This window comes from Halobacillus andaensis (assembly GCF_014636475.1).
In the GTDB taxonomy this organism is placed as follows: Bacteria; Bacillota; Bacilli; order Bacillales; family Halobacillaceae; genus Halobacillus_A; species Halobacillus_A andaensis.
The window spans coordinates 1-115343 of sequence record NZ_BMEL01000001.1; the positions used below are offsets into that span (position 1 = coordinate 1).

Genomic DNA, 115343 nt, shown 5'->3' on the forward strand with positions numbered 1-115343 from the left:
GAGGTGGAAGCGTGGTGACACGTGCAGCTGACGGATACTAATCAATCGATGACTTAACTATTACCCTTTGTGAAAAAGGTTTGATGACATGATGTCCGAAAGGTCTTATCCAGTTTTGAGGGTTCACCTCAAGAAACAAAAGATGTGGTGGCGAAAGCGAAGAGGTCACACCTGTTCCCATGCCGAACACAGCAGTTAAGCTCTTCAGCGCCGATGGTAGTCGGGTCGATCCCCGTGAGAGTAGGACGCTGCCACGTCACGTAAAAACCCTTAGAAGATAAAGATCTTCTAAGGGTTTTTATTTTTGCTATTCTTTTAGAAAATATTGGTTTTATTATTGAAATTTTAATCGATAAGCCTTATACTTCTCGAAGAGAATGTATGTTCGGGGAGAGTGTTTTTATTAGACTACTTAGATGGAGTTACTCACGAAAGAAAATGGTGAGAGGTTACTATAGCAAATTCCCTAATTCTGTTATCTATTTTAGACGAATCAGACGTTTCTATATTATATATACATTAGATTGGGACGAAAGGGATCCTATTATTACAAATGAGGATAGAGAAGAGATGCAGTATTTAATAAATGATGTTTTAGGTAGGAAAAGCGAATATCTCAAAAGAAAGTCGAGAAGTATGTAAAGCTTCTCGACTTTTTCCATTATATACTATGCCATGGATTCATAAGCCGCATGCATTCCTGCTACTCTTCCTGTAACCATCGCAGCAGTAATGTTATAACCTCCTGTATAACCATGAATATCCAGGATCTCCCCGCAGAAATACAATCGGTTCATAAGTTTAGATTGCAATGTATTTGGCACAACTTCTTTAATGGATACCCCTCCCCCTGTAACAAATGCTTTCTCAATAGGTTGAGATTCGTGAATATGAACTTTAAAATGTTTAGCTTGTTTTACAAACTGATGTAACTGCTGGTTAGAAATATTAGCAGCTTTCTCATGTTGGGATATCTCTACAACTTCTAAGAGATAATCTAGCAACCTTTCGGGAAGCTGTCCTTTAATAAGGTTTCTGAATGATTTCTTAGCATTATTCTTCATTTGTAATTGTAAATCATTAACCAGAGTTTCTTCTCTCTCATCAGGCAAGCAATCAATTTCAAGAGTAACTGGCCGGCGGCCTTTCATAAACTCCTTTACCACATATTGAGAACACCTTAATACAGCAGGACCTGATACACCGAAATGAGTGAAAAGCATGTCCATTTTATGTGTGACAATCTTTTTGTTTTTGTGATTTAGTACAGAAACATCCACATTTCTCAGCGAAAGACCTTGTAACGTTTTCTTTTTAATAAAAGAATCATTTGATAAGAGAGGAACTTCTGTTGGAAATAATTCAGTGATGGTATGACCTGCTTTTTTTGCCCAGGCATATCCGTCTCCTGTTGAACCAGTATGAGGGACTGCTTTCCCGCCCACAGCTAATACCAGCGATTGGGTGGTTAATTTCTCACCAGAAGTTAGAATGACTTCATGTTGAGGTTCATCATAGTGGATAGCTTTAACCGGGGTGCTCGTACGTACTTCCACATTTAATTCGTCTAATCTTGTAAGAAGAGCATTTACCACATCTTTTGCTTTATTGCTTACCGGAAACATTCTTCCATGATCTTCTTCTTTTAAAGAAACTCCTAAGTTTTCAAAGAATTCTATAATGTCGTAGTTGTTAAAAATCGAAAAAGGACTGTATAAGAAACGGCCATTTCCTGGTATATGTTTAATTACTTCCTCTTCAGGCAGTCGATTAGTAACGTTACAACGGCCTCCCCCTGATATAGCCAGCTTTGTCCCTAATTTTTTCCCTTTATCGAGGAGTAAGGTTTTGACCCCCTGCTCAGCTGCAGCTATCGCTGCCATTAACCCAGAGGGACCACCTCCGATTACAATTACTTGATAGGACATGTTGATTCTTCCTTTCTTTAATTCTTCTCATTCAATGTTTTCTGAAGTTTTATGATAAAATAGACAAAGTTGACTCTAAAATAATTGAAGGTGAAGATAAAACTATGTCGAAAATATTAAAAGGTACGATGATTTTAACAGGCGCTACCTTTCTGTCCAAATTCTTAGGGATGATCTACACAGTTCCTTTTGAACAGATGGTAGGCCCTGAAGGAATGGAGCTCTATTTCTACGCCTATACACCATACAACATTTTGTTAAGTTTATCTACACTTGGTGTCCCTATGGCTGTTTCAAAATTTGTTTCAAAGTATAACTCTCTAGAAGATTATCAAACAGGAAGAGATATGTTTAAATCTGGCATGCAGCTAATGGGCATCACAGGAATCATAACTTTTTTAATTTTATTTTTAAGTGCTGAACCTATTGCTCAATTTAGTTTGTCAAATGAAGATACGAATGCATCCGTAGAAGACACCGCAATGGTCATAAGAATGGTAGCATTTGCTCTCTTGATCATTCCTAGTATGAGTATTATTCGAGGGTTCTTTCAAGGAAATGAATCCATGGCTCCTACGGGTATCTCACAAGTCATTGAGCAAATTGTTCGTATTATCTTTCTACTAGTTTCTGTTTACTTAGTGTTATACGTATTTGAAGGATCAATTCCAACAGCGATTGGTTATTCTACATTTGCTGCCTTTATAGGTGGCATTGCTTCACTTCTCGTATTAATTGTTTTTTGGAAAAAACGAAAACCTTATCTAGATCGTCAGTTGGAGAATCAGGAATATTCGTATGATCTATCGAAAAAATCAATGTTTAAAGAATTGATTAGTTATGCGGGACCATTTGTACTTGTGGGGATTGCTACTCCACTTTATCAGCTGATTGACCAATTTACATTTAATAAAGCGATGGCCACAGCAGGTTTAGGCGACATTTCCGGGGCATCTTTATCAGCGATTCACGTCCTTAGTCACAAACTCGTTATTATTCCGGTTACTTTAGGAATCGGGCTATCACTTGCCTTGCTGCCTGCGATAACAAAATCATTTACAAAAAGTAATATGAATCAGCTCAATCATCAAATTAACCAAGCTTTGCAAATTGTGGCTTTGCTTATTATTCCAGCGGTCGTAGGATTAGCTGTATTGGCTTATGAAGCTTACGGTTCCTTCTATGGAGTCGAGAATGTAGATTATTATGGTAGTCTACTAAGATGGTACGCCCCTGTCGGTTTACTTTTTGCTTCGTATACAGTTTCTGCCGCGATCTTGCAAGGGATTAACCGACAAAATTTTGCCTTAGTCAGCTTGGGGGCAGGATTGTTTATAAAATTAGCCACAAACTCGTTGTTTATCATATCATTAGGTGCAAAAGGATCGATTATTTCAACAGGTCTTGCTGTGTTAGTAGCATTATCTCTAAACTTGTGGAGAATAAACAGAGGGATTCAGTTTTCGTATAAACCTGTCTTTAAGCGTACCTTACTCATTCTTATTTTAACGACAATAATGGCTTTCATCGTATGGATCGTAAAATTCGGTTTTGGTCTAGTTTGGAATCCATTAGATGATCGTCTCGCTGCGTTATTTATCTTGATGATTAGTGCAGGTCTAGGGGGATTACTATACTTGTGGATGGCCTATCAGACAACATTATTAGAACGTATTTTAGGCGGACGCGTCCGAGTATTGGATAAATTTTTAAAGCGAAGATAGGTGGAATGATTAGTAATGAGAATTGATAAGCTTTTAGCAAATATGGGGTACGGAACACGTAAGGAAGTCAAGCAGTTGCTGAAGTCTGGCCATGTCCGCATCAATAATCAGGTAGAGAAGAGCCCTAAAACTCATGTGGATCCTGAAAAAGAAGATGTAAGTGTTAATGGAGAGGTTGTAGAGTATCGAGAATTTATCTACTTAATGCTTAATAAGCCGGGGGATGTCGTTTCCGCTACAGAAGACGCGAATGACTTGACTGTAATTGATATTTTGCAGCCAGAGGATGCCCTGTTTGAACCTTTTCCTGTAGGTCGATTAGACAAGGATACAGAAGGGTTGCTGCTGATTACAAATGACGGGCAGCTCGCTCATCGGTTGACCTCTCCTAAGAAGGATGTCGGTAAGACGTATTTTGCAGAAATTGAAGGAAAGGTAACAGAAGAGGATGTTGAGGCTTTCAGGGAAGGGGTCACACTGGATGATGGCTATGTGACGAAACCATCTGATTTAGAAATAATAGAAACTGGCCATTATTCAGAAATTCTACTCACTATTACGGAAGGCAAGTTTCATCAAGTTAAACGAATGTTTGAGGCTGTTGGAAAAAGAGTCACCTATTTAAAAAGGGTAAGCATGGGAGACTTACTTTTAGATGAACATTTGGAACTTGGTGAATATCGAGAATTAAGAGACGAGGAAATTGAATATTTAAAAGAATTAACAAATCTTGATCATTAAAAAAACACCCAGGTTGTCTGGGTGTTCCTTTACATACTATGAGATTTTTACTTTTTTTTCAGTTGTTGTCCACTTTCCACGAATCGGACTGCATACGAGTCCGTTATATTCCAAAATGCTTATGTCTCTTTGCATCGTCCTGTCCGTAAGTCCAAATTCATCAGCCAGCTGGGCTGTACTTACAGGTCCATTCGTATGAATAAACATGTAAACGGCTTTAATTCGGTTTAACATACGGGATGATGGATGATTCAAAAAACCACTCCTTATTATCATTAGAGGAATTTGTGGTGCCAGTGAATCTCATAATTCATTTTTATTTTACACTACCATGTGCAAAAGGGCTACATTCACGAGCGGATTTAACAGATAATTCACGAAATTTACATATTAATAAGGGGAATTTAAATTGTTTATTTTAAGAAGACTTTTTTTGAAAATGGTTAAGATTAACAATTATGTATTGTTTATTTCCAGTGCTGTACTTGTTTTATTATCTACCATATTCATCGTTATCGTGGAAAATGATACTTTTCCCACCTTATTTGATGGGTTTTGGTGGGTTATGACTACAGTGACAACCGTGGGTTATGGTGACTATTATCCTGTAACAGCAGCGGGAAGGATCATCGCGATTTTTTTATATATCTTTGGAATTGGTCTCATTGGAGTAGCTATTGGAAAAATCATTGATGGACTTACAGTTTTTCGAAAAAAAAGAGTGGAAGGTGATATTGTGTATAAGGATCGTCAACACTTTATTATTATTGGATGGTCACAAAAAGCTCGATTTGCGGTAAATGAGATTACTGACACGAAAAAAGATGTAGAAATCGTTGTTATAGATGAGCTTAAAGAAGCTCCACTATTGACTGAGAACATTCATTACATAAGAGGCAACGCATCAGAAGAATCAACTTTATTAAAAGCTAATCTTACACAGGCGAAAGCTGTCCTTATATTTGCTGATGATTCTTTAGGAAATGATCAAATGACCGATGGCAAGACGCTGCTCATCGCTTCTACGATTGAGACGGTAGCTCCTGGGGTGCATACAGTCGTTGAGGTTATGGAAGAGAGGCATATTAAGAATTTTCAACATGCTAAAGTGGATGAATTTATTATCTCTAATGAAACCATTTCATCTCTTGCGGTTCGTTCAGCTTTTAGAAAAGGGGTTTCAGGTATATATAGTCAATTGCTCAGCCGTTCAGTCGGTGACGATTTATTTCACATTTCTGTTCAAAATAGGTGGAAGACCTATGGAGATGCTTTTCAAGATTTATTAAAAGAAGGAGCTACCTTAATTGCGGATCGTAATGATTTAACGATTAACCGACGCTTAACGGAAGAGATTCCAAAAGGTGCTGAGTTGTATGTCGTTTGTGATTATGAAACGTATGAAAAAATTAAAAAAAAGGAGCACTAACTTATGGATTTTTCTCAGCTTGCCGAATCTTATCAGGACCAGTTTGTAAATAAGTTATTCCCACTTCTTAAAATCCCAAGTATTTATAAAAAAAGCGATCAGTATCTTTATGGAAAATCGATCGATGAAGCCCTGAATTATATGCTCAGTATGGCAGCAAAGGACGGTTTTGTTTCAAAAAATGTGAATGGGCATGCAGGTCATATTGAATTTGGACAAGGAGAGAAATTAATCGGTATATTAGGCCATTTAGACGTCGTTCCTGCAGGAGAAGGGTGGAAGAGTGACCCTTTTCAGCCAGTTCTTGAGCAGGGGAATATCTACGCTCGTGGTGCACAAGACGATAAAGGTCCTGTTGTAGCAGCTTATATAGCAATGAAGCTATTAAAAGATGAAGGGTTTGTACCGAATAAAAGGGTACGATTAATTATGGGAACAGATGAAGAAAGAGATTGGCAAGGCATTCATTATTATTTTACTAAAGAGGAGATGCCAGAGTTTGGCTTTACTCCCGACGCTTCCTTTCCTGTCATTCATGCTGAGAAGGGATTAATTGATGCTTACGTGACTTTTTCTGTTCCGGAAGTTAAAGGCCATGCTTTACTATCTTTTTTTAGTGGCGACCGATTGAATATGGTTCCCGAACAAGCAACCGCGACATTGAATTATCACGAAAATATAGAACCCTACTTCCAAAGTTATTTAAATCATCAACAATTAAAAGGATCGCTCGAGAAGAAAGACAATACGTATGTGATTACGATGTTTGGTCAAACGGCGCATGGAAGTACTCCTGAAGCAGGTGTAAATGCAGCATTACAATTGCTTGGCTTTTTAAATAGCCTACAGTTGGAAACTCCCCATCAAACGATCGTAGAGCATTTACTTCATTCCTTATCTCCTAGTGATGGGAATGGGTTTGATGGTAGGTTTAAAGATGCAGTTTCAGGGGAGCTAACATGTAATACAGGAAGCGTGAAATGGAGTATGGGAGCTGAGTGTCAAGTGGGCCTCAATATTCGTTATCCAGTTTCGTTAAATTACGAAAAAATTGTCGCTTCTTTAGAGAGGTTTGCAGGAAAAGGACAAGGAACATTAAACATCTATGACCATCTCAAAGCGCTTCACGTTGAAAAAGATCATCCTTACGTTCAAACCTTGTTGAAAATTTATAATCAGAAAGCAAATGATACTGCAGTCCCACAAGCTATAGGCGGAGCCACATATGCCAGAGCTTTACAATCGGGAGTCGCTTATGGTGCGCTATTTAAAGACAGCCCTGATACAGCCCATCAACCTAATGAACACATTAGGGTAGCAGATATGGTTAAAGCCATTGCTATTTATGCTGAAGCAATCTATCAACTAAGTAAATAAAAGAATAATGAGGTACCACTTATGAAAGTCGAAAAAACATACCGATTCATTCAAGCTTTTTATTTCTTTTCTTTTTTCGGGTTTGGGGCTCTCTTTCCGCTTCTTTCAGTATTTCTTGAAGAAGAAAAAGGCCTCAGCCATACGCAAATTGGAATGGTTATTGCTGCGCTCCCGATCATAACAATTTTTATTCAGCCCTTATGGGGAATGTTGAGTGATTATACACGTAGGCCCCGTATCTTATTGATGGTGGCTGCCTCTTCAGCATCTTTACTGGGCCTTTTCTATCCCGCTTTACAATTGTTTCCGGTATTATTAGCCGGTATTGCAATCATTGCTATCTTTCAAGCTGGTATCGTCCCTTTATCGGACAGCCTTAGTTTAAGCTTTTCTCAATCTCATCGTAAACAATATGGAAATATTCGATTATGGGGAGCCGTAGGTTTTGCAATCGCTGTATTTATAGTAGGAAGAGTAACGGAAGAAACAGGTTCGCTCAGTTGGATCTTTTATTTCTTTTCTATTGGATTACTCTTCTCACTCATTACTCTATTTCAGTTTCCTAAGAGAGCGGATGAAGTTACTGTTTCGTTCCGCACTGGACTTACAACTTTACTTCAGCAAAAGCCTTTTTTACTCTTCCTCGTGTCAAATTTTCTAGTGTTTGGTCCAATACTGGCGAATAACTACTATTTTGGCACTTTCATCTTAACCGTGGGAGGGACACTGTCTGGAGTTGGACTTGCCTTTTTACTTGCAGCTGGAAGTGAAGCGCCATTTATGAAGATTTCTCAGTTGATTATTGATCGATTAGGAGTCATTACTGTTGTAATAACAGGAAGTGCCGTTTCTGCGGGAAGGTGGCTATTATATTACTTTGATCCTTCGACTACCGTTGTCTATTTAACTACTATTGCTCAAGGCTTATCTGTGGGCTTATACATACCGGCAGCTCTTATTTTAGTGAGAGAGCTGGCTCCTAAGGAGGTAAGAGCGACGGCAGTGGGATTGTATTCTGCAGTGGGAAATGGAATAGGGAATGCGTTTTTCACTTTTATGGGTGGCTTTTTAATCGATGTATGGAATGTAAATGGCATGTATGGATTCTTTTCTATTATGTCTATGATAGGTATTGTACTTGTCCTCGTCGTTCAAAGGTGGACAAAGCCTGAAGTAAAGGAGTTAATCTCATGAGTTCACATTATTTTATAGGGATTCCGATAAAGAGCTCTGTAAGAGAGAAATGTGCCAGCTGGCAACAAGAGCTGCTTCATTCCATGAGCTATAAAGTATGGACGAACCCAAATGATCTTCACATTACCTTAAAGTTTTTAGGAGCATGTACAAAGAAACAAATCGATGAATGGGCAGCCCAATTAACTAAAATAGAAGCACTTTATTCTTTTTCTTTAAAGATAGGACCTGCAGGAACCTTCGGTGATAAGAAGCGTCCAAGAGTTTTCTTTGTAAAAGTTGAAAGACAACCATTGTTACTTGAAATGAAGAATAGAATTGAAGAAATCGGAGAGTTACTAGGTTTCCCAAGGGAAAAAAGAGACTATTCGCCTCATATCACACTAGCGAAAAAATGGCAGGACGGTGAATCCCCACTATATAAAGGGACGGACGACTTTAATGATGAGATAGCACTGAAAATCGATCGTTTCCACATTTATAAAATACATCCTAGAAGCAAGCCTAAATATGAAATTGTGGCTACATTCAATTTAAAGGAGGATGGACGGTGGCGCAACTTATAAAGATTTATGATTATATTTCAAGATACGAAAATGATATTTACCACTATCCTGCGAAATATATTCGTCTCAAACAAGACAATTGGATAAGACTAAAAAGTAAGTGGGAAAATGGAGAGTTTATAAATGCAGAGGAAGAGGACCAAGATACGGAGGATGTGAAAGCCCCCCCATCAAAGTTGAAAAGCTTCTTTGGGCGCAAAAAAGCATACCAAGAAGAAGAGAAGAAAACAGTAGAGAAAAATTGGGAACCTGAGAATATAAATGCTTTAAAAAAGTATTTTCTAGATGGGCTGTACCCCTTCCAACTGAAGTGGGCAAGCACCACTCTCTTAGAAAAATCATTTGTTGACGCTAGTCTTCAAGATGACTCTCAACTAAAAATGTTATTGCAGCGCATCCCTGATCATTATTTAATTATGTATAAACCTATTGTGAAATTTAAAAAAGCTCCCATGGAAGCAGAGATTATAGTTATCGGTCCTCATCAAGTAGAGGTGATTACATTTCTTGATGTAGACGCAGATACTATTATTCCTCATACACAATACCAATGGTATGTAGAAAAGGATGGCACACAGAAAACCATGTTTAGCCCGTTAATCGGCTTAAAACGCACCGAAACTTTTCTAAGAAGCATCGCTCAAAAATATGACCTGGCCATTAATTTCAAACTCACTCTATTAGCCCCCGAGGTTACTATTTCAGCTTTACAAGAACCATACTTAACTTCGTACGTAGACCAACACAATTTTGAAGAATGGTTAACAGAAAAAAGAAAGCTGTCCACGCCGTTAAAGCACGGACAGCTGTTACTAACTGAAAAATTATTGAACCATACAAGGACGATAGCTGTGAAAAGGCCAGAATGGGAATCTGATAACACTAAAGAGTAATTTTCTTTTGCGGGTTAGTTGACGGTTTCCCGAAGTAATAACCTTGCCCAAAATGGATTCCAGCAGATCGCAGCCAATCAGCTTCTTCTTTCGTTTCAATTCCTTCCGCTAATACATAAATGCCAAAGTGGGTCGCGCGGTTTATCACCTCTTTTAAGAAGTTTTGGTGCTCTAGATTTTGATGACAATCTTGTATATACGATCGATCAATTTTAACGTAATCGGGCTGAAGGAGTGTAAGCATCTCCAACGTGCTAAATCCGGCACCTACATCATCTAATGCAACCTTCATTCCAGATGCCTTGTACGTATCGAATATTGATTTCAGGTGATTAACATCCGTTATTTTCTCAGTTTCCACTACTTCAAAAATGATATCTTTTGGATCAATGTCGAATTCTTTAACCATTTGAAACGTATGTTTTAAACAGAATTCAGGTACATAAATAGTAGAGGGTAAAAAGTTAATAAATATTTTTTGGCCCTGATCAATTTGCTCTGACTTTGCTTGTACAGCGGCTCGTCTTGCTTTTTGATCCAGCATGGAATGCAGGCCGGCATTATGAGCGAACGAAAATAAATCTCCAGGACTTACGTTTGCCGTTGTTGTACGTAACAGAGATTCATACCCAAAAATATTGTAGTCTTCTAAATAAACGATGGGTTGCAGGTGAGACTTGAAAGCCCCTTTATAAATAACTGAAGCTAGCTCGGGATGTTTCATTCGCTCATACAGATGTTGAACATTAATAGGGAAAGATTGTGAGTGATCTTTGTTAAGGATATGAATCCACTCATTTGGGTTGCTTTTCTGAAATATTATATGTAGGGATTCTAGAAGCTGGGATTGAGAGTGATAGTTATGAATAATGCGATCCTGATCTTCGTAATGAACAGGAAGTTGAAAGGCTGACTGTTCTCTCTGTTTATTTACTACGACGGCGCCTGTGTCAGGTAACAAGACAGACGTTCCGCAAAATTGACAATCAACGGCCACTTGAAATCCTCCTTTTTATTCGTAGTATAATAGAATAATACCATAGTTGTATAATAATATGCCTTTACATAGGAGAAATGACTCATGTATATTGTCATAACTAATCCAAAAGCCGGCAATGGAAAAGCCAAGCGATTGCTTGAGGCGATTCAAAAGGATGAGCTGTTTACTTTGAAAAATTGCCGTTCCTTTCAAACTGAATTTGCGGGCCATGGCAAAACACTTATCGAATCTGTGCTTAGAACCCATCATACCCCTGTTACCGGCATTATAGTCATCGGCGGAGATGGTACTCTTCATGAAGCAGTAAATGGATTAATAAACTACCCAGACCTGCCGATTGGGTTTATTCCCTCAGGCTCAGGGAATGATTTTGCCAGGGGATTAGGCCTGCGTTTACAAGGTGTGGAACTATTTAGGAAGCTCGTAACTTGTCCCAATGCTTCTCGAATTAGAATTGGCCAAGTTACATGCATTCATCATAATCAAAAGACGAAGGATTACTATTTTTTAAATAGTTTAGGGACAGGTTTAGATAGTGAAATTGCTTTTCTTTCTAATGACTCTCACTTCCGAAAGCAAGTGAAAAAGTGGCGTATAAGCAGGCTGCAATATGTGATTGCTCTTTTTAAGACAATGAAAAAATTTAAACATGTAGAAGCAGAGGTCGATATAAATGGTAGAAGAGTAAAGTACAAATCATTTGTGTTAACAACGATCGCTAATCACCCCTTTTTTGGTAAGGGTATGAAAATAGCACCTAAGGCAGATGTAAACTCTTCATCATTTTCTGTAATACTCATTGAACCTTTAGCTAAATGGAGAATAGTTGTTTTATTTTTATCTGTATTTATGGGGGTTCATACTAAACTGAGAAAAGTTCATGAATTGAGTGGTTCTTCTATAAACATAAAGTCAACAGTACCAATACTTCTACAGCTTGATGGGCAGTCATACCGGTGTGAGGAATGTCATGTAAAGAAAACAGATCATGCTTTAGTAATTTTAACTGACTAAAAAGTTTTCCTTGAAAGTTGATCCGCTTTTGAGTTAACCTGTTAAAAGGTGTTTATTTTGAACGGTGTAAGATGAACTACAGATATTTTGTGAAATACGATATAATTGTAGTACTAAAACGTGAGCTATCACAGGAAGAATTGAGGAATTGAAGGTGAATTGGTTGGAGCATATACTAGGTCAAAACTGGACAATTACTCCCGCTGGAGGTTCCACTGGGGAGGCATATTACGCTCAGAATGAAGGAAAACGTTTATTTTTAAAACGTAACTCCTCGCCTTTTCTTGCCGTTCTTTCTGCGGAGGGAATTGTTCCTAAGCTCGTATGGACGAAAAGACTTGAGAATGGTGACGTCATCACTGCTCAAGAATGGTTAGAAGGAAGAGAATTAAACACAGAAGAGATGAAGCATCCGAGAGTAGCTGCTTTGCTGAGTAAAATTCATCACTCGACTGAACTTTTAGATATGCTCATGAGGCTAGGGAAGCATCCTCTAACGCCAGATGAGATTCTACAAGATATTAAAGAAAATCAAAAAGTCCTTGATCACGTGGATTCACGATTAGAAATTCATCAAGCGATAAAATATTTAGAGAAGAACGTAAATCGTGCCCATCATGATCAACACGTCGTTTGTCATTGTGACACCAATCATAATAATTGGCTGCTTTCATCGGATAATCAGCTTTATTTGATTGACTGGGACAATGCTATGGTTGCTGATCCGGCATTGGATTTAGGGATGCTGCTCTTTACTTATATCCCTAAGGAAAACTGGAATAGCTGGATGAATCAATATGGTGGCATTGAAAGTGATCATTTGATGGAGCGGATGAAATGGTACGCTGTCTCCCAGTCGCTGTCATTTATCCAATGGCATATGATGCGTGGAGAATACAACGAAGCTGAAATAAGAATTCAAAAATTAGGCAATATGATGAGTCATCATAACATTTTGCCATAAATAAAAAGAGCGATCCTTGTAAGAAAAAAGGATCGCTCTTTTTATGTTAATGGCTATTAACCTTGGGAAAAGGTCGCATATTTAACTTTCTTTTCACGAACTTCAGAGCTAAGTTTTTCGTTAAGCTTTTCAAAAGGGTATATAAAAACAGCATAACCTGCGAAAAGGACGGAAAACATGGCTACAACAGACAATTCAGTCGTTTGACGTAATAATTTCATAAAAGAAACATTCACTCCTCAAATAATTATATATAATAACACTTTCTTAATCATATATCAGTAAGCGTTTTCAACCCAACACCCGTTTTTCTTCGTATTAACGATCTACTTGGGAAATGATTCGTTGCAAAAGGAATAACTACTAATTAATAAGAGATAAGGGGTTATACCCTTAGATACCTCTGATTTCTGCATTTTTGACAAAAACTTTTATAGGGAGGGGTTTCGTGATAAGATTTGTAAAGAAAAGAAGGAGGTAAAGTTATATGCGATTACGTAACAAACCGTGGGCAGACGATTATATGAGAGACAATAGCCATATTGTCGTTCAAGAGCCCTTTCAATATAGAGGGAAATGGCAATCCGCTTTTAATAAAGAACAGCCGCTGCATTTAGAAATTGGTTCTGGTAAAGGGCAGTTTATTGCTGGAATGGGTAAACAACACCCTGAAGTGAATTTTATTGGATTAGAGCGAGTAAAAAGTGTCATCGTAGGGGCATTAAAGAAAGTTCTCGATTCAGAGGCAGAAAATGTCCGTCTGCTTAATGAAGATGCTCAAGATTTAAGGGATTTATTCCAAACAAACGAGGTTGACCACATTTATTTAAATTTCTCTGATCCTTGGCCTAAGACTCGGCATGAGAAAAGAAGATTAACATTTCCCGCTTTTTTAGATCAATATAAAGATGTATTAAAAGAAGAAGGCGAAATTACTTTAAAAACGGATAATAGAGGTTTTTTTGAATATTCTGTAGCTAGTTTTTCTAAATATGGAATGATCGTTGAAGAACTTTCCTTAGATCTCCATGAGCTAAACGATCCTCTCAATGTCAAAACAGAGTACGAAGAAAAATTCTCTGAAAAAGGCCAGCCGATCTATAGATGTAAAGCTAGGTTTCAGAAGTGATAACGCTTACAACCCGCCTCTTCTTTATGATAGAATGAAGCTATGTTCATGGAGGTGACGTTGGTGGAATCGATAAAAATTGGTAAGGCGAAGCTAGCTTGGCTTAATGGAGGAGTGACTCATTTAGACGGTGGTGCGATGTTTGGTGTAGTTCCAAGAGCCTTGTGGAGTAAGAAATATTCGGTAAACGCTGACAATCAAATTGAGTTAAGAACTGACCCGATTTTGCTTCAGGTAGATGGTTTAAATGTGTTAATAGATTCAGGGATTGGAAATGATAAGTTATCAGAGAAGCAAAAGAAAATTTTTGGAGTCTGGGAAGAGTCCAACCTGACTGAGGAACTTTCAACCCATTCATTAACATGTGAAGATATTGATATTATTTGTATGACTCATTTACATTTCGATCATGCTTGTGGGCTGACCAAGTGGAAGGACGGTGAGCTAGTTCCTGCTTTTCCTAATGCTAAAATTTACACAAGCGAGGTTGAGTGGAACGAAATGAGAAATCCTAACATACGGTCCGTGAATACGTACTGGGAAGATAATTGGAAACCAATTGTTCACCAGGTACATACGTTTAAAGAAGAAGCTGAAATTGTTGAAGGGTTAAAAATGATTCATACAAGCGGGCATAGTGATGGGCACTCTATCCTTTTCTTTGAAGATGGTGACGAAACTTTCATTCATATGGCTGACTTAATGCCAACTCATGCCCATCAAAATATATTATGGGCATTAGCGTATGACGATTACCCAGTGACGTCGGTGCATCAAAAAGAAAAGTGGATGAATCTTGGCTACCGCAAAGGAGCCTGGTATACGTTTTATCACGATGCATACTATCGAGCATTGAAATTTGATGAAAAGGGAAATGTCATTGAATCGCTTGCACGTCCCCAATCTTCCTATGATTAAATAAATACCCCCGACTTTCTTAAAGTCGGGGGTGTAGTCTTTTTAAGCCGTTTGTTCAGTTACGTCAATAATAGTACCTGTTTCAGAATCAATAAAGAATTCATACTGGGATGTCTCCCCATCTTGGTTCTTAGAAATTCCTCCGCGGTAAACGTCGTAATTAATCCCGTTTTTGTTTAATTCCTCAGGCTTCATGTAAATCCAAGAACCACTAATCGGCCCCTGCTTTTTAAAAGCTTCCTTGGCGATTTTTAGAGCTTTTTCAGGAGTGACGCCTTGTTTGTTAGCTACTTGTTCTTTTACGACATAACCTGCAAGTGCTCCAACACCAGCGGCTATGGCAACTTTTTTCCAATTCATAGTTCACTCACCTCTAATCAATATACTAACACTCAGTATACTAGATTTCTCATTAAAAGGAAATTAAAACCTACAATCGATAATGTAGAAACCAAAGGCATTTTTAGGTAAACTATAAGAAGATGGAAATAAAGGAGATGTACATAATGAACCAAGTAACCCAAGATCTTTTTAAAACGCTTACTGAATTGCCTGGTGCTCCTGGTAACGAACATCTGGTGCGGAAGTTTATGAAAGAAGAATTGAACAAGTATTCAGATGAAACGATTCAAGATGGTTTAGGAGGAGTTTTTGGTGTTAGAAAATCGAAAGGTCCTCGAGTGATGGTTGCTGGTCACATGGATGAAGTGGGTTTTATGGTTACTCAAATTACAAAGAATGGCATGCTGCGTTTTCAAACGTTAGGAGGATGGTGGAATCAAGTCCTTCTTGCTCAGCGTGTTCAAGTTATAACTGATCAGGGGCCAGTTACTGGAGTTATTGGATCTATTCCTCCTCACAACTTAACACCTGAACAGAGAAAGAAACCGATGGAAATAAAAAACATGCTCATTGATATTGGAGCCGATGATAAAGAGGATGCTCAGAAGATCGGTATTAAACCAGGGCAGCAAATTGTTCCTGTGTGTCCTTTTACTCCGATGGCTAATCAAAAGAAGATATTAGCTAAAGCTTGGGATAACCGCTATGGCTGCGGATTGGCTATTGAATTGCTTAAAGAGTTAAAAGACGAAAAAATACCAAATCAGCTATACTCTGGAGCTACTGTGCAGGAAGAAGTTGGATTGCGCGGAGCTCAAGCGTCCTCTCATATGATTGATCCGGATGTTTTTTATGCGCTAGATGCCTCGCCTGCAAACGATATGAGTGGTGATGATAAAGAGTTTGGTCAATTAGGTAAGGGAGCACTTCTAAGAATATTAGACAAATCTATGGTTACTCATAGAGGAATGAGAGATTTTGTTTTAGATACTGCAGAAACGCATGATATTCCTTATCAGTATTTTATTTCACAAGGGGGAACCGATGCGGGGAGGGTGCATATCACGAACAATGGCGTTCCTTCCGCAGTGGTAGGAATTTGTTCAAGGTATATCCACACCTCTTCTTCTATTATTCATGTAGATGATTATGCAGCAGCTAAAGAATTAATCGTACGTCTAGTGAAATCAACGGATCAAAATACCGTTGATTATATTAAGGCAAACGGATAATGAAAAAATAAACCGCATACGGCTGCTAGCCTATGCGGCTTTGTGTTAAGATAAGGAAACGAGATTAGAGTGAGGCAGGTGGACGTTGAGTGAAGATCTATATTGGATCGACCAATCCTACAAAAGTAGAAGCAGTTAAACGTGTATTCTCAAACGATGATGTATCAAGTGTAGAAGTCGAGTCAAAAGTAGCTGCTCAACCTTTTTCTGATGAAGAAACATTAGAAGGTGCTGTGAATAGGGCTCGGGAGTGCGCTATTATGAAAAAAAGTGAACTTGGGATTGGTCTTGAAGGCGGCGTTATGGAAATTGATGACGACTTGTTCCTTTGTAATTGGGGAGTACTAGTCGATCAGAAAGAAAATGTTTATCGAGCAAGCGGAGCTAGAATTCCTCTCCCCGATGAAATTAAAGAAGGATTAAAAACAGGTAGAGAACTAGGCGAACTCATGGATGCTTATGCTTCAAGTGCTAACGTAAGTAAACATGAAGGAGCGATAGGGATTTTCACCAATGGGGTTATCAAACGAGAAGAAATGTTTACTCACGTTGTTAAACTTCTAAAAGGTCAATGGGAACGTGATCAACAATAACAATAAAAAGAACATCCCTTATTAAGCAGGGATGTTCTTTCTTTTATTCATATACATAGGCTAAGACGTCTAATGCCTGATCGATTGTCTCTACAGTAACATTTGCCTGGTTTGATAATTCCTTTAATGGATGAACCAACGATTCAGGACGAACTAAAATTAATGGCTTGTTTCCTTTTAAAGCTAATCCAGCATCCAATGCTGTATTCCATTGTTTGTAGCTTTCCCCAAACAGAGCGATAACTGCGTCTGATTTCTCTAGGAGAAGTTGAGTTCTAAAATTATTTATATCGGATGCAGCATCATCTGTGAATACTTTATCAGGCTGTTCTCCTAAAATGTCTTCTCCAACATGGTCAGAACGTTCATGATTTTCTTGAGGGCCGACAAAGTTAACAGGTAAATCTCTTTCTTTTGCCTTCGTTCTTACCTCATCTCTCCAGTTATCATGAATTTGACCAGCTAAATATACAGTAAATTCCATCGGATAATCCCTCCTCTAGTTTTCTATGTTTAGTATGTTCACAGAATTACAAATATGTCTAGTCATACCCATTCAAATTGTCAAAAATTTCACTTGCGATATTTTAGGCTCATAGTATGATGTATTTTGGGAATATTGATCAGGGGGAATTACGAATGGATATGAGAAGTTTTATTCTACTATCAATCTCTATGTTATCTCTAGTGGGATGCAGCATTGGTGTGTCTGAAGAAGAAGCCATTGACGATACAAAGGTAGAAGTTGAGGAGGCTTTTAAAGAAGTAAACGGCACCACGAATTATGAAGACAGTACTATTTCTATGTATTTACCTGCTTCTATGAAAATTGAGGAAAATGAAATGAATAATATCGTCATAAAAGAGGGTGAAGACAAAACGTATCTGTTATTCATTAATTCGAGAGAAAGTGAGATGAGCCGGTTCCATTACAATGAAGCTTTACCATCTAATGACCGTTTGTTGATGGAGTCTTTTGAAGATGGGGAGAAATTTGGTTATGTGAGGGTGCTTCCTATGAACGAAGAACAAAAATATGAGCTGCAAGTAGGTGCAGGTGGTACTAAAATTACGACGTATACATCGAAGAAGAACTTGGCTGCAGATGCTCATCAAATGATGAAGATGGCTGGTTCTGTGAAATACTCATCATCTTATGCGAAAGATTAAAGAAAACTCCCACTGCTTCTAGTGGGAGTTTTCTTAATTTTTAAGGGGGAAAGACGGTATTCGATTTGTTTAATAAAGAAATATGTGGAAAAACTAATAGAAAAGAGTAGAATAACTACTTATCTATTAAGTGTCTTTACACTTGTAAAAACTTCGTGTAATATAAAATCGTTGTCGAAAGGAGGAAAGGTAAGTGAATGAATTTCTGAAGAAAAAAGGAGTACATATTTCGTTTCATGCTTATTTTATAACGGCTTTAAGTTACATGGCATTAGGATTATTTTCTTCTCTGATCATTGGGTTGATCATACAGACAATTGGTGGACAGTTAAATATAGATGCTTTTAAAGATATGGGAAGCTTTGCAATGGACTCCAAGATATGGGGTGGAGCGATTGGAGCAGCTATTGCTTACGGATTAAAAGCTCCGCCTCTTGTTATTTTCGCTGCACTGTTTAGTGGAGCTTATGGTGCAGAACTCGGCGGACCTGCAGGCAGTTATGTATCTGCCTTAATCGCTACAGAGTGTGGAAAAATAATTAGTAAACAAACGAGAATTGATATTATTCTAACTCCGTTCGTTACTATAGTTATTGGTTTTACAGTAGGATCTTTCATCGGTCCACCCATCGATCAATTTATGACAGGATTCGGCCAAGTAATTAATTGGGCGACTTTACAACAGCCAATTATTATGGGAATACTTGTAGCTGTCTTGATGGGAATCGCACTTACCGCTCCTATTTCAAGCTTAGCCATTGCTTTAATGTTATCCATAGATGGAATTGCAGCGGGGGCTGCAACGGTAGGTTGTGCCGCTCAAATGATTGGTTTCGCCACAATTAGTTATCGTGACAATGGAATTGGAGGAGCGATTGCCCAAGGCATAGGAACATCAATGCTGCAAGTGGCTAATATCGTGAAAAAGCCAGTTATACTCATTCCTCCGACTGTTGCTGGTGCATTATTAGCACCTATTGCGACAGTTTGGTTTCAATTTGAAAATAATGCAGCAGGTGCAGGCATGGGGACGAGTGGGTTCGTTGGTCAAATAATGACGTTTGAATCGTTAGGCTTTTCATGGGAAGTTGTTGGGGGAATTCTTTTACTGCATTTTATAGGGCCTGCCGTTATCAGTTTACTTCTTGCTGTATGGTTTAGGAGAAAAGGGTGGATTAAACCAGGAGACATGGTAATTGATTATGAATAAACTTATGCTAAAATAACAAGCGGAGGTGCTGATATGATTAATCTAAAATCTGATGAACAATTAAATGAAATAATTAATGATAGCAAAGCTATATTACTATTTTCAGCGGACTGGTGCCCCGACTGTCGAGTCATCGAGCCTATTCTCCCAGAGGTTGAAGAGGAATTCTCGGATTGGACTTTCGTTTATGTAGATCGAGATCAATTCATTCATATTTGTGCAGAAAATGATGTATTTGGTATTCCAAGTTTTCTTGCTTACAACAACGGTGAAGAAGTTGGAAGGTTTGTCAGTAAAGACGCTAAGACAAAAGAAGAAATTGAACAATTCATTAAAAATCTTGACGTGTAACAAGCTGGCATTGTTCAGCTTGTTTTCTTTTTAGTTATCGTTTTCGTTTCTTACAGCAAATTGTGCTAAAATAGACAACGGATTAAACCTCTTCATTTCTAAGGAGGAACACTAGACATGAAAATAACGAGTATAAAAATGAAGAAAATTCTAGAAGATCGTTTTCAAAGAGAAGAATGGAAAACCATTTTTAATCGAGATAAAGATACATTTCGGATTGAATGGATAGACTCTGGTAAAGGAATTACCATTACGCTCCCAAACGTTATTGCTAAATATGAAAGACGTGGCGAACCTGCGGTAGAAGAGTTGGAGGACCATGTAGAAGAAGCGCTTCGTATCATGAATGAAACTCATTCGTTAAATGGCAAGGAGAAAAATATTTTCCCAGTTATTCGTGCTGGATCCTTTCCCACTGAAACAGATAGCGGGAAGAAACTTGTATACGCAGAGCATACGGCGGAAACCCGTATTTATTACGCCCTCGATCTAGGGAAATCCTATCAACTCATTGATAAAGAAATGGTGGAACGTGAAAACTGGTCTGAAGACCGTTTAAAAGAGGTAGCAAGCTTTAATGTGCGATCTCTTCCAGTAGATATGAAGAAGGATACAGTATATGGGAATGATTTTTACTTTCAGTCAACACGTGACGGTTATGATGCGAGCCGAATATTAAATGAAGTGTTGCTTGAAAAAATGAAGGCAGAGTTTGAAGGTGAGTTAGCCATAAGCATTCCGCATCAAGATGTCATTATTTTTGCGGATATAAAGAATCCTGAAGGTTATGACATTTTAGCCCAAATGGCGATGAAATTCTTTGCTGAAGGAACGGTACCAGTAACTTCTCTCTCCTTCTTATACGAAGATAAGACCTTAGAACCAATATTTATCTTGGCCCAGAAAAAACCAAAGGATAAGCGAAAGGAAGATTAAGAATGGATATATTTTATAACCCGAATGGTATTGGAGATGTATTAATTATACCTGTGAAACAGGGAGAACGACTAGCCGCAACTTACGAAACGTTCGGTGATATTGTGAAAATTACAGATCAAAACGACGGTACTTTACTTGGATATAATATATTCCAGGCTTCTAACTATTTTAATTTTGCCGAGCACGGCAAAATTAAAATGACCGAAGAAATCCTAGATCAATTACAGACGTTATTTAACAAAAATAACGTAGAGGATTCTTTAGACTTTGATCTATCTCCAAAATTTGTAGTAGGTCATGTGATAGAAAAGGATTCCCACGAAAATGCAGACAAGCTGAGTGTTTGCCAAGTAGATGTAGGGAAAGAGACCCTGCAAATTGTCTGTGGTGCTCCAAACGTAGAAAAAGGCCAAAACGTAGTAGTGGCGAAAGTAGGAGCTGTAATGCCAAGTGGCATGGCAATAAAATCAGCTGAGCTTCGCGGTGTACCATCTACTGGAATGATCTGTTCGGCTAAAGAACTTGGTTTAAAGGACGCTCCACAAGAAAAAGGCATTCTTGTTTTAACTGGTGAAGAAAAACCTGGACAACCATTCGAATTTTAATAGAGAGAAGCAAAGGGACCTTAAGAACTAAGCCCTTTGCTTCTTTTTATTTGTCTAAAAAATTTTAAATAGAATGTAAACCAATTTTTGATTAAAACCTGTTAAAATAAGAGTTACCAATACTTATATAGAGAGAAAAGGAAAGTGTGAGAATATCATGTGGAATCAATTTAAGAATAAATTTAAAGGCTTCTTTGATGATGAGCAAAACCGTGATTATAAAGAATCGAAACAGCTAAACAAAGAGAGAGAGCATAAAGAATTAAACGCGAATACAAAGATGACCTACCGATATCCAAAGCAAGGTAATTTTCGCTTTCCTGTTATTCCGGATCAATCGGGATCAACGGAACAAACAGAGCAGAGTGAACGTCCGGTTCGAAGAAGAGAGAGGAATAAAAATCAAGATAGAGAAACGTCAAAACCAAAACATTCACAGGAAAGGTATCGTTATGAAAGTCAAAATAAAGATAAGAAGGAAGAGGAGTTGCCTGAGACTTCCTCTATTCCTTTTACGCCAACTGACGTCCCTTCACCTGTATATGGGTTTCATCCACGTTCCACACCAGCAACGAATTATGAAAAACCAGCGGATAAAGTCGAAAACACTGGAAAAACTGCACGCATGGAACAATCACGTTATGATGAAGAGCATTGGCAAAGTGTTCGTCAACGTGTACTAGGAAAAATAGAATCAAGTAAACGAGCGAAAGAACAAAAGGATGAAGCAGAAACAGAAGCCGCGGCAAGTGTTGATTTTGAAGTGGAAGAAGAGACGCCTACTGAGGAAATAGAAGAACAGCGTACGTTTCAAGATACAGAAAGCCCGTTTAACTCTGAAGAAAGCGTTTTGAAACAAGAGGAAGAAACCCATGCAACTGAGGAAATAGAAGAACAGCGTACGTTTCAAGATACAGAAAACCCGTTTAACTTTGAAGAAAGCGTTTTGAAACAAGAGGAAGAAGTCCATGCAACTGAGGAAATAGAAGAACAGCGTACGTTTCAAGATACAGAAAACCCGTTTAACTTTGAAGAAAGCGTTTTGAAACAAGAGGAAGAAGCCCATGCAACTGAGGAAATAGAAGAACAACATCCATTCCAAGTTACAGAAACCTCGGATAAGCCTGGAGAAATCATTGAGAAGACAGAGCGAGAAGTGCATACAAATGAGCAAGTGGAAGATGGATCACCAGTTCTAGAGAATAGTAGAGAAGAAAAGGGGCTTGTAGAGCAGAAAGATCCAAAAGAAGAGGATAACGAAACAAAGAGAGAAAGCAGACCTTCATTTAAAGAAAAAAAGGTAGAAAGAAAAAGTGTTCCATTTAATGTAGTGATGACGCCTAGAGATAAACGCTCTAGAGACCAACAAAAAAAAACTCTAAATAAGGGAACTCGAAGTCACAAGAATAGTAACGATGAACGTTTTTCAGAGCGTCCTCTTCAACAGGCAACTCCACTTCATTTATTAAATGATAAAAATCCAAAATCTTCAGAAGATGAGGGGTGGGTTCGTTCTCAAATGGAGTTGTTAGAAAATACGCTGCGTCAATTCCATGTGAGAGCAAAAGTTGTCCATGCCATGAAAGGCCCGGCAGTAACTAGATTTGAAGTACAGCCTGAGCCAGGAGTAAAAGTAAGTAAAATCACTAATTTGGCCGATGACATTAAGTTAAGTATGGCAGCTCGTGATATTAGAATCGAAGCTCCAATCCCAGGCAAACAAGCTGTTGGTATTGAAGTTCCTAATCGTAAACCTGAAATGGTTGGTCTGCAGGAGATTTTTGCTTCAGACGCTTTTATACATGATTCTTCACCACTATCTGTCGGGTTAGGGTTAGATATCGGCGGTGATTCGGTTGTAACCAATTTAAAGAAAATGCCTCATGGTTTAATTGCTGGAGCAACTGGCTCTGGAAAGAGTGTATGCATCAATACGATTCTCATTAGCTTGCTTTATAAAGCTCACTATGATGATGTGAAGTTTTTGCTGATTGATCCTAAAATGGTAGAGTTAGCTCCATATAATGGGCTTCCTCATTTAGTCTCTCCTGTTATTACAGATGTAAAGGCGGCTACGTCTGCATTAAAGTGGGCGGTAAAGGAAATGGAAGAACGTTACGAAAAATTTGTAGCCGAGGGAGCAAGGGATGTAGAACGTTACAATGAAAAAATGATCCAGCAAGGACGGCGGGCTGAGAAGTTACCTTATTTAGTAATCGTAATAGACGAGCTTGCTGATTTAATGATGGTATCTCCTCAAGATGTAGAGGATGCGATCTGTCGAATTGCACAAAAAGCAAGAGCTTGTGGAATTCATCTTCTGCTAGCTACACAGCGTCCATCAGTTGACGTTATCACTGGTCTGATTAAAGCTAATATTCCTACGAGAATTGCCTTTAGTGTTTCATCTCAGGTAGATTCACGTACGATCATTGATACCGGTGGAGCTGAAAAGCTATTAGGAAAAGGCGATATGTTGTTTATAGAGAATGGGGCAGGTCAATCTGTGCGTATTCAAGGAGCCTTTGTATCAGATGATGAAATTGAACGAGTGACAAACTACGTGAAGAAGATTGCTCCACCGAATTATTTATTTGAGCAGGAAGAATTAATAAAGCAAGTTTCAAACGAAGAAGCTACAGATGAACTTTTTGAACAAGCCGTTCAGTTTGTTATGGAACAGAACGGGGCAAGTGCTTCATTACTTCAGCGTCGTTTTAAAGTGGGATACAATCGGGCAGCGCGCCTCATCGACCAAATGGCGGATTATGGAATTATTTCAGAAGCTAAAGGCAGTAAACCTCGTGATGTATTGCTAACGCCACAGCAAGTAGAAGATATGATGGTTTGATAAATCAAGAAGACTAGAACGAGTAGACTTGTTAAAAAGGTCTTAATTCTATATGATAAACAAAGAATATCACTCTGGTGAATGAACCTATTGTTTAAGGAGTTACGTCATGGAAAAAGAAATTGCAAGAAAGCTAAATGGTGAAATTTCACGTTTAACTAATCAAACCTTTAAGTTCGATGAACGAGTGGCTGAAGGATGGTTTTCAGCCGTTTATTTTTTAAAAACAAAAGAAATCGTTGAACATCATTTGAATGACAACGTCGTAACTATGCAATTTTTTCAAAAAGACCACGCAGTCCTTTGTGGAACGGATGAAGCCATTGCTCTCATTCACACTTTCTCTGATCACCCGGAAAAGTTAGAGATCCATTCATTAAAAGATGGAGATCGAATTGAACCTTATGAAACCGTGCTAACCATTACGGGACCTTATCAATACTTTGGGTATTTAGAGGGGATTATAGATGGGATTCTAGCGAGAAGGACTTCAGTCGCAACAAACGTTTATGATGTCGTAAAAGCCGGCAGAACTTCAGGTAAACAAAAGCCTATTATATTTATGGGAGATCGCGATGATCATTTTACCCAGCAGGCAGGAGACGGTTACTCTGCTTTTATAGGAGGTTCTACAGCTCAGGCGACGCATGCTATGAATGAATGGTGGGGTAAAAAAGGTATGGGAACAATGCCTCACGCTTTAATTCAGATGTTTAAAGGAGATGTAGTAGCCGCAACAAAAGCTTATAAACAGCAGTTTCCTGAAGATGAATTAATGGCATTAGTAGACTATAACAATGACGTTATTACCGATTCATTGAAAGTCGCTAGAGAATTTAGAAGTGAATTAAAAGGGGTACGAATAGATACTTCCCGCAATCTTGTTGATAAGTATTTTCTCAGAAATCAACACTTAATGGGAACCTTCGATCCTCGTGGTGTAAACCCTGAACTAGTATTTGCTTTACGAAGGGCGCTAGATGACGAAGGTTTTCAACACGTAAAGATTATTGTGAGTGGAGGGTTTACGGAAGATCGAATTCGGGCATTTGAGGAAATGAAAGTACCCGTAGACATGTACGGTGTTGGCGGCAGTCTTCTTAAAATTGGAATAGGATTTACTGGTGATAACGTTATTATGAACGGTGATCATGAAGCTAAAGAAGGACGGCGGTATAAACCGAATCCTCGCTTGGAGAAAGTTCCTTTCCTTGATGAAAACTAAAGACTATATCATTAGAAGCTTGCTCTTTTTTGGAATCTTTAAAGGGAGTAAGCTTCATGTCGTTTTGCGCTTTTTATAAAAGGGGTAACGTGTTAAAATAGGGTATTGATTAACTTAAATTACTAAGAATATGTACGAGTACTCAATCGCATGCAAAGGAAAGTTACATATAATACTTAAAGTGTTCCACTTTATTTTGGAGGTTCTGGTTTATGACGACTTACCATTTCGTTGGTATTAAAGGAACTGGGATGAGTGCCTTGGCACAAATCCTTCATGATTCTGGAGAAACAGTTCAAGGTTCAGATATAGATAAATACTTTTTCACACAAGAAGTTCTAGAAGAAAAAAACATTCCCGTAATGCCTTTTTCTAAAGAAAATATAAAAGACGGGTTAACCGTGATCGCAGGAAATGCTTTTAAGGATGATCATGAGGAGATTACTAAAGCAAAGGAATTAGGTCTTCCTTATTATCGTTACCATGAGTTTCTTGGAGAATGGTTAAACAAATATACAAGCATAGCTGTAACTGGGGCTCACGGGAAAACTTCGACTACTGGACTGCTTTCTCATGTGTTAAAAGAAAATTACCCAACATCTTACTTAATTGGTGATGGTACAGGTAGAGGAAATGAAGATAGTCAATATTTTGTCTTTGAGGCTTGTGAATATCGCAGACACTTCCTAGAGTATTATCCTGATTACGCCATAATGACGAATATTGATTTTGATCATCCAGATTATTTTACAAGCATTGAGGATGTATTCCAAGCCTTTCAACAGATGGCTAAACAAGTGAAAAAAGGAATTATCGCCTGTGGAGACGATGATCACTTGCAGCATATCCAAGCGAACGTACCTGTTCTTTACTACGGTTTAGCAGATACGAATGACTTTCAAGCACAAAACATTCAAGAAGATGAAAATGGAACCACATTCGATGTGTTTGTTAGGAATACGTTCTATGCAACGTTTACTATTCCTCAATATGGCACCCACACTGTGCTCAATGCATTAAGTGTTATTGCAATCTGTCACTACGAGGAAATGAATGTGGAGCAAATTCGTAAGCTTGCTACGTTTAACGGTGTAAAGAGACGTTTTACAGAAAAGAATTGGAACGATCAAATTCTTGTTGATGACTACGCCCATCATCCGATAGAAATCACAGCTACGATTGATTCAGCACGCAAAAAATATCCAGGACGAGAAGTGGTAGCTATATTTCAGCCACATACATTTACTCGTACGAAGACGTTTTTAAAAGAATTCGCAGAAAGCCTTAAATTAGCTGATGCTGTTTATTTATGTGATATATTTGGTTCTGCCCGTGAAAATAGCGGTAAATTAACCATTGAAAATTTGCAGGAGTTAATCCCTGAAGCGCAAATTTTAGATGTTTCTGAGACGGCGCACCTGGCAGAACATAACGATGGAGTGCTCCTTTTCATGGGAGCGGGAGATATCCAAAAATTCCAGCATGCGTATGAGCAAGTAAATTAATGATGAAAGGCGTGTAAACTTATTTACACGCTTTTCCATTTAATTTAATAAAAATAAAGGATTTCTAAAACATATGGCGAATATAAAATTTAACCAAAATAGTTTATAATTTGCTGTTTTGGGTAAATACTAATGTGGTAAATACATATGTGGAGGAGTGTACCTTGGATATGGTTATCATCTTGTACATCTCGGCACTTATAGCAGCCGTTGCGTTTAGTGTGCTAGTAATCTTTCTAGCAAGAACGCTGACAGCTGTTCGCCGGACTATGAACAACGTTGCTGATACCCTCGAGGGGGTTGAGAAACAGATGGAGGGAATGACCTTAGAAACGACAGCTTTACTAAATAAAACAAATAAACTAGCTGAAGATGTCGGGGAGAAGTCCCAAAAGTTAAATACTCTCGTGGACGGGGTAAAAGGGATAGGAGATTCAGTACAGGAGTTTAATCAATCGATACGTTCCATATCTCGAGGTTTAAGCCATTCTGCACAGGACCACACAGACTCTGCTGCTCAAGCAATAAAGTGGGGTCAAGTTGCCATTAATTTATGGAAGAAAGCAAAGAAAGATGACTTAAATCAAACAGGAGGTAATGTACAATGACTACAGAAAACAATCAAGTTAACAAAGCTGAAGAGAAAAACAACACAGCAGGAAGAGACTTTGTATTCGGTTCACTTATCGGTGGGGTTGTAGGAGCAGTAGTTGCTCTTCTAATGGCACCGAAATCAGGTAAAGAATTAAGAGGAAATATCAATGAGAGTTCAAACGAATTGAAAGCACGTGCGGGTGAATGGAAAGACCGTGCTGTAGAATCATCTTCTCAACTCACAAAAAATGTTTCTGAGAAGTCTCAGGAGTTTGGAGCTAAAGTAAAAGATTCAACTAAGAGCATTCAAGACAAAGTTAAAGGCAGTAAGTCCAGTGAAGATGAAGAAGCAGAAAAGGCTGCACAGGAAGTCGCAGAAGCCATTGAAGAAGCTGCACAAGAGCTTGAAAAGCAGCAAAGCTCAACGACGTCATCTAATATCTAAAAATAAAAACAGAGGCGAGCTTTCGCCTCTGTTTTTATAATACATAAAATTGGAGGCTGAAGAATGATTAAATTAATAAGCAGTGAACGTGAATGGGAAGAATTGATTCAAGAACAAACGACATTTTTTGTACTAAAACACAGCTTAACGTGTCCAATAAGTTCAAATGCAAAAAGAGAGTACGAAAGGTTTAGTGAGAAATCAGAGACCCCCTGTTACCTATTGCATGTACAGGAAGCAAGACAACTAAGTAATTTAATTCAAACGAAATATAAAGTGCGTCATGAGTCCCCCCAGGCTCTTTGTTTTAAGCAGAAGAAAGCTGTATGGCACGCAAGTCATCACAACATTACGGAGAAAGCTTTGCAGAATGTGGTGAAGGAGTTATAAAAATCAAAATAAATTTTAGCGAATATTTCTATAAAGGGTGACAACGGCTCTAATATTAGCTATAATTGTCCCTAATTATCTATGAAATTATTATAATAATTAGCACAACAAAATTTTAGGAGGATTCAATATGAGTAACCAACAATTAGACGAGCTGCGCGGTCAGCTTGAAGAGGTCAATTTGCAGCTTTTGAATTTAATCAATAAACGCGGTGAACTGGTAAAGGATATTGGTCAAATCAAGGAGAAACAAGGCATGAATCGCTTTGACCCTGTCCGTGAACGCGTGATGTTTGATCAAATTACTGAGAAAAATGATGGCCCATTTGAAGACTCCACGATCACTCATTTATTTAAGGAGATTTTTAAGGCTGGTCTTGAATTGCAAGAGGATGATCATAGAAAAGCACTTCTTGTTTCTCGTAAGAAGAAGCCTGAAGATACAATTGTTGATATTAAGGGCGACCGAATTGGTGACGGCAATCCCCACTTTGTTATGGGGCCGTGTGCAGTTGAAAGTTATGAACAAGTATCACAAGTAGCTGAAGCTGTTAAAAAACAAGGAATTAAATTGCTTCGTGGAGGAGCGTTTAAACCACGTACTTCTCCGTATGATTTCCAAGGGTTAGGTTTAGAAGGACTGAAGATCCTAAAAGAAGCAGCTGATGAGCATGACTTAGCCGTTGTAAGTGAGATTGTAAATCCTGCAGATATTGAGAAAGCAGTCGATTACCTAGACGTGATTCAAATCGGAGCACGTAACATGCAGAACTTCGAGCTATTGAAAGCAGCCGGATCTGTTAATAAGCCTGTGCTTCTAAAACGCGGACTTTCTGCAACAATTTCTGAATTTATAAACGCTGCTGAATATATTATTTCACGCGGAAATGAAAACATTATCTTATGTGAACGCGGTATTCGAACTTATGAAAAAGCGACGAGAAATACGTTAGATATTTCTGCAGTACCGATTCTGAAACAAGAAACCCACCTCCCTGTCCTTGTAGACGTTACTCATTCTACTGGACGAAGAGACCTGCTTCTTCCAACAGCAAAAGCAGCACTAGCTGTAGGGGCAGATGGAGTAATGGCTGAAGTACACCCAGACCCAGCAGTAGCTCTTTCAGATTCAGCTCAACAGATGGATATCCCAACCTTCGAAAACTTCATGGCAGAGCTGAAAAAACAATAAATGAATCAAGTCAGGCTAGTGAAATAGCCTGACTTATTTTTTTGTTGCATGAAAATCCGTTATAATAGGGAAGGTATTCATATATAAGAAGATTTACTCGAATATTGCGGAACGAGTACAACTATCGTATGATTATTTTATTAACATGTCGTCAATCGATTGACGAAGGAGGAAGAAGTATGAATGTAACAATATATGATGTAGCAAGAGAAGCAAATGTATCAATGGCAACGGTTTCCCGAGTCGTTAATGGAAACCCTAACGTAAAGCCAGCCACACGAAAAAAAGTCCACGAAGCTATTGAACGTTTAGGGTACCGTCCAAATGCGGTTGCTAGAGGGCTAGCTAGTAAAAAAACAACAACGGTTGGTGTCATCATTCCCGATATTTCCAGCATCTTTTTTGCGGAATTAGCAAGAGGCATTGAAGATATTGCCACGATGTATAACTATAATATTATTTTAAGCAACTCTGACCAAAACAAAGAAAAAGAATTGCACCTTATTAATGCTATGCTTGGTAAACAAGTAGATGGTCTTGTATTTATGGGTGGTAAAATTACTGATGATCACACCCGGGAATTTAAAAATGCATCAGTGCCTGTTGCGTTAGCAGCCACGATTGATGAGTCTGGAGAAACACCTTCCGTTAATATTAATTATGAGCATGCAGCTTATGAAACGACAGAACTTCTGCTTTCCCACGGGCATAAACGGGTAGGCTTTGTATCTGGACCTGAAAATACAGAAATAAACACTCAAAAGCTTGAAGGATATAAAAAGGCATTACGTGATCAAGGAATTGATGTAGAAGAAGCGCTTATTACCACAGGAGACTATTCTTACGATTCCGGATTGGAAGCCTTCGACCAGCTTTGGAGCTTAGAAGATAAGCCGCAAGCCATTTTTGTAGCTTCTGATGAAATGGCACTAGGGGTAATCCACGGGGCTCAGGATAACGGATTAAACGTTCCTGAGGACATTGAAGTATTTGGTTTTGATAACACCCGTTTAGCTACAATGGTTCGTCCAACTTTATCTACAGTTGTTCAGCCTATGTACGATATTGGTGCCGTAGCGATGAGGTTGTTAACGAAGTTTATGAATAAAGAAGAAGTAGAAGAACAAAATGTAACATTACCGCACCGAATTATTGAAAGGAACTCAACTCGAAACAAATAGTGCCGATATAAATACTGTAATGGTATTTATGAATCGGGGAGAGAGTTGAATGAGTAAAAGAGATTTCTTAACTCCAATAGGGATTACCCTTGGATTTATTATGGTGATGTTCGGGATATTAACCAATGCCGGATTAGATGGAATTGCTTCTTTCATTCAAGTATCGTCCATAGTGATTGTACTAGGCGGGTTGGTAGCAGCACTTTTAGTAAACTTTAATGTAAGTGAAATTAAACTAACGTTTAGAGTGGTTAAAGAAGCTTTTAAAAAAAGTGATATGAATATCAGGGAATTAATCCAATTGTTTGTACGTTTATCTGAGAGGGCTCGACGGGAAGGTTTACTAGCTCTTGAAGCTGAGCTTGATGAAGTGGAGGATCCTTATATAAAAAAAGGTATTCTGTTAGCGGTGGATGGGATAGAACCAGAAGTCATTAATGACATTTTACATGCAGAAATTACTGCTTTAGAAGAACGTCACTATAAAGGACGTACGATTATTGAGAAGGCAGGAGAGTTTGCACCTGCGTGGGGAATGATAGGTACGCTCATCGGTCTCGTTCTTATGCTGCAATCTTTAACAGACCCAGAAACACTAGGTCCTAAAATGGCTGTGGCTCTTCTTACAACTCTATATGGAACTCTGCTTGCTAACTTGGTATTTCTTCCAATGGCGGGCAAACTAGCGAACAAAACGGATGAAGAGATTTTTGCTAAGCAAGTTATTATTGAAGGAGTAATTGGTGTGCAATCCGGCCAGAATCCAAAGATCTTAGAAGAGAAGCTGAGTGCTTTTTTATCCGAAGAGGATAGACTAGTTCCTGAGAAGTTTGAAGATGAAGAGGAACAAGTAAAGGAAGCCGCCAATGAAGCTTAAAAGGAGACACCGGCACAGTTCGAAGGGATCGCCTAAATGGATGACTACTTATGCGGACATGATTACGCTGATTCTTGTATTTTTTATCTTGCTTTTTTCCATGTCTCAAATTAATTTAGTGAAATTTGATGCAGTAGCCGAATCGTTCAGAAATCAGATGATATTTGATTTCTACCCTTCACCAATTGAAAATGAAAATCCAACTCAGCAAGCAAAGATTCAAGAAAACGGAGAAGAAAGTAACGAGTTTGACGAACCTGTTAAAGCTGCAGATGGAGAAAAAGAAGAAGAGGCTGACAAGGAAGAACCGGTAAACTCTGACTTAGATGAACTCGTTGAAGAAGTGGATGAATTTCTTGAGAGCAATGATTTACAGGATATTATTTCCGCTACTCGAACAGATCGAGGTGTTGTTTTAGTTTTGCAGGAGCAACTCTTATTTGAAACTGGAGAGGCGGATATTCTATCGTCAGGCGAGCCATTCTTAACAAAAGTAGGACAACTGTTAGAAAATATACCTAACCATGTGAAAGTAGAAGGACATACTGATAATCGGCCAATCTCTACGATTCAGTATCCTTCCAACTGGGAATTATCAGGAGCTCGGGCGGGGAGTGTTATTCGGTTTTTAACTACAAATACTGATCAATTAAACGGAGAAAGAATTTCAGCTGCTGCTTATGCTGATACTCGTCCTGTTGCTTCTAATGACAACGAAGAGAATTATAGAAAAAACCGACGAGTAGAAATCGTGATTTTAGATCCTGATTATTCTTCATAAATAACAAAAGAGACTCCTTAATTGGGAGTCTCTTTTGTTATATTAACTTGAAGAATCATATTTCTTTTGATTATGAATAAATTGCATACAACTTTGCAGGATCTTTTTATTTTTTTCAGTGATCTCTTGCTTTCTAGGGATCTCTTTATAAGGTTGATCAGGATCTTGCCAAGCTTCAGGCAAATCTACGGGGGATTGCTTCTGCCATTCTGTTATCCAGTCAGCAGGCAATTTCCCGGAGAACGGCCTGCCTGTAGACATGACTTTCCAAACTTGCGCCCATGCTCGAGGCACTACTCGCCAGATGTCGTAGCCCCCGCCGCCTAATGCTACCCATCTGCCTTCGCAAAACTCATGGGCTAATTCGTGAGCAATAGTTGGAATTTGCTCATATATTTTCATCGTGGAACACAGATGAGTTAACGGATCCAAGTAATGGGCATCAGCACCGTTTTGGGTAATGATAATATCTGGTTGGAAGTATTCGACAATTTCTCTGAAAGCGTATTCATACAATTCTAAAAAAGATTCATCTTCTGTGAAGGCATCAATAGGTAAATTGAAAGAATAACCATACCCTTTTTTAAGACCTCTTTCATTTACGTTACCTGTGCCTGGAAATAAATATCGACCTGTTTCATGAATGGAAAAGGTACATACGTTAGGGTCATCGTAAAATGCCCACTGAACCCCATCTCCATGGTGAGCATCTGTATCAACGTAAAGAACTTTGTAGTCTGTATGTTCTCGAATATACTTAATCCCTACAGCCCCATCATTATAGATGCAAAATCCAGAGGCTTTTCGTTCAAAGCCATGATGCAATCCTCCGCCTAAATTTAAGGCGTGGTCTGAATGACCTTTAATAACCGAATCAATGGCACTAAGTGTACTTCCTACTAACAAAGAAGAAGCTTCGTGCATTCCTTTAAACATAGGGGTATCTTCTGTACCTATCCCATACTCTAATCCTTCATCTTCCGTTAATCCATCGTGGCTGGCTCTTTTTACAGCATCTACATATTTCGAACTGTGAAAAAGTTTAAGCTCTTCCTCTGTAGCTATTCTCGGCTCTAATAAATGTTCTTTACTCAAAACCTTCTCTTTCTCAAGCAAATCTTTCGTCATCGTCACTCTTAGTTGGTTAAACGGATGATCATCACGAAACTTATAGTTCATGAAGTCATCTGCGAACACAAATTTAGAAGAACAAGTCATGTGGTCATCCCCGGCATTTTTGGCCATAGTACTTCATATCCTGCCTCTTTAAGATCTTCGATGGTAGGTAAAGGGTTCATGGTCTGAATGCGAATGACGATAATCTTATATTGAGCGTCTGGCTTATAAGGGTAGATGAGAACAGAGCTGATATTTACTTTACGCTTTCCAAACACTTGCATTACTTGAGGAAGCATACCAGGTTTATTGAGGACTTTAATCTCAATTTGAGAGCTTTGCACATGAGTGCCAGTGAGCTGAATTAAAGTATGCAGCATATCTTTTTCAGTTATGATGCCGACGAGCTCTTCATTTTTAGTTACAGGAACACATGCTATTTCATGTTCATAAAAGATAGACGTTACTTCTTCAACAAAATCAAGTGGATGTACAGTTATAACAGGACTAGTCATAATCGTTTCAATTGGTTTTTTTAATTGACCGCCTTCAGAGACCTCATCTAATATTGAAGGGCTTGCATCCCTTACATCTCGGTCCGAAACGATACCAATGACACAGTGGTTATGATCAACTATAGGGATGTGCCGAATATGATGCTCGTTTAATAATTTTAAAGCCGTTTCAATGGATTCTGAAGGAGTTAATGTAATCACTTCTGTTTTCATCACTTCTTCTACTAGCATGCTTATTCCCCCTTCACTTTACGGTATTGATTTCTTGTTAAAAATCTAAGTTCGTCAAACTGCTCAATGGATGACTGAGGGACATTTTCACCTATACGCACCATTAAGCAATTGGCAGGGTGAGAAATGATTTCTGGATCATCGGTTGGGGAAGGGGTTAGGCCGCCTGCACCCATCATTTTTTCCATTACGCGTCGATAATCCCAAATACTTAGTTTTGTTCCTTTTAAATCCCAGTGCCAATAGTATTCCGTAGAAATGATAATGTAATTTTCCATGAAAGGGTCCAACATGGATAATTCCAAAATCCTTGAACCTACACGAAAACCACGGAATTGGGGGACCACTTCAATCGCACCCAGCTCGATTAAATTATCCATATTACCTTCTGACCACCTTTCCATAGGATCAGGGTGGAGGTAGGTAACATACCCTACGATCATCTGTTCGTGAGTAGCTACTATAATTCTGCCTTCTTCAAATTCTGCAATACTTTTTAAAGCTTCAAATTGTTTAGCTGGCGGGCGAAAAGCATTTAGATCTTCATGAAAAGAATACTCAGATAGTTGTGCAGCTGATAAAGGACCTTGAATAGTCATTAAGCCATAATCTGTTTCAAATGTTCGTTCGTTAAATGTTTTTTTATGTTCCATAGTGTCACCACCTATTTGGAAGATGAGAGCTTCATATAGTTTCCATTATACATGAATACGAACAATTTTAAATTATCTAACAATAGAAAACTCCAGCCTAAGTAGGGCTGGAGTTTAATCATGTTCTAAATTATCAATCTTCAGTGGCTTCGGAATTATCACCGTCGGAATCATCACCGTCGGAATCATCACCGTCGGAATCATCAGCGCCGGAATCATCACCGCCGGAATTATCACCGCCGGAATTATCACCACCGGAATCATCACCACCGGAATCATCAGCGCCGGAATCATCAGCGCCGGAATCATCACCGCCGGAGTCATCACCACCGGAATCATTACCACCGGAATCATTACCACCGGAGTCATCACCACCGGAGTCATCACCACCGGAGTCATCACCGCCGGAGTCATTACCACCGGAATCATCACCACCGGAGTCATTACCGCCGGAGTCATCACCGCCGGAGTCATCACCGCCGGAATCATCACCACCGGAGTCATCACCGCCAGAGTCACCACTACTGGACTCATTACTGCTGGAATCGTCTCCGCTAGTACTGTTTTCATCTGAATTATCACGGTCAGAATTATTTTGCTCTGACTCCCCTGGATTACCAACTTCAGTGGTGGAGGAGAGACTGGATGATTCTCCGAAATAATCTACAGCGCGGACGGCGTAGATCCCATCGTCACCAGAAAAGTCATAGCTTGTACCTCTCGTACTTCCAATTCGTGAGAACGATCCATTTGGTGAGGAGGCACGATATACTCGATAACCAACAACATCATCACTTGAAGATTCAGACCAACTAATGGTGGAAGAATTAGCTGATACTGAGCCAGGAGCAGCTGGGCTTTCTCCATCATTCTCTACTTCATCACTCGATGCATTCGAACCTTCACCAGAAGGGAGAGCTACATTGTCCCAAGCATCTGAATCTGGTATTAAATGGTCTAGAGTTTCAGAATTATCGTAGTCATTTTCTTCAAGGAAATCAGGCTTTATAACTACTCCGCCACCTTCATCAATAATAAATTCACTTGGTGTATTATCACCTGCAGGATAAATATCTCCTTTTATCTCAACAAAGTCTCCATCCATTAAGCTGTCATCTTCTTCAGAAGGAGCAAAGTCAGAAATATACATATCACTCTTAGACAGCCCTACTGATTCACATAAATCAGTAGCTAACAGCCCGGAAGTTTCACAATACGAACGTGTAACAATTCCATCGGGTTGTTCGAAATCTCCCTCAGGAATCATAAGGTCAGGCCTTACTTCTGATACTGCATTTACGATTTGAGCCCACAAATCTGTATTTCTTCTGCTATACCCATCACGGCTTAATTGTTCTTGGAAGTCATACCCCATCCATGAACTCATGGTAACGTTAGGATTCGTGGCAACAAACCACGCATCTTTATAGTTTTGCGATGTACCAGTCTTACCTGCCCAGTCTACACCAGGATTAGACAGGCGTCCTGGAACAGAGGAGGCCGTACCGGAGTCCAGTACATCCCGCATCATATCAAGCGTCAAATAGGTTGATTGAGGACTAAAAACTTCCTCTTCTTCCGTCTCATGTTCGTAAAAGGTGTCGCCTTCTTTTGTTTCTATTTTTTCAATTATATAAGCATCAACGAACTTACCATCGTTACCAAAAGTTGCATAAGCATTGGTGTTTTCTTCAACCGTAATTTCTGCTGAACCTAAAACTAACGATGGATTGGTGTACTGGTCATTGTTTAGCGATGTAATCCCCATTTTATCTAAATAATTCTCGGCAGGATTCTCATCAATAATTTGCATATAAGCTTGAACAGCTGGGACGTTAGAGGATTCGGTTAATGCTTGGCGAGCCGATGTAAAGCCTCCATAACCACCCCCGTAGTTATTAACATCCCCACCACCAGGGTATTCATAAGGCACATTAGCAAAAACAGAGCCGGGGTGTATCTCTCCCATATCAATGCCAGGACCATAACCTACTAATGGTTTCATTGTACTACCGGGAGAACGTTTTGCTTGAGTAGCATGATTTAACTCTTGTTGATCAAAGTCACGTCCTCCAATAAAACCGATAATTTTCCCTGTGGAGTTTTCAATAAGTGTGCTACCTACTTGTACGGGAATTTGAGTATCGACGAGTTCGCCTTCTTCATTTTGAACCGAGACCGTTCGGTCGGCTCCATAATTATTGTAATTATCTTTAACTTCTTGCATGACGTCATAAACTTCTTTGTCTACAGTTGTGTGAATTTTGTACCCGCCTGAACTTAACTGGCGTTCAGCTAAAGTGCTGTACTCATCTGCTAATTCTTCATCTTCTTCTAGGTCTTCTAAAGAGTCTCCATTTTCCTTGGCGAGCTGCTCAATCATAATATCTTTTGCCCGCTTATGAATCTCATCGGTTAAATAAGGATATTCATCTCTTGATTTACTAGTTGGTTCTGCTAAACTTTCAACTAAGTCAAACTCAAGGGCTTCTTCATATTCTTCATCCGAGATGTAGTCTGCATCATGCATACGACTTAATACATCTTCCATACGATTCAAACCAGCTTGAAGTTCTTCTTCCGATTTAACATCGCCATTGTTTAGAAACGGAGTATAGCTAAAAGGGTTTTGAGGGAGGCCTGCAATAAAAGCAGCTTGAGGTATGGTTAGCTCCTCGGGAGTTACTCCAAATATTCCTTCAGCTGCTGTTTGAGCACCTGCTATGTTATCTCCATTCGAATTTCGACCAAACGGCACGATATTTAAATAGGCTTCCAAAATATCGTCTTTTTCAAAAAACTTTTCAACTCGCATAGCTATAAGTATTTCCTTTGCTTTACGCTCAAAAGATACTTCATTTGTTAAGATTTGATTTTTGACAATTTGCTGGGTAAGTGTACTCCCTCCGGTTTTAACCGAAGAGTTAGTTGCTTCTTGTACGATCGCGCGAAGCACGGCTTTAGGGACTACCCCATCATGTGTATTAAAATATTCGTCTTCAGTAGCAATCACTGCATTAGTTAAATTATCACTAACATCACTAAGTGCTACTTCATCTCGGTAAAGGTCTGTTTGCACATCACCGAGCAGCTCTTCATTGGCGAAATACACTTCAGAGGTTTCTTCGTAGTTGTAAATTTCTTCAGCCATGTCAGCCTGGCTTCTTGTTGGTTCATCTTTGACTAGAGAAGCAAAATATCCTGCTCCAACGCCTCCGGCAAAAAATAAACCTATAATACCTATAATGATAAAGAATAAGATCACATTCCAGGCTACTTCATATCCGATTCTACTGTTCTTTTGGATTTTGCCACTTTGCCATAGTGACTTCCAATCCACTTTATTTCGATCATTTTTTGGGTTGTTTGTCATTGCAAAACCTCCTAAATTCCACACTATATTATAACATACCCCATGGCTTACGGACATGGTTCGATATAAAAATCTGTTGCTTTTTAAAAAGGATTGTGCTAATAATAAAATACAGTTTAAGATGGAGCGATGAATGATTGCAGTAGATAACTATTCCCTGTTATAGAGAGCTGACGGCTGGTGAGAGTTGGCACACATTAGTTATTGAATTACGGTCTGGAGCAATCTTCTGGTGTGAATCAGAAGACGGTGTTATACCGTTATCAAGTAGAGTGGCATAGGTTTATCTATGCAATCAGGGTGGTACCGCGACAAGACCTCGTCCCTTTCTAGGGAGAGGTCTTTTTTGTATGAAAAAAGTGATGAAGGAGTGCTTAGGAAAATGGATATTTTACAGGATTTAGAAAAAAGAGGGTTAGTCAATCAAATAACAGATGAAGAAGGTTTGAGAAAACATTTATCAGAGAATCAAGTCACTCTTTACTGTGGATTTGATCCAACAGGGGATAGCTTGCATATTGGTCACTTATTACCAGTATTATTGCTGAAAAGGTTTCAACAGGCTGGACATCGCCCCATTGCCCTTGTTGGTGGAGGAACGGGAATGATCGGTGACCCTAGCGGTCGTTCAACGGAACGTCAGCTTAATTCTGCCGAAGTCGTTCATCACTACAGTGAAAAGCTAAAAGGCCAATTGGCAAAAATTCTAAACTTTGATCAAGGTGAAAATGCAGCAGTTGCTCGTAACAATTACGAATGGCTTTCTGAAATGACGATTATTGATTTTCTCCGAGATACGGGAAAACACTTTGGAGTTAATTACATGCTGGCTAAAGATTCAGTTGAGTCACGCATTGAAAGCGGAATTAGCTTCACTGAATTTAGTTACATGATTCTTCAGTCGCTGGATTTTCAAAAGTTAAATGAGAAGGAGGATTGCACGCTTCAAATTGGAGGAAGCGATCAGTGGGGGAATATCACGGCTGGTTTAGAACTTATTCGTCGCGCTGCAGCTGGAGAAAAAGAGGTAGAAGCTTACGGGCTAACTATGCCTTTAATTACAAAAGCGGACGGGTCTAAATTCGGGAAAACAGCAGGAGGCGCGATTTGGCTGGACCGAGATAAAACCTCACCTTATGAATTTTACCAATTTTGGATTAATGCGGATGACCGTGATGTAATTAAGTTCCTTAATTACTTTACATTCTTAAGTCATGAAGAGATAGCTGAACTAGAGAAAGAAGTAGAAAATCAGCCTGAGAAGAGAGTAGCACAGAAACGTTTAGCGGAAGAAATGACTAAGCTCGTTCATGATGAAGAAGCATTAACACAAGCTGAAAAAATTTCAGCCGCCTTATTTAGTGGAGACATTAAACAACTAACGGGAGCAGAGATTGAACAAGGGTTTAAAGATGTTCCTGCTTTTGACACTGACACAAAGGATGCTGCCCTTATTGAACTGCTGGTCGAGGCTGGTATATCCTCTTCTAAGCGCCAGGCTCGTGAAGATATTAAGAATGGAGCAGTTTATATCAATGGTGAGAGAAACCAGGATTTAAACCATACCATTACAAAAGAAGATCGAATAGAGGATCGCTTTACCATTATTCGTCGAGGTAAGAAGAAGTATTTCCTTGTACGCTACTCCTCATAAGTGGAAAGTGAAAGACCGAATGTGACCATCACACTCGGTCTTTTTTTATGTCTTTAAGTGGAAAAGGGTCAATCACAGCATGGCAACGATTAACAATTATATTTCCTTAGATACGTGTGACAATATAAAGGCTCCGGCAAAAAAGTGTGAGGAGGATATTCAAATGAAAAATAATATTCAATGGTTGCCGCTTGTAGCGTCTGTAGGAATTGGTGCAGCGACATACAGTATGATGACAGGTCAATCCAATCAGCTGACTAGTGTAGTACAGAATGCGGCTAAAATGGCTGGCGGTTTCCAACAAAACTCACAGTAAACATGGAATCAGAGTATACTGCTGTTTGATCTCATGAAAAAAACCCCTCGAAGGTAAAGAACCTTTGAGGGGTTTACTATCATTTTTTTATTAACGAGAGTAGAATTCAACGATAAGAGCTTCGTTGATTTCAGCTGGAAGTTCAGAACGCTCAGGGTAACGAGAGTAAGAACCTTCACGCTTTTCATCGTCAAAAGTAAGGTATTCAGGTACGAAGTTGTTCACTTCAACTGCTTCCTGAACGATGTCTAAGCTTTGAGACTTCTCGCGAAGACCAATAACCTGACCAGGCTTCACACGGTAAGATGGAATGTCTACGCGACCGCCATCTACAGTTACGTGACCGTGGTTTACTAGCTGACGAGCTTGTGGGCGCGTACGAGCCAGACCTAAACGGTAAACTAGGTTATCCAGACGAGATTCAAGAAGGATCATGAAGTTCTCACCGTGAATCCCTTTCATGTTACCTGCTTCTTCGAAAAGGCGACGGAATTGACGTTCAGTCAATCCATACATAAAACGAAGCTTCTGCTTCTCTTGAAGCTGAAGTCCGAATTCAGATAGTTTTTTACGTTGGTTTGGACCATGTTGTCCAGGAGCGTAAGGGCGCTTGTCAAGCTCCTTACCAGTTCCGCTTAAAGAAATGCCATAACGACGTGATTTTTTCCAGGTAGATCCTGTATAACGTGCCATAGGTATTTCCTCCTTTTATTTTATTTTGCATAAAATAAAAACAGTGTGTTCCTGATAACGCTGCACATTTTATTTTCATGCACCATCGCTCCAGCAGCAGAGAGTTACACGATGCACCTCACGAAAGAGGAATAAAATGAAAACAGTCGCCGGTTCCACATAGGCTGCCATTTATTTTACACAAAGGCTATTATATAAGATTCTTTCAGTTAAAGTCAAGAGGAAATGAAAAAAACGAGCAGGCAGGCTGCTCGCATTACAAATGCTTTTCTAAGGTTCTTGCAAATTGAATGAGAGAAGATTCATCCACTTCATCAAATCGTCCTACTGAAGGACTATCAATATCTAATACACCATAAATTTCGTTATTTTTAAACAAAGGAACGACAATTTCAGATTGGCTTGCCGCATCACAAGCAATGTGTCCTGGAAAAGCATTGACATCTTCGATTCGCTGCGTTTTACCTTCAGCTATGGCCGTTCCACAGACACCTTTACCAGACGGGATTCTTACACACGCTGGGAGTCCTTGAAAAGGACCGAGCACTAACTCATCCTGTTTCCAAATATAAAAGCCAACCCAATTAACATCCTCCAAAAATTGGTTCAGTAATGCAGAGGCGTTGGATAAGTTCGCAATTTCGTCAGGTTCTCCATCTAGTAAAGCATCGAGCTGTTTAATTAATAATTGATATTGCTCTTCTTTTGTTCCTTTATACTGTGCTGCTTGAAACATAATAAAGTCCTCCTCTAATTTTTCGACAAGATCTTTGCTGTATTGTCGGGAATTGGTGAACGATTTTTAAAGGTATCGAGCGAAATACAACGAATCCTCCATATAGGGAGGAATCCAATTATGAACCGTGAAATGAATACAAGGCAAAGGGTGTTGGATGTTTCTTGTAGTTTGTTTTATAGCAATGGGTTTAACGGTACTTCTGTCAGAGATATTGCCAAGAAGGCGAAAGTTAATGTTTCTTTAATTCATTATTACTTTAAAAGTAAGCAAGGTCTGTTTGAATCTCTAGCTATTCAATACTTTGAGCCCTACTTAGAAATGCTTGAACATGAAGTAGAAGGTGAGTCTGAAACAGATTTACAACAGTTAATTAAAGGAATTCTACATTATAAACAGGTTCATTATCAACTTTCTTGTTTGGTTTATAGGGAGTTATCTTTAAATACCACCTTTGCCAAAGAAATGCTTGTGACGTATTTGGCGAAAGAGAACCATTTACTAGCTCAAATTCTTTTTGGTAAGCATACAAAATTTGAGCTTTCGTATCGAGAGAAATTAGGACTATTACAATTTAAAGGTTTATTAAATGTTCCTCATATGATGCCTCAAGAATTTGAAGGGTTATATTTATCGGAAGAATCGGTTCATCATTTTATTCAAACGTATGCGGAGTTAATGAAAAAACAAGAGTCTGTTAAATTGAAACCTGTTACTTCACTATAAGGCTCTGGTTTAATTCAGAAAAACCTTGTTTTAATTGATCTGGATGATGAGCGTCTGATCCATACACTAAAAGTATATTCTTTGAAGAAGCAAGGGTTGCGATAGATAAGGGTGGGTAAGATTCAAGGCAATAAGATTTTTTTGCCCCCGCTCCATTATAATCGAGACTCATCCCTTGCTTCTTAACGGTGTCTAAAAATAGGGAAGCTAATTGATGCCAATTTTCAGGCGGGTCATATAAGAGTTGGAACTTTTTAATCAGTGTCATATGACCGATTCGGTTTGGTTTGTATGTGCCTAGATCCGCCAGCACAGATTGCTCCATTGTTTGGTAATAGAGATGGTAAAGCTCTTCTATAGAACCGGAAGCATCGACAGCTTCCTTAAACATCTCAGGGTTATAGTCAATGCAATACCATTGTCCGCCTGCTTTTAAGAAATGCACAGAAAGTATACTGTCATCTATATAAGGCCCATACTCATTTAGAAAAGATCGTATTTCATCCTCGTATCCTTTTATATAATCGATTTCAAACCCTAACCGAATATCGATGTCGGATTCATAAGCTTTTTTTAGATGATGGATCGTTTGGATATAGTCCTCCACATCATTTAAGCGCATCGCACTGTCTTGATTTGGTACTGGATCTATAAATGATGGAGGCAGTGGTGCATGCTCTGTAAATGTCATGGATGAATACCCTAATGTGATCGCCCTTTTAACGTAAGCTTCTAAAGGTTGTTCAGACCCATGTGGGCAATAGGGAGTATGAATATGACCATCGTTCATGACGCTATTCTCCTTTCTTACTTGAATTTAATGTCAATCTAATAATTTATTTGAAATATTTTAGCCAAATAGGTCTCTCTCATGGTATCATAATAGACAACTAAATTTAATTTTGGACGAGAGAATTTTGACCATTGTTGATTTTGTAAGGAGGCTGTCTATGAGATACGTTATTGGGGGCATTTTAATACTAATTGCTCTAATTATCGTTGGCTTAATTTGGCGTAAAAAAGTGTACGATGAAGTCGATAGACTCGAAGGCTGGAAGATGGATATTATGCATCGGAATGTCTCGGATGAATTGTCGAGAGTGAAGGCTCTCAATCTCTCAGGTGAGACACAAGAAAGGTTTGAATCTTGGCGGGACCGTTGGGATCAAATTCTTACAAAAGAATTGCCTGACTTAGAAGAAGATCTTTTTGATGCTGAAGAAGCAGCGGATCGATACCGTCTTACAAAAGTAAAAAAGGTCTTAAACGATACAGAACAAAAATTACAGCGGATTGAAGAAGACATAGCGAATATGCTTAAAGAGCTTGAAGTGCTTTTAGATTCTGAAAAAAGCAGCCGCATGGAAATAGAAGCAATTGAACCTGAATTAAAAGAGCTTAGAAGAACACTCTTACATAGCCGCCATCAATATGGAAAAGCTGCTACTATATTCGAGGAACGGATGAAAAACCTAGAAGTGAACTTAAAAGAGTATGAAGAACTTGTTGAACAAGGTAATTACTTAGAAGCTAGTGAACTTGTAAGGACCATCCGGGAGAAGTTAGAAATAGTAAAAGAAGAGGTCGGTCATTTTCCTGAACGCTATAAGAAAACTCACAAAGAGCTTCCAGAGCAACTTGATGAACTTCTTAGCGGTTTGAAAGAAATGGAAGAGGACGGATATAGGATCCAGCATCTAGGTTACCAGCCACAGATTGAAAATTATAAAGAGCAATTAAAGCATAATGTGGAAAGACTGGAAAAAGGAGATCAAGAGGACGTACAACAATTGATCGATGAGTTAGAGCCACGTATACAAGAAATGTATCAATCTCTAGAAAAAGAAGCTCTGGCTCACAGCTATGTAGATCAGCAGCACCCTTCTTTAAAAGGGCTTTTGGAAGATTTAGAAGAAGTAATGCAATCTACCAATAATGAGTTAGATGATTTGCATATGACTTATCAGATGGAAAACGAAGACCAAGAAGTTCATCACAATATTGTACAAAAAATGACGCACCTGAAAAAGAAATACTTAAGCTTCGATAAGAAGTTAAATGATAATAATACGTCGTACACAGAACTTAGAAGTGACTTAGATGCGATGATGAGTGAGCTGGAAGATCTTAAAGAAAACCACCAGCTGTTTAGTGAAAGAATTCAAACGTTGCGCAGTGATGAGATCGAAGCAAAAGCAAAGCTTGCTGAAATGGAACAAATTATTAATGATACAGATCGGCGTCTACGAAGAAGTAACTTGCCGGGAATTCCAACTTTATTCTTTGAAGGTATGCAGCAAGCCAGCCAGCATATAGAGGATGTATTTGAGAGCTTGGAAAAACAGCCGTTAGACATGAACGAAGTGCACGAAAAGCTTGATGTTGCTGTGTCTCAAACGGAAGAAGTAAATGAACAAGCAAAAAAATTGTTATATCAGGCGAATTTAGCTGAGCGTGTCATCCAATACGGAAATCGTTATCGCAGTCAGTATCCCTTAATTGCTGCACGATTGATGGAAGCAGAAAACGACTTTCGTGCCTACCGTTATGAAGAGGCATTAGAGCGAGCTTCTTCGGCTATAGAAGAAGTAGATCCTGGCGCACTAAGTAAAATTGAAAATAAAGAAGAAGTACCTGTCTAAGGTGAATCAAATGAAAAAATCCATTATTTCAATTTTAGCAGGAGCAGCCATCGTAATATGGACCACGACGATCATTATTTACGTTACAACCGGTAATGAAATCAGTAAAAGCAGCAACCTTAGTGAAGCGTACACTCCGTCTTTTATTGACCGAAGAGATCTAAACGTTCATCGTGTTGCTTTGCTTGAAGAAGACAAGTTTAAAGAAGACAAAGAAGTGAAGACCATCATAGGTCAGCACATGCTAACGGAAGATTGGGTTACGGATATGAGGATGGACGGGAAAGTTAGTATTGATACGATCTTAAATGCTTTAGAAATAGATAGGTCTAGTTTAGTAAAAGAATAGTAAAGAAAATTGAGCTAGTATTCTTTAGGGGATACTAGCTCTTGTTGTAGAAATGGACGCCTCCCTACAATATGTGGTAAGATAATGGACTGCTATGGAATGATTAAAGGAGTTACCTTATATGATATATTTTGATAACAGTGCGACCACTCGCCCTTTTCCAGAAGTGATTGATGTGTTTCAAAAAGTAGCTCATCAATATTTTGCTAATCCTTCTTCTCCTCATTATTTAGGAGCGGAAGCTGAGCGTCTTTTGGAGCATACAAGAAAAAAGATTGCGGAACAATTAAAGGTGCAGCCGAATGAAGTTATCTTTACCTCTGGCGGTACGGAAGGGAACAACCTAGCCATAAAAGGGATTGCCCTCGAGCATCAAGGTAGAGGAAAACATATGATTACGTCTCAAATTGAGCATCCTTCAGTCATCGAAGCTTTTAAAGGGTTGGAGCGGTTAGGTTTTGAGGTTACTTACGTCAATGTAGATCGTTACGGATATGTAGACCCGGAAGCTATAGAGAAGGAAATACGGGAAGATACCATCCTTATTAGCACGATGTCTGTTAACAATGAACTAGGCACTATTCAACCTATCGAGGAAATTGCGAAAATGGCAAAGCGTTACCCTAAGCTGTACTTACACGTGGATCACGTGCAAGGTGTAGGAAAGGTGCCTTTATCTTTAAAGCAAATTCCTATTGACTTATTAACTGTTTCTGGTCATAAAATACATGGTTTAAACGGTACAGGGGTATTGTTTGTAAGAGGTGGTATAAAGTTATTTCCTCTTTTTCATGGCGGGGGTCATGAAAATAATCGACGTTCCGGAACAGAAAATGCAGCTGGAATGGTTGCTTTTGGAAAAGCTATGCGTTTAATTGCAGAAAAAGAAAGAGATCACGTGAATGAGCTTAAAGGGATTCGAGAAGAATTAATCTCTCAGTTGGATCAAATGAATGACGTCGTTATTAACTCTCCTCAAGAAGGGGCGCCTCACATTTTGAATATTTCAGTTCCGGGTGTTAAACCTGAGGTCATGGTCCATGCGTTAGCTGAAAAAGAGATCTTCATTTCTACTAAATCTGCCTGTTCTTCAAAACAACCCGATGTCAGTTCCGTATTGCAAGCTTGTCATTTAGCTGAGGATGTTACAACATCCGCTCTTAGAATCAGTCTCTCCTATCAGAACGATCGTTCAGAGGTAGAACCATTTATGACATCTTTCAAACAAACGGTACATTATCTAAAAGGTAAAGGAGAAAAATGATGAAGTTTGATTCTATATTAATTCGCTATGGAGAAATGGCGATCAAAGGCAAAAATCGCAAATATTTTGAACGGAAGCTCCAAGATCACCTTATAAAGAAATTAAGTCAGCAATTTACGCACACGCGAGTGAGAAAACAAAGGGACCGGATGTATGTGTTGTTAAATGGGGAAGACCCTCATAAAGTGATGCAGGAGTGTCAGCAAGTGTTTGGCATTCATACTTTATCTTTCGCAATTAAAGTAGAAAAAGAAGAGCAGGCTATTAAAGACGCTGCCCTTTATGCTTTTAATGATGCCCCTGAAGCTAAAACGTTTAAAGTCTCCTGTCGAAGAGCGGACAAAACTTTTTCTATTGGTTCTCAAGACTTGAACTACAAGGTAGGAGGTCATATTCTTGCTAATACAGAGAGTGTGACCGTGGATGTGCATCATCCAGATGTAGAAATAAAAATAGAAGTAAGAAATGATGCTGCTTACATTACAGCTCAGGATTATCCTGGAGCCGGCGGATTACCTATTGGAACTTCAGGTCAATCATTGTTGATGTTATCTGGAGGAATAGACAGTCCTGTAGCTGGATATTTAATGATGAAAAGAGGAGTACAATTAGAAGCGATCCACTTTCATTCTCCTCCTTTTACGAGCGATCGGGCGAAACAAAAGGTCTTAGATCTAGCCGCTGAACTTGCCAAATACGGACACCGAATAAATGTTCATATTGTTCCTTTCACAGCACTTCAGCAAAAAATCCATAACGAAATTCCTGAAGGCTACAGTATGACAGTAATGCGCCGAATGATGATGAGAGTAAGCGAGAAAATAGCAGCAGAAAGAAATATCTTATCTATGACGACAGGAGAAAGCCTGGGACAAGTGGCAAGTCAAACCATGGAGAGTATGAATGCAATTAATGAAGTAACCAATTACCCAGTGATTCGTCCTCTTGTAGCTATGGATAAGCTGGATATTATTAGTATTTCTAAGCGTATTAACACTTATTCTATTTCTACTTTGCCATACGAAGATTGTTGTACTATTTTCGTTCCGAAAGCGCCAAAAACTAAGCCGACTAGAGAAAACGCAAGGTACTATGAGTCTAACGTAGACTTTGATGAGGAAATTATAGAGGCTGTACGTGAGACGAAGATGGTAGAAGTAAGAGCCGATGAAAAAGCAGAGAAGGAGTTTGAAGACTTGCTTTAGACTTTAGATCACTCCTGGCAGCTATTTCTGCAAGGAGTTTTCATAACACTAATTGATTGCCTGAGAAGGGAGATGCGCCTAATGGAGTTATGGTATGGCGGCAAGATTTATACTATGAAGAATGAAGGAGACTGGGTAGAAGCTGTTGTTACGAAACAAGGTACTATTATATCAACAGGCTGCACACAGGATTTATATGCTGCCTATAAAAAAAGTATAAAGGTAGAACACGATTTAAAAGGGGCAGTCATGTACCCCGGATTTACCGACAGCCACCTGCATATTATTGGTCATGGAGAACGACTAATGAGGTTAGACCTCTCCTTTCTAAAATCAGCTGAAGAGGTATTACAAGCCCTGCGTCAACATGCTGAGCAGCTAATGCCAGGGGAATGGATTATTGGAGACGGCTGGAATGAAAATCAGTGGGAAGACAAGCGGGTAATACATAGAAAGGAATTGGACCAGGTGTCCAGTGAACATCCGATGATGCTTACCCGCGTCTGCCGCCATGCTTTGTTAGCTAACTCTAAAGCCATGGAATTAGCTGAAGTTACTAAAGCTACAGAAGATCCTCAAGGGGGAGTAGTCGTTAAAGACGAAGAGGGCCAACCTACCGGATATTTTTTGGATCAGGCTCAAGAATTAATTAAGCAAGCAATGCCCGAAGTAACTCCTGAATACCTGTCGCATGCAACTGAATTGGCCGTCCGGGATATGCACGCTTTTGGGCTCGTCGGAGGACATAGTGAAGATTTAAATTACTATGGAGGATTTAAAAAAACGTTAAACGCTTATGATAAAGTAATTGATGGAGAGAAAATAAAATTCCGTGCTCATTTGCTTGTCCATCATGAAGTGGTAGAAGCTATGGATAAGGAAGGGCTTGGTTTTAAGAAAGGAAATGACTTTGTTGAGCTAGGGGCTATGAAAGTTTTTGCAGATGGAGCGCTCGGCGGAAGAACGGCATGGCTGTCTGAAGATTATGCAGATGATCCGGGCAACAAAGGGGTGGCGATCCATTCAACTGAGGAGCTTAAGAACCTCCTATTGAAGGCTAGAGAACGAGATATGCCTGTAGCTGTCCATGCTATAGGGGATGCCGCTGCTGAAGCAGTGATCGATATGATTGAAGCGCACCCATTAAAAACGGGCGAAAGAGATCGGCTGATCCATGCGCAAATATTAAATCCAGCGCTTATCCAGCGATTACAAAAATTAAATATTATATTAGATATCCAGCCAACATTTGTTTCCTCTGATTTTCCATGGGTCATTGATCGATTGGGCCACATTCGACTGAAGACATCCTATTCATGGAAAACACTACTAGATGCAGGGGTCGTATGCGCTGGAGGGTCTGACGCTCCGATTGAAGAAATCAACCCTTTGCTAGGCATTCGGGCAGCAGTTGATCGTCGATCTAGCTATGATAATGAATCTTACCAGACAGAGGAGCGGTTATCTGTTTATGAAGCCATTGCTCTTTACACAACGGGGAGCGCTTATGCCATTGGAAAAGAAGATTCCCAAGGTATTATATCAGAAGGCTACAAAGCAGATTTTACAGTATTAGATCGTGATTTATTCCAGCTAAAACCGTATGAACTAGCTGAGGCAACGGTTACAATGACAATTGTAGATGGAGAGATTATGTATCAAAGATTTTAATAAAACACATCCAGCCTAAATGAGCTGGATGTGTTTTATTTACTATAAAAAAGTACGCTGTACGCGTTCCCAATATGAATTATTTTTAAGCTTAACGGTTTTGACTTGCTTGTCACTCAATTGGACAGTGACATCCTGAATATTCCTTATCGAATGAGCTTCGTTGTCCATGCCAATAATAGGAAAATCGTTGCCGTCTTGAATGACTTTTAATTTTAATGTCCGTTCAGCTCCTAAGATAAAAGGCGACCCAAGGGTGCGGTAGCGGTTATTATTTAAGGAAGCTAGTTCGCTTACTTGGAAGCAAGGGATCTTAGGGTCCACAACTGAACCGTTGATCGACTTATTATATCCAGTACTTCCTGTAGGCGTAGCCACAATTAAGCCGTCTCCGCGAAAAGTTTCAAAATGAATATCGTCAATATAGACGTCAATGACAATGGATTTAATTAACGTAGAACGAACGCTGCATTCATTTAAACAATGAAAGCTGTATTCGTCGTTCACTCTAGCTTCAATAACAGGGAAGCGACGAACTTCTAATTCGGCATTGAGCATAGAGTCGACCATTTCATTAAAGTTATTTAAGTTAAAATCACAATATAACCCGGCTTCATCTTCGCTGCGAACTCCAACATATAAACAATCCTGACGAAAACCCGTCTTTCGAACGGCTTGTAAGAATGTGCCGTCTCCACCTATTGCAATAATAATGTTTGCCTCTTTCGATTCTTCCACAATTTCAAAATTGTTTTCCTTAGCTAAATCAAATAAAGGTTTTAATTGCTCGTTTAATTGATCATTAGGGTGATAGTAAAAATATAAATTTCTACGGTCATTAGACATTTCAAAACCTCCTGTTAACGATTTCATGGTTGTATTTTATCATTTCATCACGTGAATAGATAGCGTGGACCATTTAGCTGGACAAATTAACGAACATCTCATATAGTGAAATGTTGAAGTTGTTTACTATATTCGGTATGGTTATAGGTAGAATGAAGTGTGAAATTGACAGACGCTTGTTGTTTCGGAACAATAGCGTCTTTTTATATGGAAACGGAGGATCAAGAATGAAGCAGGAAAATGTTGAAACCCTATTTCAATGGATTGATGAAACATCTTTAACAATTGAAAACGATATGAATATTACTTATTTAGAAGCTCTAGCAGAAACGTTAGATACGATCTTCCATGGTCAGCCATACGATGATCTGGATGAAGCATTGCAAACTAAATTAACGAATCAGCTTGTTAAGGTGAATAAAGAAGAATATGAAAGAGAAGAAGTTAGAAAAGCGGTTCAATTAGCTATTTTAAAAGGGATGAAGGATGCTACACAACAACAGCACTTAATCACTCCGGACTCTGTAGCGATGTTTATGGGGTATGTTGCCTCGAAAATATTAGAAGGTAAAGATAACGTGAAGGTGTTTGATCCTGTGGCCGGTACAGCCAACTTGCTTACGTCGGTCATGAATCAATTAGATATGAATGTGAAAGCCTATGGAAGTGAAGTGGATCAAACGCTAATTCAACTGGCTGTCGCAAATGCAAACCTACAAAAAAATCAAATTGAATTTTTTCATCAAGATAGTTTACGGCCATTTCTCATGGAACCTGTTGACTTCGTCATTGGTGACCTGCCTGTTGGTTATTATCCTGATGACATACAGGCTGCAAAATATCAACTCCAGGCAAAAGAAGGACATTCTTATGCTCATCATTTGTTGATTGAACAGAGTTTGAATTATACCAATGAAGAAGGTTACTTGATGTTCATTGTGCCAAACTTTTTATTTGATAGTGATCAATCACAGGCTCTAAATGAATTTTTACGAGAGCGGGCCCATATCGTAGGAATGCTTCAACTTTCAGAGTCTCTGTTTAAAGATGAGAAACACGGAAAAAGTATTCTCATCTTACAGAAAAAGGGTAAGGGGTCGAAGCCGCCTAAACAAGCATTACTGGCCAAGCTTCCTTCATTTAAAAACCCTAATGCGATGGCGGATATTTTATCTCAAATGAACCAATGGTTTGACGATTATAAATCGGGTAAATTGTGAGAAAATAAAAAATATAACAAGTAAACGTTATCAATTAGTTTCCACCTTGAAATTGAAGGATTCGGGTGATTAAATGGTATTGGTAGAAAGAAGCGAGCCTATATTTAAGGGGATGAACAACGTTGAATAATATTCTTGCAATTAACGCCGGTAGTTCTTCACTAAAATTTCAGTTGATTGAAATGCCTGAAGAAACCGTTGTAACTAAAGGATTAGTTGAACGAATTGGAATACAGGATTCAGTTTTTACAATTGAATTCAATGATGAAAAAGATAAAACTGTCACAGACATCGAGGATCACGCAGTAGCCGTCAAAATGCTGTTAGAAAAACTGACTGCGCACGGTATTATTGAATCTCTTGATGAGATTGATGGCGTAGGTCACCGCGTGGTACACGGAGGAGAGCGTTTTAGCGAATCTGTACTGATTACAGATGAAGTTATTCAAGAAATTGAAGATGTATCTGATTTAGCTCCTCTTCATAACCCGGCAAACTTAACAGGAATTCGTGCTTTCCGTGAAGTATTGCCAAATGTACCCCATGTAGCTATTTTTGATACAGCGTTTCACCAAACGATGCCTGAACAGTCTTATCTTTATAGCTTGCCATATGAGTACTACGAAGAATATGGCATTCGTAAATACGGTTTCCACGGAACATCTCACAAGTACGTATCTGAGCGTGCAGCAGAAATGCTTGGCCGTCCGTTAGAGCAGTTAAGACTGCTTTCATGCCACCTTGGTAACGGTGCCAGTATTGCTGCAATTGAAGGTGGGCAGTCAATTGATACGTCCATGGGTTTCACTCCGCTAGCCGGAGTAACTATGGGGACCCGATCTGGAAACATTGACCCTGCACTAATTCCATTTATTATGGAAAAAACGGGTAAATCTGCGCAAGAAGTGATGGATGTACTGAACAAAGAGAGTGGTATGCTCGCTTTATCAGGATTTTCAAGTGACTTACGCGATATAGAGCAAAAAGCTGCTGAAGGCGATGAGCGTGCAGAGTTAGCACTAGAAGTTTTTGCCGCTCGAATTCACAAGTATATCGGATCTTATGCTTCGCGTATGCACGGCATTGACGGTATTATTTTCACGGCAGGTGTCGGTGAAAATAGTACATCCATCCGTGAACGTGTTTTAAAAGGACTTGAGTTTATGGGCGTTTATTGGGATCCTGCTTTAAACCAAGTACGTGGAAAAGAAGCATTTGTTAACTATCCGCACTCTCCTGTTAAAGTAATGATCATTCCTACAAACGAAGAAGTAATGATTGCTCGTGATACAGTGGAAAAAGGATTGTAATAAAAACAGGTTAGCTTAAAAAGCTAACCTGTTTTCAGGTTGTAGAGAAACCTTAGTTCTCTCTTTTACCTCTAAAGTGTAAACATTTCTTTCATTAGGATGAGGAAAGGGTTTTAGGAATCGACTCCCTTTCCATGGCCCCACAGGACGTGGGGTCGTTCGATGTTGGCACACGATGTGCCGAACTTAATCGAACTTCCTATTTAAGAACTTCTCAGGCTTTATCAGCCTTCCGGGGTCACACCTTATTCGTATCTCCTATAGGAGTTTCGCCGTTTCCTAAAACCCTTTTTCCATTAAAGCCGCTAGTGGAAAGGACTGAAAATCCGTTTCCTTATAGATCAGAGTCTTTCAGGGCATCCATTATACGATGGTTCCGTGCGCCTCATGATATAAAAAGGAACGGAAAAAGAGACGACTCCTGCGGGATGAGCAGACAGGAGAGGCCCCGGAGATCGCAGATCGAGGAGACTTTCCGTCTTGCCCCGCGGAAAGCGGCGCTTTTCCTGTTCCTCTTCTCCAGACTAATGTAGGAACCAGGACGCCACGTTTACACCCATCCATGCTTTTTCGACATTCTGAAAACAGGTTAGCTTAAAAAGCTAACCTGTTTTTTATCGATTAATTAAAGATTTGATAGAGTAATTGGCCAGCAATGAACGTCTCAATCTATCTAAAAACGCATTCACTTATTTTTCAAATATTCATATTATGGATACAATAGAAATAAGAGGAATGACAAAGGAGGGATACGTTTGTCTTCACAAAGGGTATATGAGCAAATTAAAAATTGGGAAGAGCAGCGATTGAATTATGAAGCGAATGATTTTGAAATGATTTATGCTAGTTGGATTCAAGATTCCTTTCAACAAATAAGTCCTGCCCTACAAGATAAATTTTTCTCTAGGCTGGATGATTGGTTGTTTCATACTCACGCTTTCTTGCAAGGAACAAATTTTCAAATGGAAGCCAGAGAACGTATTTTAACCATTGGACGAATTTTTGAAAGTGATATAAAGCAGATGAATGATATGAAAAAGCTTAACGTTGATCAATTAACTTACATAGCTGATCAACAAACAGCAAGAAGCCGGCTTTATTCCTTTGCTCAAGGTGGACTTACTGGGACAGGTGGATTATTTTTATTAGGGGTGGATTTTCCATTAATGTTAGGTATGAACCTTCGTACTGTACAGTTAGTCGGTTTAACTTTTGGCCATGAAATGAATCATCCTTACGAAATGATGCTCTCCTTAAAGGTGTTTCATGCTGCTACTTTACCTAAACGGTTGCAGGGGGCTGCTTGGGAGGAGCTTATTGAAGAAGTACGACATAACCCTTCTCCCTATGTGTATGAGGGAGAAGATGAGTTAACAGGTTCCACTTGGATCGAGCAGCCATTAAAACAAACGTTTAAATCTTTATTTATACTCATGTTTAGAAAGAAACTTTTTCAAGGAATACCTTTAGTAAGTGTGGCCATTGGTGCCCAATCGAATTACAATTTAACGAAGAGGATTTCTGAATTTGCTACGAAATTTTATCAATATCGTCATCTTATACAACAGGAGGGGATTTAGTGTCAGTTGAACAACATAAAAGAGAAGCGCCATCGTCGGTTCGATGCATGATCATTACTGTAAGTGATACTCGAACAAAAGAGACAGATAAAAGTGGTAATTATATTGCTGAAGCTTTAAAAAATGATCATCACACAATTGTTGAGCATCTCATTGTTAAAGATGATCATCTTAAAATCAAAGAAGCCGTGCGTTATGGCATGGCTAATGCAGATGTGGATGTTATTTTAACGAATGGTGGCACAGGGATCGCTAAACGTGATGTCACAATAGAGACAGTGACTCCGTTGTTTGACAAAGAACTTCCGGGATTTGGAGAAGTCTTTCGCATGTTGAGTTATACCGAAGATATTGGATCTGCAGCTATTTTATCACGAGCAACTGCTGGGGTAGCTGATGATACTGGTATTTTTTCCATGCCAGGATCCAGTGGAGCGGTGAAGCTAGCCATGAACAAACTGATTCGTCCAGAAATTGAGCATGTCGTACGAGAAATAAAAAAAGATGTATAATCAAAACAGCTCCTTCTAAATGAAGGAGCTGTTTTATTAAGAAAAATAATAATTACTTGATTGCTTCTCTTACCACGAGAACATCACAGGTTGCATATCTTGTAATATGCTCGGAGACACTTCCGATAAAGAAACGCTCCATTAAATTCAGACCAGTTGCCCCGCAAATAATTAAATCAGCTTTAAATTTGGGTGCGACGTCTTTTGCAATTTTTACTTTAGGAGAACCGTATTCAATACTGACGGTTACGTTTTTGACACCTGCATCTTCGGCTTTTTGCTGATATTCTTCCAGGAGTTCTTTGGCGTATTTCTCTGCACGAACAGCAAGTGAACGATCATAAGCTTCTACCGTTGAAAAAGCTCTAGTATCAACAACATGAGATAAAATAAGCTGAGCGTCATTCCTATTTGCGATATCAATTGCTTTTTTAAAAGCGACCTCCGCTGTTTCAGAACCATCGACCGCTACAACTATATTTTTGTATTCAAATGTCATCGTGAACGCTCCCTTCCTTTTGTTACCTTAATTATATCATGCTTCCAATTAAACAGTGGGGATAGATATTACTTTTTCATGAACTTTTGCAACATTTTGATTTCGAGCGTCTCCTGTGAAAAGTTTCTTTCATTTGTAGTAAAGTTAAAGTATCAAATAGTGCAGTAAAATAGAATGTAGTTGTGAATTATCTGCAAGCGTTAACCTATTTGTAGTGATAAGGATCGCTTAAGGAGGACTAGTAATGAGACATGCAATTATCACCGCAGGAACAAAGGGGTTAGGAAGAAAAGTGACAGAGCAGTTTCTAAATGCAGGTCATTCAGTAACTGTAACTTATCTAACAGACCGTTCTAAAGCGGAAGAGCTGTTAGAGAAATATGCTCATATGAAGGATCGTATCATGGTGGTCCGTGTAGATGTAAGAAATATAGATGAATTAGAAAAGCTCGTAGAAGGAACAATGAATCGTTTTGGGCGTATTGATTTTCTGATAAACAATGCCGGACCTTATATATTTGAAAGAAAAAAACTTATGGATTATACAGTGGATGAATGGGATTCGATGATTCGTGGAAACCTAGATGCATCGTTTCATCTATTAAGGTTAACTATTCCTTTTATGCGTCAGCAAAAATTCGGCCGGATTATTCATTATGGGTTTCAAGGTGCTGGGTCTGCACCAGGATGGATTTATCGCTCGGCTTTTGCAGCTGCTAAGGTGGGGCTCGTCTCTTTGACGAAAAGCATCGCTTTTGAAGAAGCTGAACATGGGATTACTTCAAATATGATCTGTCCCGGGAATATCACAGGCCAAATGAAGGAAGCTTCCATAGAGGAAAGTCGATCAAATAGTGATGAGAAGACACCGATCGGCCGACCTGGAACAGGAGAAGATATAGCACGCTCCATTGAATTTCTTTGTCAAGAGGATTCCGATATGATTACTGGTACCATTTATGAAGTAACTGGAGGAATGGACGTCATTCATCGATTCCGCTAATGAAAAAAATAGAAAATTCTTATTATTTCTAGAAGTATAGGGTGTATAGGATAGTTTTGGTACAATGTAAGTGCTTACAATTGAATCGGCTATCCACTCTCTAACTTTGGTGTTATAGTAGAAACGGACTGGATAGTCCTGGATGAAAACTGCATAGGAATGGGGAGGTTGTATAACTGTGAAAATTGGCATACCTACCGAAGTGAAAAATAATGAGAATCGAGTAGCGATGACTCCTGCTGGTGTAGTAAGTTTAGTGGGAGAAGGCCATGAAGTGTTTTTAGAAAAAGGCGCGGGCTTAGGTTCAGGATTTACTGATGAGCAATATATCGAAGCCGGAGCCAGTATTGTGGGGAGTGCTCAAGAGGCTTGGAGCCAGGAGATGGTTATGAAAGTAAAGGAACCATTACCTGAAGAGTATGATTATTTTTATGAAGGACTTATTCTATTTACTTATTTACATTTAGCTCCGGAACCAGAATTGACGAAGGCACTTGTGGAAAGCAGGGTTGTGGCAATTGCTTATGAGACGGTGCAGCTTGCTAACGGTTCCCTGCCTTTGCTTACACCAATGAGTGAAGTGGCGGGCAGAATGGCATCTCAAATCGGGGCACAAGTCCTGGAAAAAACGCATGGCGGCCGGGGAGTCTTACTTTCTGGAATTCCAGGTGTGAGTCGGGGGAAAGTAACGGTTCTAGGCGGTGGTGTAGTAGGAACAAATGCTGCTAAAATTGCTGTTGGCTTAGGTGCTGATGTAACAATTATTGATTTGAATCCGGATCGTCTGCGTCAATTAGATGATCTTTTTGGAAAAGAAATTAATACAATGATGTCTAACCCATTAAACATACATGAAGCCTTGAAGCACTCAGACTTAGTGATTGGTGCTGTACTTATCCCAGGTGCTAAAGCGCCTAAAATTGTATCTGAAGAAATGGTTAAAGATATGCCTGAAGGATCAGTGATCGTTGATGTAGCTATTGATCAGGGTGGAATTTTTGAAACGACAGATCGTATTACAACTCATGATAACCCAACCTATGAGAAACATGGAGTGCTTCACTACTCTGTAGCTAATATGCCCGGAGCAGTTCCGAGAACCTCAACGCTCGGTCTTACGAATGTAACGGTCCCTTATGCGTTGCAATTAGCAAATAAAGGATACAAAAAAGCTTGTTTAGATAATGAAGCTCTTTTTAAAGGGATCAACACATTAGACGGATTCGTCACATATGCCGCGGTTGCGGAAGCGCACGGTTTTGAATATGCGAACGCAAAGGATTTACTTATGAAATAACGAAGAAAACAGCAGGACATGCTAATGTTCTGCTGTTTTTATATTTTTTTGATAAAATGTACTTTAAGTGAAACAAAATTGACAGTCAATCGTAAATAAAGATAAGCAAGGTCAAAGGTGAAGGAGAGGTGGAGACTTGGGCTTTTTTTCAAGGTTATTTTCAAAACAACAGGACAAAGATAGAGGAGAAGTGAAAGAACGGAACGCGTTAAATATCCAAATAGGTGATATTATCACGTATGATCTTGTGGATTATGAAGTGGTAGGAAAAATCACTTATCGAGATAGCGGATACGAATGGTTTTCTTATCAATTGCTAGAAGGCAGGAACATAAAGTGGCTCTCAGCAGAAATGGATGATGAATTAGAGATTGGGATTTACGAGACCGTAAAACTGCCAACGAATTCTTTTCCTGATAAAATTAATTACAAAGACATGACTTATCACAAGGATGAGGAGGGAGAAGCGTATGTAGTAGGTGAAGGCCGCAGCCAAAACGTAAACGGTCAAACAATACGCTATGCCGAGTATCTATCTGAAGATGAAGAAACGTATTTGTCACTAGAGTCATGGGGAAGTGAGATAGAGGTAAGCTACGGGTTTGATATTGAGGAATTTGAAATTAAAATAATTGCGGGATCGAATAACTAAGGAGGAATTTAAATGTTTAAATTTTTTAACCGTGTAAAAACTGTCGTAAGTAGTGAGTTAAATTCAATGTTAGATAAAGCGGAAGATCCGGTGAAAATGTTAGAGCAGTTTATGCGCGATATGGAAAACGATATTCGTGAAGCAGAAACAGCTGTAGCTAAACAGATTGCCAATGAAAAGATGCTTAAGCGTAAATATGATGACGCTCAGGCTTTAGCAGATAAACGAATGAAACAAGCGGAGAAAGCTATCGAATCTGGAAATGATGATTTAGCCCGCCGTGCATTAGAAGATAAGAACAACCAGCAGCAGCAAGCAGATCAATTTAAAGATTCTTATGAGCGTGCGGAACAGGATTCTAATAACCTTCGTCAGAAACTAGATGAGATGAAAAAAGAATACCAGGAAATGAAGCTGAAGAAAGATTCGCTTAAAGCTAGAGCAGAATCAGCTCAAACACGTACGAAAATGAACCGTACGATGTCTAATATTGGAAGTGATGAATCTCGTCAAGGATTTGAACGTATGGAAGAACGCGTGATGCAGTATGAAGCAGAGGCGGAGACGAGTGAGGATCTTTCCCAATCGAATCGCTCGCTTGATGATGAGTTTGACGAGTTAGATAACAAAGATAATGTAGATGATGAACTTGCTGCTCTTAAGAAAAAGCTAAATAAATAAAGATTTTATTTGTGCCTGACGTTCGTTCAGGCACATCTCATTTTTATGGAGAGGAGGAACTATAATTGAGGGATTACGCAGGAGTGATTATTGTGGTGCTCATTGCTATTGTGATTGGCTATAATGCTTTTGGTTCGATGGGGAACGGATCAAGAGGGATGTCAGGATCAAACGCTCAAGATACATATGAAGAGTTACCAAGTGAACCTTCAAAGAGCGAAGTGCTTAATTCTATTGATCAATCAGAAGCTACGTCGATCAGACAACTGCTTAGCGATAGCTTTCCGCTGCTTGACACGGTAGAAACGGATGAAGGTCATTCTGAAATATTTATGACTCAAAACTTAACCCTTCCAGAAACGGCGGAAGAAATTGAAAACAAAATTGAACCTGAAGAAGTTAGTGACCGGGATGAAGGAAAACAAGTTTTAATCTATCCTGACGAATTTGTTATTTTACAAGAGAGTGAAGAGGAGCCTGGACTTATTCTTATTGAACTTGCAAGTGACGAATTTGTTCGTAATAACTATTCACCAAGTTTCTTTCAAGGGTTGTTGGCTTATTCTTTGTTAAATCGAATGCTGGGTTCTAGCGATTGGGCCAATCGAAGAGAAGCGCGCTGTCAGTCTGAAGGCGGGTGCTATGGCGGTTACTCTATGTATGGTGGATCAAATTCAGGTTCTTTTAGAGGTTCATCAAATCGCGGTGGAGGACCTGGAACAGGAAAATAAAGGAGGAATTATTATGGAACCATTGTTAGCTACAATAGGTTATTTTGCCATTGGGATCGTTGTTGTTGTTATAGGTTTATTTATTTTTGAAGGACTTACAAGACAGTACAAAGATTGGGAAGAGGTAAAGGCTGGAAATCAGGCTGTAGCAATGTCAATTGCTGGTAAGGTTATTGGTATTTGTATCGTTCTTTCATTTGCTATTTATCACAGTTTTACCATTTGGGATACATTATTATGGGGTGCTTGCGGTGTAGTGCTTCAAATGATTGCTTACTTGTTATTTGAATTATTTACTAGAAAATTTTCTGTGGAAACTCAGTTGAAGAACAACAACACGGCTGTTGGAATTATTTCCATAGGGGTTTCGATCGGACTTGCTTTAGTTATTGGTGCCTCTATTACATAGTGTAGAATAGGAAAAAAGGAGAGCCGCTATGTAAACATAGTGGCTTTTTAATGGGAAACACAGCATTGATTATCGGAGTGAAACAGGATGGAAACTGATGGAATAAAAAAAAGCCGGCTTATCTACTGGGCTTCAGGAATTGTGTCGATATGCGGGATTATCTTTGAGGTTTTGTTTGGAGCCCTAGGATCGTATATTTTAGGGGATGGCGTTAAGCAGTACACGATTACAATCAGCCTCTTCCTGACTGGCATGGGAATAGGTGCTAGTATAAGTGAAAAAGTCATGAAAAATCTCATTGTGACTTTTATTTGGATAGAATTTATGGTGGCCTTGATCGGTGGATTTTCAAGCTTTACGATGTTTGGAATGACAGCTTTTGCCCCTGAAGGAACGGATGCCTTCTTCTTATATTTAGTCACTTTTACAATTGGAGCGTTAACCGGACTCGAACTCCCTATACTTATTCGTAAAGCCAGTGAGATTGGAGTCGAATTAAGCCGGAGTACAGCAAGAGTATTATTTTCAGATTATGCAGGAGGGTTAATCGGTGGGTTGCTTTTTGCTTTTTATTTGCGCCCGCAAATGGGAATGGTGAAAAGTGCATTTTTCGTAGCTTGTATTAATCTATCCGTTGCTGTTATTGTCCTATATTTATTTCGCAAAGAAATTAAGCGGATTTCGATCCATACGGCGGCGGCCGCTTTTATCGGTATATTACTCGTAGCCGGCTTGTTTTTTGGAGAGGAAATGGCTTTCTCTTTTGAGCAAAAATTATATAAAGATCCGATTGTTTATAGTGAGGATAGTGCTTACCAGAAAATTATTCTTACTCGTGATCAAGAAGATACCCGGCTATTCTTAGATGGCTCTCTTCAGTTTAGCTCAACGGATGAGCATCGATATCATGAAACTCTCGTTCATCCGCCAATGGAAGCGGCGGATAAGAAAGAAGATGTCCTTATTCTTGGAGGCGGGGATGGGATCGCCGCTAAAGAAGTATTAAAATATAGTGACGTGCAGCAGCTAACTATCGTCGATTTAGATCCAGCAGTAACAGAGCTTGCCTCTACAAATTTTCACTTGAAGCAGTTAAATGAAGATGCATTAGATGATGAACGTGTTCAAATTCAGAATGGAGATGCATTCAAGTTTTTGGAAGATACGAATGCGTTTTTTGATGTAGTGATCATTGATTTACCTGATCCTAATAACGAAAGTTTGAACAAACTATATACAAGAGAATTCTATTCGTTAGTGCGTAATCACTTGAAACCCGGCGGGGCAGCAATGATTCAGGCTACTAGTCCAGTGTTTGCGAGAGAGGTGTATTGGACGATCGATGAAACTGTAAGGGATACTGGTTTGAACGTAGAAAACTTTCACGTCGATATACCAAGCTTTGGCAACTGGGGATTTATTATGGCCAGTAGAAATAAAATAGATGTAGAGGGTATTGAACTTACTCAAGACACAAAGTTTTTAACGAAGGAACTATTGCAATCTATGACGGTGTTTGGAAAAGATGAAGATAGGGAAATCGTTAACAGTGAAGGCGAGTCTGTGTCATTAGACCCCAATACCTTAATCCATCCGAACTTGATTCAAAAATATGAACAGGCTTGGCAAAATTATTAATTTAACTTTAAGGAGTGGTACAGTGAAAGTTTCATTTCATGGACATTCAGTTGTTAAAGTAGAAGCGCAAAGTAAAACTATATTATTTGATCCGTATATTTCTGAAAATGGAAATACAGACTTAGATGCGGAAAACGTTCATGCTGATATCATTTTACTTACACATGGTCACAACGATCATGTAGGAGATACGGTTGAGATTGCGAAGCGCTGTGATTCTCAAATCATTGCCCCGTTTGAGCTTGCTACGTATTTAGGGAATAAAGGGTTAAATGCCCACCCAATGTACATTGGTGGAAGCCATACATTTGACTTTGGGACAGTTAAATTGACTCAAGCTTTTCATGGTTCTTCCTATACTGAAGAAGATGGTTCAATTGTATATACTGGAATGCCGACTGGAATCTTGTTGACTATTGAAGGGAAGACGATCTACCACATGGGTGATACAGGATTATTTTCTGATCTGAAAATGATTGGGGAACAAAATTCAATTGATTTAGCTTTCGTTCCTATCGGAGATAATTTCACCATGGGACCTGAAGATGGATTATTAGCTGCTGAGTGGATAAAAGCAAAACAGGTTGTGCCTATCCATTACAACACGTTTGAATTGATTGAACAGGACGGTAAAGGTTTTGCGGATCAAGTAAGACCTGGGAAAGGAAAAGCTCTTGAGCCGGGAGAAGCGATAGAACTGTAATAGACTTAAAAGCCCACATTTTTGTGGGCTTTTTTTATAAATTATCCTATCTCAGTCATTCGTATCTTCAAGAACGATTGCGGTCTAACTGTATCACTTGTATAATAACAATAATAGGGTGAAATACTAGTACAGTTAGAAAGATTGGTGATTTTATTGGCTACCAAACATGAACAGATTCTTGAACATATTGATTCTTTATCTGTTGGCAGCAAAATTTCAGTCAGGGGAATTGCAAAAGCTCTTAATGTAAGTGAAGGTACCGCATATAGAGCCATTAAAGAAGCGGAAAATCAAAATATGGTGAGCACCATTGAACGAGTAGGTACCATTAGGATTGAAAAAAAGAAAAAAGAAAATATTGAACGTCTAACTTTTGCAGAAATTACGAAAGTAGTAGATGGTCAAGTGTTAGGTGGTCGGGAAGGTTTACACAAGACCTTAAACAAATTTGTTGTAGGGGCTATGAAGCTTGAAGCTATGATGCGGTACACAGAAGCGGGGTCTTTATTAATTGTAGGAAACAGAACAAATGCCCATGAATTAGCAGTTAAAGAAGGGGCCGCTGTTTTAGTTACGGGTGGATTTGATACAACAGATAAAGTAAAAAAATTAGCCGACGAAAAAAAACTCCCAGTTATATCCACTAGCTATGATACATTTACAGTAGCCACAATGATTAACCGTGCCATTTATGATCAATTAATAAAGAAAGAAATAGTACTAGTAGATGATATTTACACGACGTTTGAAAAAGCAAGTTACTTAACGACGAAAGACTCTGTGGCGCGATGGCATGAACTAAATGAAAGCACGCACCATAGTCGTTACCCGGTTGTTGATTTAAAGAATCGAGTTGTTGGAATGGTAACCTCAAAGGACGTCATTAACAAGGATCCTTCATTAAAAATCGATAAAGTAATGACGAAGAATCCTATGACTGTCCAGACGAGAACTTCCCTTACAAATGCTGCTCACATGATGGTTTGGGAAGGAATTGAGTTGATGCCGGTCGTTGATCAAGCACAAAAGCTCCAAGGAATTATTTCAAGGCAGGATGTATTAAAAGCCTTACAAAACCTACAGCGCCAACCGCAAATTGGGGAAACAATAGATGACTTGGTAAGTAATCAATTGGAATTAAGTGAGGATGATGACCAAGTATTTAAACTGAGGACAACCGTTACACCCCAAATGACAAACCAGCTGGGAACACTTTCGTATGGTGTATTTACCTCTCTCATTACAGAAGCTTCGAGTCGACTATTAAGTAAACATAAGAAAGGCAATCTAGTAGTCGAGAACATCTCCCTTTTATTTATTAAGCCCGTACAACTTGAAAGCGAGATCGAGATAAAGCCTCAATTGTTAGAAATGGGAAGAAAAGTAGCTAAGGTAGACGTCGAGGTTAACCATGAGCATGCAGTGGTAGGAAAAGCTCTTCTCATGGCTCAGCTTATTGATCGATAAAAAAAAGTCGCTGTAATCAGCGACTTTTTTCACGAAGTTTTTGATATTCGTTTTGATAATGTTTGCTTGCTTTAAAGCCTAATCTAAATTGCATGACGCCTAAAATGAGAAACGCTATGCCAATAAATAGAGACAGTCTTGTTTCATAAAGTAAATACTGGTTGATACCAAAGAAGAAAATAAATATACCCAGCCACATTTTAGCTTTGCTATTTAAGTATTCTTGGGATAGAGGGTCTTTTGTTTTAACTACCATGACTTTATAGTATATATAAAGTATGAACGAGATAAGTATAATAGTCGGGAAAAGTATCAAAATAAATCGACTCCTGCTTAAAAAATATATTTCCGATGTTTATTGTAGCTTGTTTTTCAGTGTTTTGCTACCTCAATAATAGAAGTTATGGGATAATAGGATAAAGATTTGTAGAGAAAGAGGCTTGGTATGTATGACTCTCCATAAAATAATGGATGCGATTAAGCAGCACAAAACAATTATTATTCACCGTCATGTTCGACCTGATCCTGATGCCTTAGGATCTCAAGGAGGATTGGCTGAATTCATTCGTTATAATTTTCCTGAAAAAAAAGTTTTAATTACAGGAGAAAATGAACCTTCATTACAATTTTTGACGAAGATGGATGAGGTTTCTGACAAAGATTACGAAGGAGCTCTTGTCATTGTTTGCGATACAGCTAACCAACCGAGAATTGATGATCAAAGGTATGCTGAGGGAGCAATGTTAATTAAAATAGACCACCATCCTATAGTAGATGAATATGGTGATATTAGCTGGGTAGATACACAAGCAAGCTCTGCTTCAGAAATGGTATATTCTCTTTATAAAAAAATGGCTGAACAAGGGTATTCGTTAAATGAAAGAGCGGCCTCACTTCTATATGCCGGGATTGTTGGTGATACCGGCCGATTTTTGTTTCCGAGTACAACAGAAAAAACTTTTGCAGCAGCTTCTGAATTAGTGAGTTATAATTTCGACCGTCCAGAAATGTATAACCAACTTTATCGTACGCCTGTAAAAGTAGCTAAGCTTAAAGGCTATGTCTTAGAGAACTTCACCTTATATCCTCAAGGGTATAGTACAGTGCGCTTACCGAAAGATATATTAGATAAGTATGAAGTATCTCCTACAGAAACGAGTGCCATTGTAGGGTTATTAGGAGATATTGAAGGGATTTTGGCATGGGTTTACTTTGTGGAGGAAGAAGACAGCATTCGAGTACGTCTTCGTTCAAAAGGACCTATTGTAAATAAAATTGCAGAGAATCACAATGGTGGAGGACACCCTATGGCAGCAGGTGCTACCGCAAGCTCGTGGGAAGAAACAGACGTCATTGCGGAAGAGTTAAAGGAAGCATGTGCTTCATTTGCGAGAGACAATAAGTAAGTATGCCTCCTTTAATTCTCGATTGTAATAGATAAATGAAGTTGAAGCTGATTAGAAATGATAAGTCTTTCGACAGTAAGTGAATAAGTGAAATCTTCCACTACAAATTGTTTGTTTTCGATAATTGCGATTATAAGATCGCTTTGATCACTAATGTTTTCGATATCTTCTCCGGATAGACTTTGCAGTTGATCTTTAACCATGGAAGAAAGTTGGTGTTGGGTCAATTTGTCAATATGAAGGGTCTTAGCATTTGTGTAAGTGGGGACAATTTCCTGAATCGTTAAAATTTCATTTTTTTCTTCATCAGCTTCTTTCTCTTCATTTAAAAGACTTTCATACTTCGCTTCAAGCTCATTTAGCTCTGAAGCTAATTGAATATTTTCTTCTTCTAAATGTTCATGAAGCTGATCGTTAATGAAAACAAATAAAACGTACCCCGCAATCGCACCGAAGACGCATCCCGCATAAAACCGTCTCCACTCTCTTTTTCTTAATTGAGGGGGGATATACATTAAGTAACCTCCTCGCCTAATAACAGCTCAAATACAAATAAAGCGGCTTGAACGCCTCCCATGGCAGCAACAATAATCATCACTTGTTTAAATAGATCAAACGTTGATCCTTCGAAAATCCCTCTTTCAAAATTACTAATCGCATCAAATGTTCCTCCAATAGCTGCGACAATTGCCCAAATACGTAAACCTTTTGCAATTCTAAACATAGAAGTTAGAGGAGCTTCACCTGTAAGAAAACTTCCTATACTTCCAATTAAGGTACCACCCATAATAACTCCGAAAGCGATGAAGAAGCACTGGATCATTGATATGACTAATCTTTCTTCCATCTTTTCCCTCTTCCTTATAGAAGTATTGGTTTGTTAATATCCAAGCTATTCTTTAAAACTAAAATATATGCAAGACGCTTTTATACTCCTTGTGAATTCCATATAATAAATAATAGAGAGAAAGAGGTGAACGGTGATGTCTTATGCTCATTTGCAAGTACATAGTGGTTATAGCTTGATGAATAGTACGATCCAAATTCCTCTTTTAGTTCAACAAGCGAAGAAACTCGGATTTACTTCACTTGCTTTAACAGATAATGATGTTTTAAGTGGTGCGATTTCTTTCTATCAGAAATGCAGGGAGGAAGGAATAAAGCCTATTATCGGTTTGCGTTTAGCAGTGTCATTTAAGAATGAACGAATTCCTGTTACCTTGCTGGCTAAAAATAAAAAAGGTTATGAGGCATTGTTGCGCCTAAGTACAAAAGCCCACATTGAGGAAGAGGAACTGCAATTAAATGACTTTACTCCATCAGCTGATGATTTAGTAGCGGTTATTACCGTTTCAGATACATCCTGGGGTTCCTCGATCCTCCATAAATCTTTTAATAGGGTAGAAGAGGAAGTAGAGGAATGGCGTCACATATTTAAGAATTTTTATCTTGGGGTCAAAGATCATGGAGTTCAGGCGGAGAAACAGCTTCATCCCGAGTTAAAAGATTGGACCGATACTTTACAAATTCCGGTCACTGTCATGAATCCTGTGAAATATTTAGAAAAAGAAGATGCCGAAGCTTATCACTGTTTACGTGCTATGGCTCAAAATGAACCTGAACAAGAAAACAGGGATACATATCAAGACCATCAATATTTAAAATCACCGAGCGAGATGGAAACGTATTTTAAAGGTTGGTGGCCGGAAGTATTAGAAAATAACAAAGCGATCGTAGATTTATGTGAAGTAGAGCTGGAATTAAATCAAACATTGCTGCCTTCTTATCCGGTACCCAAAGGAGAGTCAGCGGATCACTATTTAAGAAAGCTCTGCTTGGACAATTTGAAGGTGAAATACCCTAAAGGCGATGTAAATGCCCAGCAAAGGTTAGACCATGAGTTAGAAGTCATTACTTCAATGAACTTTAGTGACTATTTCCTGATTGTCTGGGATTTCATTGACTACGCTCGAAACGAAGGGATTGAAGCTGGGCCGGGCCGAGGGTCAGCTGCGGGGTCTATTGTTAGTTATTTACTTGGTATTACTCAGGTCGACCCTTTGGCTTATGATTTATTATTTGAACGATTTTTAAATCCTGAGCGCATAACGATGCCTGATATTGATATCGACTTTCCAGATGATCGCAGGGATGAAGTGATTGAGTATGTTGCGAATAAATATGGGCAAGATCATGTTGCTCAAATTTGCACATTTGGGACATTTGCAACGAGAAGTGTACTTAGAGAACTATTTAAAGTGCTTCGAATTGATGAGAGCGATGCAGCGTTCATTTTAAAACAGTTACCTGGAGGGACCAGTCATTCTTTAAAAACAGCTGTACAGCAATCAGAGCCTCTCAAAGACTATATTCGATCATCCCCTCAATTAATAAAACTTTTTAGGGTAGCTTCGAAACTAGAAGGCTTACCAAGGCACGTTTCGACTCATGCTGCTGGCGTCGTCATTAGTGAGCACCCCTTAATGAATTACACAGCATTAATGCAAGGACAAGGTGAAGTTCTGCTCACTCAAATGGCTATGGGAGATTTAGAGAATATAGGTCTATTGAAAATGGATTTCTTAGGGTTAAGAAACTTGTCCTTATTAAGGAGAATGGAATCAAAAATAAGAAGTTATAAACAGGCTGATTTCCGTTATAGTAAGGTGAATCTTAATGATAGAAAAACCTTTGATCTTTTGCAGCAAGGTCGCACGAATGGTGTTTTTCAGCTAGAGTCTCAGGGGATGAAGAGTGTTCTTAGGAGGTTACAACCAAGTCATTTTGAAGACGTAGTCGCTGTTAATGCTCTATACCGTCCAGGTCCGATGGAATATATTCCTGTCTATATTAAACGGAAACATAATTTGGAAAAGGTGAGTTATCCCCACCATGTTTTACAACCGATCCTTCAAAAGACTTTTGGTGTATTAGTGTATCAGGAGCAAATCATGCAGGTAGCTCAAAAAGTGGCAGGGTATTCTTTAGGTGAAGCAGATTTACTGCGTCGTGCTGTCAGTAAGAAGCAAAAGGATGTTTTAGAACATCAGCAAGAACAATTTGTGACTCGTTCCATGCGCAATGGACATGAAAGAGAAGTAGCTGTTCAGCTGTTTCAATGGATCGTAAAATTCTCAAACTATGGGTTCAATAGAAGCCACGCTGTGGCTTACAGCTTTATTTCTTATCAATTAGCCTATATTAAAGCTCATTTTCCTTCCGTATTTATGGCAGAATTAATAAATTCTACATTAGGGGATAAAGAGAAACTAGCTTCCTATGTTAGAGAGGCAAAAGAACTTCAATTGAAGGTTAGACCGCCATCGGTTAATCACAGCTATCCTTATGCTGCAGATGAGCAAGGGGCCATTCGTTTAGGTTTCCTTTCCATAAAAGGGATTGGATATTCTGCTGCTCAAGCTATTGTAGAAGAAAGAAAGAAAGGGAAGTACAAGAGCCTCCATGATTTTTGTCTTCGATTACAAGCAAAAGAAATCAGTCGAAATATATTAGAAGTTCTTATTATCTCGGGAGCTTTTGATGAGCTTCAACAAAATAGAGCTAGCTTGTTGGCAAGTATTGATCAGGCGTTGGAGCAAGGTGAACTTTTCAGAGAGTTTCAAGATTTGCCGGAATTATTTTATCAAGATTTAGAAATAGAAGGGCACGTAACTTCTACTGAACCTTTCCCTATTTTAAAACAGTTATCTTTAGAGAAAGAAGTATTAGGAACATATTTATCAAACCATCCTTTAGAGGCCCACCGTGATAACTTGACCGCTGATGGTTATTTGACTCTAAGAGAGAGCTCACAGCTGAAAAGTAAGCGATCAGTTCAAACCGCGGCAGTTGTAGATGAAGTAAAAGAAATACGCACCAAACGGGGGGACCCAATGGCATTTCTTACAATAAGCGATGAGACGGATGAAATGGAAGCTGTATTATTTCCTGATGTTTATCGAGGGGTGAAACAATGGTTGAAGGACAATCAACTCGTTGTGATTCAAGGTAATATTTCAGAAAGAAATGAAAAGAGTCAGTGGATCATTAATCACATTTCTAACTTTAATAACGTTAATTTATCCTCTGAAAAAAAGAGGCTATTTATAAAAACTACAAAAAAAGAGGAGCAGTTATTACTAGAAAGATTAAGAAAAGTTGCTTCTTATTTCCCGGGCAATACGGAGGTGATCGTTTTTGTAGAAGAAGATAGGAAAACGTATCAACTTGACGATTCTTATCAATTAAAACCGACAGAAGCCTGTTTGAGAAAGTTATATGAATTCTTTGGAGAGGAATCCGTAGTTTTAAAAAAAGAATAACTTGAATCGAGAGAAAATTAGAAATCTTAGTCCAGTAATTTGAGGTTCTTTACACAAACTGTTCATCTGTTATAATTAAGAGGTTAATGGTGGTCTGACCACTCGATTCGGAATTATTTTATAGTTTCTAAAGGAGCGTGTACCTGTGACAAATTTGAGAGATGAAGCACTACATATACATCGTGCTAATAAAGGTAAACTAGAGACAAACTCAAAAGTACCTGTAAGGAATGCTAAGGATCTGAGCTTAGCCTATTCCCCAGGGGTAGCTGAACCTTGCAAAGAAATCTATGACCATAAGGACACTGTCTATGATTATACGATGAAAGGGAATATGGTAGCCGTAGTAAGTGATGGTTCGGCTGTTCTAGGTCTTGGCAATATAGGGCCAGAAGCAGCTCTGCCAGTCATGGAGGGTAAAGCTGCTTTGTTTAAAAGCTTTGCAGGAGTCGACGCTTTCCCTATTTGTTTAAATACTAGAGACATTGATCAAATTGTTCAAACCGTTAAATTAATGGAACCAACATTTGGCGGCGTGAATTTAGAAGATATTGCAGCTCCTAACTGCTTTATTATAGAAGAACGATTAAAAAAGGAAACGAACATCCCGATTTTCCACGATGATCAGCATGGTACAGCCATCGTAACTGTAGCAGGTTTAATGAACGCTCTCAAAATTACTGGAAAAAGCTTCTCTGAAATTAAAGTGGTCGCCAATGGTGCAGGAGCAGCCGGCATAGCTATTATAAAACTACTTTATCATTTTGGTGTAAGAGACATTATTATGTGTGATTCTAAGGGAGCAATTTATGAAGGGCGTCCTTCAGGAATGAACGATGTCAAAGATGAAATTGCTAAGATCACGAATAAAGATAAACAAGAAGGAAATCTTGAAGAAGTAATGGAAGGCGCAGATGTCTTTATTGGTGTTTCTGTTGGTGGACTTCTATCGAAAGAAATGGTTTCACGTATGAATGATGATGCTATTATCTTTGCCATGGCTAACCCCGAACCTGAAATTATGCCGGATGATGCAAAAGAAGCTGGCGCTAGGGTTATTGGTACAGGACGCTCAGATTTTCCAAATCAGGTGAACAACGTATTAGCTTTCCCTGGGATTTTTAGAGGGGCATTGGATGTTCGAGCTACTCGAATTAATGAAAAGATGAAAATTGCAGCAGCAGAAGCAATTGCAGCGTTGGTAAGTGAAGAGGATTTGAATGAGGACTACGTCATTCCTGCGCCTTTTGATGCTCGTGTAGCTCCTGCTGTAGCAGCGAGTGTGGCTAAAGCTGCAATGGAGTCTGGAGTTGCGCGACATCACGTTGATCCTGAAGAGGTAGCCGAGAAAACAAGGTACCTTACATTAATAGATGAAGAGGATTAAACCTTGGAGAAAGGCCATTGGCTTTTCTCCTTGAATTTTGTCACTATGAAAGGGGCCTGTTCGATGACCCATACTTTGGCCGAAAAAGTGTATGAAGGAGTATTAGAACAGATCAAAGCTTACATTGAAGATAAGAAGCTTAAGCCAGGCGACAAATTACCTTCTGAAAGAATGTTCAGTGAGTTGTTGCAAGTGGGAAGATCTTCTATTCGTGAAGCTTTGCGTGCCCTTGAACTGTTAGGATTAATAGAAACAAGGCGCGGCGAAGGAACCTTTATGAGAGCCTACCGCCCATACCATATGGTCGGTTTGTTATCGAAGTTTCTTTTGAATGATACTAGATCTAGAGAAGAGCTATTAACAGCAAAGCAAATGCTTGAAAAAGAAATTTTACTATTATCCGCCGGTCAATTATCACAGGAACAACTAGATGAATTGAGCAGGTTAATTCCTGATGAACAAAATAGTCAAAAGCATCAAAAAATGTTCACTTATTTATTTGAACAATGCCACCATCCACTGCTATTATCTATGTGGCAATTTATTAGCGGATTTACACATACTGTTCATGATATTACGTATACTCCGGATATGTATAAACGATTTTATCAATCGTTATCGAACCATAAATCCAAAGAGCATATCTACTCTTTGTTTTAATATAGATCAATCGGGCAATTGTACACTCGACAGCTTTCGTTAACAAATGCACGAGAATTTTTGTATTATGACATAGAACATAGAAATGAGCCTTGTCCTAAAGGAGGAATCACCTTGCTAAGAGATTTTTTCAGCAAGAAAAAGCGCTATGCATCCATACCAAGTCAAGAGGCAAAACAGGATGTACCTGAAGGGCTAATGCAAAAATGCCCAAGCTGCCAAAAGATTTTTTATAGAAAAGAACTTATTCGGAATATGAACGTTTGTCCTCATTGTGATCATCACCACAGTTTAAATGCCTTCGAAAGAATTGAGCATTTATTTGATGAAAACTCCTTTGAAGAATGGGACAAGAATATGATCTCCACAAACCCTCTTCAATTTCCAGATTATGAAGAGAAGCTTGAAAAGGATCGCATGAAATCCGCTTTAAACGAAGCAGTAGTTACAGGAAAGTCATCTCTTGATGGGAATAAAACAGCAGTAGCTATCATGGATTCTCGTTTCCGAATGGGAAGCATGGGGTCCGTTGTAGGAGAAAAAATTACGAATGCAATAGAGAATGCTAGAAAAGAAAAGCTTCCTTTCATCATTTTTACTGCATCCGGAGGAGCACGTATGCAAGAAGGTGTCTTAAGCTTAATGCAAATGGGCAAAACTTCAGTGGCTTTACGAAGACTTCACGAAGAAGGCGGATTATTTATTTCCGTCATGACGCACCCTACTACTGGTGGAGTATCAGCTAGTTTTGCCTCTGTCGGTGATTATAATTTCGCTGAACCAGGAGCATTAATTGGATTTGCCGGACGCCGCATCATAGAGCAAACAATTCGTGAAAAACTTCCTGATGACTTCCAGACTGCAGAGTTTTTACTGCAGCATGGGCAATTAGACAGAGTTGTCCACCGTCATGATATGAAAGCTACCCTTTCCACTGTTCTAGACATTCATTGTAAGGGAGGGAACCTCTGATGAAACACGTGTTAGAATTTGAAAAACCGGTCATTGAGCTTCGAGAAAAAATAACTGAATTAAAAAGGTTAACGGAAGAAAGCGAAATGGATTTAAGTGAAGAAATTACTACACTTGAAAAGCGGTTGGAGAAATTAGAAAAAGATGTGTATGATCGGATGGCTCCTTGGGATCGAGTGCAAATGGCTCGCCACCCTGAACGTCCTACTACATTAGATTATATTGAGTATTTATTCAGTGACTTCTTGGAGTTACATGGAGATCGTTTATTCGGTGACGATGAAGCCATTGTATCAGGCATTGCGAAGTTTAATAATCAGCCTGTAACAGTAATTGGCCATCAGCGTGGGAAAGATACGAAAGAGAATATTAAACGAAACTTTGGTATGCCCCACCCTGAAGGATACCGTAAAGCATTGCGCCTGATGAAGCAAGCGGAGAAATTCAATCGGCCGATCATTACGTTTATTGATACGAAGGGTGCTTATCCAGGAAAAGCGGCAGAAGAAAGAGGTCAAAGCGAAGCCATCGCTAGAAACCTTGTAGAAATGGCAGGCTTAACAGTACCTGTAATTTGTGTGGTTATAGGTGAAGGAGGTAGTGGAGGAGCATTAGGTTTAGGAATCGGTGATCGAATCTATATGCTTGAGAATTCCACATACTCAGTTATTTCACCAGAAGGAGCCGCCGCTTTATTATGGAAAGATTCGAATTTAGCTCAAAAAGCAGCAGAGACTATGAAAATTACTGCTCAAGACTTGAAAGAGCTTAAGGTGATTGATGAGGTTATTCCAGAAATACGTGGCGGGGCCCATAGAGATATTGAAAAACAGGCCGAAAGAATGGAAGAATATATACAAAATGCTCTTATAGAACTTCAGCAAAAAAGTGAAGAACTTCTGTTAGAAGAACGTTTTGACAAATATAAAAAAATTGGCGATTACACACAACTTAATATATAATTAGACACGGAAAATGAATAGATCCTCCTTGTTAAAGGAAGTCGCACTAAACTTATTGTGCGACTTTTGTCATATTATGGGGATGGTGACGCTTTCATAGAGGGTGATATGGTTTTATTAATAGAGTAATTGGGCACACAGATTAAAAAGAACTACTTTTGAGGTGATGGAATATGAAGAGAATTGGTGTTTTAACCAGTGGTGGAGATGCACCAGGCATGAATGCCGCTATCCGAGCGGTCGTTCGTAAAGCAATTTTTCATGGGGTTGAAGTGTACGGTATTGAGCATGGTTACCAAGGTTTAATTGAAGGATCAATCAAAAAGATGGAACTAGGTTCAGTTGGAGATATCATTCAGCGTGGAGGAACGATGCTTTACTCTGCACGCTGTGAAGAGTTCAAAACAGAAGAAGGACAAGAGAAAGGCATTCAACAACTAAAAAAACATGGAATTGAAGGCCTGATTGTAATTGGTGGAGACGGAAGCTTTAGAGGTGCTAAGAAATTAACTGAAAAAGGTTATCCGTGTATTGGAGTTCCTGGCACAATTGACAATGACATTCCTGGAACAGATTTCACGATCGGATTTGACACAGCTTTAAATACAGTAATTGATGCCATAGATAAAATTCGTGATACAGCTACTTCTCATGAGCGTACTTATGTCATTGAAGTAATGGGAAGAGATGCTGGTGATTTAGCACTATGGGCTGGACTGGCTGATGGTGCAGAAAGTATTATTATTCCTGAGATGGAAGATGAGTTTGATGAAGTAATTGAACGATTAAAGCGAGGCCATGAGCGTGGCAAAAAGCACAGTATAATTATAGTGGCTGAAGGAGTAACAAGCGGAGTAGATTTCAGTAAGAGAGTGGAAAAGGCTACTGATCTTGAGACGCGGGTAACTGTTTTAGGCCATACACAACGTGGAGGCTCTCCATCTGGAAGAGACCGTGTATTAGCCAGCCGACTAGGAGCTTACGCTGTCGACCTGCTTATGAAAGGTAAAGCAGGCTGTATGGTAGGGATTGAAAATAATGAATTAGTCGATCATGACATTTTAGAAGTTCTAAATCGCGAGCATTCCATTGATATAGATATGTATCGTCTGTCGAAGGAACTTTCTATATAATTTTAAAGTTAATGAGGCTTTTGAGGAGGAAAAAGAATGATTAGAAAAACAAAGATTGTAAGTACGATTGGACCGGCTTCAGAATCTGTAGAGATTCTTACTGATCTTATTAATTCTGGTATGAACGTAGCTCGCTTAAACTTTTCTCACGGAGATTTTGAAGAGCATGGAGCTCGAATTAAAAACATTCGTGAAGCTGCTTCCGTTACAGGTAAGACTGTAGCTATTCTTTTGGACACGAAAGGGCCAGAAATTCGTACAGGCGAATTAAAAGGTGGAGAAGCTTATTTGGAAAAAGGGAATACAGCATATGTAAGTATGGAGAACATACAGGGCGATGCTGAACGTTTTTCCGTTACCTATCCTGGCCTAATTAACGATGTACATCCTGGTTCTAAAATCCTTCTTGATGATGGGTTAGTTGAATTGCAAGTGGAAGAAGTGCTCAAAGATCAAAACGAAATTAAGACTACCGTTCTAAACAATGGTCTTCTTAAAAATAAAAAAGGTGTTAACGTCCCTAACGTTAGTGTGAACCTTCCGGGTATAACTGAAAAAGATGCCAAAGATATTGAGTTTGGAATTGAACAGGATGTAGACTTTATTGCTGCCTCATTCGTTCGTCGTGCTTCAGATGTATTGGAAATTAAAGAGTTACTTGAAAAAAATAACGCAGGTCATATTCAAATTATTCCTAAGATCGAAAACCAAGAAGGTGTCGATAACATTGATGACATTCTAGAAGTAAGTGATGGTTTAATGGTCGCACGTGGAGATCTTGGGGTAGAGATTCCTCCTGAAGATGTGCCGCTTGTGCAAAAACAATTGATCCGTAAATGCAATAAAGCAGGTAAGCCTGTTATCACAGCTACGCAAATGCTGGACTCTATGCAGCGCAATCCTAGACCGACTCGTGCAGAGGCTTCTGACGTTGCAAATGCTATTTTTGACGGTACGGATGCGATTATGCTTTCTGGTGAGACAGCAGCGGGTGATTATCCGCGTGAAGCAGTACAAACGATGAGTAATATTGCAACGAAAACAGAAACAGGACTAAACTATAAAGCGATTCTTGACGAACGTTCTAAGCATAGTGATATGACGATTACGGATGCGATCAGCCAGTCCGTTACCCACACAGCAATTAACTTGCAGGTGAACGCCGTTGTAACACCAACGGAGAGCGGACATACAGCACGTATGATCTCTAAGTATCGCCCTCAAGCTCCAATTGTAGCCATCACTTCTAGTGAACGAGTAAACCGTAAGCTTTCCCTGGTTTGGGGTGTGTATGCGGTAATGGGACCTCAATCTGAATCAACTGATGATATGCTAGATGTAGCTGTTGACCGTGGACTTGCTTCTGGTATTGTCTCACGTGGAGACCGAGTCATTATTACCGGTGGAGTCCCTGTTGGAGAGAGTGGTACCACTAATCTTATGAAAGTGCATGTCATTGGAGATGTTTTATTAAAAGGACAAGGAGTAGGTCGTAAAAGTGCCTACGGACGTGTTGTGGTAGCTAAGGACGCACAAGACGCTATTGATCGTGTAGAAGAAGGAAACATCTTAGTAACATATGGGACGGACCGTGATATGATGCCTGCAATTGAAAAAGCTGGCGGTATCATCACTCAAGAAGGTGGACTAACTTCTCATGCAGCTGTGGTTGGTTTAAGCTTAGGAATTCCAGTTATTGTAGGTGTAGAAGAAGCCTTCGATAAGATTAAAGATGGGTCTGACTTAACAATGGACAGTACGCGCGGCGATATTTATGAAGGTCATGCAAGTGTCCTATAATTACGAGTAAAGAAGACAGAGATTGAGTTCTCTGTCTTTTTCTTTCGCTTGTTAATCTAATATTCGATATAATAGAGGAAATGGTGAAGAAGAAAGGGAGATCATATGTTTCGCTGGTTGTTATTGTTTATTTTAATTGTGCCAGCTTTAGAAATTGGGTTATTGATTTGGGCAGGAAATTTAGTAGGACCATGGTGGGTCATACTGCTAATCTTATTAACAGGTGTCTTAGGAGCCTGGTTAGCCAAACAACAAGGATTAGAGACGATTCGAAAACTGCAAACCTCAGTCGGTAATCATGAGCTTCCAGGGGAAGCTTTGTTAGATGGGGCATGTATTTTAGTGGGAGGAGCTGTCCTTCTTACTCCAGGCTTCATTACGGACGCTATAGGGTTTATGCTGCTAATACCTGCAACGAGATCGCCCCTAAAGAGCGGTTTGCGTCGTTTAATTAATAAAATGATGGATCGTAATACGATTACAATCTATAGAAAATAATGAGTCTTGAGGGCTGCTGGCCTTATTTGAACAGTAGCCCTTTTTTCAAGGCCTCTATTTACCCATGATAAAATTCCATAACTGAATAGGCACTCCAGAAGTAATCAAGGCTTTCCCAAATGCAATAATAATAGGGGTAATAAGAATGGCCAAACCGCCCCAAATTTGAAAACCTAGGAAGAGACCGATTAGTAGGATAAGAGGGTGTATACCAAAATGAGAAGCTAATATTTTGGGCTCAAAAAGCTGCCTGCATATAACGACAGCCATATAAATGATGGACAGTTGGATGGTAAGCATAAATTGATCTGTCAAAAAAGAATAAATAATCCAGGGAATGAAAATAATACCAGTTCCAATGTAGGGTATTAAATCAATGATCCCTGCTAGCAAAGTCATTAAAAAAGGATGAGGGTGCAGAATAAATAACATACCTGAAAAAACAATGAACATAGTAATAGCCATCAAAACGAGTTGGGCTTTAACGAGCTGCTTGATCGTTAATTTAAAGTTTGACCATACCTTTTTTATGGGGGAACGCAACCTTTTTGAAAAGTAATTTTGAAAAAGATTTTTTATTTTATCCCAATCTTTACTGATGAAAAATGTGGAAAGAAATATAATGCCAAATGCCATTAAAATGCTTGGCAAATTTGCTAGTCCTCCACTGAATAGCTGCAATAATGCATGTAATTGTTCAATTCCAAATTGAACGAACCGTTGCTTTATATCCTCTAAATATCTGTAGATCGAATCACCAAAGGATGGATCAAAGGAGCCCACCCAGCTTTTCAGATAAGATAAAATAAAATCAACCCAGTTAAGGAATTGGTCGTGAAAAACATTAATGGCCTGTACATATCCTGAAAAATCTTGATTCGATAGGCCTTGAATTAATTCCACTACCCTGGTAATGATAGCAGCAAAGATACTTACAAATACACTGACAATAACCCCTATAATGATAAGTATGGCAAGGGATTTCGGAAGTCGCAGTCTTTCGTGTAAAAGTCTTACAAAAGGTTGAATGAACCAAGATAAAGCAAAGGCTATAATAAAAGGAAATAAGAAATTCCAAGTTAAATAAAATAAAAAATAAAGACTGATTCCGCCTAATAAAACAAACAATAAGCGAGTTAATTGTGGAAGGTTAAATGAGTCCATTTAAGGTTCCCCTTTAAATAGAAATATAGAAAGTTTTGCTATAAATTGTTGGAAATTAACCGGTTTCAATTCACATTCAAGTCAGAATACTTTATAATTGTCGGTGGGGAAGAAATCCTAGTATAGTTTATAAAGAATTAGTAAAGCGTTTTCTCGGACTTCAGGAGGGAATGTAGCATTATTTCAAAAGGAGAGATCTTATGGCATCAACTAAAGGTTTAGAAGGTATTACAGCTACAGAGTCGACTATTAGTTCGATCATTGATGACAAATTAACCTATGTAGGTTATGACATTGATGATTTAGCCAACCACTCTAGTTTTGAAGAAGTGGTTTACTTATTATGGAACCAAAAACTTCCTAAAGAAAACGAGCTAAAAGAGTTTAGAGAAGAGCTCGTCTCTAATATGGACATTCCAGACGAAGTGATTGCACACCTTAAGTCATATGATTTATCAACCGTTCATCCAATGGCTGCGCTGCGTACAGCTATTTCAATGCTGGGATTATTTGATCCTGAAGCAGACGAAATGGACGAGGCAGCAAACAAAAGAAAAGCTGTTCGTTTACAAGCGAAAATTTCAACTGTAGTAACAGCTTTCTCTCGAATCCGTAAAGGGCAGGACCCTGTATCTCCTAAAAAAGATTTAAGCTTTGCTGCTAACTTTTTATATATGTTAAACAATAAGGAACCTGAAGACGTAGAAATTGAGGCAATGAATAAGGCACTTGTTTTACATGCTGATCATGAATTGAATGCTTCAACTTTTACGGCTCGTGTATGTGTTGCAACGTTATCTGATGTTTATTCAGGAGTTACTGCGGCAATTGGTGCACTAAAAGGTCCTTTACACGGAGGTGCTAATGAACGTGTAATGCAAATGTTGACGGAAATCGATTCTGTTGAGAATGCCATTCCAGCTATCGAAAAGAAACTTGAAAACAAAGAAAAAATCATGGGAATGGGTCACCGAGTATATCGCAACGGAGATCCGCGTGCTAAGCACCTTAAAGAAATGTCTCGTGAGCTAACTGAGTTAACGGGTCATTCCAAATATTATGAGATGTCTATTAAGATTGAAGATTACATCAAAGAAAACAAAGGACTTCCAGCTAATGTGGACTTCTATTCCGCCTCTGTTTATCACAGCCTGGGAATCGACCACGATCTTTTTACTCCAATTTTTGCTGTGAGCCGTGTTTCAGGATGGTTAGCACATATCTTAGAGCAATATGCTGACAATCGTCTCATCCGTCCAAGAGCAGAATATGTAGGTCCCAAAGGACAAACATATAAACCAATTGAACAACGCTAATTCTAAAGAGTTAGCTTGCGCTTTTTATTGTGATTAATTTAACGTATGATGAAGAGGGGTGTAATATCCCTTTTTAATCTAGCAATTATTTTAGGAGGGTTTATTTTGGCACAATCTAAGAAAATCTCAGTAGAACAAAACGGAAGTTTAAACGTACCTGATCGTCCAATCATTCCATATATTGAAGGAGATGGCATTGGCCCGGATATTTGGGCTTCAGCTAGCCGCGTGATCGAAGCAGCTGTTGATAAAGCATACAATGGACAAAAATCTATTGAATGGAAAGAAGTTCTTGCAGGGCAGAAAGCATACGATAAAACGGGCGAATGGCTGCCTGGAGAGACTTTGGACACGATTCGTGACTATAAAATTGCCATTAAAGGTCCATTAACGACCCCAATCGGTGGAGGTATTCGTTCACTAAACGTTGCACTTCGTCAGGAGCTAGATTTATTTACTTGTCTTCGTCCAGTTCGCTACTTTGAAGGTGTTCCTTCTCCTGTTAAGCGTCCTGAAGACACTGACATGGCTATTTTCCGTGAAAACACTGAAGATATCTATGCTGGTATCGAATGGCAGCAAGGCACACCTGAAGTGAAAAAAGTGATCGATTTCCTTCAAGATGAGATGGGTGTACATAACATTCGTTTCCCTGAAACTTCTGGAATCGGTATCAAACCAGTTTCTGAAGAAGGTACGAAACGTCTAGTTCGTGCGGCAATCGACTATGCATTAAATGAAGGTCGTAAAAACGTAACCCTAGTACACAAAGGAAACATTATGAAGTTTACTGAAGGTTCCTTTAAAAATTGGGGATACGAAGTGGCTCAAGAAGAATATGGAGAGAAAGTATTCACATGGGCTGAATATGACCGTATCGTTGAAAAAGAAGGAAAGGATGCCGCTAATGCTGCACAGGATAAAGCGGAAGCTGAAGGCAAGATCATCGTTAAAGATGCAATTGCTGATATCTTCTTGCAGCAAATCCTTACTCGTCCAAAAGAATTTGATGTTGTTGCAACGATGAACCTAAATGGAGATTATATTTCTGATGCACTTGCTGCTCAAGTTGGTGGTATAGGAATCGCTCCAGGAGCAAACATTAACTTCGAAACTGGGCATGCTATTTTCGAAGCTACTCACGGAACTGCTCCAAAATATGCAGGACTAGATAAAGTGAACCCGTCTTCTGTTATTTTGTCTGGAGTACTCATGCTTGAGCACCTAGGATGGAGAGAAGCAGCTGAGCTTATTTCTCAGTCCATGGATAAGACAATTGGCAGCAAAGTTGTAACTTATGACTTTGCACGTATGATGGACGGCGCTACTGAAGTGAAATGTTCTGAATTCGGTGATGCTCTAATCAAAAATATGGACTAAGAGGGGGATCATTATGGCGATTCGCAGAAATAAAATTTCAGTTATCGGGAGTGGATTTACTGGTGCCACGACGGCTTTAATGCTTGCTCAAAAAGAACTAGGAGATGTGGTATTAGTCGATATTCCAGATATGGAAGATCCGACAAAGGGTAAAGCGCTGGATATGCTTGAGGCTAGCCCCGTGCAAGGGTTTGACGCGAAAGTTACAGGTACAGCAAATTATGAAGATACAGAAGGTTCTGATCTTGTCATCATTACGGCAGGTATCGCTAGAAAGCCTGGGATGAGTCGTGATGATCTAGTAAATACGAACTCTAAAATCATGAAGACCGTGACGAAGGAGATTGTAAAATATTCCCCTGATTGCTACATCGTGGTCTTAACAAACCCAGTTGACGCAATGACTTACTCTGTATTCCAAGAAGCTGGACTTCCTAAGAACCGTGTCATTGGCCAGTCTGGTGTGCTTGATACAGCTCGCTTCCGTACTTTTGTCGCTGAAGAGCTTAATGTTTCAGTGAAAGATGTAACTGGATTTGTTCTTGGCGGCCACGGCGATGACATGGTGCCGCTAGTACGCTACTCATTTGCTGGAGGAATTCCACTTGAGAAGCTTATTTCTAAAAAGCGTTTAGATGAAATCGTTCAACGCACTCGTACAGGCGGCGGTGAAATTGTAGGCTTACTTGGTAACGGAAGTGCATACTATGCACCTGCCGCTTCTCTTACTCAGATGGCTGAAGCGATCCTTAAGGATCAACGTCGCATTCTTCCTGCAATCGCTTATCTTGAAGGTGAATACGGATACGAAGGTATTTATCTTGGGGTCCCAACCATCTTAGGTGGTAATGGAATTGAAGAGATCATCGAACTAGATTTAACAGAAGAAGAGAAAAAGCAACTTGATCAATCAGCTGACTCTGTTAAAAACGTCCTAAATGTATTAAACTAATAATAGAAGGATTCGAGGCTTATCCTCGAATCCTTTTTTACTTTATGAAATGTAGGAGATGAACGAGGGATTATCAGCTACTGATGGATAATTTTTATTTAATCAATTATGTAAACGTTTTCTAAAGGAGTGTGGCGGAATGTTAGGGAAGAAAAGAAAGTTAGGTAAAAAAATTCAAGATCTTAAGGTTGGGGATTCTTACACTTCATCTTTTTCTATTGAAGATAAGGATCTGCTTATGTACCTGGGATTAACCGATGATGCGAATCCACTATATATCCAACACGATTATGCTTCAGAAACACCTTATAACCGACCAATTGTTCCCACTGTGATGATTTTCGGAAAGGTTTCTTCTATCATTTCTATGCACTTACCCGGGCCAGGGAGTCATATCTTCAAGCAAGAGCTGGATTATCCCAACCCCCTGTTTCATTACAGTGAGGTCAAGATCACTGCAGAAATTAGCTTAATTCATAAAAATGATCACTATATAGATGTTATGATTAATGGTTACGATGAAGAGGGGGATGAAATTGTAAGGGGAAAGGTTTCGGTGCGTCCACCGTATGAACCGAAGTCGATGAATGCAAGCTCGTTGGAAAACTTTTATTAACTCAAAGCTTGGGGCTGACTTAGGTCAGTCTTTTTTTGTTTGGAAAAATCTGTTTGTTATTTCTGTGTAAAAATTGTAAAGAAACGTGCCAAACTGTAAACTAGTATGTATCATAAAGGTATATACAATTTATGCTTGCTGGGGGGACTTCTAATGAACCAAAAGATTTTAATAGTAGATGATGAAGAATCGATTGTAACCTTGCTTAAATACAATATAGATCAAGCGGGTTATGAGACAGAGGTGGCCTACACAGGAAGTGAAGCTTTAGAGAAAGCTTCAACCACAACTTACGACATGATCGTTCTAGATGTAATGCTCCCAGAGATGGATGGAATGGAGGTTTGCAAACAGTTACGTCAAAAACAAGTACAGACACCTATCCTTATGCTCACTGCAAAGGATGATGAGTTTGACAAGGTGTTAGGTTTAGAGCTGGGTGCAGACGATTACTTGACCAAGCCCTTCAGCCCTAGGGAAGTAGTAGCTAGAATTAAGGCGATATTACGTAGAATGGTTCGTGAACCTGCAGAAGATACACCTCCAACCATTCAAATTGCTGATTTAACCATTTATCCCGAGCAATACGAAGCGACAATTAAAGATGAACCACTAGTGTTCACTCCAAAAGAATTTGAATTGCTCTATTATTTAGCTCAAAATATTGGTCGTGTGCTATCTAGAGACCAGCTTTTAAGTGCGGTCTGGAATTATGATTTCGCTGGAGATACGCGGATCGTGGATGTTCACGTAAGTCATTTAAGAGAAAAAATTGAACCTGATACTAAAAAACCTGTATATATTAAAACGATTCGCGGTTTAGGTTATAAAATGGAGGTTCCAAAATAAATGAGGTCGAGGACTAGACCTTTATTAACTTATACGGTATTAGTCATTATCGTTATGGTGAGTTTGGGCGTTCTATTGGCACAGCTGACACGCAGTTATTTTATTACAATTTTTGAAGAAAGAATTTCTGTTGAGAGCGAATATTTCGTAACGTATGTTGAAGGTTTTTTAGAAGATGATCAAGTTACCGATGAATCTTTGAATGAATTTAGTGAACAGATTAATACCAGTTTAGTCTTTATATCTAATGAGGATGAATTGTTAATTGATACAGTAGAAGCAAATGAACAAGTGACTGAAGAGGATAAAACTATGATTATTAACCTTGTTCAACGAAGTGAGGAATCCATGAGACAGGGGAAGTTACTTGATAACGTTTTTTACTACCCTCTTCCCCAAACTATAGGAGATACTTCAGGTACGCTTATTCTCATATCTCCGGTTGAATCTTTATCTAATATCACCAAAAATATCTGGTTGATTATCGGGCTGACCTTGTTGATTGGTCTAGTTGCTATCTTTTTTATTGGATACAATGTTTTTTCAAACTACATTCGGCCGATTAGATCTGCAGCAGGAGTAGCTGATGAATTAGCTAAAGGTAACTATAAAGCTAGAACGTATGAAGGACATTTCGGGGAAGCGGGTCAACTAAGCCGTTCCATAAACATTCTTGCTAGAAACCTTCAAAAAATGACCAGTTCAAAAGGAATGCAAGAGAACCAGCTTGAAGCGGTTATAAATAATATGGGTAGTGGATTAATTCTTATTGATGAGAAAGGTTATATCCAACTCGTGAACCGTGCATTTCTAGACAGTTTCGGAGGAACAAAGCCTGATTACGTCGGGTACCTTTATCACGATGCGATTCCTTTTACCACCATTCATGAAACTGTTCAAAATATTTATATGTTTGAAGAAACAGTAAGCGAAACGTTTATTCTGCCTGTAGATATTAACCGTAAACACCTTGAAGTTACAGGGGCTCCTATCTTCAGTGATAAAAAGAAATGGAAAGGCATTGTTTTAGTTTTTCATGATATTACTGACATGAAGAAACTTGAACAAATGCGTAAGGACTTTGTTGCCAATGTATCTCATGAGTTAAAAACACCGATTACTTCTATACGAGGGTTTTCAGAGACGCTTTTAGATGGGGCGATGAAGGACGAGCAGATGTTAAATCAGTTCCTTGAGATTATTTTAAAAGAAAGTGAGCGACTCCAGTCGCTTATTCAAGATTTACTTGAGCTTTCCAAAGTAGAAAGAGAAGATTTTCACCTGACAATTGAACAAATCAATATGCAGAATTTCTTGCGCGATCTCGTTCCTATGATCGAACATCAAGCTGCTCAAAGAAATATATCATTGCAAGCTAACATTAGTGGAAGTACTTTAGTTGAAGGTGATTCAAGCAGGCTGAAGCAAGTCTTTATTAACTTAATGTCTAACGCAATTAATTATACAGGAGAAAATGGGGAAGTCCGCTTAGATTTTCAAGAATACAATGATCATGTCGTTGTAAGTATTGAAGATAACGGAGTGGGGATCCCAGAAGAAGAAATCCCTAGAATATTTGAACGATTTTATCGTGTAGACAAAGCGAGAAGCCGCAATTCAGGAGGCACTGGGCTTGGACTTGCGATTGTAAAACACATTGTAGAAGCTCACCATGGCTCGATCCAGGTAGAAAGTGAAGTAGGTAAAGGGACAATTTTCCATGTCAAACTTATTAAAGAATTTACAAACAATTAATACTATATTGAAAAGAAATTTACGTTTTTTTGATACGATACAGTTGAAACCCTTTCATCCAAGGTGTTTTCTCTTGATGAGCAGAAGCTTCCCTCGCTTCTGCTCTTTTTTTTGTAGTTTTTTCTTCTTCTAAAGGAACGTGATAGAATAGAGGTAATGATGTTTTCTAAGAGGAGCTGAAATGATGGCTGAAAAACTAGTGTTAATAGATGGTAACAGCATTGCATATCGCGCATTTTTTGCACTTCCTTTACTTAATAATGATAAGGGTGTCTACACGAATGCCGTATATGGGTTTACAACAATGCTGCTGAAAATATTAGAAGAGGATAAGCCGGACCATATTTTAGTAGCGTTTGACGCTGGTAAAACGACGTTCCGTCATAAAACCTATGAAGAATATAAAGGTGGAAGACAAAAGACACCTCCAGAGCTTTCTGAGCAATTCCCCGTACTAAAAGAACTTCTTGATGCGTTCGAAATTAAACATTATCAACTGGACCAATATGAGGCTGACGATATTATCGGTACATTAGCTGCACGGGGACAAGAGAAGAAGTATGATGTAAAAGTAATATCAGGAGACAAAGACTTACTTCAGCTTGTGTCTGACAAAGTAAAAGTTAGTTTAACTAAAAAAGGGATCACCAATGTGGATACCTATGATCCTGACTTTCTGTTAGAGAAGATGGAGATACGTCCTGATCAGGTAATTGATTTAAAAGCACTGATGGGAGATAGCTCTGACAACATTCCAGGGGTACCGGGAGTAGGAGAGAAAACAGCGGTTAAGTTGTTAAAGCAATTTGATAAGCTGGAGGCTGTTTTTGAACAGTTGTCTGAAGTAAGTGGTAAGAAATTAAAAGAAAAGCTAGAAACACATAAAGATGAAGCCTTTATGAGTAAAGAACTCGTAACGATTGAACGTAACGCACCTATTGAAATTGACTTAGGGGATTTAGAGTATCAGCATTATGATCAACAAAAAGTGTCTTCTATATTTAGAGATCTTGGCTTTCAATCTCTAATAAGCAGAGTCTCCACGGACGAAGTTGCTTCCCATCAGGAAGTTCCTGAAGATTGGGATGAGGTAGAGGTTAATGTGATACGTGAATTAACCAAAGATATGATCACTGGAAAAGAAGCTGTAGTCGTTGAAATGCTTCATGAAAATTATCATCAATCCCCAATAGTAGGAATTTCTATTGTCAATTCGAATGAAAACTACTTTATTACGATAGATGATGCAGAGAAATCAGAAGAGTTTATCAAATGGGCACAAGACCCTTCACAAGAAAAGTGGGTTTTTGATGCAAAACGAACCCTTGTGGCTTTAAGAAGGCATGGGATATCACTACAAGGTGTATCATTTGATCTATTACTAGCCTCTTATTTGATTAATCCTTCTGAAAATAATCATGATGTACCTTCCATCAGCCATCGTATGAACGAACGTGCTGTCCAATATGATGAAGAAATATATGGAAAAGGGGCGAAATTAAAAGTTCCTGATGATGAATCCATCATGCAAGAACACGTAACTAGAAAAGCTGCGGTTCTCTACAAGCTTAAAGAAACGATGGATGCCCAGCTTCAACAAAATGAGCAATATGAACTTTATGAAGAACTAGAAATGCCGCTAGCATTAATTCTTGGAGAAATGGAACACTGGGGCGTTCAAGTTGATGTCGGCCGATTAGAGGATATGGGAAGCGATCTTGATCGCAGGTTAAACGATATTAAGGCTGACATTTTTGAGCTTGCTGGGGAAGAATTTAATTTAAATTCACCTAAGCAGCTCGGTCCTATTTTATTTGAAAAGCTAGAACTTCCTGTAATTAAGAAAACAAAAACAGGCTATTCCACTTCTGCTGATGTCCTAGAGCAGCTTCAAGATGAGCATGAGATCATCGAGAAAATACTACTATTTCGCCAACTCGGAAAGCTTAAGTCAACGTATATTGAAGGTCTGTTGAAAGTAGTTAATCAGGACACAAATAAAATTCACACGAGGTTTAATCAAGCCCTCACTCAAACAGGACGTCTTAGCTCTATAGAGCCCAATCTGCAAAACATTCCCATTCGTTTGGAAGAGGGCAGGAAGATTAGACAAGCATTTGTTCCTTCAAAAGAAAATTGGGTGATGTTTGCCAGTGACTATTCTCAAATCGAACTTCGTGTGCTCGCTCACATTGCGCAGGATGAAAAACTTAGGAATGCCTTTAAAGAAGGGAAAGATATTCATACTCAAACGGCTAGTGAAGTATTCGATGTTTCAGAGGGGGAGGTAACCTCTCAAATGCGCCGGCAAGCTAAAGCGGTAAACTTTGGTATTGTATATGGAATTAGTGATTATGGATTATCACAAAGCCTTGGGATTACACGAAAAGAAGCAAAAACTTTTATTGAGAAATATCTTTCGAGCTACCCTGGAGTAAAAGAGTATATGAACGAATCTATACAGGAGGCCAAAAGATTAGGATACGTAAAAACATTTATGAATCGAAGAAGATACTTGCCAGATATTACGAGCCGTAATTTCAATCAGCGCAGCTTTGCAGAGCGCACAGCCATGAATACACCAATTCAAGGAAGTGCGGCAGATATTATTAAAAAAGCGATGATTGATTTAGATGAACGGTTAAGAACAGAGAAGCTCCAAGCTCGTATGCTTTTACAGGTTCATGATGAATTGATCCTGGAGGCACCTGAAGAAGAGCTTGAACGATTAAAAGAACTCGTACCAGAAGTGATGGAACAAACAGTCGAATTAGACGTCCCCCTTGAGGTTGATTATTCCTTTGGACCCACTTGGTATGATGCGAAGTAAGTGAGGAGAACGAAGAATGCCTGAATTACCTGAAGTAGAAACGGTTAGACAAACGTTAAAGCAATTGGTGTTAAATAAGAGAGTTAAAGATGTATCAATATTTTGGGACAATATTATTAAAAGACCTCAAGATCCAAATGACTTTAGGGCCTGGATTCAAGGCCAAGAGCTTCAAGATATCAATCGGAAGGGAAAGTTTTTAATCTTTCATTTTGAGGACATTTCCATGGTGTCTCATCTAAGAATGGAAGGGAAGTTTGGAGTTTATAACGCTTCCCTCCCTAAACCAAAACATACCCATGTGATTTTTCATTTTACAGATGGTACTGAACTGAGGTATGATGATGTTCGCAAATTTGGAACGATGCACTTATTTGAAAAAGGACAAGAATGGAACGAAAAGCCGCTTATTCAACTAGGGCCTGATCCATTTGATCCTTCATTTACGACAGAATATTTTTATGCAAAATTGCAAAAAACAAGCCGGTTGATCAAATCTGTGCTGCTTGATCAATCAGTTGTAGCTGGGCTTGGAAATATATATGTTGATGAAGCTTTGTATAAAGCAGGGCTTCACCCAGAGAGAATCGCGAAGGAGCTTACGTATGATGAGGCTTCTCGACTCAAAGAAGCTAGTACTCAGACGATTGTTGAAGCTGTGAAGCAGGGTGGAACAACGATTCGCTCGTATTTAAATGGACAAGGGGAAATGGGAATGTTTCAGCAGCAGCTGAAAGTTTACGGAAAAGAAAATACCGGATGCTTTGGATGTGGAAATCCAATAATAAAGCTGAAAGTAAGCGGTAGAGGAACCCATGTCTGTCCTCGCTGTCAAAAGTAACACATAATGGTTATCCGCCCATATACTATTTCACATTGATTATGTCGAGGTGAAAAGTGTTGGGGACTGGGTTTCTTACCTTACTTTTTGTTATAGCGGTTAGTATAGACAGCTTTGGAATTGGCTGTATGATCGGTTTGAAAAAGATTTATTTATCATTTAAAGGAATATGTGGCATTGCTCTTCTTTCCGGGCTCTGTTACTTATGTTCTGCCTCTGTCGGACACTTGCTGTTACCGTATATTAATCCTCAATTATTCGAATGGTTAGCGGCACTTTCATTTGTTGGGTTAGGTTTGTTTTTTATCTGGTCTAATAAAAAAAGCTCGGATCCTAAGCATGACGAGTCCATCTGGACACAGCCGACTCGAGTATTAAAATCTCCGGAAGATGCCGATGTAGACCATTCTGGGGGCATCCACGGCAAAGAAGTTGTACTCTTAGGGGCCGCCCTCTCCCTTGATACAATAGGTGCAGGCTTTAGTGGTGTTTTTATTGGTTTACCCCCATTTTATACGGCCGGACTTATTATACTTGCCACCTGCGTTATGCTATATGGTGGGTTAAAGAGCGGGGAAAAATTTAGCAGTAAAACGGAGTACTTTTCTATGTTACCAGGGATTTTATTAATTATTATTGGACTAATTAAGCTAGTTTAGGAGGACCGGGATGGGTATAATCATAGGGTTGACGGGTAGTATAGCTACTGGGAAAAGTACCATTTCTAAGATGTTTGACTCGTTCAACATTCCAGTCGTAGATGCCGATGTCATCTCAAGAGAAGTCGTTGAGATTGGCCGGCCTGCTTATCAACAAATCGTGGACTGCTTTGGAGAAAAGGTGTTACATGAAGATCGAACATTAAACCGTAAGCAATTAGGAAGTATTATTTTTAAAGACGAAACGAAGCGGAAGCAACTAAATGAAATCGTCCACCCTGAAGTAAGAAAACAGATGCTTGAGCAAAGAGATGGGTATTTAAATGAAGGAAACAAGGCAGTAGTATTGGATATTCCATTGCTTTTTGAGAGTGATCTTGCTCATTTTGCTGATCGTACGCTTGTCGTCTACGTTGATGAGGAAACTCAGCTTAAAAGGCTTATGGATAGGGATGGATCTTCGAAAGAGGATGCATTAGAAAGGATCCGATCACAGATCCCAATTCAAGAAAAAGCTGAAAGAGCTGATGAAGTGATTGATAATTCTGGAACAATTGAAGAAAGTTTTCAACAGTTAAAACGTATTTTAACTGAATGGAACGTGTTGAAAAAGTCTGATTGACTGCTCGTCAATTAGACTTTTTTTGTGTATTTTCTTGCATGATGTAAAGGAGTAAAGCCCTTTTTAAAAAATGTTAAAAAACAAACCACATAAGCGGTTTCAATGTGTTATACTATTTTTGAAAATACATTTCAAAAGTATATCACATATAGGGGGATTGCCTTATGAAGAAAACTAGAATAGCGGTTAACGGTCTGGGTAGAATCGGGAGAATGGTCTTCAGAAAAGCGGTCTTAGATGAGTCAATTGAACTTGTAGCCGTTAATGCAAGTTATCCTGCAGAAACAATCGCCCACATGCTAAAGTACGATAGTATCCATGGACGATTTGATGGAGAAATTGAACCCACTAAAGATGGGATTTTAATAAATGGAAAAAAAGTGGAGCTTTGTTCGAACCGAGATCCTTTGAAACTTCCATGGGATAAGTTAAATATTGATATCGTTATAGAAGCGACAGGTAAGTTTAAAACAAAAGAAGAAGCGTCCTTACACATTAAGTCTGGAGCAAAGAAAGTGATTATAACTGCACCAGGTAAGTCCGTTGATGCAACGATTGTGATGGGGGTTAATGAGGAAGTTTATAATCCGGAAGAACATGATGTGATCTCAAATGCATCTTGTACGACAAATTGTTTAGCACCAGTGGTAAAAGTGTTAGAGGATACTTTTGGGATTGAAAATGGGTTAATGACTACTGTGCATGCTTTTACCAATGACCAAAAGAATCTGGATAACCCTCACAAGGACCTGCGACGTGCCAGAGGGTGTACTCAATCCATTATTCCTACTTCCACAGGAGCGGCCAAAGCCCTTGGTGAAGTGATCCCTTCTTTGGAAGGTAAGTTAAATGGAATGGCTCTTCGAGTACCTACACCTAATGTTTCGTTAGTAGATCTTGTCGTCGATCTGAAAAAAGATGTGACGACTGAAGAAGTGAATGCAGCCTTTCAATCGATTAGTAATCATGCTATGAAAGGTATACTGGAATACAATGAAGAACCACTTGTCTCTATTGATTATACAACGTCTCCAGCTTCTGCTATTGTAGATGGATTATCTACTCAAGTTATGAGCGATCGGAAAGTTAAAGTGTTAGCGTGGTATGATAATGAGTGGGGTTATTCATGCAGAGTAGTAGATCTTGCTAAACATGTTGGTAATTTAATGAAGCAAGAAACACCAGCGAAAGTTTCTTAATGACAGTTGCCCCATTGTAACCTATAATTGGAAGGAACGAGTTTATTTAAAAATTGTTTCTTGCAAAAAAGGGATAAACCGTATATACTTTCTTTGAACTTCTGAATACTGTCAATTTCATGCTCTACTTAAAGGGTTAGGACCTCTCAGGACTAACTTTCCCCCGTGGTAGTACATGTAGGTATATTTAGAAGGGAACGAAGTCAATGTACAAAAAGGGGGATCCTTAAAATGGATACAATGGGAAGACATGTTATTAGTGAACTGTGGAATTGTAATGAAGATAAATTAAATGATATGAATTATATTGAACAGGTGTTTGTAGACGCTGCTTTAAGAGCTGGTGCAGAAGTTCGAGAAGTAGCTTTTCATAAATTTGCTCCTCATGGAGTGAGCGGGGTCGTTATTATTTCTGAGTCTCACTTAACGATTCACAGCTTTCCAGAGCATGGTTATGCAAGCATTGATGTTTATACGTGCGGTGATCGTATCGATCCTAATGTAGCCGCTCATTATATCGTTGAGGCTTTAGAGGCAGGAAGAAATGAAACAGTAGAGGTTCCTAGAGGTATGGGTCCAGTCGAAGTTCAACAATCAAAAGCATTGTAATAAAAAATCACACAGCTTTCTGTGTGATTTTTTGTTGCATCTTTATAAGGTGGTTGCTTTTCTTTTTAATAAAACGTGTTAAAATAATAAAGAGATGATGTCGAATTTTTGGTAAGGGGTTATGTTCGTGAAAGGATTTATTTCAAAATATTTTAGCAACCATTCTGAAACCAGTGAAGAGCATCGTGATGCGTCACTTAAAACAAGGTACTATAAAGCAAAGCGCGATGAAATTTTTAGTGCAGTAGAAGAAATGTTTCCCTCTCCTTCTGAAAAGGTAGCTGTATCAAAAGAAAGAGGCGAGTTGACAATAAAATATAAAGGGAAACGAAAAGCTTTTGTAGTCGCTACGATTATCATGGTCCGTCCTTTTCAAACGGCTGTAGACTTTTCTGTAACAACAGATTCAGGAGGTCCAATTGACTTCGGTTTTAGCCGCAGTCTAATCGTAGACTGCTACGATAAGCTGGATCGTCAATTCCCTCAATATGATCCTAATCAGTAAGGTGTATGAAATGACAATAGGTGGAGTTGATTTTTTTGAAGTGTCCTAATTGCCACTACAAAAGCACTAGAGTTCTTGATTCAAGACCTATTGAGGACGGGCATGCGATAAGACGTAGAAGAGAGTGCGAGAATTGTAACTTTCGCTACACAACATTTGAACGAGTGGAAGAAGTACCGCTGATTGTTGTGAAAAAAGAAGGTACGCGTGAAGAGTTTAGTCGTGAGAAGCTCATGCGCGGGCTTATTCGAGCATGTGAAAAGCGCCCAGTAGCTGTAGAAGAGCTTGAAGGTGTTACTCAAGATATAGAAAAAGAGTTAAGGAACCGCGGTGTTTCTGAGGTGCAAAGCAAAGATATTGGGGAAATGATTATGGAGAGACTCTCGCAGATTGATGAGGTCGCATATGTGAGGTTTGCTTCTGTCTATAGGCAGTTTAAAGATATTAACGTATTTATCGATGAATTAAAAGATTTAATTAAACACGAAGATAAAGGATGAGCCCCGATCGGCTCATTTTCTTTTTCTTCTGTTTAATTTCGTGAAAAGGGGGCGAGTAGTAAATGGAATCTTCAATAGGAAAGCTTTTGCCGGTTGATGGTTTTGTGTTAACAAAAAAAGGGACCACACCTAAACATGAACAGTGGTCACTTACTCACTTATACCAACCTGTTATAGGGGTATTAGCTATTTCTCTATATCAATTTTTAACAAGTGAGTGGGAAACGAATGACAGAAAACAAGTACAAACTCATCACGCAATTATGACGTATTTATCGTGCCCGTTAGATAAGATTTACGAAGCAAGGAAAAAGTTAGAAGCGATTGGCTTAATAAAGACTTTTGTAAAAGATGAAGAAGATACGGTTTACTTATATGAGCTGCGCCCGCCTCTGGCTGCAGAAGAATTTCTGGATGATACCTTTTTATCCTTGCTGCTGCAACACGAAATTGGTTCAGATAAATTAGAGCAATTGAAGAAACGATTGATGGTCAATAGAAGTGGTCTGTACGAAGGGTATGAGGAAGTGACGGTTTCATTTGATGAAGTCTTTCACCATCAAATTAAAGGAACTGGTCAACCATATAAACCCTCTGCAGACGTAAAACAGGTTAACACAAACATACAGCAAGGACCTGTCATTTCTGAGCAGCGAATAGACTTTAATTGGCTTCAGGAAGCCCTTAAGCAGCGGATGTATCCGGCTGGGAAAATTCTCACAGGGATTAATAAAAAAGTGATCAGTCAACTTGGTGCTCTGTATAACCTTAGTTCTACTGAGATTGAGAGAGCATTAACTTGGTCAATTAATGAAGACAACGAACTTGATCTAGAGGAATTTAAGTCGGCATGTCATGATTTTATGAAAAGCCACGCGGATGACAATGAACAAATTTTGAATAAACGAGAAAAAGTGGGTCCATCTTCTAAGGATACGGGCAGTAAAGAAGAACAGTTTGTTGAACTTTTGGAACAAATCTCTCCTCGTGAACTGTTAGAGGATCTTTCAACTGGAAATCAGGCTTCTAGTCAAGACATGAGAATGGTACGGGATGTGATGACGGAGCAAGGTTTAACACCTGGTGTAATGAATGTATTAGTCCATTATGTATTATTGAAAACAGATATGAAGCTTTCTAAAGCGTATTTAGAAAAAATAGCCAGTCACTGGGCCAGGAAAAATGTTACTACTGTGCGCCAGGCGATGAACTTAGCGAAAGCGGAGCACCAGCAATATCAGCAATGGGGCAACCAGCCGAAGAGAAAGTATCAAAATAAAAAGACTGAGGTTATCCCCGAGTGGTTTAAAAAGCAAGATGAAAAAAGACAAAAACAAGAAAAGCTTCATTCTTCTTATGATACCTCAGATTTAGAAGAAAGAATTCGCAAGCTTTCTAAAAAAGGAAATGGAGCATAGAAGGAGGTGGCCGAAGTGGAGCCGATTCAAAAATCATTACAGAAATGGATGAAAGATCACAAACAGTTCCAACAGCGGTTTAACCAAATGAAACAGCAAGTACTTCAAGATCGTGAAGTGAAAGAACTTATTGCCTCAAATCCTGCCTTAACGGAAGAGGCGGTAGACCGACAATTAATTAAGTTTTACGAATTTCAGTCTCAATCTAAAAACTGTGAAAAATGTCCTTCTCGTGAGAAGTGCATTAATATTTTAGAAGGATATACACCTGAACCAACTGTTGTAGGCTCAGAGTTGAAATTAATGTACAATAAGTGTCCTCGTGAAAGAAAATTGGAGCAAAAAAGAAAACAAGAGTCTTTGATTAACAGCCTTCATATGCCTCGAGAAATTCTAGAAGCAAGCTCTGAAAGACTAGATTTAAGTGATACTGATCGTACCGAAGCTGTAGCAAAAACGGTTCAATACTTGGAAGGGATAACGGACGAACTTCCAAGTAAAGGGTTATATTTTCACGGTCCCTTCGGTGTAGGAAAAACCTACTTCTTAGGTGTTATAGCTAATAGTCTAAGCGAAAAAAATATTTCCTCCATGCTCATCTACATGCCGGAATTTGTTCGAGAGATGAAGAATTCGATTAAAGATGATTCGATGAATAGTAAAATTGAAGCTTTCAAAACAACGCCTGTACTCATGTTAGATGATATAGGGGCTGAATCTCAGTCTGCCTGGTTTAGGGATGAAGTGCTGGGCTCGATTCTACAATATCGTATGATGGAGAGACTCCCTGTCTTTTTCACATCTAATTATAATTTGAAAGAACTTGAACAAATCTTTACAACGAGCAACCGTGGGGATGTAGAACAAGTAAAAGCTCAACGGATTACAGAAAGAATACGCCAGCTTAGCGATCTAATAAAAGTAGATGGTAAAAATCGCCGCGATTAATGCGAGCGAGTAGCATGTTTTTCTCACGCGTCACATATGTATAAAGTACAAAATGCTTTAAGACCATTTAAATGGTGTGATCATAAAGCTTTACACGTTGTGGTGAGGGGGAAGTGATGTTGGCTTGTGTGTATTTTTCCAATCGAAAAGAAGCATTTATCTTTTATCAAATCCTCTTTGATTCATATTCGAGGCGTGAACTTAAAGGAGAAATCAAAGAAGAGAAGAGCAAATGGTATGTGTATCTAAATGAAAACAGCATTAGTTCGATGACGGACATCGGACAAGCAATACTTGATATCCTTTATAAGAGGAAGCTGAACGCTTGGATGGAGGGTGTACTGCGGCACCGCTTTTATTATGATGATGCTAAAGAGATTGAGCGGATGATTCGATTGTCAACTAAACTAAAGGCTGACCCGCCTGAAGGTGTAACGCTGCCTGCTATTGATCAAGAAATAGAACGTTTTGTTAAGAGAAAAGTCTTTGAACATGCTTACTCAGATTTTGATGAACTGTCTGCTTCCTGTTTAGAATACATTTACTCTGATTTGTTAGATTTTACAGGTAAGCTGTTAGATGAGTACAAATTAGAAGAAGCTCATCAAATGATGGTGGATTCTTGGCGAAGGCGAGTCAAAAATAAGTCGAGTGGTGTTCCTCTTCTACATGTGAAGTATGATAGCGAAATTAAATATTACTTTCCTGAAGGTAATACAGTAGGAAGAGCGGAGCTTTTAAATTATTTAGGCTCTCACCCCGATCCGATGATTCAAAACTTGCCGGAAGACTTAGGAATTCTACCTGCCTTAATTTATTCTCCTGAAGAGCTCATGATTTATTCTGACCAGCAAGGAGAAGCGAAACTTGAACTTCTCATGAATATTTTTGAGGAAAAGGCCGTTTGGAAGCCTTTATCGTTTTTTCCTTTTCTCAAAGCTTGATTTCTTTATTGAATCCCGCTATAATACGTACATATTCAATATTAGGATCGCTTAGATGAGGACAAGAACAAAAAGTGACGCTGGATTAGAGAGGGGAGTCATCGGCTGAAAGCTCCTTCCTGACGACTTTATTTGTTTACCACCTCGGAGCCCTGTTTGTGAACGGCTGCTAGTAATAAACAGCGTCTGGTCTGCGTTAAGGACGAATGAAGCCACAACTAAGGTTGTGGGAAATTTTGGGTGGAACCACGAGATAATACGCTCGTCCCTTAGTACTTAATGTACTGAGAGGCGGGCGTTTTTATTTTATAAAAAAGTAAGGAGTGATGAATGATGTCAGAAATGATTAACATACAATTTCCTGATGGAAATAAGAAAGAGTATGATAAGGGAACGACCGGTGAAGAAATTGCTCATTCAATTTCTCCAGGTCTGCGTAAACAGGCTCTGGCGATTAAGTTGGATGGAGAGCCTTATGATTTGAGAAGACCAATTGAGCAAGACTGTGCGATTGAAATCTTAACGTATAAAAACCCTGAAGGTTTAGAAGTGTTGCGACATTCTACAGCTCATTTAATGGCACAAGCGATTAAACGTCTATATGGAGAGGTAAAGCTCGGAGTGGGCCCTGTCATTGAAAATGGTTTTTATTATGATATTGATCTCGATGTTTCACTGACTCCAGAAGATCTTCCGAAAATCGAAAAAGAAATGCAGCGGATCGTTGATGAAAACCATGAAGTCGAGCGAATTGAGCTTACTAGAGAAGAGGCGATCGAAAAGTATAAGGAAGTTGGAGATGAGCTGAAGCTAGAGCTTATTGAAGATATTCCTGAAGGAGAGCCGCTTACTATTTACAAGCAAGGTGAATTTTTTGATTTATGCCGAGGAGTCCACGTTCCACAAACAAGCAAAATTAAAATATTTAAGCTCCTAAATATTTCAGGTGCCTATTGGCGTGGCGACAGTGACAATAAAATGCTTCAACGTATTTATGGTACAGCATTTGAGAAACAAGCACATTTGGATGAATACTTGCAGATGCTGGAAGAAGCTAAAGAACGTGATCATCGTAAGCTTGGTAAAGAACTTGGGCTTTTCACAGTGAATCAAAAAGTTGGCCAAGGTTTGCCTTTATGGCTTCCTAAAGGTGCTACAATTCGTCGAAATATTGAACGTTACATTGTAGATACAGAGGAAAGACTGGGTTATGACCATGTGTATACTCCAGTACTAGGCAGTGTAGACCTTTATAAAACAAGTGGACACTGGGACCATTACAAAGATGATATGTTCCCAACCTTAGAGATGGATAATGAAGATCTAGTGCTTCGCCCAATGAACTGCCCCCATCACATGATGGTATATAAAAATGAATTTTACAGCTATCGTAACCTTCCTGTGAGAATTGCAGAGCTTGGCACAATGCATCGTCATGAAATGTCAGGGGCCTTAGCGGGCTTACAGCGTGTTCGCGCGATGACTCTTAATGACGCTCATATCTTTGCGCGTCCAGATCAGTTAAAAGATGAATTCAAACGAGTGGTTCGTCTCGTACAGGAAGTATATAGAGATTTCGGTATTGACGACTATTACTTCCGTTTGTCTTATCGTGACCCTGAGGACAGCGAAAAGTACGTGGATAATGACGAGATGTGGGATAAAGCACAAGCTATGTTAAAAGAAACAATGGAAGATATGGAGCTTGAATATGTAGAAGCTGAAGGAGAAGCTGCGTTTTATGGGCCTAAGCTCGATGTTCAAGTGAAAACAGCGCTAGGGAAAGATGAGACACTTTCTACTGTCCAATTAGATTTCCACTTGCCTGAGAAATTTGATTTAACATATGTAGGCGAGGACGGAAAAGACCATCGTCCGGTAGTTATTCACCGTGGAGTCGTTTCTACAATGGAACGATTTGTTGCTTTTCTTATTGAAGAGTATAAAGGAGCGTTCCCTACTTGGTTAGCACCTGTTCAAGCGAGGATTATACCTGTTTCTGCGGATGTTCACCTTGATTATGCTAAGAAACTTGAAGATGAGCTCCGTGAAGCTGGGATCCGCGTAGAGGTAGACGAGCGAGACGAAAAGATTGGCTATAAGATTCGAGAGACTCAGACACAAAAGATTCCTTATGCCTTAGTGGTTGGTGATCGTGAAATTGAAGATCGCGCTGTGAATGTTCGCCGTTACAGTCAACAAAATTCTGAATCAAAAGCTGTTGATTCTTTCATCAAAGAAATTCGTAACGAAATCGATCAAAAATTATTAAATAAGTAATGAAAAATGCCGTATTAACGGCCTTTAGCTTGTAGAAAAACCCTTTTTTCTAGAAGCCGCTGAAAAACTGAAGATCCATGAAAGGACTGTGAAGAATTTAATTTCCACACAGACGGCTTTTCTTCTAACTTTTAAGAGATTTGCGCCTTCTATTCCTTCCTAAGTTTAACGATTCGTTTCACTTAGCTGTGAAAATCGCCATCGCACCTTGTAACATACGAATGGGGTTTTTAAATTGATCTCTGTTGATGCTACGATGAGTGTTCGGGGGTGACGCCTGGTCGATTAAAACCGGCCACGTCCTGTGGCCAACATCGACACTAGCACGTCCGGTGCGTCGCGGGAACAGCGCGAGCCGAAGATCCACTTGGTCAAGTGAATTTCTTGACCAAGTTAGCTGAGGCCGTGCCCGCGGCAAGCATCCACCGACAAGCGATTCGTGAGCTTCAACTACAATCTTTAACAGCTTTTTTAGATTAGAAAGGACTTTTTCAGTGGCCTCGTTTTCTACAAGCTTTTTTGTGTGAGAATTGTTCATAACTTTTTGCTTTTTCTTTTTATGCTATTGATTTATTATTAAAGATCCTTTACTATCTATAAAGTAGCAAGAAAGACATTGTAGTGAGAATTGACACAAGCTAATGAGCATGATATTATAGTTTAGGTAACTGAATGAACGGATCTGAGACAAGAAGAAGCACCCGCTTCTCACCTGATCGACGCTTAACGCAGTTGGCAGGTTACTTATCCTTTGACTTTGATAGGAGACGTGTGGGTGCATTATGTGTACCGGCACTTTTTTTATGGGATCAAAACTACTTGTCGATGACGGATCTTATATAAGGTTTCTAAAATATGTTGGAGGTGGCTAGTTATTAGCAAAGATAACATGAATGTTAATGAGAAAATTCGTGCACGTGAAGTACGCCTCATTGATGTAAACGGCGAACAGCTAGGTGTTAAATCTAAGAATGAAGCACTGGATATTGCAGCAAATGCAAATCTTGACCTTGTTATGGTTGCGCCAAATGCGAAGCCTCCGGTCTGCCGCATTATGGATTACGGGAAATATCGTTATGAGCAGCAGAAGAAAGAAAAAGAAGCTCGTAAAAATCAAACAACGATTAAAATTAAAGAAGTACGCTTAAGCCCTGGAATTGAAGAGCATGACTTCAACACGAAGCTGCGTAATGCTCGTAAATTTTTAACAAAAGGCGATAAAGTGAAAGCTTCTGTCCGTTTCCGCGGTCGTGCGATTACGCACAAAGAACTTGGACAAAAAGTTCTTGATCGACTGGCTGAAGAGTGTAAAGATATCGCTACAATTGAGACCAAGCCTAAAATGGAAGGTCGTAATATGTTTATGATGCTTGCTCCTATTAATGAGAAGTAAGCAAAATTAGCTGAAGGAGGAAATTGTAATGCCTAAAATGAAAACCCACAAAGGTTCTCAAAAACGTTTTAAGAAAACAGGTAACGGAAAGGTGAAACGTTCTCACGCATTCACTAGTCACTTGTTTGCTAATAAATCTACGAAGCAAAAGCGTAAACTACGTAAAGCTACGTTCGTATCTGCCGGAGACTTCCGTCGTATTAAGCACATGCTTCCGAAAAAATAAACTATAATTATAGAATTATATAGGAGGGAATTCCCATGCCACGAGTAAAAGGTGGAACAGTGACACGCAAACGTCGTAATCGTGTCCTTAAACTAGCAAAAGGTTATTATGGTTCAAAGCACGCTCTATTTAAAACAGCAAAACAACAAGTAATGAAGTCAGGTCAGTACGCTTATCGTGACCGTCGTCAGAAAAAACGTGACTTCCGTAAGCTATGGATTGCACGTATTAACGCTGCAGCTCGTATGAATGATATTTCATACAGCCGTCTAATGCACGGTCTTAAGCTTGCTGGTATCGAAGTGAACCGTAAGATGCTTGCAGACCTAGCCGTTAATGACGAAAAAGGTTTCGCAAGTCTTGCAGAACAAGCAAAGTCAGCTCTTAAATAAGTAAAGAAAAAGTCATTTCCGTTCGGTAGGAAATGACTTTTTTTTATATCGAAATGGAGTCATGATAATGGAACTTTCCTTATTGTTTTTAAGTTATCTCACAACCATCAATGTTCTTTTATTCATTTTAATGGGGTTTGATAAACGTCAGGCGGTCAAGAGAAACAGAAGAATAAGTGAAAAAAATCTGTGGTTGATCGCATGGATCGGTGGAGCCGCAGGCGGGTATTTAGGAATGGAAATCTTCAGACATAAAACAAAGCATCGTAGTTTTAAGGTAGGCATGCCGGTCCTTATTGCCATTCAAGTCATTGTTCTACTATGGTACGTAATGGTCTAAATCCTTCTTTTGTTCATATGCTGTAGGTAGGAGGTGCGAACTTCATGAGTGAAGCATCATCTGCACTACTAAGTTGGATTGAGCATCAAGGAATATGGGCACCCCTTTTATTTATTTTTATTCATTTGCTGCGTCCTTTCTTGTTTTTACCAGTAATGCTCGTTTGTATTACTGGAGGTGTGTTATTTGGTCCGGTTGCTGGGACTGCGTATTCGGTGATAGGCACTTTGTTATCGAGCCTTTTATTTTATCGAATGATTCGTCTTGTTCCTTCAGGGTTTAAAAAGCTTCAACAGATGTATGAGCGATGGAACAATCGAAGAATAAAGCTCACCGTCAAGCAAGTAGCTATCCTTCGTCTTATCCCATTTATTCATTTTCACCTTCTTTCTTATTGTCTCATTGAGATAAGCTCAGACTTTAAAGACTATGCAAAGTCATCTTTCTTTGCCAATATCCCATTGGCCGTCGTGTATACTTCTATGGGTCAATGGATTACATTGTTTTCAATCCCTGTAATTGCACTGTTAACAAGTTTTTTGCTTTTATTTTGTTATATGGTAAGAAGGAAATCTGAAGTTTTCGTTTGGAAAGAGTTTTTTCAAGCGAGTTAAGGCCGCTATGAATTAGCGGCCTTAATTCTCGTCTTCGGGGAGAGGTTTTATGTTTAATCGATTAATTGGGTATTTCCATTCAATCTTTGCGTAAGGATACTTCATTAAAATCTGTTCTTCAAGAAAGTAAAGATCGTTTCTTTCTAATCCTTGCAGTTTTTCGGGTTCTTTAGATGACACTTGAATGGTCAGTACTTCAAATGCATGTTCCGTCGCTCCTAAATACTTTTCACCTTCAAACATCATTCCTCTGTAAGTAATTAAGAAATTATGTTTTGTGTTTTCGGGATCATCCCAAAAATAAAATTCATTGTTTTGGTGAGATTGATCTAATTTCCTTCGAGGGTTTGTATAAAATTTAAAAGCAGTATATAGAATTACCGCAAAGGCTATAAGCAGGAGGATACGGAATAAAATGATCATTACCATTACAATCGTCTCCCTGTAAATCATTTATAACTTCTTGTACGTTTTCGCATGCTTTTTAGTTTCAAAAAATGATACATTTATAAAGAAAGAGTGAAGAGGAGTGATGAATGATGAATTGGGACGCATTTTATGACAGCCAGGCTCAATTAGATGCCCACATTGTAAAAAAACAGAACTTAGAAGATGCATCAGTGATTGAAGATAAGATATTAGCGCTGTTCGTTGAAGTTGGTGAACTAGCGAACGAAACACGCTGTTTTAAGTTTTGGAGCACCAAACCCTCTAGCGATCAGTCGGTCGTTCTAGAGGAGTACGTAGACGGGCTCCATTTCATTTTATCGTTAGGTTTAGATTTAGATCTTCGCTATCGTTCAGGATCACTTAACAATACTCCTGAAAAGACAGAAGCCTTTTTGGATGTATTTACTTCGATTGAGCGTTTTAAACATCATAAAGATAATCGTTCGTATCAGCGAATGTTTGAAAGCTATTTAATTCTTGGCCAGTCATTAGGAATGACGGAGAAAGAATTGCAGCAAGCCTATGAAGAAAAGAATAAAGTTAACTTTCAAAGACAGGATCAAGGGTATTAAGCGGCTGGATAAATTTTGTTTATTTTTGCCTAAAGTTATATAATAAAAAGTAGAGAAAAAAGGAGGTAATTTTTACATATGGCAAATAAAGATGAAACGTTGCAAATGTTGAAAGAACTTACTGATGCAAAAGGAATACCAGGAAACGAGCGTGAAGCGCGAGAAGTCATGTCACGTTACATCTCTCCGTTTGCGGATGAAGTTTACACTGACAATTTAGGAAGTCTGGTTGCGAAAAAAACTGGAAATAAAAAAGGCCCAAGAGTAATGGTAGCTGGTCACTTAGACGAGGTTGGTTTCATGGTGACTCGTATTGACGATCATGGCTATATTTATTTTCAGCCTGTTGGAGGCTGGTGGAGTCAGGTAATGTTAGCTCAGCGAGTGACAATTATGACTCGAAATGGCGATTTAACAGGAATTATCGGATCTAAACCTCCGCACATCCTTCCTGCTGACCAGCGCAAGAAAGCAGTGGATATTAAAGATATGTTTATTGATATTGGAGCATCTAGCCGAGAAGAAGCGAAAGAATTCGGTGTGACTCCTGGGGATTCAATTGTTCCATATTTTGAATTTACACAAATGAAGAATGAAAAATTGTTATTAGCTAAAGCTTGGGATAACCGTATCGGCTGTGCCATTGCGATTGAAGTGCTTAAGCAATTAAAAGGCGAAAAGCATCCTAATATTGTTTATGGTGTCGGGACCGTGCAAGAAGAGGTTGGTTTACGTGGAGCACGTACATCTGCTAATTTAATCAACCCAGACATTGCTTTTGGTGTTGATGTAGGAATCGCTGGTGACACACCAGGCGTTTCTGATCGAGATGCTTCAAGCAAAATGGGAGAGGGTCCTCAGATTATTTTATATGATGCGTCCATGGTTTCTCATAAAGGATTACGTGATTATGTTGTAGATACGGCGGATGAGCATTCGATTCCTTATCAGTTCGATTCATTAGCAGGAGGAGGAACAGATTCAGGTGCCATCCATTTAAGCCATAACGGTGTACCTGCCCTTTCTATTACAATCGCAACACGCTATATTCATTCTCATGCCGCGATGCTTCACCGTGATGATTTTGAAAATGCCGTTCGTTTAATTGTAGAAGTCATCAAAGGGTTAGACGATAAAAAAGTAAAAGAAATTACATTTAATTAATGAGAAAAGCATCCCTATAAAGAGGGATGCTTTTTTTATTCTGCCAAACTTTTCTCTAACGTTTGCAGTATTTCTTGACGATCTTGTTCTTCTGATTCTTTCCAAAGCATTTCAAAAAATACGCCTAACCCAGGAAGCATCTTTTCTTCTCCTTTTTGTAATGCGTCATCAATCGTTGCTTCGAGTTGATCAGCATTATGCCCAGAAACGTTTGAAAGGATGGCTTGTCGTAAGTTTAAGTTCATCTGTGTCTACCTCCATTTGTGTTTACGTTTAGTTTGACCAATTATGATAAGCCTATGTATGATAAGGTTGAACTTAAATGAAAATGAGGTCTTTTATGTTAACATCCTTAACAAATCCAAAAGTAAAAGAATGGAAAAAACTACAAAAGAGAAAATACCGTGAGAGAAATGGACTGTTTTTAGTAGAAGGACATCACTTAGTTGAAGAAGCGATCAAGAGTGAGTGGACGGTAAGAGAGATCATTCTTCGGGAAGAAGCTTCATTAGAATCCGTGAATGCCCTTCCAGTTACGTATGTGAGTGATCAAGTTTTTAATGAAATTGCAGAAACACAAACCCCCCAAGGAGTAGCGGCGGTTATAGAGTTTAAAGATTTTACTTATGAGCCCGCTCCTTATTCACTGCTTATTGATTCGGTACAAGATCCAGGAAACTTGGGAACGCTTATTCGAACAGCGGATGCTGCAGGGTTTAATCAAGTGATTGTAGGGAGAGGCTCCGTTGACGTCTTTAATGAAAAGGTAGTTCGAGCAACCCAAGGCTCGCTCTTTCACTTACCCGTGATCCAAGCAGAGTTAGAAGAAGTTATTCCTTATTTAAAAGAAAACAATGTTTCTGTATACGCTGCTACGTTAGAAGACTCTGTACCATATAAGCATATTGAAACTCAATCGAATGTAGCCTTACTCGTTGGAAATGAAGGACAAGGCATTCGTGAAGAGATACTGAACCATGTTGATCAAAATGTAAATATTCCGATTTACGGTGAAGCGGAATCACTAAACGTTGCTATTGCGGCTGCTATATTAATGTATCACTTCAAAGCCTAGGGTTGCATTACGAGCGTCTTTTCTCTATAATTATCAACAGTTATATAGAACAAAAGCGAGGAAAGAGCAAAGTAAATGATTGCATCAGCGTTTTAGGGAAGAAATGCCTTAGACTGGAAGCATTTCTAACGTGGCAATGATTGAATTTTCACTCTGGAGCTGACGCCGATGAGCGTTCCGGATTTTAGTCCGTTATCTAATGATCTAAGTGGGCACATAGTGTCAACAAGGGTGGTACCGCGAAACGATTATTCAAGTCTCGTCCCTTTTTATGGGGATGGGGCTTTTTTTATTTTTATAAAGGAGGAACGTACCATGAAGGAACGTTTACAAGAGTTAAAAGCTGAAGCGTTAACTAAAGTAGAGCAAGCTGAAGAAATACAGGATTTAAAAGATGTTCGCGTTGAATATTTGGGAAAGAAAGGTCCCATTACAGAAGTATTAAGAGGGATGGGGAAATTATCGAAGGAAGAAAGACCTGTTATTGGTCAACTAGCCAATGACGTGCGAGAAGAAATTGCTCAAGCGATTGAAAAGAAGCAATCCGGTTTAGAAGAAGCGGCCTTAGAGGAACAGCTCGAAGCTGAAAGTATAGACGTAACACTCCCGGGTCGTCCGGTTCAAGTAGGAGGACCACACTTACTGACGAGCATTGTTGAAGAAATTGAAAACTTATTTATTGGAATGGGTTTTGAAATTAAAGAAGGACCTGAAGTTGAAACCGACTACTACAATTTTGAAGCTTTAAACTTACCAAAAGGTCATCCGGCTCGTGATATGCAAGATTCCTTTTACATTACTGAAGAGCTACTATTAAGAACCCATACTTCTCCTGTTCAAGCGAGAACGATGGGAATGAAAAACGGTAATGAACCCGTTAAAATGATCTGTCCTGGTAAAGTGTACCGACGTGACACGGATGATGCTACACACTCTCACCAATTTACTCAAATTGAAGGCTTGCTTGTAGATAAGCATGTTCGTATGAGTGATTTGAAAGGTGTACTTAATACGTTTGCTAAGCAAATGTTTGGAGAGGAACGAGAAATTCGTCTGCGTCCAAGCTTTTTCCCTTTTACAGAACCATCTGTAGAAATGGATATATCTTGTAAAGTTTGTGGGGGAGAAGGCTGTTCTGTCTGCAAAGGTACTGGCTGGATAGAAATACTTGGTGCAGGAATGGTTCACCCGAATGTGCTTGAAATGGCTGGATATGATCCGAAAGAGTACTCCGGCTTTGCTTTTGGGATGGGTCCAGAGCGTATTGCCATGCTGAAATATGGTGTCGACGATATCCGTAACTTTTATATCAATGATCAACGATTCTTAAAGCAATATCATAAGGCGTAAGGAGGAATAACGATGTTAGTTTCATTAAATTGGTTAAATGATTATATTGATGTAAGTGATTATAAACCAGAAGACCTGGCAGAAATTATTACGAAAACAGGGATTGAAGTAGAAAGTGTTGAGCCGGTAGCTGAAGCCGTGACAGGAGTAGTGGTTGGACATGTAGTATCTTGTGAGCAGCATCCGAATGCGGATAAATTATCATTATGTCAAGTTGATGTAGGAGAAGGAATTTTACAAATCATTTGTGGTGCTCCAAACATAGCTCAAGGTCAAAAAGTGGCCGTAGCCACTCCTGGTGCCGTTTTACCGGGTAATTTTAAAATTAAGAAAACGAAGCTCAGAGGCGAAGTTTCAAACGGCATGATTTGTTCTCTTCAAGAATTAGGGGTCGACGAAAAAGAAGTACCTAAAGAGTACCAGGATGGTATTTACGTTTTTCCTGAGGATGTTAATACAGGAGACGATGCGATTTCTGTATTGAATCTTAATGACATCATTATTGAACTTGGATTAACTCCTAACCGCGCAGATTGTTTAAGCATGGCGGGGGTAGCCTATGAAGTGGCTGCTGCTTTAGATCGTGATTACCAATTAGCTGAAGAAAGAGTAGAAAGATCGAATGAAGATGCTTCAGAGGTTGTAGAAGTACTAGTAGATGATCCACAGGCTAACCCATATTATGGTGCGTTTATCTTACGAGATGTGACCGTTGGTAAATCTCCGTTATGGATGCAAAATCGTTTAACGGCAGCTGGTGTTAGACCGATCAATAACGTTGTAGATATTACAAATTATGTATTATTGGAATATGGCCAGCCCCTTCATGCGTTTGATTACGACCGTTTTGGCTCCAACAAGGTCGTGACTCGAAGAGCAAAAGATGGAGAGAAGATCAAGACGTTAGACGATCAAGAACGTACACTGACTCCAGACCATTTAGTGATTACAAACGGAGAATCAGCGCATGCGATCGCTGGTGTAATGGGAGGAGCAGACTCAGAAGTACAGGAAGATACAACAACGATCTTATTAGAAGCTGCTTATTTTAATCCTGCTAACGTACGACAAGCCGCTAAAGATCATGGCTTACGCAGTGAAGCAAGTACACGATTCGAAAAAGGTGTGGACCCAAATCGTGTAGAACGTGCAGGCGTGCGTGCCTGTGAGTTGTTACAAAAATATGCAGGCGCAACCGTATTAGAAGGCGTAGCAAAGTTTGATCAACTGGACCGAACGGAAAAAGCGGTGGAGATGAATTCGAATCGAATTAATGATCGTTTAGGTACAACGATCTCAAATGAAGAAATCCAACAAATTCTAGAACGTTTACAGTTCCACTATGACCACAATGATGACGATTTTACTGTGTACGCCCCAACCAGAAGAGGGGACGTGGAACGTTTTGAAGATATGTTAGAAGAGGTTGCTCGAATTTACGGATATGATAATCTTCCGTTTACGTTACCAAGCGGTGCTTCTCAAGCTGGCGGTTTATCTCTTGAACAAGAGTTGAAACGAGGCATGAAATCCTACTTTGAAGGGGTGGGCTTAGACGAGACCATTACGTACTCATTAACAAGCGAACAGCAAGCTGAAATGCTTGTGAGTGAAGAAGTTAAACAAAATGCAAAATCACCAGTTAAGCTTGCTATGCCTATGAGTGAAGATCATAGTCATTTACGGTTAAGCATTTTGCCAGAATTGCTCCAGTCCATTAGTTATAACATCGCTCGTAAACAGCATAATGTTGCTTATTATGAAGTAGGAACTGTATTCCTTAGTGAAGAAGAAAAAGTTACAAAACAACCGCATGAAATGCTGAGAGCAGCTGGAGCCCTTACAGGGGAATGGATGTCTCATCCTTGGCAGCAAGAAAAGAAAGAGGCAGACTTCTTTGTAGTCAAAGGGATTGTAGAAGGGCTGGTCCAGTGGTTAAACATTGATGTTGAATTTGTTAAAGCTAAAGTAGATGGAATGCATCCTGGTAGAACCGCTCTTATTAAAAGGAACAATGAGAACATTGGATTCTTAGGTCAGGTTCATCCTAAACTTCAAAAAGAATGGGGATTAAAGGATACCTATGTTTTTGATATAAATGCTGAAAAACTAATCGAGCTCTATCAAAAAGAAGAAGCGTTTGAAACGATCCCTCGCTTCCCTAGTGTAAATCGTGATATCGCCCTGGTAGTTGACGAAGAGGTTCCAGCAGGCCATATTGAAAGTACAATATATGAAGCAGGTGCTCCATTAGTAAAGCAAGTACGTGTGTTTGATGTGTATCAAGGGGAACATTTGCAAGAAGGCAAGAAATCATTAGCTTACCGTTTGTTATACCTTGATCCAGAACGTACACTTAAAGATGAAGAAGTCGAAGCGGCTCATGAACAAATTTTAAATGCAGTTAAGGAAACTCATAATGCTGAATTAAGAGGATAATAAAAAGCGGGAGAAAGCCCGCTTAAGGCTGTCGAGAAAGTTCTCGACAGCCTTATTTTTTGGGCGTTATTCCTTCCTGAAATTCAAGCTTTTCAGAAAAGAAAAAGTCAAGGAACAGGCGTTGATAACGTTGTATGTAAAAATGTGGAAAATATTGCCCTCCATTTAGCCAGGGTGAGCTAGATGAGAGAGTCTTATTCGACTATAAGCTAGATTGAAGGAGCACAGACCGTGACACTCCTGCGGAAAATGGCGGATCCGAGACCCCGCAGTGTGAGTTTCACGATGAGGCTCGGGCGTTCGTCCGCGGAAAGGGAATGGTCTGTGCTCCTGGAGGCAAGAAAAAAGCTTGTAGAAAAAAAGAGGTTTCTCTACCCGCTTTTTCATTTGAGTAAATTTTTTGCTTTTTCTTTATTAGCAAAATGAACTTTTGCTAATTCACGGAGCTTCTCTTCTCCATATACTTCAATCACTTTAGCAGCTGCTTTATCGACAATAGGGGAAGCCCCTTTTGGAATTGGAAGTCCTGTATCCATTTCCATCTGTTTCATGGCTTTCACAAAACTTGATCTGGCAATAATGGAGCCAACGGCAACAGCAATGGAGGAACTTTCCGCTTTCGTCATAAAGTACACATTTGGTTGTAGTTCTTTTTTCTCTGAGCGAAGGTGCTTTTGATAAACATCTGGTTGAGAAAATTGGTCGATTAATATTCCTTCAGGATGTTCTGGTTTTATTTTTTCTAGCAGTTTTTCAATAGCTTGGTGGTGGAGGATCGTTTTCATCTTCCCTTGCGACCACCCTTTTTCCTGCCATTGATTGTATTTGGTATTATGAAGTCTCATTAAAGTATAAGGAACTTTCATTTTAACGATTTGTTTTGCAATATGAGTAATTTGATCATCTGATAAGTGTTTGGAGTCTTTAACACCGATCGCTTTTAGTTGTCCTATTTGGTGATCTTTAACATAAGCCGCGGCCACAGTAATAGGTCCGAAGAAATCACCCGTACCTGCTTCGTCTGAGCCTATGTGAGAACTTGTGAATAGGCTCTCGGGGGGATGGAAGCGATGTTGCTTTTTAGGCATTGTTTTTTTACCTTTTGGAGTATTTGAATCGCCCCATTTATTTGCTTCTGCTTCAGGATTTTGTCCTTGAAAGAGAACTTTCCCTGAGGTATAGGCAGTTATTGTACAATTTGGTGTCTTGGCTGCAAACGCAGCATGAGTTGGGGTACTGCTTTTTAAAGAAGTGTGATAATGTTTTTTTAATTCCGCTAACTTGTTCTTTGGTAATTTAAGTACAACTTGTGGCATAATGAGTCCCTTCCCTATAGAATTCTTCCTTAAGTATAGCAAATGATTGCATGACTCAGGAAATGAATCTTATTGGTTTCCTAATTGAATAGCTTCGTGTTACTATTAAGCGTAGGATATTAGAATCAAGGGGGTATGGATGTGTCCCAATCAGATCAAGAACGTAAACGAATTACCGTTGAAATCTATAATCGCTCATACACAGTAATAGGCAAAGAAGAATCACACCATATCCGCATGGTATCTAACCTTGTCGATCAGAAGATGCGAGAAATCCATGAAGCTAACCCAACTTTGGATACATCAAAACTAGCCGTTTTAACAGCAGTGAATACAATGAATGAGTACATAAAACTTAAAGAAGAATGTACTGAATTAATGAATTACATCGAGAAGCTAGAGGAAAAGGAAGAAAGTTAACATGATTGATTTACTTATTATTATTATTTTACTACTAGGTATTTTTACAGGTTTTAAACGTGGTTTTATATTACAGCTATTTCACCTGATTGGATTTGTTGTCGCATTTGTTGTAGGGGTGCTATATTATGATGACCTGGCCCCTAAATTGGTGCTATGGATCCCTTACCCTGAGCTTCCACAAGACAGTTCATGGGCAGTCTTTTTGGACAATTTACCGCTTGAAGCCGGATTTTATAATGCCATCGCTTTTGCTATTATATTTTTTGGTGTTAAAATTGTACTCTCAATCGTAGCGTCTATGCTTGATTTTGTATCAGAACTTCCTATATTGAATTCAATAAATAACTTATTAGGAGCGATCCTGGGATTTGTAGAGCGTTATGTTATTGTGTTTATTTTGTTATACATCACTGCTCTTGTTCCAGTCACTGGGATACAAAATGCAATTGACGGTTCGTTTTTAGCTCAGTTGATTATTGAACATACCCCTGTACTGTCTGCTCAGTTGAAAAATCTATGGATAGAACAAGTGGCAAGTATGTTCTAACGAAATTGTAAAAAAGGGCCGCTATACGTATAGCGGTCCTTTCTTGTATGATTTAGATGAATTTAGAGAGGATGACAAAGTCATGTCAGTTAATAAAAAACAGGTCATTCAACTATTGGAAAAAATCGCTGTTTATTTAGAACTTAAGGGTGAGAATCCTTTTAAAATATCTGCTTATCGCAAAGCAGCACAGGCATTAGAAAGAGATGATCATTCTTTAAGTGAAATCGAAGACTTTACGAAAATGAAAGGCATTGGGAAAGGGACAGCTTCTGTCATTGATGAATATGTACAAAATGGGGAGTCGGAAACACTGCGTCAATTAGAAGCTGAAGTTCCTGCTGGATTAGTACCTTTATTAGATTTACCAGGACTTGGAGGCAAAAAGCTTGCTAAGCTCTATCAACAGCTTGGTGTGACAGATGCTGAATCTTTAAAGTCAGCACTTGAGGCTGGTAAAGTTGAAGAACTTGAGGGTTTCGGAAGAAAATCAGCAGAAAAAATGCTAAAGTCCCTCGAAGAAGCTGGTTCTAGACCAGAACGACTTCCTATTGCGAGGATGCTGACGATCGCAGAAAAAATCGAATCTTTCTTAGCCGGACTTGAAACACCGGTTACCTTTTCTCAAGCGGGTAGTGTAAGAAGGATGAAAGAAACCATTAAAGACTTGGATTTTATCATTGCTTCTAATGATGCGCCAGCCACTAGAGACGAATTGTTAAGTTTTTCAGAAATCACAGAAGTGATAGCTTCAGGTGAGACAAAAGTGTCTGTTGTAGTTCATGAAGGTTATGATATAGGGGTGGATTTTAGAATTGTAGCTCCTCACGAATTCCCAACCACACTTCACCATTTTACGGGGTCAAAAGATCACAATGTGGCCATGAGGCAATTAGCTAAAGAAAAAAATGAAAAAATTAGTGAATATGGAGTAGAAAACTCTGACACAGGTGAAGTCATTACGTTCAAGTCTGAAAAAGAGTTTTTTAACCATTTTGGCTTGAATTACATTCCTCCTGAAGTTCGTGAAAATACGGGCGAGGTAGAAGCTTATCAGGAGAAGGTTTCCTTGCTAGAACTAGAGGATATTCGTGGTGATCTTCATATGCACTCAACGTGGAGTGATGGGGCTCAATCTATAAAAGAAATGGCTCAGCAAAGTAAAGAAAAAGGTTATGATTATATAGCCATTACGGATCACTCTAAGTATTTACGTGTTGCTAACGGGTTAGATGAAAAACGTCTGCGTATGCAAAGAGAAGAAATCGAAAAGATTAATGAAGAAATGAATGATTTTCACATTTTTTGTGGAATTGAAATGGATATTTTACCTGATGGGTCTCTTGACTTTAATGATGATTTTCTTAAAGAAATGGACTTCGTTATTGGGTCCATTCACTCTAGCTTCAGCCAGCCAGAAAACTTAATTATGAAGAGATTAAGAAACGCATTAGAAAATCCACATGTAAATATGATTGCTCATCCCACAGGTCGATTAATTGGACGCAGGGAAGGTTATCGAGTGGATGTTGAAGCGTTAATTAAAGAAGCTAAAGAGACGGGGACTATTCTTGAGCTCAATGCGAATCCCAATCGATTAGATTTAAATTCTAACTGGGTGAGGGCTGCTCAAGAAGAAGGGGTCGAAATCGCAATTAACACAGATGCCCATAGTTATCCGATGCTTGAACATATGGAGATCGGGGTCGGTACAGCCCGTAAAGGGTGGCTGAAGAAGGAATCAGTGATAAATACAATGACGACGAAGCAATTAATGAAGAGGCTTGGACTCAGTTAGTAAAAGGAGATACCGATATGAATGAACGTATCCTTGATGTTTTAGAATACAATAAGATTATTTCTCAATTAACAAATCACACCGCTTCTTCTTTAGGTAAAGAGCAAGCAGTATCGTTAAAGCCATCGGTTCATTTAGAGGAAGTTGTAAAGCTGCAAAATGAAACGGATGAAGCAGCCCAGGTGCTTCGTTTAAAAGGACATATACCATTAGGTGGTATTTTTGATATTAAACCCAGTATTAAACGGACAATGATTGGCGGTATTTTGAGCGCCCTAGAATGTTTGGATATAGCAAGCACGATTTATGGGGGACGCCAATTAAAACGGTTTATTGAAGATATGGAAGAACCGGAAATGCCGATTCTAAGAGATTTAGTGGAAGGGTTACTTCCTTTATCTGAACTAGAACGTAAAATTAAAAGCTGTATTGATGATCACGGTTCAGTAATGGATGGAGCTTCAGATAAACTACGCACCATCCGTTCTAAAATCCGTACTTCTGAAAGCCGTGTTCGTGATAAGTTAGACTCCTATACAAAGTCAAAATCCAAAATGCTCTCTGATGCCATTGTTACCATTCGAAATGATCGCTACGTTCTTCCTGTAAAACAAGAGTACCGCGGATCAATTGGTGGGATCGTACACGATCAATCAGCCTCAGGTGCCACACTATTTATTGAGCCTCAAGCCGTAGTGGAAGTAAATAACCAATTACAGCAGGCTCGTGTGGAAGAAAAGCAGGAAGTAGAGAGAATTCTGTCCCAATTATCGCAGGCAATTGCTGAAGAGCAAAGTGCACTCTACAATAACGTAGATCGATTAGGTCATGTAGATTTCATGTTCGCTAGAGCTAAGCTCGGTGCCTCAATGAAAGCTTCTATGCCAACAATGAATGACGAAGGACGAGTGAATATAAAACAAGCGCGTCATCCGCTTATTCCTCCAGAAGAGGTTGTTCCTAACGATATTGAGATTGGAGACGAATTTACTTCGATTGTAATTACGGGACCGAATACAGGCGGAAAAACGGTCACCTTAAAACTTTTAGGGCTTTTTACTCTTATGGCTCAGTCAGGACTTCAAGTACCCGCCATGGACGGGGGGGAACTTGCCGTATTTGAACAAGTTTTTGCTGATATAGGGGATGAACAATCGATTGAGCAAAGCTTATCAACGTTCTCTTCTCATATGACGAACATTGTTGAGATATTAAAACAAGTAAACAATCGTACGTTAGTACTTTTTGATGAACTAGGAGCCGGCACTGACCCTCAAGAAGGCGCTGCGTTAGCGATGTCTATTTTAGATGAAGTGGTCAGACGAGACGCTCGTGTCATTGCTACAACACACTATCCTGAATTAAAAGCTTATGGGTATAATCGAAAAGGTGTGGTCAATGCCTCTGTAGAGTTTGATATTCAAACATTAAAGCCTACGTATCGCCTGCTAATTGGAGTACCTGGCAGAAGTAATGCTTTTGAAATTTCAAGACGGTTAGGACTAGAGGAGAACATTATTGAAACAGCGAAGCAGCATGTTGGAGTCGATTCCCAAAGTGTTGAAAATATGATTGCTTCTTTAGAAGCTTCAACAAGAGAAGCAGAAAAAGATTATGAACAAGCTGATCTTAAGAGACAGGAAGCAGAGCAGCTTCATCAAGATTTGCAGGAGCAGTGGCGGCAATTTGAAGAGCAAAAAGAGAAATTATACAAAAAAGCTGAAGAAAAAGCAGAGAAAGCGATTCGTAAGGCAAGAGAAGAAGCGGAAGAAATTGTTAATGAAATTCGCAATATGAAAAATAGTGCGGAGCTAAAAGAGCACGAATGGATTGAAGCTCGAAAAATGCTTGATGAAGCTCAGCCTAACTTAGCGAGTAAGCAGAAAAACAACACACCATCCTCTAATCAACCTCAAAGGGAGTTAAAAGCAGGAGATGAAGTGAAATTGCTTACTCTCAATCAACAAGGTACGATTGTGGATCAAACAGGATCAAATGAATATCAAGTACAAGTAGGCGTGATGAAAGTAAAAGCCAAAAGAAAAGATATCGAGTTTATAAAGACAAAGCAGCCGACAAAAGAAAAACCAATGGCCACAGTAAGAGGAAAGAGCCATCACGTTAAGCCGGAGCTTGACTTACGCGGAGAACGGTATGAGGATGCATTGAAAAAACTTGAAAAGTATGTAGATGACGCTTTATTAGCTGGATATCCAACCGTCTCTATCATTCATGGTAAAGGTACAGGCGCTTTACGAACGGCCGTTCAAAATTACGCTAAGAAACATCGTTCTATATCCTCTTATCGTTTCGGTGGAATGAATGAGGGCGGAAGCGGAGTAACGGTACTAGAACTTAAGTGATAATGTACAGGGGGAGTTAGATGACGGGGTTTTGGGAAAACACTTATGTTGAAACCGCCGCAAGCTATAGTGTAGTGGTTTTATGTTTAATCGTCTTCATGGCTATCTTCGAAATCGTGACCTCTTATAACAATTGGAATGAAATTAAATCAGGAAACGTTGCCGTCGCTATGGCAACGGGAGGAAAAATATTCGGGATTGCTAATATTTTTAGATATTCCATTGAACACAATGATACCTTGTTCCAAACCATGGGATGGGGGATCTATGGATTTGTTTTATTAGTAATTGGTTATTTT

At 39.1% G+C, this 115343-nt stretch carries 115 protein-coding genes, 1 rRNA gene and 3 other annotated features (1 of these 119 running past the window's edge); of the genes, 93 read left to right on the plus strand and 23 right to left on the minus strand.

Annotated elements, in window-relative coordinates; genetic code table 11:
• The first annotated feature begins 143 nt into the window (after nucleotides 1–143).
• Nucleotides 144–257: ribosomal RNA gene (gene rrf, locus IEV27_RS00005) — 5S ribosomal RNA — on the plus strand.
• A gap of 124 nt (nucleotides 258–381) precedes the next feature.
• Complete coding sequence (locus IEV27_RS20175) at nucleotides 382–642, plus strand: protein YuzH (RefSeq protein ID WP_507762582.1); 261 nt, start codon at nucleotides 382–384, stop codon at nucleotides 640–642.
• 26 nt (nucleotides 643–668) lie between these two features.
• Here IEV27_RS20175 and IEV27_RS00010 read toward each other — a convergent pair whose 3' ends face one another.
• The gene (locus tag IEV27_RS00010; RefSeq protein WP_188375417.1) at nucleotides 669–1928 is read right to left on the minus strand and encodes a BaiN/RdsA family NAD(P)/FAD-dependent oxidoreductase; all 1260 of its coding nucleotides are present in this window, start codon (nucleotides 1926–1928) and stop codon (nucleotides 669–671) included.
• A 104-nt stretch (nucleotides 1929–2032) separates the two neighbouring features.
• Here IEV27_RS00010 and IEV27_RS00015 point away from each other — a divergent pair, with 104 nt between their 5' ends.
• Both IEV27_RS00015 and IEV27_RS00020 read left to right on the plus strand, forming a co-directional pair.
• Nucleotides 2033–3652, plus strand: coding sequence for a putative polysaccharide biosynthesis protein (locus IEV27_RS00015; RefSeq protein WP_188375418.1), 1620 nt, complete (start codon nucleotides 2033–2035; stop codon nucleotides 3650–3652).
• Between the two features lie 15 nt (nucleotides 3653–3667).
• The gene (locus tag IEV27_RS00020; protein WP_188375419.1) at nucleotides 3668–4393 is read left to right on the plus strand and encodes a pseudouridine synthase; all 726 of its coding nucleotides are present in this window, start codon (nucleotides 3668–3670) and stop codon (nucleotides 4391–4393) included.
• Between the two features lie 36 nt (nucleotides 4394–4429).
• Here IEV27_RS00020 and IEV27_RS00025 read toward each other — a convergent pair whose 3' ends face one another.
• Nucleotides 4430–4669, minus strand: coding sequence for an HTH domain-containing protein (locus IEV27_RS00025; protein WP_373868059.1), 240 nt, complete (start codon nucleotides 4667–4669; stop codon nucleotides 4430–4432).
• A gap of 163 nt (nucleotides 4670–4832) precedes the next feature.
• Here IEV27_RS00025 and IEV27_RS00030 point away from each other — a divergent pair, with 163 nt between their 5' ends.
• Genes IEV27_RS00030 through IEV27_RS00050 form a run of 5 tightly spaced genes read left to right on the plus strand, consistent with a single transcriptional unit; the run spans nucleotide 4833 to nucleotide 9852 of the window.
• Nucleotides 4833–5822 (plus strand): potassium channel family protein, encoded by a 990-nt coding sequence (locus IEV27_RS00030; protein WP_229734889.1) that lies wholly within the window; start codon nucleotides 4833–4835, stop codon nucleotides 5820–5822.
• A gap of 3 nt (nucleotides 5823–5825) precedes the next feature.
• A complete protein-coding gene (gene pepV, locus IEV27_RS00035) occupies nucleotides 5826–7199 on the plus strand; it encodes a dipeptidase PepV (protein WP_188375422.1) in 1374 nt (457 codons plus the stop codon).
• Nucleotides 7200–7220: 21 nt separating this feature from the next.
• Nucleotides 7221–8393: an MFS transporter gene (locus tag IEV27_RS00040; RefSeq protein ID WP_188375423.1), complete on the plus strand. Its 1173-nt coding sequence runs from the start codon at nucleotides 7221–7223 to the stop codon at nucleotides 8391–8393.
• Nucleotides 8390–8959 carry an RNA 2',3'-cyclic phosphodiesterase gene (thpR, locus tag IEV27_RS00045; RefSeq protein ID WP_188375424.1) on the plus strand — a complete coding sequence of 190 codons (570 nt, stop codon included), beginning with the start codon at nucleotides 8390–8392 and terminating at the stop codon, nucleotides 8957–8959. Before IEV27_RS00040 ends, thpR begins: the two co-directional genes overlap by 4 nt.
• Nucleotides 8944–9852 carry an NERD domain-containing protein gene (locus IEV27_RS00050; RefSeq protein WP_188375425.1) on the plus strand — a complete coding sequence of 303 codons (909 nt, stop codon included), beginning with the start codon at nucleotides 8944–8946 and terminating at the stop codon, nucleotides 9850–9852. Before thpR ends, IEV27_RS00050 begins: the two co-directional genes overlap by 16 nt.
• Here IEV27_RS00050 and IEV27_RS00055 read toward each other — a convergent pair.
• A complete protein-coding gene (locus IEV27_RS00055) occupies nucleotides 9842–10849 on the minus strand; it encodes an EAL domain-containing protein (RefSeq protein WP_229734774.1) in 1008 nt (335 codons plus the stop codon). The two genes, IEV27_RS00050 and IEV27_RS00055, sit on opposite strands and share 11 nt — an antisense overlap.
• 84 nt (nucleotides 10850–10933) lie before the next feature.
• Between IEV27_RS00055 and IEV27_RS00060 the strand changes: the two genes are divergently transcribed.
• Nucleotides 10934–11866, plus strand: coding sequence for a diacylglycerol/lipid kinase family protein (locus tag IEV27_RS00060; protein ID WP_188375426.1), 933 nt, complete (start codon nucleotides 10934–10936; stop codon nucleotides 11864–11866).
• Between the two features lie 163 nt (nucleotides 11867–12029).
• Entirely contained in the window at nucleotides 12030–12830 is an 801-nt protein-coding gene (locus IEV27_RS00065) for a phosphotransferase family protein (RefSeq protein WP_188376767.1), read from the plus strand.
• A gap of 56 nt (nucleotides 12831–12886) precedes the next feature.
• On the opposite strand, the gene IEV27_RS00070 is transcribed toward IEV27_RS00065, so the two are convergent.
• The gene (locus IEV27_RS00070) at nucleotides 12887–13051 is read right to left on the minus strand and encodes a hypothetical protein (protein ID WP_188375427.1); all 165 of its coding nucleotides are present in this window, start codon (nucleotides 13049–13051) and stop codon (nucleotides 12887–12889) included.
• A 266-nt stretch (nucleotides 13052–13317) separates the two neighbouring features.
• Here IEV27_RS00070 and trmB point away from each other — a divergent pair, with 266 nt between their 5' ends.
• Together trmB and IEV27_RS00080 are read left to right on the plus strand one after the other, a co-directional pair.
• Nucleotides 13318–13959, plus strand: coding sequence for a tRNA (guanosine(46)-N7)-methyltransferase TrmB (gene trmB, locus IEV27_RS00075; protein ID WP_188375428.1), 642 nt, complete (start codon nucleotides 13318–13320; stop codon nucleotides 13957–13959).
• Nucleotides 13960–14022: 63 nt separating this feature from the next.
• Nucleotides 14023–14877: a YtnP family quorum-quenching lactonase gene (locus IEV27_RS00080; RefSeq protein ID WP_188375429.1), complete on the plus strand. Its 855-nt coding sequence runs from the start codon at nucleotides 14023–14025 to the stop codon at nucleotides 14875–14877.
• Between the two features lie 42 nt (nucleotides 14878–14919).
• Here IEV27_RS00080 and IEV27_RS00085 read toward each other — a convergent pair whose 3' ends face one another.
• Nucleotides 14920–15237, minus strand: coding sequence for a PepSY domain-containing protein (locus tag IEV27_RS00085; protein ID WP_188375430.1), 318 nt, complete (start codon nucleotides 15235–15237; stop codon nucleotides 14920–14922).
• Nucleotides 15238–15383: 146 nt separating this feature from the next.
• Here IEV27_RS00085 and IEV27_RS00090 point away from each other — a divergent pair, with 146 nt between their 5' ends.
• Together IEV27_RS00090 and IEV27_RS00095 are read left to right on the plus strand one after the other, a co-directional pair.
• Complete coding sequence (locus IEV27_RS00090) at nucleotides 15384–16451, plus strand: M42 family metallopeptidase (RefSeq protein ID WP_188375431.1); 1068 nt, start codon at nucleotides 15384–15386, stop codon at nucleotides 16449–16451.
• An 89-nt stretch (nucleotides 16452–16540) separates the two neighbouring features.
• Nucleotides 16541–17044 carry a DUF84 family protein gene (locus IEV27_RS00095; RefSeq protein WP_188375432.1) on the plus strand — a complete coding sequence of 168 codons (504 nt, stop codon included), beginning with the start codon at nucleotides 16541–16543 and terminating at the stop codon, nucleotides 17042–17044.
• Nucleotides 17045–17087: 43 nt separating this feature from the next.
• Here IEV27_RS00095 and IEV27_RS00100 read toward each other — a convergent pair whose 3' ends face one another.
• Nucleotides 17088–17528 (minus strand): YtoQ family protein, encoded by a 441-nt coding sequence (locus tag IEV27_RS00100; protein WP_188375433.1) that lies wholly within the window; start codon nucleotides 17526–17528, stop codon nucleotides 17088–17090.
• A 155-nt stretch (nucleotides 17529–17683) separates the two neighbouring features.
• On the opposite strand from IEV27_RS00100, the gene IEV27_RS00105 reads away from it, so the two are divergent.
• From IEV27_RS00105 to motS, 15 genes are all read left to right on the plus strand, one after another.
• Entirely contained in the window at nucleotides 17684–18214 is a 531-nt protein-coding gene (locus IEV27_RS00105) for a hypothetical protein (protein ID WP_188375434.1), read from the plus strand.
• 193 nt (nucleotides 18215–18407) lie between these two features.
• Nucleotides 18408–19424: a PTS sugar transporter subunit IIC gene (locus IEV27_RS00110; RefSeq protein WP_188375435.1), complete on the plus strand. Its 1017-nt coding sequence runs from the start codon at nucleotides 18408–18410 to the stop codon at nucleotides 19422–19424.
• Between the two features lie 33 nt (nucleotides 19425–19457).
• Entirely contained in the window at nucleotides 19458–19775 is a 318-nt protein-coding gene (locus IEV27_RS00115) for a thioredoxin family protein (RefSeq protein ID WP_188375436.1), read from the plus strand.
• A gap of 117 nt (nucleotides 19776–19892) precedes the next feature.
• Nucleotides 19893–20711, plus strand: coding sequence for a DUF1444 domain-containing protein (locus tag IEV27_RS00120; protein WP_188375437.1), 819 nt, complete (start codon nucleotides 19893–19895; stop codon nucleotides 20709–20711).
• Nucleotides 20712–20713: 2 nt separating this feature from the next.
• Nucleotides 20714–21319, plus strand: coding sequence for a YtpR family tRNA-binding protein (gene ytpR, locus IEV27_RS00125; RefSeq protein ID WP_188375438.1), 606 nt, complete (start codon nucleotides 20714–20716; stop codon nucleotides 21317–21319).
• Between the two features lie 157 nt (nucleotides 21320–21476).
• The gene (locus tag IEV27_RS00130; RefSeq protein ID WP_188375439.1) at nucleotides 21477–24170 is read left to right on the plus strand and encodes a DNA translocase FtsK; all 2694 of its coding nucleotides are present in this window, start codon (nucleotides 21477–21479) and stop codon (nucleotides 24168–24170) included.
• Between the two features lie 109 nt (nucleotides 24171–24279).
• The gene (locus tag IEV27_RS00135; protein WP_188375440.1) at nucleotides 24280–25395 is read left to right on the plus strand and encodes a nicotinate phosphoribosyltransferase; all 1116 of its coding nucleotides are present in this window, start codon (nucleotides 24280–24282) and stop codon (nucleotides 25393–25395) included.
• A gap of 212 nt (nucleotides 25396–25607) precedes the next feature.
• Nucleotides 25608–26900 (plus strand): UDP-N-acetylmuramate--L-alanine ligase, encoded by a 1293-nt coding sequence (gene murC / locus IEV27_RS00140; RefSeq protein ID WP_188375441.1) that lies wholly within the window; start codon nucleotides 25608–25610, stop codon nucleotides 26898–26900.
• A gap of 170 nt (nucleotides 26901–27070) precedes the next feature.
• Nucleotides 27071–27508, plus strand: coding sequence for a DUF948 domain-containing protein (locus tag IEV27_RS00145; protein WP_188376768.1), 438 nt, complete (start codon nucleotides 27071–27073; stop codon nucleotides 27506–27508).
• Nucleotides 27505–27939, plus strand: a complete 435-nt coding sequence (locus IEV27_RS00150; RefSeq protein WP_188375442.1) for a YtxH domain-containing protein — start codon at nucleotides 27505–27507, stop codon at nucleotides 27937–27939. Before IEV27_RS00145 ends, IEV27_RS00150 begins: the two co-directional genes overlap by 4 nt.
• Nucleotides 27940–28002: 63 nt before the next feature.
• The gene (gene ytxJ, locus IEV27_RS00155; protein WP_188375443.1) at nucleotides 28003–28329 is read left to right on the plus strand and encodes a bacillithiol system redox-active protein YtxJ; all 327 of its coding nucleotides are present in this window, start codon (nucleotides 28003–28005) and stop codon (nucleotides 28327–28329) included.
• Between the two features lie 130 nt (nucleotides 28330–28459).
• Nucleotides 28460–29521, plus strand: a complete 1062-nt coding sequence (locus IEV27_RS00160) for a bifunctional 3-deoxy-7-phosphoheptulonate synthase/chorismate mutase (RefSeq protein WP_188375444.1) — start codon at nucleotides 28460–28462, stop codon at nucleotides 29519–29521.
• Nucleotides 29522–29700: 179 nt separating this feature from the next.
• The gene (ccpA, locus tag IEV27_RS00165; protein WP_188375445.1) at nucleotides 29701–30702 is read left to right on the plus strand and encodes a catabolite control protein A; all 1002 of its coding nucleotides are present in this window, start codon (nucleotides 29701–29703) and stop codon (nucleotides 30700–30702) included.
• A gap of 49 nt (nucleotides 30703–30751) precedes the next feature.
• Nucleotides 30752–31579 (plus strand): flagellar motor protein MotP, encoded by an 828-nt coding sequence (motP, locus tag IEV27_RS00170; protein ID WP_188375446.1) that lies wholly within the window; start codon nucleotides 30752–30754, stop codon nucleotides 31577–31579.
• Nucleotides 31569–32360: a flagellar motor protein MotS gene (motS, locus tag IEV27_RS00175; RefSeq protein ID WP_188375447.1), complete on the plus strand. Its 792-nt coding sequence runs from the start codon at nucleotides 31569–31571 to the stop codon at nucleotides 32358–32360. Before motP ends, motS begins: the two co-directional genes overlap by 11 nt.
• 42 nt (nucleotides 32361–32402) lie before the next feature.
• Here motS and IEV27_RS00180 read toward each other — a convergent pair whose 3' ends face one another.
• The 4 genes from IEV27_RS00180 to IEV27_RS00195 form a co-directional block, all read right to left on the minus strand.
• Nucleotides 32403–33578 (minus strand): acetoin utilization protein AcuC, encoded by a 1176-nt coding sequence (locus tag IEV27_RS00180; RefSeq protein ID WP_188376769.1) that lies wholly within the window; start codon nucleotides 33576–33578, stop codon nucleotides 32403–32405.
• Nucleotides 33575–34222, minus strand: a complete 648-nt coding sequence (locus tag IEV27_RS00185) for an acetoin utilization AcuB family protein (RefSeq protein ID WP_188375448.1) — start codon at nucleotides 34220–34222, stop codon at nucleotides 33575–33577. The genes IEV27_RS00180 and IEV27_RS00185 overlap by 4 nt, the downstream gene beginning before the upstream one ends.
• Before the next feature lie 2 nt (nucleotides 34223–34224).
• The gene (locus IEV27_RS00190) at nucleotides 34225–34875 is read right to left on the minus strand and encodes a GNAT family N-acetyltransferase (RefSeq protein WP_188375449.1); all 651 of its coding nucleotides are present in this window, start codon (nucleotides 34873–34875) and stop codon (nucleotides 34225–34227) included.
• Nucleotides 34876–35008: 133 nt separating this feature from the next.
• Nucleotides 35009–38248 (minus strand): transglycosylase domain-containing protein, encoded by a 3240-nt coding sequence (locus IEV27_RS00195; RefSeq protein WP_188375450.1) that lies wholly within the window; start codon nucleotides 38246–38248, stop codon nucleotides 35009–35011.
• 120 nt (nucleotides 38249–38368) lie between these two features.
• Nucleotides 38369–38578, plus strand: a binding site (T-box leader).
• A 52-nt stretch (nucleotides 38579–38630) separates the two neighbouring features.
• Here IEV27_RS00195 and tyrS point away from each other — a divergent pair.
• Together tyrS and IEV27_RS00205 are read left to right on the plus strand one after the other, a co-directional pair.
• Nucleotides 38631–39902, plus strand: coding sequence for a tyrosine--tRNA ligase (gene tyrS, locus IEV27_RS00200; protein WP_188375451.1), 1272 nt, complete (start codon nucleotides 38631–38633; stop codon nucleotides 39900–39902).
• Between the two features lie 163 nt (nucleotides 39903–40065).
• Nucleotides 40066–40218 carry a hypothetical protein gene (locus IEV27_RS00205; RefSeq protein ID WP_188375452.1) on the plus strand — a complete coding sequence of 51 codons (153 nt, stop codon included), beginning with the start codon at nucleotides 40066–40068 and terminating at the stop codon, nucleotides 40216–40218.
• A gap of 90 nt (nucleotides 40219–40308) precedes the next feature.
• On the opposite strand, the gene rpsD is transcribed toward IEV27_RS00205, so the two are convergent.
• The gene (rpsD, locus tag IEV27_RS00210) at nucleotides 40309–40911 is read right to left on the minus strand and encodes a 30S ribosomal protein S4 (protein ID WP_188375453.1); all 603 of its coding nucleotides are present in this window, start codon (nucleotides 40909–40911) and stop codon (nucleotides 40309–40311) included.
• Between the two features lie 256 nt (nucleotides 40912–41167).
• Nucleotides 41168–41647, minus strand: a complete 480-nt coding sequence (msrC, locus tag IEV27_RS00215) for a free L-methionine (R)-S-oxide reductase MsrC (RefSeq protein ID WP_188375454.1) — start codon at nucleotides 41645–41647, stop codon at nucleotides 41168–41170.
• Nucleotides 41648–41767: 120 nt separating this feature from the next.
• Here msrC and refZ point away from each other — a divergent pair, with 120 nt between their 5' ends.
• A complete protein-coding gene (gene refZ / locus IEV27_RS00220) occupies nucleotides 41768–42373 on the plus strand; it encodes a forespore capture DNA-binding protein RefZ (protein WP_188375455.1) in 606 nt (201 codons plus the stop codon).
• Here refZ and hisJ read toward each other — a convergent pair.
• On the minus strand, nucleotides 42360–43163 hold the full coding sequence (gene hisJ, locus IEV27_RS00225; RefSeq protein WP_188375456.1) for a histidinol-phosphatase HisJ: 804 nt from the start codon (nucleotides 43161–43163) through the stop codon (nucleotides 42360–42362). The two genes, refZ and hisJ, sit on opposite strands and share 14 nt — an antisense overlap.
• A 160-nt stretch (nucleotides 43164–43323) precedes the next feature.
• Between hisJ and ezrA the strand changes: the two genes are divergently transcribed.
• The 5 genes from ezrA to IEV27_RS00250 all read left to right on the plus strand — a co-directional run bounded on the left by ezrA (nucleotide 43324) and on the right by IEV27_RS00250 (nucleotide 49504).
• On the plus strand, nucleotides 43324–45015 hold the full coding sequence (ezrA, locus tag IEV27_RS00230) for a septation ring formation regulator EzrA (protein WP_188375457.1): 1692 nt from the start codon (nucleotides 43324–43326) through the stop codon (nucleotides 45013–45015).
• A gap of 10 nt (nucleotides 45016–45025) precedes the next feature.
• Nucleotides 45026–45364 (plus strand): hypothetical protein, encoded by a 339-nt coding sequence (locus IEV27_RS00235; RefSeq protein ID WP_188375458.1) that lies wholly within the window; start codon nucleotides 45026–45028, stop codon nucleotides 45362–45364.
• 121 nt (nucleotides 45365–45485) lie between these two features.
• Nucleotides 45486–46628 carry a cysteine desulfurase family protein gene (locus IEV27_RS00240; RefSeq protein ID WP_188375459.1) on the plus strand — a complete coding sequence of 381 codons (1143 nt, stop codon included), beginning with the start codon at nucleotides 45486–45488 and terminating at the stop codon, nucleotides 46626–46628.
• Complete coding sequence (gene thiI, locus IEV27_RS00245) at nucleotides 46628–47833, plus strand: tRNA uracil 4-sulfurtransferase ThiI (protein WP_188375460.1); 1206 nt, start codon at nucleotides 46628–46630, stop codon at nucleotides 47831–47833. The genes IEV27_RS00240 and thiI overlap by 1 nt, the downstream gene beginning before the upstream one ends.
• 81 nt (nucleotides 47834–47914) lie before the next feature.
• A complete protein-coding gene (locus IEV27_RS00250; RefSeq protein ID WP_188375461.1) occupies nucleotides 47915–49504 on the plus strand; it encodes an amidohydrolase in 1590 nt (529 codons plus the stop codon).
• 42 nt (nucleotides 49505–49546) lie between these two features.
• Here IEV27_RS00250 and IEV27_RS00255 read toward each other — a convergent pair whose 3' ends face one another.
• Nucleotides 49547–50350 carry an NAD kinase gene (locus IEV27_RS00255; protein WP_188375462.1) on the minus strand — a complete coding sequence of 268 codons (804 nt, stop codon included), beginning with the start codon at nucleotides 50348–50350 and terminating at the stop codon, nucleotides 49547–49549.
• A 227-nt stretch (nucleotides 50351–50577) separates the two neighbouring features.
• Here IEV27_RS00255 and IEV27_RS00260 point away from each other — a divergent pair, with 227 nt between their 5' ends.
• The 4 genes from IEV27_RS00260 to IEV27_RS00275 all read left to right on the plus strand — a co-directional run bounded on the left by IEV27_RS00260 (nucleotide 50578) and on the right by IEV27_RS00275 (nucleotide 54972).
• The gene (locus IEV27_RS00260; protein ID WP_188375463.1) at nucleotides 50578–51570 is read left to right on the plus strand and encodes a class I SAM-dependent methyltransferase; all 993 of its coding nucleotides are present in this window, start codon (nucleotides 50578–50580) and stop codon (nucleotides 51568–51570) included.
• Between the two features lie 122 nt (nucleotides 51571–51692).
• Nucleotides 51693–52880, plus strand: a complete 1188-nt coding sequence (locus IEV27_RS00265) for an acetate kinase (RefSeq protein ID WP_188375464.1) — start codon at nucleotides 51693–51695, stop codon at nucleotides 52878–52880.
• A 755-nt stretch (nucleotides 52881–53635) separates the two neighbouring features.
• On the plus strand, nucleotides 53636–54460 hold the full coding sequence (locus tag IEV27_RS00270; protein WP_188375465.1) for an EcsC family protein: 825 nt from the start codon (nucleotides 53636–53638) through the stop codon (nucleotides 54458–54460).
• A complete protein-coding gene (locus IEV27_RS00275; protein ID WP_188375466.1) occupies nucleotides 54460–54972 on the plus strand; it encodes a MogA/MoaB family molybdenum cofactor biosynthesis protein in 513 nt (170 codons plus the stop codon). The genes IEV27_RS00270 and IEV27_RS00275 overlap by 1 nt, the downstream gene beginning before the upstream one ends.
• 52 nt (nucleotides 54973–55024) lie before the next feature.
• On the opposite strand, the gene IEV27_RS00280 is transcribed toward IEV27_RS00275, so the two are convergent.
• Nucleotides 55025–55471 (minus strand): universal stress protein, encoded by a 447-nt coding sequence (locus IEV27_RS00280; RefSeq protein ID WP_188375467.1) that lies wholly within the window; start codon nucleotides 55469–55471, stop codon nucleotides 55025–55027.
• Between the two features lie 244 nt (nucleotides 55472–55715).
• Between IEV27_RS00280 and IEV27_RS00285 the strand changes: the two genes are divergently transcribed.
• From IEV27_RS00285 to IEV27_RS00325, 9 genes are all read left to right on the plus strand, one after another.
• Nucleotides 55716–56474, plus strand: a complete 759-nt coding sequence (locus IEV27_RS00285; protein ID WP_188375468.1) for an SDR family oxidoreductase — start codon at nucleotides 55716–55718, stop codon at nucleotides 56472–56474.
• 178 nt (nucleotides 56475–56652) lie between these two features.
• Entirely contained in the window at nucleotides 56653–57771 is a 1119-nt protein-coding gene (ald, locus tag IEV27_RS00290; RefSeq protein WP_188375469.1) for an alanine dehydrogenase, read from the plus strand.
• A 136-nt stretch (nucleotides 57772–57907) separates the two neighbouring features.
• Nucleotides 57908–58423, plus strand: coding sequence for a DUF4178 domain-containing protein (locus IEV27_RS00295; protein WP_188375470.1), 516 nt, complete (start codon nucleotides 57908–57910; stop codon nucleotides 58421–58423).
• 12 nt (nucleotides 58424–58435) lie between these two features.
• Nucleotides 58436–59104, plus strand: coding sequence for a PspA/IM30 family protein (locus tag IEV27_RS00300; RefSeq protein WP_188375471.1), 669 nt, complete (start codon nucleotides 58436–58438; stop codon nucleotides 59102–59104).
• 65 nt (nucleotides 59105–59169) lie between these two features.
• Nucleotides 59170–59835: a DUF4247 domain-containing protein gene (locus IEV27_RS00305; protein ID WP_188375472.1), complete on the plus strand. Its 666-nt coding sequence runs from the start codon at nucleotides 59170–59172 to the stop codon at nucleotides 59833–59835.
• A gap of 13 nt (nucleotides 59836–59848) precedes the next feature.
• Nucleotides 59849–60244, plus strand: coding sequence for a DUF350 domain-containing protein (locus IEV27_RS00310; RefSeq protein ID WP_188375473.1), 396 nt, complete (start codon nucleotides 59849–59851; stop codon nucleotides 60242–60244).
• Between the two features lie 87 nt (nucleotides 60245–60331).
• Complete coding sequence (locus IEV27_RS00315) at nucleotides 60332–61882, plus strand: polyamine aminopropyltransferase (protein WP_188375474.1); 1551 nt, start codon at nucleotides 60332–60334, stop codon at nucleotides 61880–61882.
• 22 nt (nucleotides 61883–61904) lie between these two features.
• Entirely contained in the window at nucleotides 61905–62585 is a 681-nt protein-coding gene (locus IEV27_RS00320) for a metal-dependent hydrolase (protein ID WP_188375475.1), read from the plus strand.
• A gap of 156 nt (nucleotides 62586–62741) precedes the next feature.
• The gene (locus IEV27_RS00325; RefSeq protein ID WP_188375476.1) at nucleotides 62742–64055 is read left to right on the plus strand and encodes a DRTGG domain-containing protein; all 1314 of its coding nucleotides are present in this window, start codon (nucleotides 62742–62744) and stop codon (nucleotides 64053–64055) included.
• A 16-nt stretch (nucleotides 64056–64071) separates the two neighbouring features.
• Here the strand turns inward: IEV27_RS00325 and IEV27_RS00330 are convergent, their stop codons facing one another.
• Entirely contained in the window at nucleotides 64072–64371 is a 300-nt protein-coding gene (locus tag IEV27_RS00330) for a YtpI family protein (protein WP_188375477.1), read from the minus strand.
• Between the two features lie 133 nt (nucleotides 64372–64504).
• On the opposite strand from IEV27_RS00330, the gene IEV27_RS00335 reads away from it, so the two are divergent.
• A complete protein-coding gene (locus IEV27_RS00335) occupies nucleotides 64505–65461 on the plus strand; it encodes a DHH family phosphoesterase (RefSeq protein WP_188375478.1) in 957 nt (318 codons plus the stop codon).
• 11 nt (nucleotides 65462–65472) lie between these two features.
• On the opposite strand, the gene ytrI is transcribed toward IEV27_RS00335, so the two are convergent.
• Both ytrI and ytrH read right to left on the minus strand, forming a co-directional pair.
• Entirely contained in the window at nucleotides 65473–65976 is a 504-nt protein-coding gene (gene ytrI, locus IEV27_RS00340) for a sporulation membrane protein YtrI (RefSeq protein ID WP_188375479.1), read from the minus strand.
• Complete coding sequence (ytrH, locus tag IEV27_RS00345) at nucleotides 65976–66308, minus strand: sporulation membrane protein YtrH (RefSeq protein ID WP_188375480.1); 333 nt, start codon at nucleotides 66306–66308, stop codon at nucleotides 65976–65978. The genes ytrI and ytrH overlap by 1 nt, the downstream gene beginning before the upstream one ends.
• A 136-nt stretch (nucleotides 66309–66444) precedes the next feature.
• On the opposite strand from ytrH, the gene dnaE reads away from it, so the two are divergent.
• The 8 genes from dnaE (at nucleotide 66445) to IEV27_RS00385 (ending at nucleotide 77195) form a co-directional block, all read left to right on the plus strand.
• Nucleotides 66445–69783 carry a DNA polymerase III subunit alpha gene (dnaE, locus tag IEV27_RS00350; RefSeq protein WP_188375481.1) on the plus strand — a complete coding sequence of 1113 codons (3339 nt, stop codon included), beginning with the start codon at nucleotides 66445–66447 and terminating at the stop codon, nucleotides 69781–69783.
• A 145-nt stretch (nucleotides 69784–69928) separates the two neighbouring features.
• Nucleotides 69929–71170: an NADP-dependent malic enzyme gene (ystJ, locus tag IEV27_RS00355; RefSeq protein WP_188375482.1), complete on the plus strand. Its 1242-nt coding sequence runs from the start codon at nucleotides 69929–69931 to the stop codon at nucleotides 71168–71170.
• Between the two features lie 63 nt (nucleotides 71171–71233).
• Nucleotides 71234–71830 carry a FadR/GntR family transcriptional regulator gene (locus IEV27_RS00360; protein ID WP_188375483.1) on the plus strand — a complete coding sequence of 199 codons (597 nt, stop codon included), beginning with the start codon at nucleotides 71234–71236 and terminating at the stop codon, nucleotides 71828–71830.
• Nucleotides 71831–71944: 114 nt separating this feature from the next.
• A complete protein-coding gene (gene accD, locus IEV27_RS00365; protein ID WP_188375484.1) occupies nucleotides 71945–72802 on the plus strand; it encodes an acetyl-CoA carboxylase, carboxyltransferase subunit beta in 858 nt (285 codons plus the stop codon).
• Nucleotides 72802–73764, plus strand: coding sequence for an acetyl-CoA carboxylase carboxyl transferase subunit alpha (accA, locus tag IEV27_RS00370; RefSeq protein ID WP_188375485.1), 963 nt, complete (start codon nucleotides 72802–72804; stop codon nucleotides 73762–73764). Before accD ends, accA begins: the two co-directional genes overlap by 1 nt.
• A gap of 173 nt (nucleotides 73765–73937) precedes the next feature.
• Nucleotides 73938–74897 carry a 6-phosphofructokinase gene (gene pfkA, locus IEV27_RS00375; protein WP_188375486.1) on the plus strand — a complete coding sequence of 320 codons (960 nt, stop codon included), beginning with the start codon at nucleotides 73938–73940 and terminating at the stop codon, nucleotides 74895–74897.
• Between the two features lie 39 nt (nucleotides 74898–74936).
• Nucleotides 74937–76697: a pyruvate kinase gene (pyk, locus tag IEV27_RS00380; RefSeq protein ID WP_188376770.1), complete on the plus strand. Its 1761-nt coding sequence runs from the start codon at nucleotides 74937–74939 to the stop codon at nucleotides 76695–76697.
• A 105-nt stretch (nucleotides 76698–76802) separates the two neighbouring features.
• Entirely contained in the window at nucleotides 76803–77195 is a 393-nt protein-coding gene (locus tag IEV27_RS00385; protein ID WP_188375487.1) for an FxsA family protein, read from the plus strand.
• A gap of 54 nt (nucleotides 77196–77249) precedes the next feature.
• On the opposite strand, the gene ytvI is transcribed toward IEV27_RS00385, so the two are convergent.
• A complete protein-coding gene (ytvI, locus tag IEV27_RS00390) occupies nucleotides 77250–78359 on the minus strand; it encodes a sporulation integral membrane protein YtvI (RefSeq protein ID WP_188375488.1) in 1110 nt (369 codons plus the stop codon).
• A 200-nt stretch (nucleotides 78360–78559) separates the two neighbouring features.
• Here ytvI and citZ point away from each other — a divergent pair, with 200 nt between their 5' ends.
• The 18 genes from citZ (at nucleotide 78560) to thrS (ending at nucleotide 98582) form a co-directional block, all read left to right on the plus strand.
• Complete coding sequence (gene citZ, locus IEV27_RS00395) at nucleotides 78560–79675, plus strand: citrate synthase (RefSeq protein ID WP_188375489.1); 1116 nt, start codon at nucleotides 78560–78562, stop codon at nucleotides 79673–79675.
• A 105-nt stretch (nucleotides 79676–79780) separates the two neighbouring features.
• Nucleotides 79781–81055: an NADP-dependent isocitrate dehydrogenase gene (gene icd, locus IEV27_RS00400; RefSeq protein ID WP_188375490.1), complete on the plus strand. Its 1275-nt coding sequence runs from the start codon at nucleotides 79781–79783 to the stop codon at nucleotides 81053–81055.
• Between the two features lie 13 nt (nucleotides 81056–81068).
• Nucleotides 81069–82007 (plus strand): malate dehydrogenase, encoded by a 939-nt coding sequence (gene mdh / locus IEV27_RS00405; RefSeq protein ID WP_188375491.1) that lies wholly within the window; start codon nucleotides 81069–81071, stop codon nucleotides 82005–82007.
• Nucleotides 82008–82146: 139 nt separating this feature from the next.
• Nucleotides 82147–82623 carry a hotdog family protein gene (locus tag IEV27_RS00410; RefSeq protein WP_188375492.1) on the plus strand — a complete coding sequence of 159 codons (477 nt, stop codon included), beginning with the start codon at nucleotides 82147–82149 and terminating at the stop codon, nucleotides 82621–82623.
• A 153-nt stretch (nucleotides 82624–82776) separates the two neighbouring features.
• Complete coding sequence (locus IEV27_RS00415; RefSeq protein ID WP_188375493.1) at nucleotides 82777–83472, plus strand: response regulator transcription factor; 696 nt, start codon at nucleotides 82777–82779, stop codon at nucleotides 83470–83472.
• A complete protein-coding gene (gene pnpS / locus IEV27_RS00420) occupies nucleotides 83473–85227 on the plus strand; it encodes a two-component system histidine kinase PnpS (protein ID WP_188375494.1) in 1755 nt (584 codons plus the stop codon).
• Between the two features lie 184 nt (nucleotides 85228–85411).
• A complete protein-coding gene (gene polA / locus IEV27_RS00425; protein ID WP_188375495.1) occupies nucleotides 85412–88057 on the plus strand; it encodes a DNA polymerase I in 2646 nt (881 codons plus the stop codon).
• A 16-nt stretch (nucleotides 88058–88073) separates the two neighbouring features.
• A complete protein-coding gene (gene mutM, locus IEV27_RS00430) occupies nucleotides 88074–88898 on the plus strand; it encodes a DNA-formamidopyrimidine glycosylase (protein ID WP_188375496.1) in 825 nt (274 codons plus the stop codon).
• Nucleotides 88899–88954: 56 nt separating this feature from the next.
• A complete protein-coding gene (locus tag IEV27_RS00435; protein ID WP_425352522.1) occupies nucleotides 88955–89557 on the plus strand; it encodes a manganese efflux pump in 603 nt (200 codons plus the stop codon).
• A 10-nt stretch (nucleotides 89558–89567) separates the two neighbouring features.
• On the plus strand, nucleotides 89568–90179 hold the full coding sequence (coaE, locus tag IEV27_RS00440) for a dephospho-CoA kinase (RefSeq protein ID WP_188375497.1): 612 nt from the start codon (nucleotides 89568–89570) through the stop codon (nucleotides 90177–90179).
• A 164-nt stretch (nucleotides 90180–90343) separates the two neighbouring features.
• Nucleotides 90344–91378 carry a glyceraldehyde-3-phosphate dehydrogenase gene (locus tag IEV27_RS00445; protein ID WP_188375498.1) on the plus strand — a complete coding sequence of 345 codons (1035 nt, stop codon included), beginning with the start codon at nucleotides 90344–90346 and terminating at the stop codon, nucleotides 91376–91378.
• Nucleotides 91379–91609: 231 nt separating this feature from the next.
• A complete protein-coding gene (gene speD / locus IEV27_RS00450) occupies nucleotides 91610–91987 on the plus strand; it encodes an adenosylmethionine decarboxylase (RefSeq protein WP_245345276.1) in 378 nt (125 codons plus the stop codon).
• Nucleotides 91988–92114: 127 nt separating this feature from the next.
• Nucleotides 92115–92492, plus strand: a complete 378-nt coding sequence (locus tag IEV27_RS00455) for a cytosolic protein (protein WP_188375499.1) — start codon at nucleotides 92115–92117, stop codon at nucleotides 92490–92492.
• A 35-nt stretch (nucleotides 92493–92527) separates the two neighbouring features.
• Nucleotides 92528–92992, plus strand: a complete 465-nt coding sequence (nrdR, locus tag IEV27_RS00460; protein WP_188375500.1) for a transcriptional regulator NrdR — start codon at nucleotides 92528–92530, stop codon at nucleotides 92990–92992.
• A 62-nt stretch (nucleotides 92993–93054) separates the two neighbouring features.
• Nucleotides 93055–94410, plus strand: a complete 1356-nt coding sequence (locus IEV27_RS00465) for a replication initiation and membrane attachment family protein (protein ID WP_188375501.1) — start codon at nucleotides 93055–93057, stop codon at nucleotides 94408–94410.
• Nucleotides 94411–94425: 15 nt separating this feature from the next.
• Nucleotides 94426–95358, plus strand: coding sequence for a primosomal protein DnaI (gene dnaI, locus IEV27_RS00470; protein ID WP_188375502.1), 933 nt, complete (start codon nucleotides 94426–94428; stop codon nucleotides 95356–95358).
• 128 nt (nucleotides 95359–95486) lie between these two features.
• Entirely contained in the window at nucleotides 95487–96302 is an 816-nt protein-coding gene (gene ytxC, locus IEV27_RS00475; protein ID WP_229734891.1) for a sporulation protein YtxC, read from the plus strand.
• A gap of 333 nt (nucleotides 96303–96635) precedes the next feature.
• Complete coding sequence (thrS, locus tag IEV27_RS00480; protein WP_188375504.1) at nucleotides 96636–98582, plus strand: threonine--tRNA ligase; 1947 nt, start codon at nucleotides 96636–96638, stop codon at nucleotides 98580–98582.
• A gap of 178 nt (nucleotides 98583–98760) precedes the next feature.
• Here thrS and IEV27_RS00485 read toward each other — a convergent pair whose 3' ends face one another.
• Nucleotides 98761–99120, minus strand: coding sequence for a hypothetical protein (locus IEV27_RS00485; protein WP_188375505.1), 360 nt, complete (start codon nucleotides 99118–99120; stop codon nucleotides 98761–98763).
• A 145-nt stretch (nucleotides 99121–99265) separates the two neighbouring features.
• Nucleotides 99266–99390 (plus strand) — a sequence feature (ribosomal protein L20 leader region).
• 81 nt (nucleotides 99391–99471) lie between these two features.
• On the opposite strand from IEV27_RS00485, the gene infC reads away from it, so the two are divergent.
• The 5 genes from infC (at nucleotide 99472) to IEV27_RS00510 (ending at nucleotide 101547) form a co-directional block, all read left to right on the plus strand.
• Entirely contained in the window at nucleotides 99472–99975 is a 504-nt protein-coding gene (infC, locus tag IEV27_RS00490; protein ID WP_188375506.1) for a translation initiation factor IF-3, read from the plus strand.
• A 28-nt stretch (nucleotides 99976–100003) separates the two neighbouring features.
• A complete protein-coding gene (gene rpmI / locus IEV27_RS00495; protein WP_101844577.1) occupies nucleotides 100004–100201 on the plus strand; it encodes a 50S ribosomal protein L35 in 198 nt (65 codons plus the stop codon).
• 35 nt (nucleotides 100202–100236) lie between these two features.
• The gene (gene rplT, locus IEV27_RS00500; RefSeq protein WP_188375507.1) at nucleotides 100237–100593 is read left to right on the plus strand and encodes a 50S ribosomal protein L20; all 357 of its coding nucleotides are present in this window, start codon (nucleotides 100237–100239) and stop codon (nucleotides 100591–100593) included.
• A 67-nt stretch (nucleotides 100594–100660) separates the two neighbouring features.
• Nucleotides 100661–100933: a DUF1294 domain-containing protein gene (locus tag IEV27_RS00505; RefSeq protein ID WP_188375508.1), complete on the plus strand. Its 273-nt coding sequence runs from the start codon at nucleotides 100661–100663 to the stop codon at nucleotides 100931–100933.
• A gap of 44 nt (nucleotides 100934–100977) precedes the next feature.
• Nucleotides 100978–101547, plus strand: a complete 570-nt coding sequence (locus IEV27_RS00510) for a TVP38/TMEM64 family protein (RefSeq protein WP_188375509.1) — start codon at nucleotides 100978–100980, stop codon at nucleotides 101545–101547.
• 21 nt (nucleotides 101548–101568) lie between these two features.
• On the opposite strand, the gene IEV27_RS00515 is transcribed toward IEV27_RS00510, so the two are convergent.
• Nucleotides 101569–101976, minus strand: a complete 408-nt coding sequence (locus IEV27_RS00515; RefSeq protein ID WP_308808291.1) for a sigma-w pathway protein ysdB — start codon at nucleotides 101974–101976, stop codon at nucleotides 101569–101571.
• A gap of 107 nt (nucleotides 101977–102083) precedes the next feature.
• Between IEV27_RS00515 and IEV27_RS00520 the strand changes: the two genes are divergently transcribed.
• Together IEV27_RS00520 and IEV27_RS00525 are read left to right on the plus strand one after the other, a co-directional pair.
• Nucleotides 102084–102569 carry a dUTP diphosphatase gene (locus IEV27_RS00520; RefSeq protein ID WP_308808292.1) on the plus strand — a complete coding sequence of 162 codons (486 nt, stop codon included), beginning with the start codon at nucleotides 102084–102086 and terminating at the stop codon, nucleotides 102567–102569.
• 78 nt (nucleotides 102570–102647) lie between these two features.
• A complete protein-coding gene (locus IEV27_RS00525; RefSeq protein ID WP_188375510.1) occupies nucleotides 102648–103733 on the plus strand; it encodes a M42 family metallopeptidase in 1086 nt (361 codons plus the stop codon).
• A 35-nt stretch (nucleotides 103734–103768) separates the two neighbouring features.
• Here the strand turns inward: IEV27_RS00525 and sspI are convergent, their stop codons facing one another.
• A complete protein-coding gene (sspI, locus tag IEV27_RS00530) occupies nucleotides 103769–103978 on the minus strand; it encodes a small acid-soluble spore protein SspI (RefSeq protein ID WP_188375511.1) in 210 nt (69 codons plus the stop codon).
• A gap of 95 nt (nucleotides 103979–104073) precedes the next feature.
• On the opposite strand from sspI, the gene IEV27_RS00535 reads away from it, so the two are divergent.
• From IEV27_RS00535 to pheT, 3 genes are all read left to right on the plus strand, one after another.
• Nucleotides 104074–104808 (plus strand): TrmH family RNA methyltransferase, encoded by a 735-nt coding sequence (locus IEV27_RS00535; RefSeq protein ID WP_188375512.1) that lies wholly within the window; start codon nucleotides 104074–104076, stop codon nucleotides 104806–104808.
• 49 nt (nucleotides 104809–104857) lie between these two features.
• Nucleotides 104858–105078: a binding site (T-box leader), on the plus strand.
• Nucleotides 105079–105123: 45 nt separating this feature from the next.
• Entirely contained in the window at nucleotides 105124–106158 is a 1035-nt protein-coding gene (pheS, locus tag IEV27_RS00540; RefSeq protein ID WP_188375513.1) for a phenylalanine--tRNA ligase subunit alpha, read from the plus strand.
• 12 nt (nucleotides 106159–106170) lie between these two features.
• A complete protein-coding gene (pheT, locus tag IEV27_RS00545; protein ID WP_188375514.1) occupies nucleotides 106171–108597 on the plus strand; it encodes a phenylalanine--tRNA ligase subunit beta in 2427 nt (808 codons plus the stop codon).
• Between the two features lie 383 nt (nucleotides 108598–108980).
• Here pheT and rnhC read toward each other — a convergent pair whose 3' ends face one another.
• Nucleotides 108981–109913: a ribonuclease HIII gene (rnhC, locus tag IEV27_RS00550; RefSeq protein WP_188375515.1), complete on the minus strand. Its 933-nt coding sequence runs from the start codon at nucleotides 109911–109913 to the stop codon at nucleotides 108981–108983.
• A gap of 135 nt (nucleotides 109914–110048) precedes the next feature.
• On the opposite strand from rnhC, the gene zapA reads away from it, so the two are divergent.
• From zapA to IEV27_RS00575, 5 genes are all read left to right on the plus strand, one after another.
• On the plus strand, nucleotides 110049–110333 hold the full coding sequence (gene zapA, locus IEV27_RS00555; RefSeq protein ID WP_188375516.1) for a cell division protein ZapA: 285 nt from the start codon (nucleotides 110049–110051) through the stop codon (nucleotides 110331–110333).
• A 1-nt stretch (nucleotide 110334) separates the two neighbouring features.
• Nucleotides 110335–110883 carry a CvpA family protein gene (locus tag IEV27_RS00560; RefSeq protein WP_188375517.1) on the plus strand — a complete coding sequence of 183 codons (549 nt, stop codon included), beginning with the start codon at nucleotides 110335–110337 and terminating at the stop codon, nucleotides 110881–110883.
• Nucleotides 110884–110965: 82 nt separating this feature from the next.
• Nucleotides 110966–112681, plus strand: coding sequence for a DNA polymerase/3'-5' exonuclease PolX (gene polX / locus IEV27_RS00565; protein ID WP_188375518.1), 1716 nt, complete (start codon nucleotides 110966–110968; stop codon nucleotides 112679–112681).
• 17 nt (nucleotides 112682–112698) lie between these two features.
• Nucleotides 112699–115044, plus strand: coding sequence for an endonuclease MutS2 (locus IEV27_RS00570; protein ID WP_188375519.1), 2346 nt, complete (start codon nucleotides 112699–112701; stop codon nucleotides 115042–115044).
• Nucleotides 115045–115064: 20 nt separating this feature from the next.
• A protein-coding gene (locus IEV27_RS00575) for a DUF350 domain-containing protein (RefSeq protein ID WP_188375520.1) crosses the window boundary here: on the plus strand, nucleotides 115065–115343 show its 5' portion. It continues 129 nt past the right edge of the window; 279 of the gene's 408 nt are visible here — the first part of the coding sequence; it begins with the start codon at nucleotides 115065–115067; its stop codon lies beyond the right edge, outside the window.

Coding starts and splice junctions, on each gene's coding strand:
- ytxJ (WP_188375443.1), top strand. CDS start 28,003: ATGATTAAATTAATAAGCAGTGAACGTGAATGGGAAGAATTGATTCAA.
- polA (WP_188375495.1), top strand. CDS start 85,412: ATGGCTGAAAAACTAGTGTTAATAGATGGTAACAGCATTGCATATCGC.
- pheS (WP_188375513.1), top strand. CDS start 105,124: ATGAAGGAACGTTTACAAGAGTTAAAAGCTGAAGCGTTAACTAAAGTA.
- IEV27_RS00570 (WP_188375519.1), top strand. CDS start 112,699: ATGAATGAACGTATCCTTGATGTTTTAGAATACAATAAGATTATTTCT.
- IEV27_RS00525 (WP_188375510.1), top strand. CDS start 102,648: ATGGCAAATAAAGATGAAACGTTGCAAATGTTGAAAGAACTTACTGAT.
- IEV27_RS00060 (WP_188375426.1), top strand. CDS start 10,934: ATGTATATTGTCATAACTAATCCAAAAGCCGGCAATGGAAAAGCCAAG.
- pepV (WP_188375422.1), top strand. CDS start 5,826: ATGGATTTTTCTCAGCTTGCCGAATCTTATCAGGACCAGTTTGTAAAT.
- IEV27_RS00040 (WP_188375423.1), top strand. CDS start 7,221: ATGAAAGTCGAAAAAACATACCGATTCATTCAAGCTTTTTATTTCTTT.
- polX (WP_188375518.1), top strand. CDS start 110,966: ATGTCAGTTAATAAAAAACAGGTCATTCAACTATTGGAAAAAATCGCT.
- IEV27_RS00300 (WP_188375471.1), top strand. CDS start 58,436: ATGTTTAAATTTTTTAACCGTGTAAAAACTGTCGTAAGTAGTGAGTTA.
- IEV27_RS00195 (WP_188375450.1), bottom strand. CDS start 38,248: ATGACAAACAACCCAAAAAATGATCGAAATAAAGTGGATTGGAAGTCA.
- pfkA (WP_188375486.1), top strand. CDS start 73,938: ATGAAGAGAATTGGTGTTTTAACCAGTGGTGGAGATGCACCAGGCATG.
- IEV27_RS00510 (WP_188375509.1), top strand. CDS start 100,978: ATGAGTGAAGCATCATCTGCACTACTAAGTTGGATTGAGCATCAAGGA.
- IEV27_RS00070 (WP_188375427.1), bottom strand. CDS start 13,051: ATGAAATTATTACGTCAAACGACTGAATTGTCTGTTGTAGCCATGTTT.
- coaE (WP_188375497.1), top strand. CDS start 89,568: ATGGGTATAATCATAGGGTTGACGGGTAGTATAGCTACTGGGAAAAGT.
- ytrH (WP_188375480.1), bottom strand. CDS start 66,308: ATGGAAGAAAGATTAGTCATATCAATGATCCAGTGCTTCTTCATCGCT.
- IEV27_RS00160 (WP_188375444.1), top strand. CDS start 28,460: ATGAGTAACCAACAATTAGACGAGCTGCGCGGTCAGCTTGAAGAGGTC.
- IEV27_RS00255 (WP_188375462.1), bottom strand. CDS start 50,350: ATGTCTAATGACCGTAGAAATTTATATTTTTACTATCACCCTAATGAT.
- IEV27_RS00030 (WP_229734889.1), top strand. CDS start 4,833: ATGGTTAAGATTAACAATTATGTATTGTTTATTTCCAGTGCTGTACTT.
- murC (WP_188375441.1), top strand. CDS start 25,608: ATGACGACTTACCATTTCGTTGGTATTAAAGGAACTGGGATGAGTGCC.
- IEV27_RS00130 (WP_188375439.1), top strand. CDS start 21,477: ATGTGGAATCAATTTAAGAATAAATTTAAAGGCTTCTTTGATGATGAG.
- rnhC (WP_188375515.1), bottom strand. CDS start 109,913: ATGCCACAAGTTGTACTTAAATTACCAAAGAACAAGTTAGCGGAATTA.
- citZ (WP_188375489.1), top strand. CDS start 78,560: ATGGCATCAACTAAAGGTTTAGAAGGTATTACAGCTACAGAGTCGACT.
- IEV27_RS00560 (WP_188375517.1), top strand. CDS start 110,335: ATGATTGATTTACTTATTATTATTATTTTACTACTAGGTATTTTTACA.
- IEV27_RS00335 (WP_188375478.1), top strand. CDS start 64,505: ATGACTCTCCATAAAATAATGGATGCGATTAAGCAGCACAAAACAATT.
- hisJ (WP_188375456.1), bottom strand. CDS start 43,163: ATGAACGATGGTCATATTCATACTCCCTATTGCCCACATGGGTCTGAA.
- IEV27_RS00100 (WP_188375433.1), bottom strand. CDS start 17,528: ATGGAATTTACTGTATATTTAGCTGGTCAAATTCATGATAACTGGAGA.
- IEV27_RS00185 (WP_188375448.1), bottom strand. CDS start 34,222: ATGCTAGTAGAAGAAGTGATGAAAACAGAAGTGATTACATTAACTCCT.
- IEV27_RS00020 (WP_188375419.1), top strand. CDS start 3,668: ATGAGAATTGATAAGCTTTTAGCAAATATGGGGTACGGAACACGTAAG.
- IEV27_RS00250 (WP_188375461.1), top strand. CDS start 47,915: ATGGAGTTATGGTATGGCGGCAAGATTTATACTATGAAGAATGAAGGA.
- rpmI (WP_101844577.1), top strand. CDS start 100,004: ATGCCTAAAATGAAAACCCACAAAGGTTCTCAAAAACGTTTTAAGAAA.
- rplT (WP_188375507.1), top strand. CDS start 100,237: ATGCCACGAGTAAAAGGTGGAACAGTGACACGCAAACGTCGTAATCGT.
- ezrA (WP_188375457.1), top strand. CDS start 43,324: ATGAGATACGTTATTGGGGGCATTTTAATACTAATTGCTCTAATTATC.
- IEV27_RS00310 (WP_188375473.1), top strand. CDS start 59,849: ATGGAACCATTGTTAGCTACAATAGGTTATTTTGCCATTGGGATCGTT.
- dnaE (WP_188375481.1), top strand. CDS start 66,445: ATGTCTTATGCTCATTTGCAAGTACATAGTGGTTATAGCTTGATGAAT.
- IEV27_RS00145 (WP_188376768.1), top strand. CDS start 27,071: ATGGTTATCATCTTGTACATCTCGGCACTTATAGCAGCCGTTGCGTTT.
- rpsD (WP_188375453.1), bottom strand. CDS start 40,911: ATGGCACGTTATACAGGATCTACCTGGAAAAAATCACGTCGTTATGGC.
- thrS (WP_188375504.1), top strand. CDS start 96,636: ATGTCAGAAATGATTAACATACAATTTCCTGATGGAAATAAGAAAGAG.
- IEV27_RS00180 (WP_188376769.1), bottom strand. CDS start 33,578: ATGACTTGTTCTTCTAAATTTGTGTTCGCAGATGACTTCATGAACTAT.
- thpR (WP_188375424.1), top strand. CDS start 8,390: ATGAGTTCACATTATTTTATAGGGATTCCGATAAAGAGCTCTGTAAGA.
- IEV27_RS00520 (WP_308808292.1), top strand. CDS start 102,084: ATGATGAATTGGGACGCATTTTATGACAGCCAGGCTCAATTAGATGCC.
- IEV27_RS20175 (WP_507762582.1), top strand. CDS start 382: ATGTTCGGGGAGAGTGTTTTTATTAGACTACTTAGATGGAGTTACTCA.
- IEV27_RS00515 (WP_308808291.1), bottom strand. CDS start 101,976: ATGGTAATGATCATTTTATTCCGTATCCTCCTGCTTATAGCCTTTGCG.
- zapA (WP_188375516.1), top strand. CDS start 110,049: ATGGATGTGTCCCAATCAGATCAAGAACGTAAACGAATTACCGTTGAA.
- motS (WP_188375447.1), top strand. CDS start 31,569: ATGAAGCTTAAAAGGAGACACCGGCACAGTTCGAAGGGATCGCCTAAA.
- accA (WP_188375485.1), top strand. CDS start 72,802: ATGAAACACGTGTTAGAATTTGAAAAACCGGTCATTGAGCTTCGAGAA.
- IEV27_RS00260 (WP_188375463.1), top strand. CDS start 50,578: ATGAAGCAGGAAAATGTTGAAACCCTATTTCAATGGATTGATGAAACA.
- IEV27_RS00385 (WP_188375487.1), top strand. CDS start 76,803: ATGTTTCGCTGGTTGTTATTGTTTATTTTAATTGTGCCAGCTTTAGAA.
- IEV27_RS00235 (WP_188375458.1), top strand. CDS start 45,026: ATGAAAAAATCCATTATTTCAATTTTAGCAGGAGCAGCCATCGTAATA.
- refZ (WP_188375455.1), top strand. CDS start 41,768: ATGAACCGTGAAATGAATACAAGGCAAAGGGTGTTGGATGTTTCTTGT.
- IEV27_RS00085 (WP_188375430.1), bottom strand. CDS start 15,237: ATGAATTGGAAAAAAGTTGCCATAGCCGCTGGTGTTGGAGCACTTGCA.
- infC (WP_188375506.1), top strand. CDS start 99,472: ATGAATGTTAATGAGAAAATTCGTGCACGTGAAGTACGCCTCATTGAT.
- IEV27_RS00120 (WP_188375437.1), top strand. CDS start 19,893: ATGAAAATAACGAGTATAAAAATGAAGAAAATTCTAGAAGATCGTTTT.
- IEV27_RS00090 (WP_188375431.1), top strand. CDS start 15,384: ATGAACCAAGTAACCCAAGATCTTTTTAAAACGCTTACTGAATTGCCT.
- ccpA (WP_188375445.1), top strand. CDS start 29,701: ATGAATGTAACAATATATGATGTAGCAAGAGAAGCAAATGTATCAATG.
- mutM (WP_188375496.1), top strand. CDS start 88,074: ATGCCTGAATTACCTGAAGTAGAAACGGTTAGACAAACGTTAAAGCAA.
- ytpR (WP_188375438.1), top strand. CDS start 20,714: ATGGATATATTTTATAACCCGAATGGTATTGGAGATGTATTAATTATA.
- IEV27_RS00025 (WP_373868059.1), bottom strand. CDS start 4,669: ATGATAATAAGGAGTGGTTTTTTGAATCATCCATCATCCCGTATGTTA.
- speD (WP_245345276.1), top strand. CDS start 91,610: ATGGATACAATGGGAAGACATGTTATTAGTGAACTGTGGAATTGTAAT.
- IEV27_RS00285 (WP_188375468.1), top strand. CDS start 55,716: ATGAGACATGCAATTATCACCGCAGGAACAAAGGGGTTAGGAAGAAAA.
- IEV27_RS00010 (WP_188375417.1), bottom strand. CDS start 1,928: ATGTCCTATCAAGTAATTGTAATCGGAGGTGGTCCCTCTGGGTTAATG.
- IEV27_RS00280 (WP_188375467.1), bottom strand. CDS start 55,471: ATGACATTTGAATACAAAAATATAGTTGTAGCGGTCGATGGTTCTGAA.
- IEV27_RS00465 (WP_188375501.1), top strand. CDS start 93,055: ATGGAATCTTCAATAGGAAAGCTTTTGCCGGTTGATGGTTTTGTGTTA.
- trmB (WP_188375428.1), top strand. CDS start 13,318: ATGCGATTACGTAACAAACCGTGGGCAGACGATTATATGAGAGACAAT.
- IEV27_RS00410 (WP_188375492.1), top strand. CDS start 82,147: ATGTTAGGGAAGAAAAGAAAGTTAGGTAAAAAAATTCAAGATCTTAAG.
- IEV27_RS00315 (WP_188375474.1), top strand. CDS start 60,332: ATGGAAACTGATGGAATAAAAAAAAGCCGGCTTATCTACTGGGCTTCA.
- IEV27_RS00190 (WP_188375449.1), bottom strand. CDS start 34,875: ATGGAACATAAAAAAACATTTAACGAACGAACATTTGAAACAGATTAT.
- msrC (WP_188375454.1), bottom strand. CDS start 41,647: ATGTTTCAAGCAGCACAGTATAAAGGAACAAAAGAAGAGCAATATCAA.
- pheT (WP_188375514.1), top strand. CDS start 106,171: ATGTTAGTTTCATTAAATTGGTTAAATGATTATATTGATGTAAGTGAT.
- IEV27_RS00445 (WP_188375498.1), top strand. CDS start 90,344: ATGAAGAAAACTAGAATAGCGGTTAACGGTCTGGGTAGAATCGGGAGA.
- motP (WP_188375446.1), top strand. CDS start 30,752: ATGAGTAAAAGAGATTTCTTAACTCCAATAGGGATTACCCTTGGATTT.
- IEV27_RS00150 (WP_188375442.1), top strand. CDS start 27,505: ATGACTACAGAAAACAATCAAGTTAACAAAGCTGAAGAGAAAAACAAC.
- ytvI (WP_188375488.1), bottom strand. CDS start 78,359: ATGGACTCATTTAACCTTCCACAATTAACTCGCTTATTGTTTGTTTTA.
- IEV27_RS00505 (WP_188375508.1), top strand. CDS start 100,661: ATGGAACTTTCCTTATTGTTTTTAAGTTATCTCACAACCATCAATGTT.
- IEV27_RS00115 (WP_188375436.1), top strand. CDS start 19,458: ATGATTAATCTAAAATCTGATGAACAATTAAATGAAATAATTAATGAT.
- IEV27_RS00485 (WP_188375505.1), bottom strand. CDS start 99,120: ATGAACAATTCTCACACAAAAAAGCTTGTAGAAAACGAGGCCACTGAA.
- IEV27_RS00105 (WP_188375434.1), top strand. CDS start 17,684: ATGGATATGAGAAGTTTTATTCTACTATCAATCTCTATGTTATCTCTA.
- IEV27_RS00135 (WP_188375440.1), top strand. CDS start 24,280: ATGGAAAAAGAAATTGCAAGAAAGCTAAATGGTGAAATTTCACGTTTA.
- pnpS (WP_188375494.1), top strand. CDS start 83,473: ATGAGGTCGAGGACTAGACCTTTATTAACTTATACGGTATTAGTCATT.
- mdh (WP_188375491.1), top strand. CDS start 81,069: ATGGCGATTCGCAGAAATAAAATTTCAGTTATCGGGAGTGGATTTACT.
- IEV27_RS00205 (WP_188375452.1), top strand. CDS start 40,066: ATGAAAAATAATATTCAATGGTTGCCGCTTGTAGCGTCTGTAGGAATT.
- IEV27_RS00360 (WP_188375483.1), top strand. CDS start 71,234: ATGACCCATACTTTGGCCGAAAAAGTGTATGAAGGAGTATTAGAACAG.
- IEV27_RS00015 (WP_188375418.1), top strand. CDS start 2,033: ATGTCGAAAATATTAAAAGGTACGATGATTTTAACAGGCGCTACCTTT.
- ytrI (WP_188375479.1), bottom strand. CDS start 65,976: ATGTATATCCCCCCTCAATTAAGAAAAAGAGAGTGGAGACGGTTTTAT.
- tyrS (WP_188375451.1), top strand. CDS start 38,631: ATGGATATTTTACAGGATTTAGAAAAAAGAGGGTTAGTCAATCAAATA.
- IEV27_RS00415 (WP_188375493.1), top strand. CDS start 82,777: ATGAACCAAAAGATTTTAATAGTAGATGATGAAGAATCGATTGTAACC.
- sspI (WP_188375511.1), bottom strand. CDS start 103,978: ATGAACTTAAACTTACGACAAGCCATCCTTTCAAACGTTTCTGGGCAT.
- IEV27_RS00535 (WP_188375512.1), top strand. CDS start 104,074: ATGTTAACATCCTTAACAAATCCAAAAGTAAAAGAATGGAAAAAACTA.
- IEV27_RS00240 (WP_188375459.1), top strand. CDS start 45,486: ATGATATATTTTGATAACAGTGCGACCACTCGCCCTTTTCCAGAAGTG.
- thiI (WP_188375460.1), top strand. CDS start 46,628: ATGAAGTTTGATTCTATATTAATTCGCTATGGAGAAATGGCGATCAAA.